This is a genomic window from Methylobacterium sp. UNCCL125, from assembly GCF_900116795.1.
Classification (GTDB): domain Bacteria; phylum Pseudomonadota; class Alphaproteobacteria; order Rhizobiales; family Beijerinckiaceae; genus Methylobacterium; species Methylobacterium fujisawaense.
This window is the reverse complement of the sequence record NZ_FPBW01000005.1, coordinates 1-113,395: the sequence shown is the minus strand read 5'-3', so window position 1 is coordinate 113,395 and position 113,395 is coordinate 1. Positions and strand designations below refer to the sequence as shown.

At 68.8% G+C, this 113,395-nt stretch carries 102 protein-coding genes, 4 tRNA genes and 1 pseudogene (1 of these 107 cut by a window edge); 46 read left to right on the top strand and 61 right to left on the bottom strand.

From position 1 onward, the window contains the following. Window positions 1-3,548: the 3' portion of an NAD-glutamate dehydrogenase gene (locus BM396_RS05890; RefSeq protein WP_043380376.1), read on the top strand. Its footprint begins 1,297 nt before the window's first position; the window shows 3,548 of its 4,845 coding nt (coding positions 1,298-4,845); the start codon falls outside the window, past its left edge; the stop codon is at window positions 3,546-3,548. A 4-nt stretch (window positions 3,549-3,552) separates the two neighbouring features. On the opposite strand, the gene BM396_RS05885 is transcribed toward BM396_RS05890, so the two are convergent. Together BM396_RS05885 and BM396_RS05880 are read right to left on the bottom strand one after the other, a co-directional pair. Continuing rightward, complete coding sequence (locus tag BM396_RS05885) at window positions 3,553-4,728, bottom strand: MFS transporter (protein ID WP_043355005.1); 1,176 nt, start codon at window positions 4,726-4,728, stop codon at window positions 3,553-3,555. 829 nt (window positions 4,729-5,557) lie between these two features. Continuing rightward, on the bottom strand, window positions 5,558-6,076 hold the full coding sequence (locus BM396_RS05880) for a Ros/MucR family transcriptional regulator (protein WP_043380378.1): 519 nt from the start codon (window positions 6,074-6,076) through the stop codon (window positions 5,558-5,560). Window positions 6,077-6,369: 293 nt separating this feature from the next. Between BM396_RS05880 and BM396_RS05875 the strand changes: the two genes are divergently transcribed. Then, window positions 6,370-8,184, top strand: coding sequence for an outer membrane beta-barrel protein (locus BM396_RS05875; RefSeq protein ID WP_051975968.1), 1,815 nt, complete (start codon window positions 6,370-6,372; stop codon window positions 8,182-8,184). 95 nt (window positions 8,185-8,279) lie between these two features. On the opposite strand, the gene BM396_RS05870 is transcribed toward BM396_RS05875, so the two are convergent. Further along, window positions 8,280-8,771, bottom strand: coding sequence for a nucleoside deaminase (locus BM396_RS05870; RefSeq protein ID WP_051975963.1), 492 nt, complete (start codon window positions 8,769-8,771; stop codon window positions 8,280-8,282). A gap of 143 nt (window positions 8,772-8,914) precedes the next feature. On the opposite strand from BM396_RS05870, the gene BM396_RS05865 reads away from it, so the two are divergent. The 4 genes from BM396_RS05865 (at window position 8,915) to rsmD (ending at window position 11,824) form a co-directional block, all read left to right on the top strand. Next, on the top strand, window positions 8,915-9,106 hold the full coding sequence (locus BM396_RS05865) for a CsbD family protein (protein WP_043348685.1): 192 nt from the start codon (window positions 8,915-8,917) through the stop codon (window positions 9,104-9,106). 77 nt (window positions 9,107-9,183) lie between these two features. Continuing rightward, entirely contained in the window at window positions 9,184-9,360 is a 177-nt protein-coding gene (locus BM396_RS05860; RefSeq protein WP_043348682.1) for a DUF1328 domain-containing protein, read from the top strand. 119 nt (window positions 9,361-9,479) lie between these two features. Continuing rightward, entirely contained in the window at window positions 9,480-11,270 is a 1,791-nt protein-coding gene (locus BM396_RS05855; protein WP_091994720.1) for a pseudouridine synthase, read from the top strand. Beyond that, a complete protein-coding gene (gene rsmD / locus BM396_RS05850) occupies window positions 11,267-11,824 on the top strand; it encodes a 16S rRNA (guanine(966)-N(2))-methyltransferase RsmD (RefSeq protein WP_043348679.1) in 558 nt (185 codons plus the stop codon). The genes BM396_RS05855 and rsmD overlap by 4 nt, the downstream gene beginning before the upstream one ends. 6 nt (window positions 11,825-11,830) lie before the next feature. Here rsmD and BM396_RS05845 read toward each other — a convergent pair whose 3' ends face one another. The 4 genes from BM396_RS05845 to BM396_RS05830 form a co-directional block, all read right to left on the bottom strand. Continuing rightward, window positions 11,831-12,205 carry a cupin domain-containing protein gene (locus BM396_RS05845; RefSeq protein ID WP_043348677.1) on the bottom strand — a complete coding sequence of 125 codons (375 nt, stop codon included), beginning with the start codon at window positions 12,203-12,205 and terminating at the stop codon, window positions 11,831-11,833. A gap of 58 nt (window positions 12,206-12,263) precedes the next feature. Further along, window positions 12,264-12,704: a helix-turn-helix domain-containing protein gene (locus tag BM396_RS05840; RefSeq protein ID WP_043380383.1), complete on the bottom strand. Its 441-nt coding sequence runs from the start codon at window positions 12,702-12,704 to the stop codon at window positions 12,264-12,266. A 398-nt stretch (window positions 12,705-13,102) separates the two neighbouring features. Then, complete coding sequence (locus BM396_RS05835; protein WP_043380385.1) at window positions 13,103-14,041, bottom strand: alpha/beta fold hydrolase; 939 nt, start codon at window positions 14,039-14,041, stop codon at window positions 13,103-13,105. Next, on the bottom strand, window positions 14,038-14,577 hold the full coding sequence (locus tag BM396_RS05830; protein WP_043380536.1) for a phasin family protein: 540 nt from the start codon (window positions 14,575-14,577) through the stop codon (window positions 14,038-14,040). Before BM396_RS05830 ends, BM396_RS05835 begins: the two co-directional genes overlap by 4 nt. Window positions 14,578-14,802: 225 nt before the next feature. Here BM396_RS05830 and BM396_RS05825 point away from each other — a divergent pair, with 225 nt between their 5' ends. Then, window positions 14,803-16,455, top strand: coding sequence for an AMP-binding protein (locus BM396_RS05825; protein ID WP_043380539.1), 1,653 nt, complete (start codon window positions 14,803-14,805; stop codon window positions 16,453-16,455). 48 nt (window positions 16,456-16,503) lie between these two features. Here BM396_RS05825 and BM396_RS05820 read toward each other — a convergent pair whose 3' ends face one another. From BM396_RS05820 to BM396_RS05780, 9 genes are all read right to left on the bottom strand, one after another. Beyond that, window positions 16,504-17,271 (bottom strand): SDR family NAD(P)-dependent oxidoreductase, encoded by a 768-nt coding sequence (locus BM396_RS05820; RefSeq protein WP_043380387.1) that lies wholly within the window; start codon window positions 17,269-17,271, stop codon window positions 16,504-16,506. A gap of 1 nt (window position 17,272) precedes the next feature. Next, on the bottom strand, window positions 17,273-17,500 hold the full coding sequence (locus BM396_RS05815; protein ID WP_043380390.1) for a hypothetical protein: 228 nt from the start codon (window positions 17,498-17,500) through the stop codon (window positions 17,273-17,275). Then, window positions 17,487-19,433, bottom strand: a complete 1,947-nt coding sequence (gene mutL / locus BM396_RS05810) for a DNA mismatch repair endonuclease MutL (RefSeq protein ID WP_043348657.1) — start codon at window positions 19,431-19,433, stop codon at window positions 17,487-17,489. Before mutL ends, BM396_RS05815 begins: the two co-directional genes overlap by 14 nt. Window positions 19,434-19,496: 63 nt before the next feature. Continuing rightward, the gene (locus BM396_RS05805) at window positions 19,497-19,799 is read right to left on the bottom strand and encodes a hypothetical protein (protein ID WP_244538817.1); all 303 of its coding nucleotides are present in this window, start codon (window positions 19,797-19,799) and stop codon (window positions 19,497-19,499) included. A 237-nt stretch (window positions 19,800-20,036) separates the two neighbouring features. Beyond that, window positions 20,037-21,023: a branched-chain amino acid ABC transporter permease gene (locus BM396_RS05800; protein ID WP_043380392.1), complete on the bottom strand. Its 987-nt coding sequence runs from the start codon at window positions 21,021-21,023 to the stop codon at window positions 20,037-20,039. Window positions 21,024-21,046: 23 nt separating this feature from the next. After that, the gene (locus BM396_RS05795) at window positions 21,047-21,934 is read right to left on the bottom strand and encodes a branched-chain amino acid ABC transporter permease (RefSeq protein ID WP_043380394.1); all 888 of its coding nucleotides are present in this window, start codon (window positions 21,932-21,934) and stop codon (window positions 21,047-21,049) included. Window positions 21,935-21,962: 28 nt separating this feature from the next. After that, the gene (locus tag BM396_RS05790) at window positions 21,963-23,180 is read right to left on the bottom strand and encodes an ABC transporter substrate-binding protein (RefSeq protein ID WP_043380397.1); all 1,218 of its coding nucleotides are present in this window, start codon (window positions 23,178-23,180) and stop codon (window positions 21,963-21,965) included. A 95-nt stretch (window positions 23,181-23,275) separates the two neighbouring features. Beyond that, window positions 23,276-24,016 carry an ABC transporter ATP-binding protein gene (locus BM396_RS05785; RefSeq protein ID WP_043380399.1) on the bottom strand — a complete coding sequence of 247 codons (741 nt, stop codon included), beginning with the start codon at window positions 24,014-24,016 and terminating at the stop codon, window positions 23,276-23,278. After that, complete coding sequence (locus BM396_RS05780) at window positions 24,009-24,767, bottom strand: ABC transporter ATP-binding protein (RefSeq protein ID WP_043348639.1); 759 nt, start codon at window positions 24,765-24,767, stop codon at window positions 24,009-24,011. The genes BM396_RS05785 and BM396_RS05780 overlap by 8 nt, the downstream gene beginning before the upstream one ends. A gap of 211 nt (window positions 24,768-24,978) precedes the next feature. Between BM396_RS05780 and BM396_RS05775 the strand changes: the two genes are divergently transcribed. From BM396_RS05775 to BM396_RS05765, 3 genes are all read left to right on the top strand, one after another. After that, the gene (locus BM396_RS05775; RefSeq protein WP_043380401.1) at window positions 24,979-25,857 is read left to right on the top strand and encodes a 2-dehydro-3-deoxygalactonokinase; all 879 of its coding nucleotides are present in this window, start codon (window positions 24,979-24,981) and stop codon (window positions 25,855-25,857) included. Further along, window positions 25,854-26,264 carry a beta/alpha barrel domain-containing protein gene (locus BM396_RS05770; protein WP_043380403.1) on the top strand — a complete coding sequence of 137 codons (411 nt, stop codon included), beginning with the start codon at window positions 25,854-25,856 and terminating at the stop codon, window positions 26,262-26,264. The genes BM396_RS05775 and BM396_RS05770 overlap by 4 nt, the downstream gene beginning before the upstream one ends. Window positions 26,265-26,348: 84 nt before the next feature. Then, window positions 26,349-27,515 carry an alanine racemase gene (locus tag BM396_RS05765; RefSeq protein ID WP_043380406.1) on the top strand — a complete coding sequence of 389 codons (1,167 nt, stop codon included), beginning with the start codon at window positions 26,349-26,351 and terminating at the stop codon, window positions 27,513-27,515. Between the two features lie 15 nt (window positions 27,516-27,530). Here the strand turns inward: BM396_RS05765 and BM396_RS05760 are convergent, their stop codons facing one another. From BM396_RS05760 to BM396_RS05745, 5 genes are all read right to left on the bottom strand, one after another. Then, the gene (locus BM396_RS05760; protein WP_043380408.1) at window positions 27,531-27,773 is read right to left on the bottom strand and encodes a hypothetical protein; all 243 of its coding nucleotides are present in this window, start codon (window positions 27,771-27,773) and stop codon (window positions 27,531-27,533) included. A 145-nt stretch (window positions 27,774-27,918) separates the two neighbouring features. Further along, a complete protein-coding gene (locus BM396_RS32665; RefSeq protein ID WP_164706330.1) occupies window positions 27,919-28,092 on the bottom strand; it encodes a hypothetical protein in 174 nt (57 codons plus the stop codon). A 147-nt stretch (window positions 28,093-28,239) separates the two neighbouring features. After that, entirely contained in the window at window positions 28,240-29,160 is a 921-nt protein-coding gene (locus BM396_RS05755) for a histone deacetylase family protein (protein ID WP_043380410.1), read from the bottom strand. Continuing rightward, on the bottom strand, window positions 29,157-30,098 hold the full coding sequence (locus tag BM396_RS05750; RefSeq protein ID WP_244538816.1) for an NAD(P)/FAD-dependent oxidoreductase: 942 nt from the start codon (window positions 30,096-30,098) through the stop codon (window positions 29,157-29,159). The genes BM396_RS05755 and BM396_RS05750 overlap by 4 nt, the downstream gene beginning before the upstream one ends. Window positions 30,099-30,273: 175 nt before the next feature. After that, a tRNA-Leu gene (locus BM396_RS05745) sits at window positions 30,274-30,358 on the bottom strand. A 126-nt stretch (window positions 30,359-30,484) separates the two neighbouring features. On the opposite strand from BM396_RS05745, the gene BM396_RS05740 reads away from it, so the two are divergent. Together BM396_RS05740 and BM396_RS05735 are read left to right on the top strand one after the other, a co-directional pair. Then, window positions 30,485-31,066 carry a YqaA family protein gene (locus BM396_RS05740; protein ID WP_043353820.1) on the top strand — a complete coding sequence of 194 codons (582 nt, stop codon included), beginning with the start codon at window positions 30,485-30,487 and terminating at the stop codon, window positions 31,064-31,066. A gap of 2 nt (window positions 31,067-31,068) precedes the next feature. Beyond that, window positions 31,069-31,557, top strand: coding sequence for a disulfide bond formation protein B (locus BM396_RS05735; protein WP_043380413.1), 489 nt, complete (start codon window positions 31,069-31,071; stop codon window positions 31,555-31,557). 25 nt (window positions 31,558-31,582) lie between these two features. Here the strand turns inward: BM396_RS05735 and BM396_RS05730 are convergent, their stop codons facing one another. The 4 genes from BM396_RS05730 to BM396_RS05715 all read right to left on the bottom strand — a co-directional run bounded on the left by BM396_RS05730 (window position 31,583) and on the right by BM396_RS05715 (window position 33,656). Then, window positions 31,583-32,041, bottom strand: a complete 459-nt coding sequence (locus tag BM396_RS05730; protein ID WP_043353816.1) for a DUF1178 family protein — start codon at window positions 32,039-32,041, stop codon at window positions 31,583-31,585. Then, entirely contained in the window at window positions 32,038-32,919 is an 882-nt protein-coding gene (locus tag BM396_RS05725; protein WP_043380415.1) for a carbon-nitrogen hydrolase family protein, read from the bottom strand. Before BM396_RS05725 ends, BM396_RS05730 begins: the two co-directional genes overlap by 4 nt. Then, the gene (gene grxC, locus BM396_RS05720) at window positions 32,912-33,181 is read right to left on the bottom strand and encodes a glutaredoxin 3 (protein ID WP_043353813.1); all 270 of its coding nucleotides are present in this window, start codon (window positions 33,179-33,181) and stop codon (window positions 32,912-32,914) included. Before grxC ends, BM396_RS05725 begins: the two co-directional genes overlap by 8 nt. Window positions 33,182-33,299: 118 nt before the next feature. Further along, on the bottom strand, window positions 33,300-33,656 hold the full coding sequence (locus BM396_RS05715; protein ID WP_003603128.1) for a cell cycle two-component system response regulator CpdR: 357 nt from the start codon (window positions 33,654-33,656) through the stop codon (window positions 33,300-33,302). A 206-nt stretch (window positions 33,657-33,862) separates the two neighbouring features. Between BM396_RS05715 and BM396_RS05710 the strand changes: the two genes are divergently transcribed. After that, window positions 33,863-34,765 (top strand): N-formylglutamate amidohydrolase, encoded by a 903-nt coding sequence (locus tag BM396_RS05710; protein WP_043380418.1) that lies wholly within the window; start codon window positions 33,863-33,865, stop codon window positions 34,763-34,765. Between the two features lie 336 nt (window positions 34,766-35,101). Here BM396_RS05710 and galU read toward each other — a convergent pair whose 3' ends face one another. Next, window positions 35,102-35,971 (bottom strand): UTP--glucose-1-phosphate uridylyltransferase GalU, encoded by an 870-nt coding sequence (galU, locus tag BM396_RS05705; RefSeq protein ID WP_043380421.1) that lies wholly within the window; start codon window positions 35,969-35,971, stop codon window positions 35,102-35,104. A 175-nt stretch (window positions 35,972-36,146) separates the two neighbouring features. Between galU and galE the strand changes: the two genes are divergently transcribed. The 3 genes from galE (at window position 36,147) to BM396_RS05690 (ending at window position 39,858) form a co-directional block, all read left to right on the top strand. Further along, the gene (galE, locus tag BM396_RS05700; protein ID WP_043353807.1) at window positions 36,147-37,139 is read left to right on the top strand and encodes a UDP-glucose 4-epimerase GalE; all 993 of its coding nucleotides are present in this window, start codon (window positions 36,147-36,149) and stop codon (window positions 37,137-37,139) included. Between the two features lie 4 nt (window positions 37,140-37,143). Beyond that, a complete protein-coding gene (locus BM396_RS05695; protein WP_043380423.1) occupies window positions 37,144-38,337 on the top strand; it encodes a lytic murein transglycosylase in 1,194 nt (397 codons plus the stop codon). A gap of 93 nt (window positions 38,338-38,430) precedes the next feature. Further along, the gene (locus BM396_RS05690; protein ID WP_051044907.1) at window positions 38,431-39,858 is read left to right on the top strand and encodes an SGNH/GDSL hydrolase family protein; all 1,428 of its coding nucleotides are present in this window, start codon (window positions 38,431-38,433) and stop codon (window positions 39,856-39,858) included. A 28-nt stretch (window positions 39,859-39,886) separates the two neighbouring features. Here BM396_RS05690 and BM396_RS05685 read toward each other — a convergent pair whose 3' ends face one another. Both BM396_RS05685 and gltB read right to left on the bottom strand, forming a co-directional pair. Then, window positions 39,887-41,320, bottom strand: a complete 1,434-nt coding sequence (locus BM396_RS05685; protein ID WP_043353802.1) for a glutamate synthase subunit beta — start codon at window positions 41,318-41,320, stop codon at window positions 39,887-39,889. A gap of 101 nt (window positions 41,321-41,421) precedes the next feature. Continuing rightward, on the bottom strand, window positions 41,422-46,137 hold the full coding sequence (gene gltB / locus BM396_RS05680) for a glutamate synthase large subunit (RefSeq protein WP_043380425.1): 4,716 nt from the start codon (window positions 46,135-46,137) through the stop codon (window positions 41,422-41,424). A 538-nt stretch (window positions 46,138-46,675) separates the two neighbouring features. Here gltB and BM396_RS05675 point away from each other — a divergent pair. Next, the gene (locus BM396_RS05675; protein WP_043380427.1) at window positions 46,676-47,521 is read left to right on the top strand and encodes a hypothetical protein; all 846 of its coding nucleotides are present in this window, start codon (window positions 46,676-46,678) and stop codon (window positions 47,519-47,521) included. A 37-nt stretch (window positions 47,522-47,558) separates the two neighbouring features. Here the strand turns inward: BM396_RS05675 and fdhD are convergent, their stop codons facing one another. Then, a complete protein-coding gene (gene fdhD / locus BM396_RS05670; protein ID WP_167380439.1) occupies window positions 47,559-48,341 on the bottom strand; it encodes a formate dehydrogenase accessory sulfurtransferase FdhD in 783 nt (260 codons plus the stop codon). Between the two features lie 360 nt (window positions 48,342-48,701). Here fdhD and coxB point away from each other — a divergent pair, with 360 nt between their 5' ends. From coxB to BM396_RS05625, 10 genes are all read left to right on the top strand, one after another. Beyond that, on the top strand, window positions 48,702-49,541 hold the full coding sequence (coxB, locus tag BM396_RS05665; RefSeq protein ID WP_043348479.1) for a cytochrome c oxidase subunit II: 840 nt from the start codon (window positions 48,702-48,704) through the stop codon (window positions 49,539-49,541). A 50-nt stretch (window positions 49,542-49,591) separates the two neighbouring features. Then, window positions 49,592-51,220, top strand: coding sequence for a cytochrome c oxidase subunit I (gene ctaD / locus BM396_RS05660; RefSeq protein WP_043348481.1), 1,629 nt, complete (start codon window positions 49,592-49,594; stop codon window positions 51,218-51,220). Between the two features lie 215 nt (window positions 51,221-51,435). Then, on the top strand, window positions 51,436-52,386 hold the full coding sequence (locus tag BM396_RS05655) for a heme o synthase (protein ID WP_043380432.1): 951 nt from the start codon (window positions 51,436-51,438) through the stop codon (window positions 52,384-52,386). A 5-nt stretch (window positions 52,387-52,391) separates the two neighbouring features. Next, the gene (locus BM396_RS32660) at window positions 52,392-52,556 is read left to right on the top strand and encodes a hypothetical protein (protein ID WP_043348492.1); all 165 of its coding nucleotides are present in this window, start codon (window positions 52,392-52,394) and stop codon (window positions 52,554-52,556) included. 10 nt (window positions 52,557-52,566) lie between these two features. Continuing rightward, complete coding sequence (locus BM396_RS05650) at window positions 52,567-53,178, top strand: cytochrome c oxidase assembly protein (RefSeq protein WP_043380434.1); 612 nt, start codon at window positions 52,567-52,569, stop codon at window positions 53,176-53,178. Between the two features lie 154 nt (window positions 53,179-53,332). Then, window positions 53,333-54,196 (top strand): cytochrome c oxidase subunit 3, encoded by an 864-nt coding sequence (locus BM396_RS05645; protein ID WP_043348496.1) that lies wholly within the window; start codon window positions 53,333-53,335, stop codon window positions 54,194-54,196. 146 nt (window positions 54,197-54,342) lie between these two features. Continuing rightward, window positions 54,343-54,723 carry a DUF983 domain-containing protein gene (locus tag BM396_RS05640; protein WP_051044717.1) on the top strand — a complete coding sequence of 127 codons (381 nt, stop codon included), beginning with the start codon at window positions 54,343-54,345 and terminating at the stop codon, window positions 54,721-54,723. Further along, window positions 54,720-55,484, top strand: coding sequence for an SURF1 family protein (locus tag BM396_RS05635; RefSeq protein WP_043380438.1), 765 nt, complete (start codon window positions 54,720-54,722; stop codon window positions 55,482-55,484). The genes BM396_RS05640 and BM396_RS05635 overlap by 4 nt, the downstream gene beginning before the upstream one ends. A gap of 212 nt (window positions 55,485-55,696) precedes the next feature. Then, a complete protein-coding gene (sfnG, locus tag BM396_RS05630) occupies window positions 55,697-56,812 on the top strand; it encodes a dimethylsulfone monooxygenase SfnG (RefSeq protein WP_043380440.1) in 1,116 nt (371 codons plus the stop codon). A 42-nt stretch (window positions 56,813-56,854) separates the two neighbouring features. Then, window positions 56,855-58,111, top strand: coding sequence for an SfnB family sulfur acquisition oxidoreductase (locus BM396_RS05625; RefSeq protein WP_043348503.1), 1,257 nt, complete (start codon window positions 56,855-56,857; stop codon window positions 58,109-58,111). A gap of 7 nt (window positions 58,112-58,118) precedes the next feature. Here BM396_RS05625 and BM396_RS05620 read toward each other — a convergent pair whose 3' ends face one another. From BM396_RS05620 to BM396_RS05610, 3 genes are all read right to left on the bottom strand, one after another. Beyond that, on the bottom strand, window positions 58,119-59,006 hold the full coding sequence (locus tag BM396_RS05620) for a cation diffusion facilitator family transporter (protein WP_043380442.1): 888 nt from the start codon (window positions 59,004-59,006) through the stop codon (window positions 58,119-58,121). Between the two features lie 97 nt (window positions 59,007-59,103). Continuing rightward, window positions 59,104-59,334, bottom strand: coding sequence for a hypothetical protein (locus BM396_RS05615; protein WP_244538815.1), 231 nt, complete (start codon window positions 59,332-59,334; stop codon window positions 59,104-59,106). Continuing rightward, window positions 59,331-59,588 (bottom strand): hypothetical protein, encoded by a 258-nt coding sequence (locus BM396_RS05610; RefSeq protein WP_043380445.1) that lies wholly within the window; start codon window positions 59,586-59,588, stop codon window positions 59,331-59,333. The genes BM396_RS05615 and BM396_RS05610 overlap by 4 nt, the downstream gene beginning before the upstream one ends. A gap of 97 nt (window positions 59,589-59,685) precedes the next feature. Between BM396_RS05610 and queA the strand changes: the two genes are divergently transcribed. Further along, entirely contained in the window at window positions 59,686-60,750 is a 1,065-nt protein-coding gene (gene queA, locus BM396_RS05605; RefSeq protein WP_043380447.1) for a tRNA preQ1(34) S-adenosylmethionine ribosyltransferase-isomerase QueA, read from the top strand. Continuing rightward, complete coding sequence (gene tgt, locus BM396_RS05600; protein WP_043380449.1) at window positions 60,747-61,883, top strand: tRNA guanosine(34) transglycosylase Tgt; 1,137 nt, start codon at window positions 60,747-60,749, stop codon at window positions 61,881-61,883. The genes queA and tgt overlap by 4 nt, the downstream gene beginning before the upstream one ends. A 9-nt stretch (window positions 61,884-61,892) precedes the next feature. Here tgt and BM396_RS05595 read toward each other — a convergent pair whose 3' ends face one another. The 4 genes from BM396_RS05595 to BM396_RS05575 form a co-directional block, all read right to left on the bottom strand. Further along, window positions 61,893-62,849, bottom strand: coding sequence for a hypothetical protein (locus BM396_RS05595; protein ID WP_244538833.1), 957 nt, complete (start codon window positions 62,847-62,849; stop codon window positions 61,893-61,895). 714 nt (window positions 62,850-63,563) lie between these two features. After that, a complete protein-coding gene (locus tag BM396_RS32100) occupies window positions 63,564-63,836 on the bottom strand; it encodes a hypothetical protein (protein WP_124262915.1) in 273 nt (90 codons plus the stop codon). Between the two features lie 371 nt (window positions 63,837-64,207). Further along, window positions 64,208-64,284, bottom strand: a tRNA-Pro gene (locus BM396_RS05580). An 85-nt stretch (window positions 64,285-64,369) separates the two neighbouring features. Continuing rightward, complete coding sequence (locus BM396_RS05575; protein WP_043380454.1) at window positions 64,370-65,086, bottom strand: 4'-phosphopantetheinyl transferase family protein; 717 nt, start codon at window positions 65,084-65,086, stop codon at window positions 64,370-64,372. Between the two features lie 130 nt (window positions 65,087-65,216). On the opposite strand from BM396_RS05575, the gene BM396_RS05570 reads away from it, so the two are divergent. The 3 genes from BM396_RS05570 (at window position 65,217) to BM396_RS05560 (ending at window position 69,993) form a co-directional block, all read left to right on the top strand. Next, on the top strand, window positions 65,217-66,509 hold the full coding sequence (locus BM396_RS05570) for an MFS transporter (RefSeq protein WP_043380456.1): 1,293 nt from the start codon (window positions 65,217-65,219) through the stop codon (window positions 66,507-66,509). A gap of 64 nt (window positions 66,510-66,573) precedes the next feature. After that, on the top strand, window positions 66,574-69,051 hold the full coding sequence (gene ligA, locus BM396_RS05565; protein WP_043380458.1) for an NAD-dependent DNA ligase LigA: 2,478 nt from the start codon (window positions 66,574-66,576) through the stop codon (window positions 69,049-69,051). A 72-nt stretch (window positions 69,052-69,123) separates the two neighbouring features. Beyond that, window positions 69,124-69,993 (top strand): 3'-5' exonuclease, encoded by an 870-nt coding sequence (locus BM396_RS05560; protein ID WP_043380462.1) that lies wholly within the window; start codon window positions 69,124-69,126, stop codon window positions 69,991-69,993. A gap of 6 nt (window positions 69,994-69,999) precedes the next feature. On the opposite strand, the gene BM396_RS05555 is transcribed toward BM396_RS05560, so the two are convergent. Both BM396_RS05555 and BM396_RS05550 read right to left on the bottom strand, forming a co-directional pair. Continuing rightward, entirely contained in the window at window positions 70,000-71,061 is a 1,062-nt protein-coding gene (locus BM396_RS05555) for a threonine aldolase family protein (RefSeq protein WP_043380543.1), read from the bottom strand. A 19-nt stretch (window positions 71,062-71,080) separates the two neighbouring features. Further along, window positions 71,081-71,989 (bottom strand): amino acid ABC transporter substrate-binding protein, encoded by a 909-nt coding sequence (locus BM396_RS05550; RefSeq protein WP_085987610.1) that lies wholly within the window; start codon window positions 71,987-71,989, stop codon window positions 71,081-71,083. Window positions 71,990-72,149: 160 nt separating this feature from the next. On the opposite strand from BM396_RS05550, the gene BM396_RS05545 reads away from it, so the two are divergent. Then, window positions 72,150-73,112 (top strand): LysR substrate-binding domain-containing protein, encoded by a 963-nt coding sequence (locus BM396_RS05545; protein ID WP_236952807.1) that lies wholly within the window; start codon window positions 72,150-72,152, stop codon window positions 73,110-73,112. Here the strand turns inward: BM396_RS05545 and BM396_RS05540 are convergent. Continuing rightward, complete coding sequence (locus BM396_RS05540; protein WP_043380466.1) at window positions 73,082-75,283, bottom strand: 3-hydroxyacyl-CoA dehydrogenase NAD-binding domain-containing protein; 2,202 nt, start codon at window positions 75,281-75,283, stop codon at window positions 73,082-73,084. The two genes, BM396_RS05545 and BM396_RS05540, sit on opposite strands and share 31 nt — an antisense overlap. A 113-nt stretch (window positions 75,284-75,396) precedes the next feature. Between BM396_RS05540 and BM396_RS05535 the strand changes: the two genes are divergently transcribed. Continuing rightward, window positions 75,397-76,176 carry an EAL domain-containing protein gene (locus BM396_RS05535; RefSeq protein WP_043346107.1) on the top strand — a complete coding sequence of 260 codons (780 nt, stop codon included), beginning with the start codon at window positions 75,397-75,399 and terminating at the stop codon, window positions 76,174-76,176. A gap of 31 nt (window positions 76,177-76,207) precedes the next feature. Here the strand turns inward: BM396_RS05535 and BM396_RS05530 are convergent, their stop codons facing one another. The 6 genes from BM396_RS05530 to ccmA form a co-directional block, all read right to left on the bottom strand. After that, window positions 76,208-76,723, bottom strand: a complete 516-nt coding sequence (locus tag BM396_RS05530) for a hypothetical protein (RefSeq protein WP_043346096.1) — start codon at window positions 76,721-76,723, stop codon at window positions 76,208-76,210. Between the two features lie 120 nt (window positions 76,724-76,843). Beyond that, on the bottom strand, window positions 76,844-78,052 hold the full coding sequence (locus BM396_RS05525; protein ID WP_043346109.1) for an acetyl-CoA C-acetyltransferase: 1,209 nt from the start codon (window positions 78,050-78,052) through the stop codon (window positions 76,844-76,846). Window positions 78,053-78,318: 266 nt separating this feature from the next. Continuing rightward, window positions 78,319-79,815 carry a chromosomal replication initiator protein DnaA gene (gene dnaA, locus BM396_RS05520; RefSeq protein ID WP_043346098.1) on the bottom strand — a complete coding sequence of 499 codons (1,497 nt, stop codon included), beginning with the start codon at window positions 79,813-79,815 and terminating at the stop codon, window positions 78,319-78,321. Window positions 79,816-80,304: 489 nt separating this feature from the next. Beyond that, window positions 80,305-80,571, bottom strand: coding sequence for a 30S ribosomal protein S20 (rpsT, locus tag BM396_RS05515; protein ID WP_007561677.1), 267 nt, complete (start codon window positions 80,569-80,571; stop codon window positions 80,305-80,307). Window positions 80,572-80,881: 310 nt separating this feature from the next. Then, the gene (gene ccmB / locus BM396_RS05510; protein WP_043380469.1) at window positions 80,882-81,550 is read right to left on the bottom strand and encodes a heme exporter protein CcmB; all 669 of its coding nucleotides are present in this window, start codon (window positions 81,548-81,550) and stop codon (window positions 80,882-80,884) included. After that, window positions 81,547-82,185, bottom strand: a complete 639-nt coding sequence (ccmA, locus tag BM396_RS05505) for a heme ABC exporter ATP-binding protein CcmA (RefSeq protein WP_043380471.1) — start codon at window positions 82,183-82,185, stop codon at window positions 81,547-81,549. The genes ccmB and ccmA overlap by 4 nt, the downstream gene beginning before the upstream one ends. Window positions 82,186-82,312: 127 nt before the next feature. On the opposite strand from ccmA, the gene BM396_RS05500 reads away from it, so the two are divergent. Beyond that, the gene (locus BM396_RS05500; protein WP_043346103.1) at window positions 82,313-82,498 is read left to right on the top strand and encodes a hypothetical protein; all 186 of its coding nucleotides are present in this window, start codon (window positions 82,313-82,315) and stop codon (window positions 82,496-82,498) included. Here BM396_RS05500 and BM396_RS05495 read toward each other — a convergent pair whose 3' ends face one another. Beyond that, window positions 82,499-83,272, bottom strand: coding sequence for an RNA methyltransferase (locus BM396_RS05495; RefSeq protein ID WP_051975964.1), 774 nt, complete (start codon window positions 83,270-83,272; stop codon window positions 82,499-82,501). Between the two features lie 206 nt (window positions 83,273-83,478). Between BM396_RS05495 and BM396_RS05490 the strand changes: the two genes are divergently transcribed. Further along, on the top strand, window positions 83,479-84,693 hold the full coding sequence (locus tag BM396_RS05490) for an NADP-dependent isocitrate dehydrogenase (protein ID WP_043380473.1): 1,215 nt from the start codon (window positions 83,479-83,481) through the stop codon (window positions 84,691-84,693). A 73-nt stretch (window positions 84,694-84,766) separates the two neighbouring features. Here the strand turns inward: BM396_RS05490 and BM396_RS05485 are convergent, their stop codons facing one another. The 3 genes from BM396_RS05485 to BM396_RS05475 form a co-directional block, all read right to left on the bottom strand. Next, a complete protein-coding gene (locus BM396_RS05485) occupies window positions 84,767-84,946 on the bottom strand; it encodes a hypothetical protein (RefSeq protein WP_043380476.1) in 180 nt (59 codons plus the stop codon). Window positions 84,947-84,948: 2 nt separating this feature from the next. Beyond that, window positions 84,949-85,572 (bottom strand): acyl-homoserine-lactone synthase, encoded by a 624-nt coding sequence (locus BM396_RS05480; RefSeq protein ID WP_043346116.1) that lies wholly within the window; start codon window positions 85,570-85,572, stop codon window positions 84,949-84,951. A 164-nt stretch (window positions 85,573-85,736) separates the two neighbouring features. Next, the gene (locus BM396_RS05475; protein ID WP_043380478.1) at window positions 85,737-86,465 is read right to left on the bottom strand and encodes an autoinducer binding domain-containing protein; all 729 of its coding nucleotides are present in this window, start codon (window positions 86,463-86,465) and stop codon (window positions 85,737-85,739) included. 150 nt (window positions 86,466-86,615) lie between these two features. Here BM396_RS05475 and BM396_RS05470 point away from each other — a divergent pair, with 150 nt between their 5' ends. Continuing rightward, the gene (locus tag BM396_RS05470) at window positions 86,616-86,846 is read left to right on the top strand and encodes a hypothetical protein (RefSeq protein ID WP_043346122.1); all 231 of its coding nucleotides are present in this window, start codon (window positions 86,616-86,618) and stop codon (window positions 86,844-86,846) included. 38 nt (window positions 86,847-86,884) lie between these two features. On the opposite strand, the gene BM396_RS05465 is transcribed toward BM396_RS05470, so the two are convergent. After that, complete coding sequence (locus tag BM396_RS05465; RefSeq protein ID WP_043346119.1) at window positions 86,885-87,322, bottom strand: DUF3429 domain-containing protein; 438 nt, start codon at window positions 87,320-87,322, stop codon at window positions 86,885-86,887. A gap of 136 nt (window positions 87,323-87,458) precedes the next feature. Beyond that, window positions 87,459-90,680 (bottom strand): SEL1-like repeat protein, encoded by a 3,222-nt coding sequence (locus BM396_RS05460; RefSeq protein ID WP_043380481.1) that lies wholly within the window; start codon window positions 90,678-90,680, stop codon window positions 87,459-87,461. A gap of 299 nt (window positions 90,681-90,979) precedes the next feature. Here BM396_RS05460 and BM396_RS05455 point away from each other — a divergent pair, with 299 nt between their 5' ends. After that, the gene (locus tag BM396_RS05455) at window positions 90,980-92,767 is read left to right on the top strand and encodes an acyl-CoA dehydrogenase C-terminal domain-containing protein (RefSeq protein ID WP_043380483.1); all 1,788 of its coding nucleotides are present in this window, start codon (window positions 90,980-90,982) and stop codon (window positions 92,765-92,767) included. A 171-nt stretch (window positions 92,768-92,938) separates the two neighbouring features. Here the strand turns inward: BM396_RS05455 and BM396_RS05450 are convergent, their stop codons facing one another. From BM396_RS05450 to BM396_RS05440, 3 genes are all read right to left on the bottom strand, one after another. Further along, on the bottom strand, window positions 92,939-94,219 hold the full coding sequence (locus BM396_RS05450) for an O-acetylhomoserine aminocarboxypropyltransferase (RefSeq protein ID WP_043380486.1): 1,281 nt from the start codon (window positions 94,217-94,219) through the stop codon (window positions 92,939-92,941). An 87-nt stretch (window positions 94,220-94,306) separates the two neighbouring features. After that, on the bottom strand, window positions 94,307-94,522 hold the full coding sequence (locus BM396_RS05445) for a hypothetical protein (RefSeq protein WP_043380487.1): 216 nt from the start codon (window positions 94,520-94,522) through the stop codon (window positions 94,307-94,309). 35 nt (window positions 94,523-94,557) lie between these two features. Further along, window positions 94,558-94,800, bottom strand: coding sequence for a hypothetical protein (locus tag BM396_RS05440; RefSeq protein ID WP_043346132.1), 243 nt, complete (start codon window positions 94,798-94,800; stop codon window positions 94,558-94,560). Window positions 94,801-94,942: 142 nt separating this feature from the next. Between BM396_RS05440 and BM396_RS05435 the strand changes: the two genes are divergently transcribed. The 4 genes from BM396_RS05435 to BM396_RS05420 all read left to right on the top strand — a co-directional run bounded on the left by BM396_RS05435 (window position 94,943) and on the right by BM396_RS05420 (window position 100,149). Continuing rightward, window positions 94,943-95,179 (top strand): hypothetical protein, encoded by a 237-nt coding sequence (locus BM396_RS05435; RefSeq protein ID WP_244538814.1) that lies wholly within the window; start codon window positions 94,943-94,945, stop codon window positions 95,177-95,179. A gap of 410 nt (window positions 95,180-95,589) precedes the next feature. Continuing rightward, the gene (locus BM396_RS05430; RefSeq protein ID WP_244538813.1) at window positions 95,590-97,299 is read left to right on the top strand and encodes an ATP-binding protein; all 1,710 of its coding nucleotides are present in this window, start codon (window positions 95,590-95,592) and stop codon (window positions 97,297-97,299) included. Further along, window positions 97,296-98,966 carry an EAL domain-containing protein gene (locus tag BM396_RS05425; protein WP_043380489.1) on the top strand — a complete coding sequence of 557 codons (1,671 nt, stop codon included), beginning with the start codon at window positions 97,296-97,298 and terminating at the stop codon, window positions 98,964-98,966. Before BM396_RS05430 ends, BM396_RS05425 begins: the two co-directional genes overlap by 4 nt. Window positions 98,967-99,495: 529 nt before the next feature. Beyond that, window positions 99,496-100,149, top strand: a complete 654-nt coding sequence (locus tag BM396_RS05420) for an ABC transporter ATP-binding protein (RefSeq protein WP_043346135.1) — start codon at window positions 99,496-99,498, stop codon at window positions 100,147-100,149. A 414-nt stretch (window positions 100,150-100,563) separates the two neighbouring features. On the opposite strand, the gene BM396_RS05415 is transcribed toward BM396_RS05420, so the two are convergent. After that, window positions 100,564-100,653: transfer RNA gene (locus tag BM396_RS05415), tRNA-Ser, on the bottom strand. Window positions 100,654-100,827: 174 nt separating this feature from the next. Here BM396_RS05415 and BM396_RS05410 point away from each other — a divergent pair. After that, a tRNA-Gln gene (locus BM396_RS05410) sits at window positions 100,828-100,901 on the top strand. A 610-nt stretch (window positions 100,902-101,511) separates the two neighbouring features. On the opposite strand, the gene BM396_RS05405 is transcribed toward BM396_RS05410, so the two are convergent. From BM396_RS05405 to BM396_RS05380, 6 genes are all read right to left on the bottom strand, one after another. After that, window positions 101,512-104,538 (bottom strand): PAS domain-containing protein, encoded by a 3,027-nt coding sequence (locus BM396_RS05405; RefSeq protein ID WP_043380554.1) that lies wholly within the window; start codon window positions 104,536-104,538, stop codon window positions 101,512-101,514. 615 nt (window positions 104,539-105,153) lie between these two features. After that, window positions 105,154-105,417, bottom strand: coding sequence for a hypothetical protein (locus tag BM396_RS33240; protein ID WP_091994717.1), 264 nt, complete (start codon window positions 105,415-105,417; stop codon window positions 105,154-105,156). Between the two features lie 444 nt (window positions 105,418-105,861). Beyond that, window positions 105,862-106,584, bottom strand: a complete 723-nt coding sequence (locus tag BM396_RS05395) for an ABC transporter ATP-binding protein (protein ID WP_043380492.1) — start codon at window positions 106,582-106,584, stop codon at window positions 105,862-105,864. Further along, window positions 106,577-108,625 (bottom strand): branched-chain amino acid ABC transporter ATP-binding protein/permease, encoded by a 2,049-nt coding sequence (locus tag BM396_RS05390; protein ID WP_051975965.1) that lies wholly within the window; start codon window positions 108,623-108,625, stop codon window positions 106,577-106,579. The genes BM396_RS05395 and BM396_RS05390 overlap by 8 nt, the downstream gene beginning before the upstream one ends. Before the next feature lie 38 nt (window positions 108,626-108,663). Then, window positions 108,664-109,536, bottom strand: a complete 873-nt coding sequence (locus BM396_RS05385; RefSeq protein WP_043345455.1) for a branched-chain amino acid ABC transporter permease — start codon at window positions 109,534-109,536, stop codon at window positions 108,664-108,666. A 132-nt stretch (window positions 109,537-109,668) separates the two neighbouring features. Further along, complete coding sequence (locus BM396_RS05380) at window positions 109,669-110,880, bottom strand: ABC transporter substrate-binding protein (RefSeq protein ID WP_043345452.1); 1,212 nt, start codon at window positions 110,878-110,880, stop codon at window positions 109,669-109,671. A 453-nt stretch (window positions 110,881-111,333) separates the two neighbouring features. On the opposite strand from BM396_RS05380, the gene BM396_RS05375 reads away from it, so the two are divergent. The 3 genes and pseudogenes from BM396_RS05375 to BM396_RS05365 form a co-directional block, all read left to right on the top strand. Further along, the gene (locus tag BM396_RS05375) at window positions 111,334-111,645 is read left to right on the top strand and encodes a hypothetical protein (RefSeq protein WP_244538812.1); all 312 of its coding nucleotides are present in this window, start codon (window positions 111,334-111,336) and stop codon (window positions 111,643-111,645) included. Window positions 111,646-111,684: 39 nt separating this feature from the next. Continuing rightward, window positions 111,685-112,986, top strand: a complete 1,302-nt coding sequence (locus BM396_RS05370) for a PepSY-associated TM helix domain-containing protein (protein ID WP_043380558.1) — start codon at window positions 111,685-111,687, stop codon at window positions 112,984-112,986. A gap of 45 nt (window positions 112,987-113,031) precedes the next feature. Next, window positions 113,032-113,395, top strand: a pseudogene (locus tag BM396_RS05365) (transposase); the annotation flags it as partial.

Below are 113,395 nucleotides of genomic sequence, written 5' to 3'. Positions count from 1 at the left end.
ACCGCTACGATTCTGCGGTACGAGGCCGGATCGGCACCTACCTCGCCGAGGCCTATGGCGGCCGGCTGAGTGCCGCCCACCCGGACTATCCGGAGGGCTCCCTCGCCCGGATCCACTACATCATCGGCCTGTCCGACACGGGCAGCCCGGAGCAGGACCCAGCGGCCCTCGAAGCCGGCATCACCGCCCTGGTCCGGACCTGGGGCGACGCATTGCGCGAGGCGCTCGCGGAGGCTCACGGCGGCGACCAGGCGCGCATGCTGGCCGCCCGCTACGGCAACGCGTTCTCGGCCGCCTACCGGGACAATTTCCAGCCGGAGGTCGCAGTCGCCGACGTGGCGATCCTCGAGCGCCTCGGCGACAGCCAGCCGCGGGCCGTGCAGCTCGGCCGCCGACAGAGCGACTCGGCCGCGCAGGTCCGGCTGAAGGTCTTCTCGCGGGGCGCCGCCATCGCCTTGTCCGACCGGGTGCCCGGCCTGGAGAATCTCGGCTTCCGCGTCATCAACGAGCGCACCTATCGGGTCGTGCCGACAGGGGTCGAAGACGGCGCCCGAATCTGGCTGCACGACATGCTGATCGAGCGCGCCACCGGTGTCGCGATCGATCTCGACGCCCTGGAACGGCCTCTCGAGGCTGCGATGCTCGCCATCGCCGACGGAGCCGCGGAATCCGATGGCTACAACCGCCTCGTCCTCGAAGCCGCCCTCCTCTGGCGGGAGGCCGCCCTCCTCCGGGCGCTCGGTCGCTACCTGCGTCAGCTGCGCATCCGGTACGGACAGGACTATCTCGCCGGTACGCTGAGCCGGCATGCCGGGATCACGCGGGACATCGTCGCCCTGTTCCGCGCCCGGTTCGATCCGGCACTCGTCGGAGACAGGGCCGCCCGAGAGGCCGGGATACGCGCCTGCATCGAGACCGCGCTCGCCGAGGTCACCAGCCTCGACGACGACCGGATCCTGCGCCGGTTTGTGAACCTCGTCGAGGCCGCGGTACGGACCAACTTCTTCCAGAGCGGTGCCGACGGCCATCCCCGCGAGACGATCAGCTTCAAGTTCGCCTGCGCCCGGGTGACGGCGATGCCGCTGCCGAGGCCCCTCTTCGAGATTTTCGTCTACGCGCCCCGCGTCGAGGGCGTGCACCTGCGCTTCGGCTATGTCGCCCGCGGCGGCCTGCGCTGGTCCGACCGGCCGGAGGATTTCCGCACCGAAATCCTCGGGCTGGTGAAGGCTCAGCAGGTGAAGAACGCCGTGATCGTGCCCGTGGGCGCCAAGGGCGGCTTCTTCCCGAAGCGTCTGCCCCCGGCGTCAGACCGGGCCGCCTGGATGCAGGAGGGCACCGAGAGCTACCGGATCTTCATCCGGACCCTTCTGGAACTCACCGACAACATCGTCGACAACGCCATCGTGCCGCCGCCGGACACGGTGCGGCACGATCCCGATGACGCCTATCTCGTGGTCGCCGCCGACAAGGGCACCGCCACGTTTTCGGACATCGCCAACGCGCTTTCCCTCGAGAAGGGTCACTGGCTGGGTGACGCCTTCGCGTCCGGCGGCAGCCAGGGCTACGACCACAAGGGCATGGGCATCACCGCCCGCGGCGCCTGGGAGGCCGTGCGCCGGCATTTCCGCGAGATCGACGTGGACGTGCAGACCGATCCGATCGCCACGGTCGGCGTCGGCGACATGTCGGGGGACGTGTTCGGCAACGGCATGCTGCTCTCGAAAAGCATCCGCCTCATCGCCGCCTTCGACCACCGCGACATCTTTCTCGATCCGGACCCGGATGCGGCCACGAGCTTCGTCGAGCGGCGGCGGCTGTTCGATCTGGGGCGGTCCTCCTGGGCGGATTACGACAAGAGCCTGATCTCGGAGGGAGGCGGCGTGTTCTCGCGCAGCCTGAAGACGGTCCCGCTCTCCGCGGCGGTCCGGGCCGCCCTCGGTTTCGACCGCGCCGAGGCGACGCCGACCGAACTGATGCAGGCGATCCTGAAGGCGCCGGCCGACCTCCTGTGGTTCGGCGGTATCGGAACCTATGTTCGCGCGACCACCGAGACCGACGAGGATGCCGGCGATCGCGCCAACGACGCCGTCCGGATCACCGGGGCGGAGCTGCGCGCGAAGGTCGTCGGCGAAGGTGCCAATCTCGGCCTGACGCAGCGCGGACGAATCGAGGCGGCACGCGCGGGCGTCCGGCTGAACACCGACGCCATCGACAACTCCGCCGGCGTGAACACCTCGGATGTCGAGGTGAACATCAAGATCGCCCTCATGACGCCGGAGCGGGACGGCCGGCTGAGCTACGAGGCGCGCAACGCCCTGCTCGCCGACATGACCGACGAGGTCGGACGTCTGGTCCTCCGCAACAACGAGTTGCAGACGCTCGCCCTGTCGCTCGCCCAGCGCGGCGGACTCGGCGAGACCGGCTTCGCCGTGCGGACCATGCAGGCGCTGGAGGCGGAAGGCCGCCTCGACCGGACGGTGGAGTTTCTTCCCGACGACGCGACGCTCGCCGAACGCATGCGCCGGAACGAGGGCCTGACCCGGCCGGAATACGCGGTGCTGCTCGCCTACGCGAAGCTGTCTCTGCACGACGCCATCCTCGACAGCACCGTGCCGAACGATCCCTATTTCGACCGGGAGCTGCAGCGCTACTTCCCGAAGGCCCTGCGCGAGCGCTTCCCGGACGCCGTGAAGGCACACCGCTTGCGCCGCGAGATCATCGCCACGGCGCTCGCCAACATCATCGTCAACCGCGGCGGGCCCTCGCTGGTGACACGGCTCGTGGACGGCACCGGCGCCGACGCCGCGATCATCGCCAAGGCCTACGCGATGACCCGGGACGCCTTCGGGCTGATGGAGCTGAACCTTGCCATCGACGGTCTGGCGGGCCGCGTTTCGGGGCGGGAGCAGCTCGATCTCTATGCGGAGGTGCAGGATCTGCTGCTGAACCGGATCGTCTGGTTCATCCGCAACCTCGATCTGAGCGGAGGGCTCGCCCCCATGGTCGCCCGCTACCGGGACGGCATTGCCGCCGTCGAGGCGGCGCTGCCCGAGGTGCTCGGGGATGAGGCCCGCGCAGCCATCGACGCCCGCGAGGCGGAACTGACGGGGCACGGCATGGCCCCGGCCCAGGCCCGGCGGCTGGCCTCGCTCACCGCGCTCGGATCCGCACCCGATGTCGTCCGCGTCGCAGAGGCGAGTGGCCGACCGGTCGCTGAGGTGGCCGCGACCCATTTCGCCCTGGAGCATGCCTTCCGGCTCGACGATCTGGCGGCCGCGGCGCGGACTGTGCCGGTGGCCGACACGTTCGACCGCGTCGCGCTGGAGCGCGCGGTCGCCGGCATCGCCGCCGCCCATCGCAAACTCACCGCCGAGGTGGTGGCGGATCTGGGCGCGGGCCCCGACGCGGTGGAGGCTTGGGTGAAGGCACGCGGCGCTCCGCTGGCCCGGATCCGCGACGCGGTGGACGCGATCGGTGCGTCCGGCCTCACCGTCTCCAAGGCGACCGTGGCCGCCAGCCTGCTGGGCGACCTCGTTCGGGCCGACTGATTGTTCAGGCGCCGGGCACGGAAGCCGACGCAACTTCGTGGCGACGGCGGCTGACCGCGGTGAGGACCAGGCCGAGCCCGGCGAGGGACATCGCCGCGGCGATCAACGGAAGCTCGCGGTAGCTCGCGCCGAGAGTCAGAGCGGTACCACCGATCCAGGCGCCGACGGCATTGCCGAGGTTGAATGCGCCCTGGTTGAGCGTGGAGGCGAGGTTCGGCGCATCGGTCGCGGCTTCGACAACCCAGATCTGCAGCGGCGAAACCAGCGCGAAGACGAGTCCTGACCAGAGGACCATCACGGGAACGGTCAGAACGGGATCGTGCGCGACGGCCGCCAGGACCAGCAAGGCGGCCACGATGCCGAGGAAGCTGCCGATGATCGTCGCCATCGGACTCCGATCGGCAAGATGACCGCCGGCGAGGTTGCCGATGGTCAGGCCCAGTCCGGCCGAAAACAGCACACCCGTCACGCCACGCGGAGAGAAGCCGGACACCCCGGTCAGGAACGGTGTGATGTAGGTGAATACGGTGAAGAAGCTCACCGACGACAGGGTCGAGATCAGCATCGGCCGCAAGACCGGCCAGCGGCCGAGCGCCCTGAACTCGCTGGCGAGACGGCCACGCGTTCCAGGAAGGCCGGTGGGCACACAGAGCTGGATCGCGAGGCCCGCCGCGAGGCCGATCGCCACCACCGCCCAGAAGGTCGACCGCCATCCCGCGACCTGGCCGAGGGCGGTCCCCAGGGGCACACCCAGAACGTTGGCAAGCGTCAGGCCGGCGAACATTAGCGAGACCGCCTGCGTGCGCCTCTCTCGCGGCACGAGGTCCCGCGCCACCACCGCGCCGATTCCGAAGAACGCGCCGTGGGCGAAGGCGGTCAGGACGCGCGCCGTCATCAGCAAGGCGTAGCTCGGTGCCAACGCGCAGCCGAGATTTCCTGCCAGGAACACAGCCATCAGCGCGAGAAGCGCGGTCTTGCGCGGCAGGCCCGCGGTGGCGATCGCCACGATCGGCGCCCCCACGACCACGCCCATGGCATAGCCCGACACCAGATAGCCGGCCTGCGGGATGGTGACACCGAAGCTCTGCGCCACCTCCGGGAGCAGGCCCATGATGACGAACTCGGTGGTGCCGATCCCAAACGAGGCGACGGCAAGGGCGAGGATCGGCAGAGGCAGCACGGCAAAGTCCTTCGGCACGGGCGGGATCCGATGGTGCGGAGCAGCATCGCAGCGCGACGGCGATTGGATAGCGCCGTTGACGCGGCGCACACTTGCGCGACGCGCAGAGTGTCCGCCGGTGCGGATCGGCCTGGCCGGAGCGGAGGAGCAGGGAGTTCCCGGTGGACGGGGGCGCGCGAACACGGGTCGCTGCGGCTGGGATGCCGCACCTGCGGCTCACCCCCGCCGCGGGCTTCCGGATGGGCGGAGCCGCCTTCGATCAGGTCGAGACAGCGCCAGCCCAACGCCGCGCTTGGCCTAGGCATCCGTCGGAACGTGAAGTGGAGATCGCCTCGTCCGGCGCCCCGGCGGCTGTCTTGCGAGGCCAGAAGTCGCGGCGTGACCGGCGACCACCCCCGAGTGCGGCCGCTGCAATCGATTGGTGGAATCGGCTTAAAGACGATGGAGGCCAAGTAGGCCTGAACCGAGGCAGTGTCGAAGCAACGACACCGCCTCGTTGAGCCGAGGTCATCACAACACTGTCTTCGCAGACGTCAGCATCGCAAGTCAGGTAGGTAGACGGGTCGTGGCCGCGGGGGCCGCCCGAGCTGCGGGACGCGTCCGACGTGACTGAGCGATCCGGGCCACGAGGTCCATCGTGCCTGAGCCTAAGTGGCACCGGCGGACATCGAGAGTCGAAGTCGCCGGCCCAGCGGAGCCACGCCAGCGCAGAAGGCAAGACTCCACCCAGCCAATCGAGCGAGGTAATCTGTGCGGCAAGCCGCTCAGTAGTCTTGAGTCATCGCCCGACACATTGATCGCAATGGATCGTTTCCGTCGATTCGGCCGACTACTCCGCCACGCCCTTTTTCCGCCCGCGCGGCTTGGAAGCAGGCGCGACCACGGCTTCCGGTGTCGGCGCCGGCGCTGGCGCCCCGACGTTCTTGCGGCGCTGCTGCCCGAGGCCCAGAGCCCGAGCCAGCTCGGAGCGTTGGGCGGAGTAGCTTGCAGCGGTCATGGGATAGTCCCGCGGCAAGCCCCACTTCTCACGGTAGGCCTCGGGCGTCAGACCTCGCAACGTAAGGTGACGGCGAAGCGTCTTGTACGGCTTCCCGTCCTCGAAGCTGATGATATGATCCGCCGTGACCGACTTGCGGATCTGGGACGGGCTCATCTTTTCAACGGGCGAATTCGCGGCACGACTTTGAGTTGTCAAACCACTCAACGCCGCATGGATGCCGCCAATCAACCCGGGAAGCTCCGAAGCCGGCACGGAATTGTTCGACACATAAGCCGCCACGATATCTACCGTGAGATCGACCGACGGGCTGTGCTCGTTAGCTGCGCTGTCACTCACGATAAACTCCATGAGTACAAATCACCAAGTCGATCAATCCAGGTCGGATGCGATCGAATTCATCATAACGATAGCAGAGTATACAAAAAATCTCAATCATAATTGCGGAGGCGCGGAGAGATCGAAACCGCGCGGCGTCGATGCCAGGGGGATGCCAGGGGATGTCAGGGCGATGCCGTCGTTGACCGGGCATTAACCATGCCGTCGCTAGGGTTCGTTAACCATGCCGGCGACCCGTTTCTGGGCGGCATGATCGATGACCTTCGGACTTCGGTGCCGGAGATGTGGGCGGAGACCGGGATCAGGTGCGGACGGCGGCTGACCGGCGGAAACGGCAGAACTCGCGGCTGGCCGTCGCGGCGCTGAGCTTAACGCTCGCGACGCCGGCGCTGGCTCAACGCTTCGACGCGACGAGTCCCGTCACGGGTCAGCCCGACAATCCCGGCATCGGGCAGGAGGCGGCGCCGAACGGCCTGCCAGCCCTCAAGCGGAGCATCCCTGACGGCCTGACCCGCGATTCAGGACGCAGCTCGCTCGGCGGGGACACGACGGGCGGCGAGCAAACCGGAGGCGACAGCCTTCGGTCCCCGCTGTCGCCTCCGATACCGCGACAGACGCTGGGCCAGCCCGGCCAGTCTCAGCTCGACACTCGGATCACGACGGGCGGCCGGCGGACCGGCGGAAGCTCGACGGCTCCGGCCAACCTCGCCCCTTCGACACTCCTGCGCACCCGAGCCGCTCCCCCCCGGCGGATCGGTTCCGCGACCCGGCGCGTCACCCAGAGCGTGACGCAGGTTCCGCCCCCGGCGCTGCGGTTGTCGCCGGTGGTTCAGCAACCGGTGGTCGGCGTACCGAATCCGTCGACGGTGACGCCGATCCGGCCCCTGTTCCCTCTGCAGGCCATCGGACCGACACTCGGCCTCCTGACGCCGGGCTTCATCCTCGGCACCGACTTGGCGCGCGCGATCCCCACCGATCCAGCCTTCGCGCCCATCGGCTATCAGGTCGGCACCTTCACGGTGCTCCCGACCTTCGCACAGAGCATCGGCTACGACTCGAATCCGGACCAGACCAGCCGGCAGATCGCAAAGGGCTCGGTCGCCCTGCGCACAGACGCCACGGTCGACTTCCGCAGCAACTGGTCCTCGAGTTCCCTACAGGGTTCGCTCAGGGGTTCTTACCTCGAAACGCCGCAGAACGAGGCCGCGAGCCGCCCCGCAGCGGACGGCACCGTGCGCCTGCGGATCGACGCCAACCGGGATCTGCGCATCGACGCGGAGGGGCGCTTCCTGGTCGACACGCAACGCACGTCGAGCGCCAACCTGCAGGCCCCCGCGGCGACGAGCCGGCCGCTTCTGGCTGTTTACGGCGGGTCGCTGGGCGCCACGGAGACATTCAACCGTCTGTCGGTGACTCTGCGCGGGTCGATCGACCGGTCGGAGTTCGACAATGCCCGCCTGGCCAATGGGACGACCATCAATCAGTCCGACCGGAACTTGAATCAGTACAGTCTCCAATTGCGCACGGCCTACGAGGTCAACCCCGATTTCAGCCCATTCATCGACCTCCTCGGCGACACCCGCGTCTACGATCAGCGGTTCGACCTGACGGGTGCGCGCCGGGACTCGGACGGCATCGCGCTCGCCTTCGGCACGAGCATCGGGCTCGCGCGCTCCGTGACGGGTGAGATCTCGGCCGGCATTCAACATCGGACCTACGTCGACCCGACCCTCCGGGACATCAATGCGCCGTTGCTCAACGCGGCCCTGGTCTGGGCCGCAAGCCCGCTCACCACCGTCCGGCTCACCGCCGCGACGGGCGTCACCGAGACGACGATCCCGGGCTCCAGCGGCGTGCTGACCGAGGTCGCAACACTGGAAGTGCAGCACGATCTCCTGCGCAACCTGTCGATCGTCCTGGGCGGATCCTACCTCCGCAACGATTATCAGAACAGCACCATCCGCGAGAACGGCTTCTCGGCAACCGCGCGCGTCGACTACCACTTCACGCGCTGGCTGACGCTGCGAGGCACTTATCTCTACCAGAAATTCGACAGCACCGTCGCCGGATCGAGCTTTCGGGAGAACACGTTCCTGCTCGGATTGCGTGTGAACCCATGAGGCGCCGCTCGCATCGCGATCGTTAGGGCCGGCGTCATCGTCTCGTCTCGCCGCGCCGTCCGACGCCATCGCGACCAGCGCCGCTGATCCGCCGTTCAACTGCGGCGTTGGGCGAAAAAATCCCGGAGCAGGGCCGCGGCTTCACGCTCGCGGAAGCCGCCATAGACCTCCGGCACGTGATGGCAGGTGGGCTGATCGAAGACGCGCGGGCCGTGCTCGACCCCCCCGCCCTTCGGGTCCGACGCGCCGTAATAGAGCCGCCGTATCCGCGCGATGGATATGGCCCCCGCACACATCGGGCACGGTTCCAGCGTGACATAGAGATCGCAGCCGGTGAGGCGTTCCTCACCGAGGACCGCACAGGCTGCCCGGATCGCCAGGATTTCCGCGTGCGCGGTCGGGTCGTTGAGCCGCCGCGGTTGATTATGCGCGACCGCGAGGACGATCCCGTCCCGGACCACCGCGGCGCCGACGGGGACTTCCCCGGCCACGGCAGCGGCGCGGGCGGCTGCGAAAGCGTGGTCCAGTGCGGTCAGCGCTCCGGACGATGGGCGGTCCGGACGGTGGATCGGATCGGAAGCCACCATGCCCTCAAGCCCGTGCCTGCACAGAGGCGCGGCGGCGTCCCGGCCTGATCCTCGTCAATGTTAAGGGCTGGAACATTCGACCGACCGTGACCGTTTCTTGAACCAGTGCGGCATCGCCGCAGGTCGAACAAGAGGACAACGCCATGAGCAGCACCACCGACAAGATCAAGGGCGTCGCCAACGAGGCTCTTGGGAAGGCCAAGCAGGGCATCGGCGATGTGACCAACAACGACAAGCTCAAGGCTGAGGGCGCGGCTCAGGAACTCAAGGGCAAGGCGCAGGCTACGGTCGGCGACGCGAAGAGCGCGGTGAAGTCGGCCACCGACAAGCTCTGAACGTCAAGCACAACCGGAACGGAACCCGCCTCGCGCGGGTTCCAGTCTTGAACTGAACCGGACTAAGCGAGGATGCCATGATCGGCTGGGCTGTCACATTTCTCGTCGTCGCTCTCGTGGCGGCGCTCCTCGGCTTCGGCGGCATCGCCGGAACGGCCATGGAAGCTGCCAAGATCGTCTTCTTCGTGGCGATCGCCCTGTTCCTGATCTCCGCCGTGTTCGGCGTGATGCGCGGTCGCTCACCCCGGATCTGACGGCACACACGCGCATCGATCTTCGAGGCGGTCCCGATGGGCCGCCTTCGTCGTTTCAGCCTCGGCTCGACCGCACGTGCCGTCTCGCCTGTAGAGTGTGGCTCTGATAAGCGGCAGGCATGACCGATCTGCCGAACGACGATAAGCCCGAGGCGGGCGCTGCCCGCCCGGCCCCCGAGTCAAACCAGGGCCAGGGCTGGACCCCGCCGACCGATGCGGGCAGTGCCGCGGACGCCCCTGACGCTCCGAGGAAGCCGACAGCCAAGGCGAAGGCGGGTGCCAAGACTGCGCAGCCGCTGCCGGCAACCCCGACCGAGGACGAGGGCGCTATCGAGACGCCGCCCGGCGAGCGTATCGCCAAGGCTATGGCACGGGCCGGCATTGCCTCTCGGCGGGATGCTGAAGCGATGATTCTGGCCGGTCGCGTCAGCGTCAACGGCGAGACGCTGACCTCCCCCGCCCGCAACGTCACCGAGAACGACCGCATCCTGATCGACGGCGAACCGATGCCGTCGCGCGAGCGGAGCCGACTGTGGATCTTCCACAAGCCTCGGGGGGTGGTGACCACGGCCCGCGATCCCGAGGGTCGCCAGACCGTCTTCGAGGCGCTGCCCGAAGAACTGCCGCGGGTCGTCGCGGTGGGACGCCTCGACATCAACACCGAGGGTCTCCTGCTCCTGACCAACGACGGCGGCTTGGCCAAGGTGATCGCGCATCCCGACACGGGCTGGCTGCGCCGGTACCGGGTCCGTGCGCACGGCGACACCGATCAGGCGCAGCTCGACAGGCTGGCCAAGGGCGTGACCATCGATGGCATGGAATACGGCCCGGTGGAGGCCACCCTCGACCGCGTCCAGGGCGACAACGTCTGGCTGACGCTCGGCCTTCGCGAAGGCAAGAACCGCGAGGTCAAGCGTATCCTTGAGCATCTCGGCCTCTCGGTGAACCGGCTGATCCGGCTGTCCTTCGGCCCGTTCCAGCTGGGCGATCTGGAGGTCGGGCTGGTGGAAGAGGTGCGCACGCGCGTGCTGAAGGACCAGCTCGGCAAGAGCCTCGCCGAACAGGCGGGCGTGGATTTCGACAGCCCGGTCCGGGAACCGATCGCTCCCTTCGGCGAATCGCGACCGTCCGACCGGGAAGCTCGGGCTGCACAACAAGCTCCATCCCGGCGCAATGCTGCGCGTCCGGCACCGACGCCTCGGGTCTCGACAGGCGGTACCGGACCCGGACCCCGCAACTCCGCGTGGCGCGACGAGGACGCGACGAAGCCGCGGGGGACGCGCATCCCCCGCCGCGGTGCGGACCCTCGTGCGGCGCAGGCCGCCGCGGCCGAACGGGGTCGCGAACGTGTCGGCTCGATCCGCACCGGCGAGCGCCGCGTCGTCGTCGAGCGCCTGACGGCGACGCCTGCGGAGCCAGCGCCCGTCGAGAAGCCGCGGCGCCGCTTTGCCGACAAGGCCGGACAGGAACGGCCGGAGCGCAATGCCGGCCCACGCGGCGAACGCGGCACCGGCGAGTGGAAGCGCCGGGAGACAGGGCGAGACGACCGGCCGCGCGGGGATACGCGCTTCGAGGATCGCCGCGACGGCAAGGCTGGCGATCGGCGCGAACGCGCATTCGACGCCAAGCCGGCCGACGGAGCGGCCCGAAAGGCCGGTTCGTTCCCGCCCCGGAAACCCGCCGCCGGTGGCGGCAAGCCGGCCTTCGGAGGCCCGAAGCCGGGAGGCGCACGTCCCGGTGGATCCCGTCCCGGTGGATCCCGTCCCGGTGGATCCCGTCCCGGCGGCAAGCCGGGCGGCTTCTCTGGCGGCGCGCCCGGCAAGGGCGGCGGGCGACCGGGTGGTCGTCCCGGTGCCCCGCGCGGCGGAGCCAAGCCCGGCGGTGGCCGACCGCCACGCGGGACGCGATGAGGATCGTCGGTGGCGCTTGGCGGGGCCGCAGGCTCGCCACGCCGCGCACCGAAGCGATCCGGCCGACTTCGGATCGACTCCGGGAATCGCTGTTCAACGTGCTGACCCATGCCTACGAGCAGGCTGTCGAGGGTGCTCAGGTTCTCGACCTGTTTGCCGGGACGGGCGCTCTCGGATTCGAGGCCCTGTCGCGGGGTGCCGCCTACGCGTTGCTCGTCGATGAGGGCGCCGAAGCCCGCGCGGTGATCCGCACCAATATCGAGGCGCTCGGGGCCGAAGGCGTGACGCGCCTGTTCCGTCGGGATGCGACCCGGCTTGGGCCTGCCGCCTCGGCGGGCCCTTTCTCGCTCGTCTTCTGCGATCCCCCCTACGGCAAAGATCTGGCGCCGCGCGCCCTCGAGAGCGCTGCCGCGGGCGGATGGCTCGCCCCTGGGGCTCTTGTCGTGGTCGAGGAGGCCGCAGCCGTCCAACTGGTCTGGCCCGCGGGCTTCGAATCGGTGGAACGACGCGTCTACGGCGACACGGCGGTGGCGATCGCACGATTTAACGCCTGAGCCCCTCTAGGGAGCTTCGACCATTTCCTCTTCGGAAACCGTCAGCTCAGGGCCGAAATGGATAGCCAGCCAGACGGTGGGAGACTCGGTCCAGTGGACCCGGTGCCGACGGTGCGGAGCGATCATCAGGGCATCGCCAGCGACGAGGCGACGCGGGGCCGACTCGTCGGCGAACAGGAGGTCGGCCGCGCCCGTCAGGACGGCGACCCACTCGGCGTGCGGCTGATCGTAGTAGAAGCCCGGCGGACTCGCTTGCCCGGTCGAGACGATGCGCTCCACCCGGAGACCCGGGCTGGCCACCAAGACCGACACGACCTCATCGGCTGCGCCGAGCGGCAGATCGGCCAGCAGATTGGTCACGGTCGTCGGTCGTTCGGCCATGATCCATCCCCGGCAGATCTCACGCGGCGCTAGGCTGGAGCGCCGCGCCAGCCCGATCTCACGCGTTCCGCGGTGCGGTGGGAGACTGAGGCGCCGCTTCGTCCGCCGATCGCAGCTGGCCGATCCGCGCGGCGGATTTCACCAGCGAGAGCACGTCGCGGCGCATCTGATCGTCGGCGATCTGATTGTAGGCCCGCAGGATCTCGACGGCGCCGGCCACACGAAGCAGCGCCGGGCCATTCTCCGTCGAAGCCTCGGGCTCGGGCTCGAAGAAGCTTGAGACCGGAACGCCGAGTCGCTCGGCGATTGCCTGCAGACGGCCGGCTCCGACCCGGTTCTTGCCGGTCTCGTACTTCTGGACCTGCTGGAAGCTGACACCCAATGCACTGGCCAGGGCCGACTGGCTCAATCCGTTAGCGGCCCGAAGGAACGCGATGCGGCTGCCGACCCCGTGATCAATGGCTGTCGTCTGCTTCGGCTTGGGGGTTGGGTTCGCCATCGTTGGTAGTCCGGATGTTCTTAAATGTTGGCAGGCTTGCTCGCCCGGATCCGGGGCGCCAATCACAACTGACAGGTGCAACATTGCGCCGCGAAGATCCAGACGTGACATCTGTTAGTGCCACAGGTCAGCCGCGCGTGCAACGAATGGTTACGCTTTCAAAATCTTGAGCCCGGAAGACTCCCGGGCGGGCCTCTCAGTGACCACGACATGAACAACTAAACGATCATCCGCGATCATACAAAAGTGATCGAAATCGACTAGAGCCCCGCATTCGAAAACTGCAGCGCGCTATTGGGTTGCCTGCTCCACGTTGGCCCGGGAATGCCGATCCACGGGACACGGCGTGACACACAGAGGTTCGACCCGGAAATCGCAGCCGTTCGGTCGCGATGTGTTCACGCCGCAGGACCGAGCCAGTCGGTGACGATTCGCAACTGCTCGTCGTCCAGCAGTGCAGGCGCGTGGCCGCACTGGGGGATCTCGACGCGCCGTGTCGGAGGTCCCCTGCGGGTCATCTCATCGGCGGTCGAAGCGAGGAGCAAGTCCGAATGCTCTCCGCGCAGGAGCAGGACGGGACAGGTTATGACGTCCCAGTCGCGCCACATGCTGACACTGTAAACTCGGCCGGGCCGGAACGCGTCGCCGATCCCGGGATCGTAATGGGGCCGCCAGCCGCCGTTCGGCACTTGGTGAAAGCTGTACTTGGCGATGTGGCGCCATTGCTCGTCGGTGAGCGGTCCGAATGCGCCCAGCACCGTGCGCAGGCGCGACTCGCCCGAGGCCAGGTTATGGTGAAGCCGGGGCGCGTCGCGCAGGCGCGAGCCGATCTCGCGGATGGGCGCCCAGGGTAGAAACGGGCCGATATCGTTGATCACCATCCGGCGGATCGGAGAGCGTGCGGCGGCGGCCAGGACCATTCCGGTGAGGCCGCCGAGGGAGGTGCCGACCCAGTCGATCTTCCCTGGAACCCGGAGATGCGCGATGAGCGCCGCCATGTCGGCGGCGTATTGCGGCAGGCCGTAGAGTTCCGGATCCTTCAACCAGCCGCTGAGACCGCGCCCGGGCAGGTCGGGACAGACGACCCGGTAGCCCAGCTTCGCCAGCCGATAGCCGAGCGCGTCGAAGTCGCGACCCTGGCGGCTCAGGCCGTGCACGCAGATCACCACGTGCGGGCTGTCCGCTTCGCCCCATTCCACGTAAGCGATGCGATGGAAGTCGTGCGGCGCATAGGCTTGGAAATGGCCTGTCCGGAACGGCACATCGGCGCGACTCAGATCGTCGAGCCGCAGCTTCGTCTCGGGTCCGGAAACTGGCGCCGCGCCGGCGGCGGTCACGGAGTCTCCGTGCGCGCGGCGGCCTCGCGGGCGAGGCGGCTGGCCGTCTGATGGAGGTCGACCATCTGGTCGGTGAGCCGACGCGCCTGCTCCTGCAGGAACGCGATGTTCAGCGCCACGACCTCGCGGGCATCGGCTGCCGCGGCAAGGCGGTCCGCGAAATCGAGGCCCGCACGGACATTCGTGTCCGAAGCCACGAGCATCCGGTGGCTGATCTCCCGCATCGCCGCCATGGTATGGACGGCGTTGTCCTCAACGGCATTGTAGAGCCGCGCGCCGGCATCGTCCCATTGCTCGCGCAACGTGCGGGCACCGGCCGCATGACGATCGGCGAGATTGTGCGCGGTCTCGCGGCTCGAGCCCATGACCGCGCGCCAGCCCTCGAAACTCTGTGCCGCCGACGCCTCGAAGGCGTTCAGCGCCATCTCGCCGGCCTCGGCGAAGCGCTCATACGCCTCGCGCGCCCGGGCGACACTGCTCTCGGCCATGGCGCGGCCGGTCTCTTTGGAGACCACCGGCAGGTTGTCGTTCCCCACTGTCGTCTCCCGCAGATCGGACGATCGCATCCGGCCTCGGCCGCGCACGGCCAAGGATAGGGCATCCGACAGGGTTGTCTTCCCGTCAATCGCGCCCGGTAACAGAATCCGCGCGCGGCCCACGCTGTCACGGCAATCGCAATTGACAGGTGTGACGGCCGGGAAATCATCGTCGCACGGAGCGCACGCCACGCTCACCGCCCGATCAGAAGGCAGCAAGTGTCGATGATGGAGACCGGACCGATCCCCGCCGAGGCTCGCGAGGCCGGCCTCCACCCGTTCGAGGTCGGGCTCGGCCGCCGGCCAGCCAACTACGTCGCGCTGACCCCGGTGAGCCTGCTGGCGCGCGCCGCCGCCGCATGCGGGGCACGGATTGCGGTCATCGACGGAAGCCGCCGCTTCACCTATGCGGACCTGTACGGGCGCTGCCGCCGCCTCGCCGCGGGCCTCGCCGGTCGGGGCATCGGATCGCTCGACACCGTCGCGATCCTGGCACCGAACGTGTCCGAGATGATCGAGGCGCATTTCGCCGTCCCGATGCTCGGCGCGGTCCTCAATCCGCTGAACACCCGTCTGGACCCGGCGACGATCGCGTTCTCGCTCCGGCACGGCGGAGCCCGGGCGCTCATCGTCGAGGCCGAGTACGCCGCGCTGGCCGCGCGGGCGCTCGCCGATTTCGCCGAGCCCGTCCTGGTGGTGGCGATCGGCGAGACCGGTATCGACGGGGCTGTGCCCTACGATTCCCTGCTCGCCGAAGGCGATCCGGACTATGCCTGGGTCGGTCCAGAGGACGAATGGCAGTCGCTCTGCCTGCTCTACACGTCGGGAACGACCGGAGATCCAAAAGGCGCCGTCTACAGCCATCGCGGCGGCTATCTCCAGGCTCTCGGCAACGCCGTGACTTTCGGGCTCACCGACGCGAGCGTGTATCTCTGGACGCTGCCGATGTTCCATTGCAGCGGCTGGTCGTATCCCTGGGCCAGCGTTGCCGCCTGCGCCACGCAGGTCTGCCTCCGGAAGGTCGAGCCGGCGGCCATCTTCCGGCTGATTGCCGAGCACCGGGTGACGCATCTGTGCGGTGCACCGATCGTCCTGTCCATGATCGCCCACGCGCCGGCCCACGACCGCGTGCCGTTCCCGCAAACGGTGCGCTGCGCGGTCGGCGGCGCGGCGCCCTCCTCGACGATCATCCGCACCATGGAGGATCTGGGCTTCCAGGTGACGCATCTCTACGGGGCCACCGAGAGCTACGGGCCCGCGACGGTCTGCCTGGCACAGCCGGATTGGGCCGACCTTCCCGAAACCGAACGATACGCCCGCATGGCCCGTCAAGGCGTGCCGCTGGCGACCCTGGAGGCCGTAAGCGTCGCCGACCCGGCAACCGACGCGCCGGTGCCGCGCGACGGCGTATCGGTCGGCGAGATCCGGCTGCGTGGCAACACGGTGATGAAAGGCTATCTCGGCAACCCGGACGCGACGGAGCAAACGCTCGCGGGCGGCTGGTACCGGACCGGCGACCTCGCGGTCTGGCACCCGGACGGGTCGGTGGAGATCAAGGACCGGGCGAAGGACATCATCATTTCGGGCGGCGAGAACATCTCCAGTTTGGAAGTGGAGGAGGTGCTGATGCGCCACCCCGCGGTGATGCTCGCGGCCGTCGTGGCCAAGCCGGACCCGACCTGGGGCGAGAGCCCCTGCGCCTTCCTGGAGCTGAAGCCCGGCGCGACGGAACCCGCCGACCAGGAGTTGATCGCCTTCTGTCGCGAGCGGATGGCGCGCTTCAAGGTGCCGAAAACCGTCGTGTTCGGGCCGTTGCCGAAGACGTCGACGGGCAAGATCCAGAAGTTCGTCCTGCGCGAGCAGGCGCGGGCTCTCTGAGCCACGCCCGTCCGGCGCGTCGGAACGGGTCACGTCACCATGCAGCCCCTAGAGGCCGGAGACGAGGTGGCCTCCGTCGACCGCCACGACGCTGCCGGTCATGTAGGCGCCGGCATCCGAGGCGAGCAGCAGCAGCGGCCCATCGAGTTCCGCCGCCTCGCCCAACCGACGCTGCGGAACGCGCTTGATCAGCGCCTTGCCGGCGTCGGATTCGAAGAAGGCGTCATTCAGCTCGGTCTTGATGTAGCCCGGAGCGAGCGCGTTCACCCGAATTCCGTGGCGCGCCCATTCGAGTGCCAGACTCTTGGTGAGCTGCACCACGGCCGCCTTGGAGGCGGCGTAGGGCGCCAGTCCACCGGTCACCCGCAGCCCGAGGATCGAGGCGATGTTGACGATGCTGCCGCCAGCGCCGTGTCGGACCATGCGCCGCCCGGTTGCCTGAGCCACGAGCCAAACCCCCTTGAGGTTCGTGTCGAGCACGGCGTCCCAGTCGGCCTCGTCGAGATCGAGGGCCGGTTTCGTCGCCGTCACACCGGCATTGTTCACCAGGACCGCCACGGGTCCGAACCGCGATTCAGCGGCATCGAGCGCCCGCTCGACGCTTGCGGCGTCGGTGACGTCCATGACGACGGCATGGGCCTCTCCGCCTTCGGACGCGACGCGGGTGACGGTTTCGGCGAGGGCATCGGCCCGGCGGGCCCCCAGCGACAGGCGGGCTCCGGCGCGGGCGAGAGTTCCGGCGAAGTGACGGCCGAGGCCGCTTGAGGCACCGGTGATGAGGACGTGACGGCCGGCGAGATCGAATGGGCCCGTCATCTCAGCGCACCGACGCGACGGCCGGAGCCGCGCTCCGCTTGCGTTCGGCGTCGCGGCACGGGCCGGTGATGAGGATATCGGTCATGGCTCTGCGCTTCCCCTGCATGCACCGGCGATCCGCGGCCGCCGGCTCCCCGGTCTTCGCGCCGAGGCATCGACCGTTCTTTTGGACCGCCCCTGCCCGGTAGGCCAGCCAGACCGGCGAAGCCGTCACCTCATCGGCGGCCAAACAGCCGCTCGATATCGGCGAGCTTCAGCTCGATCGAGGTGGGACGTCCATGGTTGCACTGCCCGGAATTGGGCGTGGCTTCCATCTCGCGCAGGAGGGCGTTCATCTCCTCCGGTCGCAGCCGCCGCCCGGCGCGGATCGAGCCGTGACAGCTCATGCGCGACAGGACCGCGTCGAGGCGCCGGCCGAGCGGGCCGCCCTCCGCAGCCGGGACGCCGCCCTCCTCGTCGCCACTGGCCTCCAGGGCGTCGAGGATGTCGGTGACGAGGTCGCGAGTCGAAGCGCCGAGCAGCGCGGCCGGCACCTCGCGCACGAGCACCGCCCCCGGCCCGAAGGCCTCGATGGCGAGACCCAGCCGCTCGAGGTCCGGCGCCGCGGCGACCAGCCGGTCCGCCTCCTCGGGGCTCATCTCGACCACGTCGGGGATCAGCAAGCCCTGGCGGGCGATGCCGCCCGTTTCCCGCTCGGCCTTCATCCGCTCGTAGACGAGCCGCTCGTGCGCGGCGTGCTGATCGACGATGACGAGGCCGTCGCGGGTCTGGGCGAGGATGTAGGTTTCGTGGATCTGTGCCCGGGCCGCGCCGAGGGGATGATCCAGCGTCTCCGTCGCATCGTCGGCCACGCGGATATCGGCCTGGGGCGGCGCCGACACCGGGGCCGGATCCGGGCCCGCGAACACGGCCTGCGCAGCCTCGCCGAATCCCGCCGGCGCGGCCGGCACAGGCTGCGGCGCCCGCCACGCGGTCTGCGGACGGTAGCCTGACGGTGCCGCGACCGACGGCGTGCCCACCGGAAACAGGCCCGGTCGCGTCGGTCGGAACAGGCTCGGGGCGGCAGCGCCGCTATGGGTCGCGAGCGGCGGACCGGCGGGGCGCAGGGCGTCGAGAGTCCGCGCGGCGCCGGTGGTGGCCGAACGGGCGCCGCCGCGGCGCAGGGCGTCGTGGATCGCGCTCACGATCAGCGCCCGCACGAGGCCCGGCTCGCGGAAGCGCACCTCGGTCTTGGCCGGGTGGACGTTGACGTCGACGCGGTCCGGGTCGCACGCGATGGAAAGGCCGAGCACCGGATGGCGGTCAGAGGCCAGGGTGTCGGCGTAGGCGCCGCGGATCGCGCCCAGCAGGAGCCGGTCGCGCACGGGGCGCCCGTTGACGGCAAGGTGGATATGGGTCGCCGCGCCGCGATGATAGGTCGGCAGGCCGACATGGCCGGTCACGGCAAAACCTTCCCGGGCCAGGGAGACCGGCAGCGCATTGGCGAAAAAGTCCGGCCCCAGAACAGCGGCGAGCCGGCGCAGCTCTGCCTCGGGTCCGGTCTCCGCGGGCAGGACCAGCGGCTGCCCGGCATCGGCGCGAAGGGTGAAGCGGATCCCGGGCTGCGTCGCGGCAAGCCGGCGCAGCGTTTCGGCGACGGCGGTGTTCTCCGCCCGGTCCGATTTCAGGAACTTGAGCCGTGCCGGTGTCGCGGCGAACAACTCGGTCACTTCGATCCGGGTCCCACGCTGCGCCGGTGCCGGACGGACCTGACCCTTCAGCCCCGCCTCGACCGTCAGGCTGGCCCCGGCCTCGGCATCCGGGGTCCGGGTGACGATGGCGAGCCGCGACACCGCGCCGATCGACGGCAGCGCTTCGCCGCGGAACCCGAGGGTGGCGATCGCCGTGAGGTCGCCGCCCGGAAGCTTTGAGGTGGCGTGCCGCTCCACCGCGAGGTCAAGGTCGTCCGGCGTCATGCCACGGCCGTCATCGACGACCCGGATCAGCCGCCGTCCCCCGGCCTCGATGGTAACCTCGATGGCACGGGCCCCGGCATCGATGGCATTCTCGACCAGCTCCTTCACGGCAGAGGCCGGACGCTCAACGACTTCGCCGGCCGCGATGCGATCGACGAGCACGGGGTCGAGGCGACGGACGGACGGCGCGTTCAGGGCGGTGGACATCGCCACGGAGAATAGTCCCTGCGCCGCGGTGATCCAATCACGCTGCGCAGTGCGGACTGGGAATCAGGCGCGGCGCAGCGATCCGCCCAGAGAAATCCGGCCGCCGCCGCTGCGCGTCCCCTGGCTTGTCGCCACCTGGGGCCGGCGCGACAGGTCGAACAATGCGTTGCCGACGACGCCTGCCGTCCGCCGCAGGGTGGCACCGTCGCAGGTCGACGCAACGCGAACGCCGATCGCATGGGTGTGACTGCGGCCGTAGAGCCAGACCGCGAGCCGCGCCCGGGTCGCCTCCGGGATGCCCTCAAGTAGAAAGACCGCGCCCTCAGGATCGGCCTTGATCAGACGACCGACGACGTCCGGTGCCACCGGGCACTCGAGGGCGGGATCGTCGATGCTGAGCGTCCGGTCCTGAGTCATAGCGCCCCCTGGCAGCGTCAAGCCGTCAGCGTGGGCGGTCTTGGTTAACGAATGCTCACCGCGCGACGTCGGAAACGCAGACCGCCTGCGAAGCCGCTCATCTTCGGCTCGCCGTGATGCAGCCCGACGCCATGCGCCCGCATCTTCGGAACCCTAGTCAGTCCGTCTCCGGTGACGGTGCGGGCGCTACAACGGCCGGCGGACAACCCGGGCGATCAGACCGATGATGCCCTCCCGGAACAGCAGCACGCAGAGCACGAACACACAGCCCTGAATGATCGTCACCCAGGCCCCGAACTGCGCGAGGTAGGTCTCCATGGTGACGATCACCAAGGCCCCCACGATCGGTCCGAAGACCGTGCCCATGCCGCCCACGAGCGTCATCAGCACGACCTCGCCGGACATCGACCAGTGCACATCGGTGAGCGAGGCGAGCTGGAAGACGATCGCCTTGGTGGAGCCCGCGAGTCCGGCAAGGGTCGCGGAGAGGACGAAGACCGCGAGCTTGTACTGGCTCGCCCTGTAGCCGAGGGAGATCGCCCGGGGTTCGTTGTCGCGGATCGCCTTCAGCACCTGCCCGAAGGGCGAGTGGATGATCCGGTAGATCAGCAGCATCCCCGCCATGAAGATTACGGCGACGACGGCGTACATCGCCCGGTCGTCCGCGAGGCTGATCGCGCCGAACAGGTTGCCGCGGGGCACCGCCTGGATGCCGTCCTCGCCGCCGGTGAACTTCGCCTGCAGGGAGAAGAAGAACACCATCTGGGCGAGCGCCAGGGTGATCATCGAGAAGTAGATGCCCTGCCGGCGGATCGCCAGGGCGCCGAAGATCAGACCCAGCAGGGCCGCCGTCACCGTGCCGCTGAGGATCGCCAGTTCCGGCGTGAAGCCGAGCTGCTTGGCCGTGTAGGCGCAGAGGTAGCTCGCCATGCCGAAATAGGCGGCATGGCCGAAGGACAGCAAGCCGCCGTAGCCGAGCAGCAGGTTGAAGGCGAGCGCGAACAGCGCGAAGCACAGCACCTTCATCAGATAGACGGGGTACAGGACGAGCGGCGCTACGATCAGCAGCAGCGCGATGCCGATGAAGATCAGGCGATGGAGCGCCTTGTCGTCCCGGCTCGTCGGGAGCGCGGCGGCGATCGGGGCGGCCTCGAGGGCGGCGGTGTCGGCCATGGGTGTCGAGCCTCAGTTCGCGGTCAGGCCGTGCGCCCGAACAGGCCGGCGGGTTTGACGAGCAGCACCAGCACCATGATCACGAAGATCACGGTGGCCGACGCCTCCGGATAGAACACCTTGGTCAGCCCCTCGACGAGGCCCAGGGCGAAGCCCGTGATCACCGACCCGATGATCGAGCCCATGCCGCCGATCACCACCACGGCGAAGACCACGATGATGATGTCGGCGCCCATGTTGGGGTTCACCGAGTAGATCGGCGCGGCGAGCACCCCGGCGAAGCCTGCGAGCGCGACGCCGAACCCGTAGGTCAGCGTCAGGAACAGCGGCACGTTCACCCCGAAGGCCTGGACGAGCGTCGGGTTCTCGGTGGCGGCCCGGAGATACGCGCCGAGCTTGGTCTTCTCGATGACGAGCCAGGTGGCGATGCAGACGGTCAGCGACGCGACCACCACCCAGGCCCGGTAGTTCGGCAGGAACATGAAGGGCAGGCGCTGGCCGCCGGAGAGCTCCGCCGGAATCGCGTAGGGCAGCCCCGAGACGCCGTACTGGTTGCGGAACAGGCCCTGGATGATCAGCGCCAGCCCGAAGGTCAGCAGAAGTCCGTAGAGGTGGTCGAGCTTGTAGAGCCGGGCGATGAGCACCCGCTCCAGCACGATGCCGAAGGCGCCCACCACGAGGGGCGCGAGACCCAACGCCCACCAGTAGCCCAGGCCCACATAGGTGAGCAGCATCCAGGCCACGAACGCGCCCATCATGTAGAGCGCGCCGTGGGCGAAGTTGATGATGTTCAGGAGCCCGAAGATGATGGCGAGCCCCAGCGACAGGATCGCGTAGAACGAGCCGTTGATCAGGCCGAGCAGCAATTGCCCGAACAGGGCCTGCGTCGGCACTCCGAAGATCGTGGTCATGGCCGTTCTCCGCGCCCCGATCCCACCGTCAACCCTTCACGAGGGGGCAATTGCCCTCGTTGAGCGGCCGGAAGACCTGATCGCCCGGGATCGTCTCGAGCTTCTTGTAAAGATCCCACTCGCCCTTCGACTCGGCGGGCTTCTTGACCTCGAACAGGTACATGTCGTGGATCTTGCGGCCGTCCGCGCGGATCACGCCCTTGCCGAACAGCGGATCGTCGGTCGGCATCGCCTTCATCTTGGCGACCGTGGCGGCGCCGTCGGCGGTGGATTTCAGCTCGGCCACCGCCTTCAGGTAATGGAGCACGTCCGAGTAGACGCCGGCATGGTTGGCGGTGGGCTTCGAGCCGTTCTTCATCTGCTTGGCGAAGCGGTCCGAGAAGGCGCGGGTCTGGTCGTTCAGGTCCCAGTAGAACGGCTCGGTGAGCACGAGACCCTGGGCGACCTTGGTGCCCAAGGAATGCACGTCCGAGGAGAAGACGAGGAGACCGGCGAGCGCCTGCCCGCCCTCGGTGATGCCGAACTCGCCGGCCTGCTTGATCGCGTTGATCGTGTCGGTGCCGGCATTGGCGAGCCCGATCACCTTGGCGCCCGAGCCTTGAGCCTGGAGCAGGAAGGACGAGAAGTCCGAGGTCGGGAACGGCGTCTTCACCGAGCCGACGACCTTGCCGCCGTTCTTGGTGATCACGGCGCTGGTGTCGCGCTGAAGCGTCTGGCCGAAAACGTAATCGGCCGTGAGGAAGAACCACGTATTGCCGCCGCGCTTCACCATGGCGCCGCCGGTGCCGTTGGCCAGCGCCACCGTGTCGTAGACCCAATGGATGGTGTTCGGCGTGCATTGCGGGCCGGTGAGGTCGGCGGTGCCGGCGCCGGTGTCGATGAAGACCTTGTTCTTCTCCTTGGTGACCTGGCTGATGGCCAGCGCCACCGAGGAGGTCACCCCGTCGGTGATCATGTCGACGTTGTCGCGGTCATACCATTGCCGGGCGATGGCCGCCCCGACATCCGGCTTGTTCTGGTGATCGGCCGAGACGATCTCGACCTTCAGGCCGTGAGCGTCCGGCTTGAAGTCTTCGACGGCGAGCTTCGCGGCCACGACCGAGCCCTCGCCGCTGATGTCGGAATAGGCGCCCGATCGATCGCCCAGGATGCCGATCTTCACGTTCGTCTGCGCAGCAGCGGTGCCCATCATCAGGGCGCCGGCGAGGGCAGCGAGGGTCGCGGGCCGGGCGATACGTCCGAACATTTTCGTTTCCATCCTTGTAACGGCGCAGCGGATCTCCGCCAGCCGAGTATCGGGGCGCCGATTGTTGGCGCTTCTACGGTTTTTGCGAACGGGCTTCAGACGCCGAGATAGGCGTGGAGCTTGTCGATATTGGCGTCAAGCTCGGCATTGGGGATCATATCGACCACCCGCCCCTGCTCGATCACGAAATGCCGGTCCGCCAGTGTCTGGGCGAAGCGGAAGTTCTGCTCCACCAGAACGATGGTGTAGCCTTTCGCCTTCAATTGCTGGATGGTCCGGCCGATCTGCTGGACGATGACCGGCGCCAGTCCCTCCGTCGGTTCGTCGAGGAGGATCAGCTTGGCACCGGTGCGCAGGATGCGTCCGATCGCCAGCATCTGCTGCTCGCCGCCGGAGAGCTTGGTGCCCTGGCTGCCGGCGCGCTCCTTCAGGTTCGGGAAGAGCTGATGGATCTCGTCCACCGACATGCCCCCCGGCTTCACCCGCGGCGGCAGCATCAGGTTCTCGTGGACCGTGAGGCTCGCGAAGATGCCCCGCTCCTCCGGGACGTAGCCGATTCCGAGGCGGGCGATGTTCCGGGACGCCATGCGGATGGTCTCGACACCGTCGTAGACGATCGAGCCGGCGCGCTTGCCGAGGATGCCGATGATGGCCCTCAGCGTCGTGGTCTTTCCGGCGCCGTTACGCCCGAGCAGCGTGATGACTTCACCGGTCCGGACATCGATGTCGATCCCGTGGAGCACGTGGCTCTCGCCGTACCAGCCTTCCAATCCGCGGACAGTGAGGAGCGCGCCGGTCGCGGCCGCCGGAGGTGTCTTGAGAGCCGCCTCACGCATGTCCCGCCCCGATATACGCTTCGACCACACGCGGATCCTTCGAGACCGTGGCGTAGTCCCCCTCGGCCAGCACCTGGCCGCGGGCCAGCACGGTGATCCGGTCCGAGAGGGAAGCGACCACCGACAGGTTGTGCTCGACCATCAGGATCGTCCGGTCCTTCGAGACGCGCCGAATGAGCGCGGCGGTCCGGTCCACGTCCTCGTGGCCCATGCCGGCCATCGGCTCGTCGAGGAGCAGCATCTCGGGATCGAGAGCGAGCGTGGTTGCGATCTCCAGCGCGCGCTTGCGGCCATAGGACAGCTCGACCGCCAGCACGTCGGCGAACTCCGACAGTCCGACCGCGTCGACCAGTTCGAGCGCCTCGCCGTTCAGCGCACGCAGGACCCGCTCGGGCCGCCAGAAATCGAAGGAATCGCCGCGCCGCCGCCGCTGCAGGGCGATGCGGACATTCTCCATCACGGTGAGATGCGGAAAGACCGCCGAAATCTGGAACGAGCGGACGAGCCCCAGCCGGGCGACATCCGCCGCCTTGAGGCCGGTGATGTCGCGATCCTTGTAGCGGATCGTCCCCGAAGTCGGGATCAGGAACTTGGTGAGCAGATTGAAGCAGGTGGTCTTGCCGGCGCCGTTCGGCCCGATGAGCGCGTGAATCGTGCCGCGCTCCACCTGCAACGCCACGCCGTTGACGGCCCGGAATCCACGGAATTCCATCGTCAGGCCATCGGTCGCCAGGATTACATCCCGTGCCAAGCGTGTCCCTCCCGGGTTTGATTTCTTGCCGCCATATCGCCGATCCGTGACGGTACAGTCCATCGCAATCGCCGGGGACCACGCGACAATCCCCCGTCAGTGATATCTGTCGCAGACCATGTCACGGCGGTCGCTCGACCGAACTTGACCACGCGCCGCCCTCCGATTAACTCAGACAAATTCCGAGAGCGCTATTCTGGGGAGACACGGCATGGACGGTCGCGCGGCCTACATCGCCGTCGACTGGGGCACCACGAACCGACGGGCCTTCGCCGTGTCAGGCTCGGGAGCGGTGCTCGACAGCCTGCAGGACGGACGCGGGATCCTCTCCCTGGCGCCCGGCGACTACCCCGCGGAGATCGCGGATCTGCGCGCGCGGCTGGGGCCTCACCCGGTCATCGCGGTCGGCATGGTCGGATCCAACCGGGGCTGGCTGTCGGCGCCCTACATCGCCGCGCCGGCAACCCTCGCGGCCCTGGCGAAAGCCTGCGTGGAACCCGCGCCCGACGTGCGGATCGTCCCCGGCGTCGCCCTGCGGGACGGACAGCGTCCCGATGTGATGCGGGGGGAAGAGGTCCAGGTCTTCGGTGCGATCGAAGCGGGTTCAGCGCCACCGACGGCCTTGTTCTGTCAGCCGGGCACACACAACAAGTGGATCGAGACCGTCGATGGTGCGATCACGGATTTCACCACCGTGATGACCGGAGAGATCTTCGCCCTGCTTCGCGCACAGGGCATCCTGGCGGGGATGCTCGACGGTGAGGTCGGGAACGGAGCCGCTTTCCGCGCGGGCGTCGGGCGGGGCCTCGCCTCCCGAAACCTCGCCGCGACCCTGTTCGAGGTCCGCTCGGGACTGCTGCTCGACCGCCTCGCCCCCGATGACGCGGCCTCCTACGCCAGCGGCATCCTGATCGGCGCCGATGTCGGCACCCGGGACGACCTCCAGGGCCGTCCGGTCCATCTACTCGGCGGCGGCCCCCTGGCCGCGCTCTACGCCGCCGCCATCGCGCAAGCGGGCGGGACTGGGGTGATCGTGCCGGACGGTTCCACCACGTCCGGTATCCACGCCATCTGGAGTCTGCGGACATGACCATCCACGACCGGTTCGAGGCGGCCTTCGCGGGCTGCCCGCTCGTGGCGATCTTGCGGGGACTCACGCCGGACGAGGCGCCGGCGATCGGGGAGGCCCTGGTCGGGGCCGGGTTCACCCTCATCGAGGTGCCGCTCAACTCGCCGGACCCGCTGCGGAGCATCGCGGTGCTCGCTGAGCGCCTCGCCGGACGGGCGCTCGTCGGCGCCGGCACCGTTCTCAGCCGATCGCAGGTCGCCGACGTCGCGGCCGCCGGCGGAATCCTGCCCGAGACGATCGCGGGCTGGCGACAGGCGGGAGCCGATGGTTTCGGCCTCGGCTCCAATCTCTACCGCCCCGGCAAGGGGGCGGACGACGTGGCGCGCGATGCTGCGGCCTACGTGGCGGCATTGCAGCGATCTGCCTGAAGACATGTACGGGGTCCCGACGGCTTGGACCGGCGCCGAGGCTCGCCTATCAGCCTCTCGCGTCGGATAGGTCGGGAGCGGTAGATGATCGGTGACACTGCGGTATCGCCCGGTGGCGGCGGTTTTGACAGGCTGGAGACACCGTGCCTCCTCTTGGACGCCGACATCCTGCAGGCGAATGTCGACAGGATGCGCAGGCATCTCGACGGGTTGGGCGTCACCCTGCGCCCGCATCTCAAGACGACCAAATCCCTCGAGGTCGCGCGCCGGGCGATGGCCGGTCCCGCTGGGCCCGCGACGGTCTCGACGCTCCGGGAGGCCGAGTATTTCGCCGAAGGCGGCGTGCGCGACATGATCTACGCCGTCGGCATCGCACCGCAGAAGCTCGATCGGGTCGGAGCCATCCGACAGCGCTGGGGGGCGGATCTGGCGATCGTCCTGGATTCAGCAGCCCAGGCCGAGGCTGTGGCGGCCTGGAGCCGGCGCAGTGGCGATGCCCTGCCGGTGCTGATCGAGGTGGATGCCGATGGACATCGCTCCGGGGTCGGGCCGCGGGATGCCGAAGCGCTCGTCGCCATCGGCCGCGCGGTCGCGGACGGCGCTAGCCTGCGCGGCGTGCTGCTCCATGCCGGCGACAGCTATGGGCTGAGCGATCCCGCCGCCCTTCGTCGGGCGGCCGAGGCCGAGCGCGTGGCCGCCATCGCGGCGGCCGAGATCCTGCGCGGCGCCGGCCTCCCCTGCCCTGTCGTGAGCGTCGGATCGACGCCCACCGCCCGGTATGCGGAGACCCTCGCGGGCGTCACGGAGGTGCGCGCCGGCGTGTTCATGATCGGCGACTTGTTCCAGGCGGGCGTCGGCTCCTGCACGATCGACGACATCGCCCTCACCGTTCTCGCGACGGTGATCGGGCATCAGCGGGACAAGGGCTGGATCATCACCGACGCGGGATGGATGGCACTCTCGCGTGATCGTGGCACCGCGCCGCAGGCGGTCGATCAGGGTTACGGCTTGGCCTGCGACATCGCCGGGCGCCCCTATCCGGACCTGATCGTGCGGGACGCCAACCAGGAGCACGGGATCGTCGCGGTGCGGAAAGGCGCTGCTGCCGGGCTTCCCGACCTTCCGGTCGGCGCGCGCCTGCGGATCCTCCCGAACCATGCCTGCGCCACGGGTGCACAGCACGACCGCTATCACGTCGTGGCCGATGGCCGCCTCTCCGGAGAGGTCTGGCCGCGCATCAACGGCTGGTGAGGCGCGGCGCCGCGCCTAGCGACGATTTGCGATGTTCCCTTTCGACCGGTCGGAACGGTCGACGACCGTCCGGCAGGCGGAACTCAACGCCACCCGATTCTCCCGCAGGCAGAGGGTGATAGCGCCCGCATTGGGAATCTGAGAGGCGCAGAGGCGCATCACGTCCGGCGTGCAGGCGGCCCGCTCGGCCCCCGTTTCCGCGAACGCCGAAGCCGTGCCGAGGAGGACGACGAACAGTGCGAGGGGGGCGGACTTCATCGCGGTGGGTTCTCCTGAACGGGTCGGGTCGGCGTGCGGCCAAGCCTCGGCATCGGGCGAGAACGTCGACGCCGACCGAGATATCCCGTCACGCTTGTTTCAATCTGACGCAGGGGCGCCGCTCAAGACTACGCAGAGCGCAGGCTCAAGGACGCTCCTGCCGCGTAATCGTTCCGGTGGTGGCCGGCTCGATCAGTGCGGCGCCGACGACCGGTTGCGTTTTCCGCCGGTCGACCTTGTCCGCCGAGACGAGGGCGGCGGCGATCAGGGCCGACACCGCCAGCGTCGCCTTCACCACGTCCCAGACCCGCGCGAGCATGGTCGAACCCTTCCGATGTCACCGAATGCAAGCGGCGGATCCGCGTCGATCATCCGCGCACTCCGGATCCTCGACGGTGGCCGTTCCCAAAACCTTTCCTGCTCGACCGAGACCTGCAGATCGACGGTACCGTGATGCAATCAGGTCTCACTTCGACGTCGGCCGAGCGGCCGCCTCGGCGGCCAGGGCTTCGAAGACCAGCGCGTGGCGCCGCGCGAGGGCCTCGACATCGTGGGTGTATCCGCCGCCGATCACCGCAGCGAGCGCGATCCCGCGCGCGCGAGCCTCGGCCACGACGAAGCGGTCGCGGGCGAGAAGGCCATCATCGGTGAGGCAGAGTCGGCCGAGGCGGTCGTCGCGATGCGGATCGACGCCGGCATTATAGAAGACGAGGTCCGGCGCGAACGTGTCGAGCAGCGGCGGCAGACGGGCACGCAGAACAGCGAGGTAGCCGGCGTCGTCGAGCCTGTCCGGCAGGCCGATATCTAGGTCGCCGGCGATCTTCTGGGCTGGATAATTGTTTTCGCAATGAATCGAGAAGGTGAAGAGCTCCGGGCTTCGGGCGAGACAATCGGCGGTGCCGTCGCCCTGATGCACGTCGAGATCGACCACGAGGACGCGCCGGACCAGCCCCTCGGCCTGGAGCGTCCGCGCCGCGACTGCGACGTCGTTCAGCACGCAGAAGCCAGCACCCTGCTGGCGCCGCGCGTGATGGCTGCCGCCAGCGGCGCTGCCCGCCAGACCTTCCGCCAGGGCGAGGCGCGCGGCCAGAAGGGTGCCGCCCACCGATGCGCGCGAGCGCCGGACGAGGGCCGCATCGACCGGTAGCCCGATGGCCCGCTCGATTTCAGGACCGACATCGCAGGCCAGCACCGCATCCACATAGGCGGCATCGTGAGCGCGGATCAGGATGTCCGCCCCGGCCGGCTCCGGCGTGACGAAACCGAGCGGAGCCAGCCCCTTCGCGATCAGCGTCTCCGCGAGCAGGCCGTACTTGCGCATCGGAAACCGATGGCCGACCGGGAGGGACGCCTCATAGGCCGGGTGGAAGGCGATCGGGGGAGTCACGCAGGGTGCCCGAGATCGTTCAGGATAGCGTCGGCGAGCGCCAGCCCGCTGTCGTAGGCCGCCTCGATCCGGGCCCCCAGGCACCAATCCCCGGCCGCCCCGAGTCGGCATGCCGGATCGTACAGGCAGGGCACCTGCAGGGCGTTCTCGACCTGCGCGTAGCGCCAGCGATGGGCTTCCATGTGGGACGGTCGAAGTTCGGTGCCGAGGCAGTCCCGGGTGGCGCGGACAAGTTCGGCGACGATCGTCTCACGCGGCGCTTCGAGATGCCGGCGCGACCAATCCGGGGTCGCGTGGACCGTGAGCCGGATCCCGGGGGGCCGCCCGGGCTTCGACGAATCGCACGCGATCAGGCCGATCGGACCGGCCCCCGGCTCGGTCAGGTCCTCCGGCGGGGACGTGTGCGCCGCGATCATGAAGGACCAGCAGGGTGCGTATGAAGCGCGGGCGATGTCCGGGAGGGTGACGCCGGATGCCGCGAGCAGCGTCATGACCTGCGGCGCCGGGACGGTGATCGCCACCGCGTCGAACGGCCCGTGAACGGCGCCGGACGCGTCCTCCAGCCGCCAGTGTGCCCCATCTCGGTGAAGACGCAGGATGGTCGTGGCGCTCTGAACCGGAAGACTCGACAGCAGGTCGCGCACGGGCTCGACCATGCTCGGCACGCCGACAGACCGTTCGGAACCAGCCCAGGGCGCAACGATGCCGCTTCGCGCCCATCGATCGATCTGACCCGCGAAGGCGGTACCGCGCGCGCGCATGAACTGAGCGCCATGGTCGAACTGGAGATCACCGACGCGCCGGGTTGCCATCCGACCGCCGACGCCGCGTCCCTTGTCGAACACCCGCACCCGCAGGCCCGCCTCGGCAAGGTGGCGTGCCGCAGCTGCGCCGGCCATGCCCGCGCCGAGAACCGCGACGATCCCACGCTCGTTCAAGTCCCTACTCCGCTCCGCAGGACGGCCAAGCCGGCCGTGTTGCAGCACAGATAGGGGGGAGCGATCAGGAGATCAGGGCGACCGAACTTCGCGCGTCGACAGGATCCGCGCGGACAACGGGTGGCCTCTCATGGAGCCGCCGGACGGGACAGGCCGCACGATCGCCGGATGGCCATGGTGCGGGTAGAGGGAATCGAACCCCCACGCCTTGCGGCTGGCGATTTTGAGTCGCCCGCGTCTACCAGTTCCGCCATACCCGCGTACGGAGGGCTCTTCGCATAGGTCGGCGGGTCCGGCCAAGTGTTGTTTTTGCGGTGGGCGCCGATCTGGCCAAGGCGGGACGCCTATGCTCAAAGGGCGACCGATCGCTCACTTCGGGACCTTGCATGCTCCGCCGGCTGTACGCGTGGATCCTGGCCCTCAGCGACAGGCCGTCCGCGCCCTATGCGCTCGGCGCTGTGGCCTTCGCCGAAAGCTCCTTCTTCCCGGTTCCGCCGGACGCGATGCTGGTGCCCATGGCGGTCGCCCGACCGGACCGGGTCTGGCTCTACGCCACGATCACCACCGTCGCCTCGGTCATCGGCGGACTCGTGGGCTACGCGATCGGGGCCCTCCTGTTCGATTCCCTTGGGGAATGGCTCATCCGTCTCTACGGATTGCAGAACTCGGCCGCGACCTTCCAGGATTCCTACGCGCGCTACGGCCACTGGGTGATCCTGCTGAAGGGACTCACGCCGATCCCCTACAAGCTCGTCACGATCACCTCGGGCTTCGCCCATTACAGCCTGTTCTGGTTCACGGTTCTTTCGATCGTGACCCGCGGCGCCCGCTTCTTCATCCTGGCCGGATTGCTTGGACGCTACGGCGTCCAGATTCGGGCCGTGCTCGACCGGCACCTCAACGCGGTTGCGGCGATCTCCGTCGCCGTCATCGTCCTCGGCTTCCTGCTCTTCAAGGTGATCCTGTAGCGATGAATACGGCGGCCGCCCTGCGCCTCAAGACTGCTGGCCTCTGGCTGGCAATCGCTTCCGCCCTCACCGTCGGAGCTGCGCTCGTTCTGCAGTACGGATACGGCTACGCGCCGTGCAAGCTCTGCCTGACAGAGCGGCTGCCCTATTACGCCGCGATCCCCCTGGGCCTTCTGGCCCTGTTCCTGCCGGAGCGCCTGGCACGGATCGCCCTCGGGCTCGCCGCCCTCGGCCTCCTCTACGGCGCCGGCATCGGGGTCTACCACGCCGGCGCGGAATGGGGCTTCTGGCCGGGGCCGGCCGATTGCGGGGGCGGCACCGGGACGAATCCGGGCCAGGTCGGCGACTTCCTCAACGCGCTCCAGACTACGAAGGTCGTCGATTGCTCGGTGGCGGCGCTGCGGGTGGCCGGGATCTCGCTCGCCGGCTGGAGTGCCCTGGTCTCGGCCGTGCTGGCGTCGTTCGCAGGGACCGCCGCCCTGCGGCCCTGAGGCTCGGGGCGGGTCTGGTATCCGCTCAGTTCCGGTCGTCCGGCAGGACCGGGATCGCCGCCACCTCGATGCCCTCGTCGATCAGCGCGCGCGCCTCCGCAGGGGTCGCCTCGCCATAGATCGAACGGCCCTCGGTCTCCCCGTAATGGATCCTGCGCGCCTCTTCGGGAAAGCGCGCGCCGACGTGCTCGGCATTGGCCACCACGTGCTCCCGAAGCGCGCGCAGCATCGCCCGCAACTGACGCTCCGGCTCGGCGACCATGGTCACCGGCGCTTCCGCCTCCGCCTTCGCGGGCGGCGCGGGTGCACGCGCCCGATCCGTGCGGGCAACGCTCGGCACCATCAGGGCCTTGCTGACCTTGGCGCTGTCGCAGACCGGGCACGTCACGAGCCCGCGTTCGACCTGCGTGTCGTAGGAGTCGGAGGACGGGAACCAGCTCTCGAAGCCGTGTCCGGCCTCGCAGACGAGACTGTAGCGGATCATTCTGTCGCTTGCTGTGCTGCCTGATGCGCCGCTTGAGCCTGGGAAGATACGCGCTCTATGGTGAAGGGCCGACCGTGCTGCAGCGAGGGGATGCGGGCCCGGGCCTCGGCGACCTGCGCGAGGTCGATCTCCGCCAGAATGATCCCGGGCTCGGCCCCGCCGGCATCGGCCAGCACCCGGCCCCAGGGATCGACGATCAGCGAATGGCCGTAGGTTTCGCGCCCGTCCTCGTGCAGGCCGCCCTGCGCCGCCGAGATCACGAAGGCGCCGGTCTCGATGGCGCGGGCCCGCTGCAGGACGTGCCAATGGGCCTCCCCGGTCTGACGGGTGAAGCAGGCGGGTGCCGTCAGCACGTCCGCGCCCGCTTCGGCGAGGGCGCGGTACAGGGCGGGAAATCGGATGTCGTAGCAGATCGTCAGGCCGAGGGTGGCCCACGGCGTCTCGGCGAGGACTGCGCAGGCACCTCCGGAATACGTGGCGGATTCCCGCCACCGCTCGCCGCTCGGCAGGTCGACATCGAAGAGATGCAGCTTGTCGTAGGACGCCAGGATCGCGCCATCGGCGCCGATCAGGTAGGCCCGGTTGGCGATCTTGTCGCCGGACCGGACTGCGATCGAGCCGATCTGAACGACCGTGCCGGTCTGGCGCGCGGTCTCGCGGAGGGCCGCCAGGGTCTGGTCCTGCTCCTCGGCGGTGACGTGGGCGAACAGGCGCTCGCGGCTCCGCTCCACCAGGGATGTCATCTCGGGAGTCTGCACGTAGGCCGCGCCCCGGGACGCCGCTTCGCGCACACCCGCCACGGCCGCGTCGCGGTTCGCCGCGGGATCGCGCCCCGACCGCATCTGCACGCAGGCGGCCGTGAAGCGGGCCTCAGGCATCGGCCGTGTCCTTGAGCAGCGGGTCGAGCTTGCCCGCCCGATCGAGGGCGTACAGGTCGTCGCAGCCGCCGACATGCGTGGCACCGATGAAGATCTGAGGCACGCTCGTACGGCCGCCCGCGCGCTCGACCATCGCGGTTCGAGCCCCCTGCGCGCGTTCGACGTCGATCTCCTGGAAGGCCACGCCCTTCTCCTTCAGCAGGCTTTTGGCCGCTGAGCAGTAGGGACACCAGCCCGTGGTGTAGATTGTGACCGGCTGCATCGCGAACGTCGTCCCGACCGTGAACTCCCGCCATATAGGAGTGCGGGACGCGACTTGCCTATGCCCGTGTCGCCACAGGCAAACTCGGTCGCGCCATGCCGGTGGCTCCGCGGCCGGCTCAGGCAGCCAGCAGTTTTTCGACCTCGTTCACGAGATCGCGCAAGTGGAAGGGCTTCGACAGGACCTTCGCGTCCTTCGGAGCCTTGGAATCCGGGTTGAGGGCCACGGCTGCGAAGCCGGTGATGAACATCACCTTGATATCGGGATCGAGCTCGGTGGCCCGGCGAGCCAGTTCGATACCGTCCATCTCGGGCATCACGATATCGGTCAGCAGCAGCTCGAACGGCTCCTCGCGCAGCCGGTTGTAGGCCGAGAGGCCGTTGTCGAAGGACAGGACATCATAGCCCGCATTCTGCAGCGCCTTGGCCAGAAACCGGCGCATGTCGTTGTCGTCTTCCGCCAGCAGGATTTTCATCGGCCGGATCCGAGCCTTCGAGTCGAGAAGTTGATCCCATAAAGGGAGGCGATGGTAAACAAGGTGTTAGGATGGAGCGCGCAGCGGGAGCCGCGTGTCTCACGGGCGACTGCCCCAGTCGCCGGCACGGAGTGGACAGGCGGTCGATCGCGCACCACAGTGAGCACCTGCCGTCCTCGTTCAACCGCCGGGGTGTCCACCAACCGATGACTGCATCCGAACCGGTACAGCCAGACGCCTTCGGATTTGCCCCGGCCTTTGCGGTCGACGAGCCCGCGGCGCACACCCTGCCCTTCGTCTTCAATACCGGTCATTCTGGAGCCGTCTACCCCCCAGACTTCATCGCAGCCTCGCGGCTCGACGCCCTGGCGCTGCGTCGCTCCGAGGACGCCTATGTCGAGCGCCTGTTCGCGCCCGTCGTCGAACTGGGCGCGCCGCTGCTGCGGGCCAACTTCCCCCGCGCCTTCCTCGACGTGAACCGCGAGCCGTACGAGCTCGACCCCCGCATGTTCGACGGGCGCCTGCCGCCCTTCGCCAACACCCGGTCGATGCGCGTGGCCGGCGGCCTCGGGACGGTCCCGCGCGTCGTCGCAGACGGTCAGGAAATCTACGCCCGGCGACTGCCCGTGGCCGAGGCGACCGCCCGGATCGAGGGCCTGTACAAGCCCTATCACCGCGCGTTGCGCAGCCTCATCCAGCGCACGGCGCGCGCGCATGGTTGCTGCATGCTCATCGACTGCCACTCGATGCCCTCATCGAGCCTGGGCCGCGACCCGGAGATGAAGGCCGACGTGGTGCTGGGTGACCGGTATGGCACGGCTTGCGCGCCCGCGCTGATCGACGGGTTCGAGGCCGCGTTCCGGGCTCGGGGTTTTCGCGTGGTGCGCAACAAGCCCTACGCGGGCGGGTTCATCACGGAGCATTATGGCGAGCCGAACCTGGATCGCCACGCGCTCCAGATTGAGGTCAACCGCGGCCTCTACATGAACGAGGTCAGCCTCGCGACGACGCCGGGCTTTCCGGCCCTGGTCGGAGCCTTGCGCGCCGTGATCGTCGAGGTCTCGCGAGATCTCGCGGAGGTCGTTCCGCGCCAAATCGCCGCGGAATAGCGATCGCGCCGGGACGTTCGGCGGAGACGGATGCGGGAGGACCAGACAGAAAAAAGGCCACTCCCGAAGGAGCGGCCCGAAGTCTAGGGAGGAAACGCCCAAGAAGGGCAGCAGGACCGCGACGCCATCGCGATCCCGCAACGCACAAATTAAAGTGCGCCGCACAAGAAGCAAGGGCAAATCGTCGGATCCCGCTGCTCTGCGCGCATACCTGAACCGCGTGCGACGGACGCAAGACGCCCACGCTGCCTCCGGGTGAGCGATCGGCCCCGATCACCGCGTTCGCCGGTCGGGGCCTGGATCTGTGCGGTTCGGCAGCCGCGGAAATAGCGCGCCTTAGCCCTGACGCTTCAGGAGCTTCTCGATTTCAGCCTTCAGCGGCCCCGCGAGGTCGTCCCGATCGAGGGCGTAGGCGAGATTGGCCGTGAGGAAGCCGAGCTTCGAGCCGGTGTCGTAGGTCCGGCCCTCGTAGCGCATGCCGTAGAACGCCTGCGTCTCCATCAGATCGATCATGGCATCGGTAAGCTGGATCTCGCCGCCAGCGCCCTTCTTGCCATGCTCGAGAATACCGAAGATCTCGGGCTGTAGGATGTATCGGCCGGAAATGATGAAGTTCGAGGGCGCCGTGCCCTGCTTGGGCTTCTCGACCATGCCGGTGATCTGGAACGACTGACCGTAGGTCTCGCCGACGCTCACGATCCCGTACTGATGCGTTTCCTCCGGCTTCACCTCCTCGACGGCGATGATGTTGCCACCGTGGCGCTCATAGGCGGACAGCATCTGCTTCATGCAGCCGCGGCTGAGCATGTCGGGGAGCAGGACCGCGAAGGGCTCGTCGCCGACGATCTCCCGGGCGCACCACACCGCGTGGCCCAGGCCCAGCGGGGCCTGCTGCCGGGTGAAACTCGTCTGGCCCGCCTTCGGCAGGTCCTTCTTCAGTTCCTCATAGGCGGCCGTCTTCCCCCGCTCCTGGAGCGTGTGGTCGAGTTCGAACGCCATGTCGAAATGATCCTCGATCACGGCCTTGCCGCGACCGGTCACGAAGATGAAGTGTTCGATCCCCGCCTCACGGGCCTCGTCGACGACATGCTGCACGACCGGCCGGTCCACGACCGTGAGCATTTCCTTCGGGACCGCCTTCGTGGCTGGCAGGAAGCGCGTGCCAAGGCCCGCGACGGGCAGGACGGCCTTGCGGATCGGTTTCATCAAACGGTAACCCCGGAACAGGATGGAGCGACGTGGTCGGCGGTGCCGTCAGTGAGATAGCTTAACGCGAGCCGTCGCAAGGGTTCTACGTCGATAGTATGAAGCAGCGGAGCGTAAATTTCCCGTCTGCAATCGCGTAATCAGGCTCGGCGGGACGGCGTCAGGGTGGGGGGTCATGGCGGTTCTGGTTACGGGCGGTGCCGGCTACATCGGCAGCCACATGGTGCTGGCGCTGCTCGATGCGGGCCATGAGGAGGTGATCGTCCTGGACGATCTGTCCACCGGCTTCGACTGGGCGGTTCCGGAGGGCGTCAAGCTCGTGGTCGGAGACGTGGCCGACCAAGCCCTTGTCACGCAGACGATCCTTCAGCATCGGATCGATGCCCTCGCCCACTTCGCCGCCAAGATCGTCGTGCCCGACTCGGTGGCCGATCCGTTAGGTTACTACCTGTCCAACACGGTCAAGACCCGATCGCTGGTCGAGGCCTCCGTGCGGGCCGGCGTCCGGCACGTCATCTTCTCCTCGACCGCAGCCGTCTACGGGGAGCCCGAGGTCGTGCCGGTTCCCGAGGACCTGCCACTGAAGCCGATCAATCCCTACGGCCGCTCGAAGCTGATGAGCGAATGGATGATCGCCGATGCCGCGGCCGCGCACGGCTTCTCGTACGTCATTCTGCGCTATTTCAACGTGGCCGGCGCGGATCCTGAGGGTCGGTCCGGCCAGTCGACGCCGAATGCCACCCATCTCATCAAGGTCGCCACGCAGGCGGCGCGGGGGCAGCGCGCGCGGCTCGACGTCTTCGGGACCGATTACCCGACCCCCGACGGGTCCTGCCTGCGCGACTACATCCAAGTCTCGGACCTCGCCGAAGCGCATCGTCTGGCCCTCGACCACCTCCGGTCGGGCGGCGACAGCCTGACGCTGAATTGCGGCTATGGCCGCGGTTACTCCGTGCTCGAGGTCATCGAGGTCGTGAAGCGTCTATCGGGCCGCGACTTTGAAGTCAGGCTCTGCCCGCGTCGTGCGGGAGATCCGGCCCGGATCGTGGCCGAGGGCGCGTTGATCCGCGAGCGTTTGGGCTGGCAGCCCCGGCATGACGATCTGGACGCCATCGTCGCTCAGGCCCTGGCCTGGGAGGAGCGCCTGGAAACGCGCAACCGGATCTGACCGAATGATGTCCCGCAGAGGGCTGCTCGCCGCGGCGGCCTGTCTCGCCGCGGGAGAGGTCCGCGCCGAAGATACCTTCCAGGCCTTCGTGGCAGCGCTCCGACCGGACGCGGCGGCGCGGGGCGTCTCCGCGCAGACCTTCGAAGCGGCATTCCGCGGAATCACCGGCCCGGACCCCGGCATCCTGGCGCATACGCGCCGCCAGAGCGAATTCGTCCGGCCCGTCTGGGACTACCTCGTCGGCGCCGTCTCCCCCGGACGCATCGCGCGCGGACGCGCCCGTGCCGCGGCCGTCGCAACGACCCTCCAGGCCATCGAAACCCGCTTCGGCGTGCCGGGGCCGATGGTCACGGCGTTCTGGGGCGTGGAATCGGATTTCGGGGCCAGCGCGGGCAGCGTTCCCACCATCCGGGCGCTGGCGACTCTGGCCGAGGCGCGCCACCGCGGCACGCTGTTTCGCGACGAACTCCTCGCCGCTCTCACGATCCTGCAGCGCGGCGACATCACGCCCGACCGGATGAGCGGCAGCTGGGCCGGGGCCATGGGCCAGGTCCAGTTCCTGCCCTCCACCTATCTGGCACATGCGGTCGATTTCGACGGGGACGGGCGGCGCGACATCTGGGCCAGCGCGGCGGATTCGCTCGCCTCGATCGCGGCCTACCTCAAGGATCTCGGCTGGGATCCGGCCCTGTCCTGGGGCTACGAGGTGCGCCTGCCGAAAGATTTCGACCTGAGCCGATACAGCGACGAGCTCGGCTCGTTCGCCGAGCGCGGCGTTGCCCGCACGGACGGGAAACCTCTGCCCGGCCGCGGCCGGGCCAGCCTGTTCCTGCCCGGGGGCCTCGGCGCCCCGGTCTTCCTGATCACCGACAATTTCGAGGTGATCCGAGGCTATAACACCTCGGATTCCTACGCTCTGGCCGTGGGCCACCTCGCGGACCGTCTCGGCGGCGGACCACCGCTGGCGGCTCCCTGGCCGGCCGCAGGGGCGCGCCTCGACGGGCCGGGCCTTCGGGCCCTGCAGACCGGTCTGGCGGCCGCCGGCTTCTACGACGGTCCGACGGATGGCCGCGCCGGCCCGAAGCTGCGTGAGGCGGTGCGCCGCTATCAGATCAGCGTCGGATTGCCGGCTGACGGCTATGCCACGCCGGCCCTGCTCAGCCGGGTCACGGGACAGCCGGCGTCGCCGCGACGCTGATCCCCGCGAGAGGTTTAGACCCGCCGTCAGCTTCCACCTATACTGTGCGCGTTCCGAACGGGTTGGGTTCGGCGTACAGCGTACGGGATGCGCATGGTAGTCGCTCGTCGGCGTCACTCGGAACGCCCGTTGCTCCTCGGCCTCGCGGCCCTGCTGGGGCTCGCCGGTCTGTCCGTCCTCGGCGGGGGACCGGCCCGCGCGCAATGGGGCGACAGCTATCAGCAGCCCGGCGGCGGCACCTATTACGAGGCTCCGCCGCGGCGTCGGCCACGGGATGCGTATTACCGTGACGACGGCACATACGGGCGCCAACCGCGATATGCGCCGCAGCAGGAGGCGCCGCGCCAGTTCTACTGGCCCTGGGAGGACAGGCCGCAGCCGGTGGCGCCACAGCCGGAGCGCACCTACCGGGCGCCACGCTCACGTCCCCCCTACGCGACCGGGGAGGCACAACGACCGGCTCCCGCGGTGAAACGGCGGGTCCGCCCGGCGCGGGCGCCGACGCCGCCGAAGCCGGCCGTCGCCAAGACCGAGCCGAACGTCCAGATCGCCGTGTTCGGCGATTCCCTGGCCGACCATCTCGCGAAGGGCCTCGACGACGTCTTCGAGGACAATGCCGACGTCGCCGTGATCGACCGTGCCAAAGGCGACAGCGGCCTCGTACGCAAGGACGTGGTCGACTGGCCAAAGGTTGCCCAGGACTATCTCCAGAGCAACGCGAAAGTGCGCTACGCCTTCGTGATGATGGGCGCCAACGATCGGCAGCCGATCCGCGACGGGGACGAGACGGTCGATCCGCTGACGGATCGCTGGCGTGCCCTCTATCGCGCACGGGTCGAAGCGCTGGTGAAGGTGTTCGTCGATCGCAGGATCCCGCTGATCTGGGTCGGATTGCCGCCGATGCAGAGCGAATCGCTGAGCCGCGATCTCGCATCGCTGAACGAGATCGTGCGCGACAGCGTGACCAAGGCCGGCGGCACCTATGTCGATATCTGGCCGGGCTTCGTCGACGATCGGGACCGGTACGCGGCGTCGGGACCGGATCCGGAAGGACAGATCGCCAAGCTGCGCACCGCGGACGGTGTCCACTTCACCAAAGCGGGTGACCGCAAGCTCGCGCATTTCGCCGATGTCGAGCTGAAGCGCCTCATGGGCACCGTGCCGGGATCGGCCGAGCCTTCGCCCACCGCAACCGTTGCGCCGACGGCGCCGTCCTCGACCTCGGGGCCCAGCCTCGACGGGCCCGCGCCGGCAACCGACACCGCGGCGATCGATCGCCAGATCACCGCCATGCTGCCGAGCCTGCCGGAACCCCCCGGCGTGCCGGCGCTTCCGGTCAAGCCCGCGGCCGGACCTGTGGTCCCGCTGAGCCGCATGGAGGTCTCGCCCGGCGGCGCCCTCCTGAACGGGCGGCCGCGCGAGCCGGACAACCTCGGCACCGTGGAGCGGACGCTGCTGCGCGGAAACGCCCCCATGCCGCAGCCCGGCCGCGCCGACGATTTCCGCTGGCCGCCCGGCTGAGCCGGGCGCGCCTCTCTCTCGGTCGGCCTCAGCGCGGCAGGACGCTCGCGCCCATCAGGGTCTCGTCGATGGCGCGCGCCGCCTGACGTCCCTCGCGAATAGCCCAGACCACCAGGGACTGGCCGCGGCGCATGTCGCCCGCCGCCCAGATCTTCGGATCCGAGGTCTGGTAGTCGTCCTCGTTGGCCTCGACGTTGCCACGCTTGCTCACGCCGATTCCGGATTGCTCCAGGAGACCCTTCTGGACCGAGCCGGCGAAGCCGATCGCCATGAAGACGAGGTCGGCGGGCAGGACGAACTCGGTGCCGGGAATCGGCTGACGCTTGGCGTCGACCCGGGCGCAGACCACACCGGTGAGCTGGCCCTTCTTGTTGCCCTGAAGCCGGAGCGTCGCGGCCTGGAACTCGCGCTCCGCCCCCTCGGCCTGGCTGGACGAGGTCCGCATCTTCGTCGGCCAGTACGGCCACACGGTCAGCTTGTCCTCCCGCTCGGGGGGACGGGGGCGGATGTCGAGCTGCGTCACCGACAGGGCACCCTGGCGGAACGCGGTACCGACGCAGTCGGAGGCGGTGTCGCCGCCGCCGATGACGACCACGTTCTTGCCGCCCGCCAGGATCGGCAGCTCGCCGTTGCCGCGCATCGGCTCGCTGCTGACCCGGCGGTTCGACTGGACGAGGTAGGGCATCGCGTAGTGAACGCCCTCCAGCTCCTGTCCCGGGAGCTGCGGGTTGCGGGGATCCTCGGCGCCGCCGCAGAACATCACGGCGTCGAACTCGGCCTTGAGCTCGTCCACCGACTTCGTCACGCCGATGTTCTGGTTGTAGTGGAAGACGACGCCCTCGGCCTCCATCTGGCGCACGCGCCGGTCGATGTGCCGCTTCTCCATCTTGAAGTCGGGGATGCCGTAGCGCAGCAGGCCGCCGGCCTTCGGCTCGCGCTCGAAGACATGGACGTCGTGACCGACCCGGGCGAGCTGCTGCGCCGCCGCCATGCCCGCGGGACCGGAGCCGACGATGGCGACGCGCTTGCCGGTGCGGGTCTCCGCGGGCTCGGGCTTGACCCAGCCCATGTTCCAGGCCCGGTCGGCGATCGCCTGCTCGATCGTCTTGATGGCGACGGGCTGGTTCTCGAGATTCAGCGTGCAGGCTTCCTCGCACGGCGCGGGGCAGATGCGGCCGGTGAACTCGGGGAAGTTGTTGGTGGAATGGAGGTTGCGCGCAGCCTCCTCCCAATCCGACTGGAAGACGAGGTCGTTCCAGTCCGGGATCTGGTTGTGGACCGGGCAGCCCGTCGGGCCGTGGCAGAACGGGATGCCGCAATCCATGCAGCGGGCCGCCTGTTTGGTCAGGTCGTGCTCGTCGAGCGGCAGCGTGAACTCGCGGAAATGCCGGACCCGGTCGGCGGCGAGCTGGTACTTCTGCTCCTGCCGGTCGAACTCGAGGAAACCTGTGATCTTGCCCATTGGTCCGCCCCTGGGCCGGCCAGTCCGTGACTGCGCTGCCCGCGTCGTCTCACATCATGCGTGCGTGACCGGGCGGCGAACCGCCCGGTTCGGGTGTCCGCCTATTCCGCGGCCACCGGCATCCGCGCCATCTCCATCTCGCGCAGCGCCCGGCGGTACTCCACCGGCATGACCTTCACGAACTTGGTGCGGTAGCCGCTCCAATCGTCGAGGATCGCCTTGGCGCGGGGGCTGCCCGTGTACTTGAGATGGTTGGTGATGAGCTGCGTCAGCCGCTCCTCGTCGTGCCCGGACATGTCGGCCAGGATGTCGACCCGCCCCTTGGTCTCCAGATCGCCGTCCTGGTGGAAGCGACGCATCAGGTCGTCCTCCTCCTCGACCGGCTCCAGATCGACCATCGACAGGTTGCAGCGCGCCGAGAACGAGCCGTCCTCGTCGAGCACGTAGGCGATACCGCCCGACATGCCGGCCGCGAAGTTGCGCCCGGTCTCGCCGATCGACACGACCACGCCGCCGGTCATGTACTCGCAGCCATGGTCGCCCATGCCCTCGACCACCGTGATGGCGCCCGAGTTCCGCACGGCGAAGCGCTCGCCGGCAGAGCCGCGAATGTAGCACTCGCCCGCGATCGCCCCGTACAGCACGGTATTGCCGACCATGATGGTCCGGTCCTGCGGCGACTTCAGCGCGTCGCTCGGCCGGATGATCAGCTTGCCGCCCGACAGGCCCTTGCCGACATAGTCGTTGCCGTGGCCCGTCAGCTCGAGGGTCACGCCGGCCGCCACCCAGGCGCCGAAGCTCTGGCCGGCGGTGCCGGCGAGCTTCACCACGATGGTGTCGTCGGGCAGGCCCTCGTGCCCATGCGCCTTGGCGACCATGCCGGACAGCATCGCTCCGGTCGCCCGATCCGAATTCCGGATCGTGTCGGTCAGGACCACGGGCTCGCCGGTCTCGATGGCGCGCTGGGCACCCGCGATCAGGCGACGGTCGAGGACCGTGTCGATCGGGTGATGCTGCACCTCCACGTGGCGGATCGCCGTGCCCTCGGCCACCTTCGGCCGATGGAACAGCTTGGTGAAGTCGAGCCCGCGCGCCTTCCAGTGGGCGATGGCGTCGACCTTGTCGAGCAGGTCCGAGCGTCCGACCGCTTCCTCCAGCTTGGTGAAGCCCAGCGACGCCAGGATCTCGCGCACCTCCTCGGCCACGAAGAAGAAGTAGTTCACCACGTGCTCGGGCGTGCCCTTGAAGCGCTTGCGCAGCACCGGATCCTGCGTGGCAACGCCCACCGGACAGGTGTTCAGATGGCACTTGCGCATCATGATGCAGCCGGCGGCGATCAGCGGCGCCGTCGAGAAGCCCATCTGGTCGGCGCCGAGCAGGGCCGCGATGATCACGTCGCGCCCGGTGCGGATACCGCCGTCGGCCTGGAGGGCGACGCGCCCGCGCAGGCCGTTGAGCACCAACGTCTGCTGGGTCTCGGCCAGCCCGGTCTCCCACGGCCCGCCCGCATGCTTGAGCGAGGTCAGCGGCGCGGCACCGGTGCCGCCGTCGAAGCCCGAGATCGTGATGTGGTCGGCCCGCGCCTTGGCGACGCCGGCCGCGACCGTGCCGACACCGACCTCGGAAACGAGCTTCACCGACACGTCCGCCGACGGATTCACGTTCTTCAGGTCGAAGATCAGCTGGGCCAGATCCTCGATCGAGTAGATGTCGTGGTGGGGTGGCGGCGAGATCAGGCCGACGCCCGGCGTGGCGTAGCGGACCTTGGCGATCTTGGCGTCGACCTTGTGGCCGGGCAGCTGGCCGCCCTCGCCGGGCTTGGCACCCTGCGCGACCTTGATCTGCATCATGTCGGAATTGACGAGGTATTCCGTCGTGACGCCGAAACGGCCGGACGCAACCTGCTTGATCGAGGACCGGCGCGAGCGCCCGTCCGGCAGCGGCTTGAACCGCTCGACCTCCTCGCCGCCCTCGCCGGAGTTCGAGCGGCCGCCGAAGGAGTTCAGCGCGATGGCGAGCGTCTCGTGCGCCTCCTTGGAGATGGAGCCGTACGACATAGCGCCGGTGGCGAAGCGCTTGACGATCTCGGAGGCCGGCTCGACCGACTCCAGAGGGACCGGCTGACGGCCGATCTCCGGGGCCGACTTGATCCGGAACAGGCCGCGCAGCGTCTTGAGCTGGTGCTCCTGGCGGTTCACAAGATCGGCATATTCCCGGTAGCGCTCGGGCACGTTGAGGCGCACCGCGTGCTGCAGCGTGGCCACCGTGTCCGGCGTCCAGGTGTGGGTCTCGCCGCGCAGGCGGTAGGCGTACTCGCCGCCGACATCGAGGGCGTTCCGGTAGACCGGCGCGTCCCCGAAGGCGTCGCGGTGACGGCGCACCGTCTCCTCGGCGATCTCGGCCATGCCGACGCCCTCGATGGTCGTCGCCGTGCCGAAGAAGTCGCGGCCCACGAAGGTCGAGTTCAGGCCGACCGCGTCGAAGATCTGGGCGCCGCAATAGGACTGGTAGGTCGAGATGCCCATCTTGGACATCACCTTCAGCAGGCCCTTATCGATCGCCTTGATGTAGCGGTAGATGATCTCGTCGTCGGTGAGATCCGGGGGGAACTCATCCTTCATCTCGAGCAGCGTCTCGAAGGCGAGATACGGGTTGATCGCCTCGGCGCCGTAGCCCGCCAGGCAGGCGAAGTGATGCACTTCGCGCGGCTCGCCCGATTCGACCACGAGGCCGACCGAGGTCCGCAGCCCCTTGCGGATCAGGTAATTGTGGACGGAGGCCGTGGCGAGAAGCGCCGGAATCGGGATCCGGTCCGGCCCGACCGCCCGGTCGGTGAGAACGATGATGTTGTAGCCGCCGCGCACCGCAGCCTCGGCCCGGTCGCAGAGGCGGTCCAGCGCCCCGTCCATGGCCTGCGCGCCCGACTCGGCCGGGTAGGTCATGTCGAGCGTCTTGGTGTCGAACCGGTCCTCGAAATGGCCGATCGAGCGGATCTTCTCCAGGTCACCGTTCGTCAGGATCGGCTGGCGGACCTCCAGGCGCTTGCGCCGGGAGGCGCCTTCCATGTCGAGCAGGTTCGGCCGCGGCCCGATGAACGACACGAGGCTCATCACGGCCTCCTCGCGGATCGGGTCGATCGGCGGGTTCGTGACCTGCGCGAAGTTCTGCTTGAAGTAGGTATAGAGCAGCTTCGACTTCTCGGAGAGCGCCGAGAGCGGCGTATCCGTGCCCATCGAGCCGACCGCCTCCTGGCCGGTGACGGCCATGGGCTGCATCAGCAGCTTGAGGTCTTCCTGGGTGTAGCCGAAGGCCTGCTGGCGATCGAGCAGGCTGACGTCGCCGCGCGACTCGCGCGGCTGCACCGGGCGCAGATCCTCCAGGACGATCTGGGTGTTCTTGACCCAATCGGCATAGGGGTGCGCGGCGGCGAGCTCGCCCTTGATCTCCTCGTCCGAGACGATGCGCCCCTTCTGCAGGTCGATCAGCAGCATGCGGCCCGGCTGGAGGCGCCAGGATTGCACGATCTTCTCGTCCGGGATCGGCAGGGTGCCCATCTCGGAGGCGAGCACCACGAGGCCGTCATCGGTGACGATGTAGCGGGCCGGGCGCAGACCGTTCCGGTCGAGGGTCGCGCCGATCTGGCGGCCGTCCGTGAAGGCCACGGCGGCGGGGCCGTCCCACGGCTCCATCAGCGCGGCATGATACTCGTAGAAAGCGCGCCGCTCCTCGGTCATCAGCGGATTGCCGGCCCAGGCCTCCGGGATGAGCATCATCATCGCGTGGGCGAGCGGGTATCCGCCCTGCACGAGGAACTCGAGGGCGTTGTCGAAGCAGGCGGTATCCGACTGCCCTTCGTACGAGATCGGCCACAGCTTCGAGATGTCGTTGCCGAACAGGTCGGAATCGACGCTCGCCTGACGGGCGGCCATCCAGTTGACGTTGCCCCGCAGCGTGTTGATCTCGCCGTTATGGGCGACCATCCGGTACGGGTGCGACAGCCGCCAGGTCGGGAACGTATTGGTGGCGAAACGCTGGTGGACGAGGGCGATCGCCGAGACGAAGCGCTTGTCCTTCAGGTCGAGGAAGTAGCCGCCGAGCTGCGTGACCAGCACCATGCCCTTGTAGACGATGGTCCGGGACGACACGGAGACCGGGTAGAACTCCTTCACCCGCGGGTCTTCGAGGGCGTAGACCTTGTTGGAGATCACCTTGCGGGCGACATAGACCCGGCGCTCGAACGCGTCCTGGTCGGAGACCGAGGCCGGCCGGCCGATGAAGACCTGACGGTGATGCGGCTCGGTCGCCTTCACGGCCTCTCCGAGATCCTCCGGATCGACCGGCACGTCGCGCCAGCCGAGCAGCGGCAGGCCCTCGGCGGCGAGCGCCGATTCGACGATCTCCTGAATGATCGCCCGCGGCTCGTCCGCCTTCGGCATGAAGAACTGGCCGATCGCGTACGAACCCGCCGGCGGCAGCTCGAATCCGAGCCGCGAGCATTCATCGGCGAAGAAGCCGTGCGGAATCTGCGTGAGGATGCCGCAGCCGTCGCCCATCTTGGGATCGGCGCCCACCGCACCGCGATGGTCGAGGTTCTCCAGGATCTTCAGACCCTGCGCGACGATCGCGTGGGTCCGGCGGTCGTGCATGTCGGCGATGAAGCCGACGCCGCAGGCATCGCGCTCGTTCGCGGGATCGTAGGAACCCTCGGCTTTCGGAAGGGCGGGATCGCGCACGATGAGCGGCGTCGCGCCGCCGCGCGGGGCGGCAGCCTGGGCCGTGGACGCAGCAAACTCTTCGGCAGCCCTGCGTTGTGACATGCTTCGTCTCGTCCTTCCCTCGAACCCGTCCGCAGCCAAGAACCCGCGAGCATGTTTCATGCCCGCAAGCCGTCGGCGCCCGGCGCTTCGGCCTCTTGCCGCAGGCCATCCGGCCGGTCCGGGTGGACACGTCCGTCGGCTTGCGTTCATCGAGGACCCAGACCGCTCAGGGAGCGGTGCGCTGGCGCGCCCGTATCCGTCAGCCGAAGAACTCGCCCGCGCGCGAGACGGCGACGGCCGGGGTGCACGGCCGATGGGACAGTTGTGCTGTCCTAAGTCGCAAAACTGCCAGATTGAAATGTTTTCAGCAAGAGACTGCTGGCGGCTGCGGCGTCGCCGCTCTGGATGAGGGGGCGGACCCGGCTCCCGGCCTCCGCAATCTCGCCCGAATCGCGGGTTCTACCGGGCAGGCCGAGCACAAGCGGCATGCGGGGCAACGACCTCGCCGGCATGGTCGAGGTCCGGGTCCACCGGCCCGGACCATGCCGGAACCGGACACTCTGCCGGGTCTCCAAACCGAGAACGCACAAGAGTGACGATGAAGAGCAGAGTTGCACGCCTCCGACGACCGACGATCCTGACGCTGGGCGCGGTCGTCCTATCGGCCGCGACCTGCCTGGGTGCATCCAGCGGCGCCCACGCGCAATTCGCTTTCGAGGATGAGGTCCTCCCCCCGCGCGTCGTGGCTTGGCGCCTCGCAGACCGCGGCTTCAGCGGCCTGAGCCGCCCGCGCTTCGACGGGCGGGTCTACGTCGTCGAGGCCGTCGGCCCCGCCGGCGTGCCGGTGCTGCTCTTCGTCGATCCGATGACAGGGGCGATCGTGGGCCGCCAGCGGACGGGCGCGCCGGAAACCTACGCGCGGCTTGAGCGGCCCACACCCGGATTCGGCTGGACCGAGGACGAGGCCCTCCCCCGTCGCGCGATCCGCCCGGCCCCGCCCGCCGAGGACCCGATGGCGCGACCGCAGCGCCGACCGGGTGGCGAAGCCTTCCGACCGGACGTCAATCCCGACGGGCTCAACCCCGACGGCGTCGTCCGCAGCGCTCCGTCCAGAAAGGTCGCACGGGCGACGCCCGCGCGCACGCCGGAGCTGAAGACGCCCCACCGCACCTCACCCGAGGCGCCGGCCCCCAAGATCGCTCCCGCCGACACGGCCAAGAGCGATCCGAATCCGCCCTCGGCGCCCGAGACCAAGGCGGCATCGATCGAGAAATCCCCCTCGCCGGCCCCGACGACGCCTGCTGCAGCACCCTCGAAGCCGGCCGGAGGCCCCGTCGCGGACGCGGCCAAGCCGGCCGTGAAGGACTGGAAGGACCCGCCGTCGGACAAGAAGCCGGTGCGGGTGATCGGCGGCGCCACCATCGTCCCGGGCCCGTCCGAATAGGCGCGCAGGCTCCGGCCTCGGCGTCACCCGCCGGTGCTCAGCCGCCGGCGGTCAGCCTCTCTGCGCCCGTGAAGACCGTGACGGTATCGGCTCGCGCGATGGCGCAGAGCGTCAGGCCATAGGATCGGGCACGTTCGAGGGCCAGCGACGTGGGTGCCGAGATGGCGACGATCACAGCCGCGCCGAGCCGTGCGGCCTTTTCAACCATCTCGAACGAGCAGCGGCTGGTGATGACGAGAAAGCCCTCGTCCGCGGGCGTGCCCGCCCGCATCAGGGCGCCGATCAGCTTGTCGAGGGCGTTGTGGCGGCCGACATCCTCACGGACCGCCGCGAGGCTGCCGTCGCGGCGAGCCCAGGCCGCCGCGTGAACGGCGCGCGTCTCCGCGCCGAGCACCTGCGCCCGATCCAGCTCGGAGAGCGCTCGGGCAATGGCCGGTAGAGCGATCCGGACTTCGGACGCGGCCCGCCCCCCGGCCCGCGGCAGTTGCGCTAGATCCTCGATGCCACAGACGCCGCAACCGGTCCGGCCGCTGATGGCGCGCTTGCGCGCCAAGTGCTCGCGAAGCCGACCGGGCGCCAGATCGACGTGAAGGCGCAGGCCGTCCTCGGCCATCTCGACCCGGGTCGCGCGGATCTCGTCCACGCTGTCCACGATCCCTTCCGTGAGGCTGAACCCGTAGGCGAAATCCTCCAGATCGGCGGGCGTCGCCATCATCACCGCGTGCGGCACGCTGCCGTAGACGAGGTTGACCGGCGCCTCCGCTGCGAGCGCCCGCATGTCCGGCTTCGGCGCCGAGCCGTCATAGGCCATCACCTGCATGGACACCGGCACCGCGCAGGGCGGCAGACCGGACGTTCGACTTCCGGTTTCCGTCGACATCTCGAACTCCGATGGGGTGATACGAACGGCCGGCGATGGCTCATCCCCCGCGCCATGCGACCGTGAATGATTTCGCCGTTCCCTAGTGCGCCGACGCCACGAGACACCGCCAACTGGCTGGAAAGCGCGCGATGCGACGCTTGTGCGGTTGCACCTCGCCGGCCCTTGTGGTCTGAAGCCCCGGTCGGATAATGCCGGGTGACACAACCGGTACTCCGTCACGTCGGTACAATCCCGCACGCAGTCAAGACGGGACGGTTCGGCGGCAGCCAGATAGTTCAAGGGAGCCACGAGAGGCAGATGCGGACGGTGCGGACGATCAACCGGTCACTCTGGAGCCTCGCCGCTCTCGGCGCCCTGCTCTTCCCGATATCAGGCGCGCAGGCTGCGGGCTTCGGTCAGCCCGTGCCGTGGGAGATGGACCGGCAGATTCCGGTCACCGACAACGCGCGCGACATCCTGAACTTCGAAATCGGCCTGCACTGGCTGTCCCTCGGGATTTCCGTCTTCGTCCTGGGGCTGATCCTCTGGTGCATCTACCGCTTCAGCGAGAAGCGGAACCCGACGCCGTCGCGCACCACGCACAACACCGCCATCGAGATCGCCTGGACGATCGTGCCGGTGCTGATCCTGGTCGCCGTCGCAATCCCGTCCTTCCGCCTGCTGCGCACGCAGCTCTCGGATCCGAAGGCCGACATGATCGTCAAGGTCATCGGCCACGCGTGGTACTGGTCCTACGAGTACCCGCAGACCGAGGCCGGCGGCGGCTTCACCTTCGACGCCAACATCGACGAGGACAAGCAGCCGCGCCTGCTCCAGACCGACAACGAGATGGTCGTTCCGGTCAACAAGATCGTGAAGATCCAGGTCACCGCTGCCGACGTGCTGCATTCCTGGGCCATGCCGGCCTTCGGCTTCAAGATCGACGCCGTTCCCGGCCGCCTGAATCAGATGTGGTTCAAGGCCGACAAGGAAGGCACCTTCCACGGTCAGTGCTCGGAGCTGTGCGGCCAGCGCCATGCCTACATGCCGATCGTGGTCCGCGTGGTCAGCGAGCAGGCCTATGCCGAATGGCTGAAGGAGGCGAAGACCAAGTACGCCCGCATCGACAACGGCACGAGCTTCGCCGAGGCCCGCTGAGCCCCGGCTGACCGAACCGAACCCATCAGATTCACAAGGCATTCGAATCCATGGCTACAGCCGCAGCCCATGCCGGGGCCCACGAGGTCCACGACCACAAGCCATCGTTCTTCGCCCGCTGGTTCCTGTCGACGAACCACAAGGACATCGGCACCCTCTACCTGCTGTTCGCCTTCTGCGCCGGCATGATCGGCGCGTTCCTCTCCTTCGGCATCCGGATGGAGATGGAGGCGCCCGGCCTGCAGTATTTCTCGAATCCCGCGACCTACAACGTGTTCGTCACGGGACACGGCCTCATCATGGTGTTCTTCATGGTGATGCCGGCGCTGATCGGTGGCTTCGGCAACTGGTTCGTGCCCCTCATGATCGGCGCGCCCGACATGGCGTTCCCGCGCATGAACAACATCTCGTTCTGGCTCACGGTGGCGGGCTTCTGCTCCCTGCTGTGCTCGCTGTTCGTCGAGGGCGCGCCCGGCGCGTCCGGCGCCGGCACCGGATGGACCGTCTACCCGCCACTCTCGACCGCCGGCCATCCCGGCCCGGCCGTGGACTTCGCGATCTTCGCCCTGCACCTCTCCGGCGCCGGCTCGATCCTCGGGGCGATCAACTTCATCACCACGATCCTGAACATGCGTGCCCCGGGCATGACGCTGCACAAGATGCCGCTCTTCGCCTGGGCCGAGCTGGTGACCGCCTTCCTGCTGCTGCTCTCGCTGCCGGTTCTGGCGGGCGCCATCACGATGCTGCTCACTGACCGCAACTTCGGCACGACCTTCTTCGACCCGGCCGGCGGCGGTGACCCGATCCTGTACCAGCACCTGTTCTGGTTCTTCGGTCACCCCGAAGTGTACATCATGATCCTGCCGGCCTTCGGCATCGTCTCGCACATCATCGCCACGTTCTCGCGCAAGCCCGTCTTCGGCTACCTCGCGATGGCCTACGCCATGGTGGCGATCGGCGTGGTCGGCTTCGTCGTGTGGGCGCACCACATGTACACGGTCGGCCTGTCGCTCCAGACGCAGTCCTACTTCGTGTTCGCCACGATGGTGATCGCGGTCCCCACGGGCGTGAAGATCTTCTCGTGGATCGCCACGATGTGGGGCGGCTCGATCCGCTTCACCGCGGCGATGCACTGGGCGGTCGGCTTCATCTTCCTGTTCACCGTCGGCGGCGTCACCGGCGTCGTGCTCGCCAACTCGGCGGTCGATAAGTACCTGCACGACACCTACTACGTGGTCGCGCACTTCCACTACGTGCTGTCCCTGGGTGCCGTGTTCATCATCTTCGCCGGTGTCTACTACTGGTTCCCGAAGATGACCGGCCACATCATCCCCGAGTGGGCCGGCAAGCTGCACTTCTGGCTGGCCTTCATCGGCGCGAACGTCCTGTTCTTCCCGATGCACTTCCTCGGCCTCGCCGGCATGCCGCGTCGCTACGCCGACTATCCGGATGCCTTCGCCCAGTGGCACAAGGTGTCGACCTACGGCGGCCACATCTTCGGCCTCGGCATGTTCGTGTTCGTGATCGGCGTGGTCCTGGCCTTCCGCTCCAAGGAGCGGGCCGCGGACAACCCGTGGGGCGAAGGCGCCACCACCCTCGAGTGGACGCTCTCCTCCCCGCCGCCCTTCCACCAGTTCGAGACGCTGCCCCGCATCGTCGACGAGCCGGGCGCGCACTGATAGAGACCTCGCGAGGGCCGCATCCGCGGCCCTCGCCCTTCCCCGGAGGCCGGTCGGCCGACCTGCCGGCAAGGGCGAGCGTTGAGGGCGATCCGCACGGGCCGAGGACGACGTCCTGGGCCCCGCTCACGCCGACTCTTGGAACACGTCGAATTCGAGAACCGACTCGGCCGTGACGCGCGCGGCCGGGCGCCGACACAGCAGCGGCAGACGCGATGACGAGCCTGACGAACACGATCGGACCGGAGGTCCCCGCCCCGGCCCTCACGAGCGCCGGCGGCGACGTTCCGGACTATTTCGCCCTGCTGAAGCCGCGGGTGATGGTCCTCGTCATCTTCACCGCCCTGGTCGGCATGGTGGTCTCCCACGGGCACGTGCAGCCGGCGATCGGCGCGATCTCGCTGCTCGCCATCGCGGTCGGCGCCGGTGCCTCCGGCTGCCTCAACATGTGGTGGGACGCGGATATCGACGCCGTGATGAGCCGCACGGCGACGCGGCCGATCCCTGCGGGCAAGATCACGTCGGAGGAAGCCCTCGGCTTCGGCCTGTTCCTGTCGGTCGCGTCCGTCCTGGTGCTGGGCCTCACCGCCAATTGGCTGGCCGCGGCGCTCCTGGCCTTCACCATCGTGTTCTACGCGGTGGTCTATTCCATGTGGCTGAAGCGGGCGACGGCGCAGAACATCGTCATCGGCGGCGCCGCGGGCGCCCTGCCGCCGGTCATCGGTCAAGCGGTGGTGACCGGCTCGGTGGGCATCGAGTCCCTGATCCTGTTCGCCATCATCTTCATCTGGACCCCGCCCCACTTCTGGGCGCTCGCCCTGATCAAGGCCGACGAGTACGCCCGCGCCGGCATCCCGATGATGCCGAACGTCGCCGGCCCGGCCTCCACCCGCCGCCAGATCGTGTGGTACTCGCTGCTCCTCGCGCCCCTCGGCCTCGTGCCGGTCGCGCTCGGCTTCGGCGGCCTCGTCTACGCGGTGGTCGGCCTTGTGGGCGGCCTCGGTATGGTGGCCTTCAGCATCCGGGTTCTCCGGAACCGCGAGGGCGATGCCGAAAAGCGTGCCGCCATGGGCATGTTCGGCTTCTCGATCCTCTACCTGTTCGCGCTGTTCTCGGCGCTCCTGGCCGAGCAGAGCTTCGGTCTGTTCCGCCCGGTCCTGGGCTGAGCGCCATGGCGGATCCCGAGATCCAGTACCGGCCACTCACCCCCGAGGAGGAGGCGCGCCGCCGGAAGCGCTCCGTGGCCATCGCGCTGGCCCTCGGCGCCTGGGTTTTGCTGTTCTTCGTGCTGACGATCGTCAAGCTCGGACCGCAGATCCTGAGCCGGCCGCTCTGAGGAGTTCGCGATGACAGCTGCCCCTTCCGGTCCGGGTCGCGGCGCCAAGCGTACCGCCATCGCCTGCGCCGGTCTCGCCGTTGGCATGGTCGGCCTCGCCTTCGCGTCGGTCCCTCTCTACAACGCGTTCTGCAAGGCGACTGGCTACGACGGAACGCCCCGCCAGGGGCCGGCGCTCACCGCCTCCGCGGCACGCACCGACGACAGCATGGTCGTGCATTTCGACACGAACGTCGCACCGGGGCTGTCCTGGAAGTTCGTCCCGGAAGTGAGCCGCGTCGAAGCGAAGCTCGGCGAGACGAAGACTGTCTTCTTCCGGGTGCAGAACGTCGGCAGCGCACCGTCGGCGGGTGTGGCCACCTTCAACGTCCAGCCCGGCCTGATGGGCGGCTATTTCGTCAAGATCGCCTGTTTCTGCTTCAACGAGCAGACGCTTCAGCCCGGCGAGACACTGGACGTGCCCGTGGTGTTCTATGTCGATCCGGCCGTCCGGGACGATTCGAACACCGCGCATCTCTCGGAGATGACGCTATCCTACACGTACTTTGCCTCCAAGAACGGCCAGCCGGTCAAGGCGACGGTGGCGAAGTCCGGTTCTTCGGAGACGAAGGGCGATTTCTGATCGCGGACCCGTGACAAGACGGGGCTGCACCGACTAAACGTTCGGGCAAGCTTGGGTGTGGTGTCGGCCGCGCCCGGCCAAGAGCAAGCAACGAACAGCGTAAGGCCGGATGCCGGGAACGGCGCGGGGCACGAGGGTGAGGAGCGACGGGACGATGGCCGAGGCGCACGCCAAGAATCACGACTATCACATCCTGAGTCCGAGCCCGTGGCCGTTGATCGGGGCCTTTTCAGGCTTCCTGATGGCGTTCGGCGCCGTGTTCTGGATGAAGAGCCTCCAGATCGGGACCTTGAGCCCAGGCCCCTACATCTTCGGGGCCGGCACGATCGGCGTCCTCTACACGATGTTCTCGTGGTGGCGGGACGTCGCCCACGAGGCCAATTCCGGCGATCACACCCGCGTCGTCCAGCTGCACCACCGCTACGGCATGATGATGTTCATCGCCTCCGAGGTGATGTTCTTCGTCGCGTGGTTCTGGGCCTACTTCGAGGCCGCGCTCTACACCGCCGATCCCATCCAGGTCTCGCGTGTGGAGTTTACCGGCGGCGTGTGGCCGCCGAAGGGTATCGAGGCCTTCGATCCCTGGCATCTGCCGCTCCTCAACACGCTGATCCTGCTGACCTCCGGCACCACGGTGACCTGGGCCCACCACGCGCTGATTGAGGGCGACCGCAAGGGCCTGAAATACGGCCTGTGGCTGACGATCATCCTCGGCGTTCTGTTCACAGCCTGCCAGGCCTACGAGTACAGCCACGCCGAATTCGGCTTCTCGGGAAGCATCTACGCGTCGACATTCTTCATGGCGACGGGCTTCCATGGCGCCCACGTCATCATCGGCACGATCTTCCTCGCGGTCTGCCTGTTCCGCGTCTATGCGGGCCAGTTCACCCCGCGCCAGCATCTCGGCTTCGAGTTCGCCGCCTGGTACTGGCACTTCGTCGACGTCGTGTGGCTGTTCCTGTTCGCCGCCATCTACGTGTGGGGCTCGGGCGTCTTCCACGGCGGCGGCGCTCACTGAGACCGAAGCATCCCGCCGATGCATGGCGGACCTGCGAAGGGCGGCTCAGGCCGCCCTTTTGCATTTCCGACGCTTCGTGATCCCCATATCGGATAGGACGGCCCGGGCGCGGGACGACCGGGGTCCGCGCGGAGCTGTTCTGGAGTATGCCCGTGGACAACCGAACCTATTCGCCGCCGCCCCCGATCCCCACCGGCCTGCGCGGCCGGTGCCCGCGTTGCGGCGAGGGCCATCTGTTCAAGGGGTTTCTCACCCTGCGCCCCTCCTGCGAGGCCTGCGGCCTCGACTACGCGCATTTCGACTCCGCGGATGGGCCGGCCTTCTTCGTGATGTCGATCGTCGGCCTCATCGTCGTGGGCCTCGCCCTGTGGCTGGAGATCACCTACGAGCCGCCGATCTGGGTTCACGCCACGGTGGCACTGACACTCTCCGTCGGGCTCAGCCTGATCTTGGTTCGACCGCTCAAGGGCCTTCTGGTCGCCCTTCAGTTCAGCAATCGGGCCGAGGAAGGGCGCTTCGAGCCGTGACCGCTGCCGAAACGAAACGGGCTGCCTGGCGCGATCTCGTCGCGCCGGGAATCGCGTCCTTGATCGCTCTGGCCATCCTGCTCGGCCTCGGGACATGGCAGCTCGAACGCAAGAGCTGGAAGGAAGACCTGATCGCGCGGATCGTTCGGCAAAGCCGGGCCGAGCCCGTGGCGCCCCCAACGCCGGAGGCCTGGAATCCGGAGCGTGACGAGTTTCGGCATGTCCGGGTCTCCGGGCGCTTCCTCAACGACCGGGAGACCCTCGTCCACGGCCTGGCAGCCGGCGAGACGCCGGGACGCGCCCTGCAAGGCTTCTATGTTCTCACGCCCCTGCGCCGCGACGACGACAGCATCGTGTTGATCAACCGGGGCTTCGTGCCCACGGAACTGAAGGCGCAGGGTGATCGTCGGGATGGCCTGATCGAGGGGCCGACGACGGTCACTGGAATCCTCCGGTCCAGCGAGGCCCGGGGGATGTTCGTGCCGGAGCCCGACCCGGCCCGTGGCGAGTGGTTCAATCGGGATATCGCCGGCATCGCCGCGGCCCGCGGCCTCGGCGCAGTGGCGCCCTACCTGATCGAGGCCGATGCCGTCCCGGGACAGACGACCTGGCCACGGGGCGGTCAGCTGCGCGTCGACCTCCCCAACAACCATCTGCAATACGCGTTCACGTGGTTCGGCCTCGCCGCCTGTCTGATCGGCGTCTTCTCGGTCTTCGCGTGGCGCCGCCTGCACGATTCGGCCGAGCCCCGGGCGGCCTAGGACAAAATCGAACTCTTTGGCTCCCGGCGAGGAAAAGTCTCGCGGGGTCCGGCTGAAAAACAGCAACCCGTTCCTTTGACCGCGCGCCGTCGCTCCAGAATACTTTCTGTGTTCTGGATCGATCGGCCGCGCAGTGCATAGTGTATTCAGTTCGCGGCGATCTTCCAAAGACGACACGGCGCATGGCCGCCGTGCAACTGAGGTAGCGCCGGATGACAAGCCATTTCGCCGATGACCCGCGGCGCGAGCCGATCCGCTTCGCCTACTGGGTGCCCAACGTTTCCGGTGGGCTCGTGATCAGCAAGATCCCGCAGCGGACGAGCTGGGATGCGGAGTACAATCGAAAGCTGGCCCAGATCGCCGAGGCGGCGGGGTTCGAGTACGGGCTGACGCAGATCCGGTTCACCGCCGGCTACGGGGCTGAGTACCAGCACGAATCGGTGGCCTTCAGCCACGCCCTGCTTGCCGCGACGACCAAGCTCAAGGTCATCGCCGCCCTTCTGCCCGGACCGTGGCATCCGACCCTCGCCGCCAAGCAGATCGCCACGATCTCGCAGCTCACCGAGGGGCGCATCGCGGTGAACATCGTGTCCGGCTGGTTCTCGGGAGAGTTCCGGGCCATCGGCGAGCCCTGGCTCGATCATGACGAGCGTTACCGCCGGTCCGAGGAATTTATCCGGAGCCTGCGCGGGATCTGGACGCAGGACAACTTCACCTTCCGCGGCGATTTCTATCGCTACAGCGACTACACGTTGAAGCCGAAGCCCGCCCAGCCGCTGCCTGAGATCTTCCAGGGCGGTTCGTCGCGGGCGGCGCGCGACATGGCGGCCCGCGTCTCCGACTGGTACTTCACCAATGGCGGCACGCCGGAGACGATCCGGGCCCAGGTGGACGACATCCGCGCCAAGTCGGCCGAGACCGGCAATTATCCCCGGATCGGCGTGAACGCCTTCGTGATCGCCCGCGACACGGAGGAGGAAGCCCGCGCCGTCCTTCAGGAGATCATCGACAATGCCGATCCCGAGGCCGTGAAGGCTTTCGGCCACGAGGTGAAGAATGCCGGCAAGGCCTCGCCCGAAGGCGAAGGCAACTGGGCGAAGTCGAGCTTCGAGGATCTCGTTCAGTACAACGACGGCTTCAAGACCAACCTGATCGGCACGCCCGACCAGATCGCCGAGCGGATCCTGGCGCTGAAGGATGCCGGTGCGGACCTCGCGCTGCTGGCCTTCCTGCACTTCCAGGAAGACGTCGCGTATTTCGGCGCGCACGTGATCCCCCGGGTCCGCGCCCTCGAGGCCGCCCGGAACCGGCATGCCGAGGCAGCCTGAGCGTCGCACGCCGATCCGTATCCTGCCTGACTGGAGTGAGCCATGAACATCGCCGTCGATGCGCGCACGCTCGCGCCGGAGCGCCGTCAGGGCGCTCCCGGCCCCGCGCGACCGCCCTCCCCCGCCCATGTGATCCGTGACGATGCCGAGGCGCTGGCCGTCGCCCAGCGGCTGGCTGCCGCGTTCCGGGGCGGCGCCTCGGAGCGGGACCGCCACGCCGCACGACCGCTGGCGGAACTCGACGCCTTCTCTCAGAGCGGCCTCTGGTCGATCAACGTGCCGCGGGCGTATGGCGGCCCGGAGGTCTCCTACCGGACCCTGGCCCAGGTGATCGCCATCCTTGCGGCTGCCGATCCATCGATCGCGCAGATCGCCCAGAACCATCTCGGCATCCTGGCGGCCATCCGGACCGTGTCGGACGAGGCGCAGAAGCACCTGCTCTTCTCGGAGGTGTTGCGCGGAACGCGGTTCGGCAACGCCTTCTCGGAGCGCGGCACCAAGCGGGCGGCCGATTTCGACACACGCTTCACCGATGACGGCGACCACGTCGTCGTGCGGGGCCAGAAATTCTACGCCACGGGCGCCCTTCTCGCGCATCTCGTGCCGATCGTGGCGCTCGATGGAGACGGGCGTGCTTGGTACGCCATCGCCGAGCGGGACGCGCCCGGCCTGACGGTAATCGACGACTGGTCGAGCTTCGGCCAGCGCGGTACGGCCAGCGGGACCGTGCTGATCGAGGACGTGCGGGTTCCCAAGAGCCATCTCGTCCCCGCCTGGAAGGGCTACGAGGCGCCCACCGCCGACGGCGCGGTGTTCCAGATTATCCAGGCGGCCGTCGATGCCGGGATCGGCCGCGAGGCCCTGGACGACACGATTCGCTTCGTTCGCGACAAGGCCCGCCCCTGGATCGATAGCGGGCTGGAACGGGCCTCGGACGATCCCTACACGATCCACGCGATCGGCGATCTGACCATCCGGCAGCACGCCGCCGAAGCGCTGCTCGACCGGGCCGGGCTCGTCCTCGACGCGGCCGTAGCGCGACCCGATGCCGAGGCGGTCGCCGCGGCACAGATCGCCGTGGCCGAGGCAAAGGTGCTCACCACCGAGGTGGCCTTGGCGGCGTCAAACAAGCTCTTCGAGCTGTCGGGCACCCGCTCGACCCTGGCGGCGGAGAACCTCGACCGGCACTGGCGGAACGCCCGCACGCACACGCTGCACGATCCGGTCCGCTGGAAATACGCGATCGTGGGCAACCACGCCCTGAACGGCGTGAACCCGCCGCTCCACGCCTGGAGCTGACCGGGCCCTACAGCACGGGCAATCCCCGGGCCTTCGCCTCCTCGCCGGGCTCGACATGGATGGTCACCACGGCGCCGGGGATCGTCGTCTCCAAGGCGGTCTCCAGCCGGTCGCAGATCGCGTGGGAATCCTCGACGGTCATGGCCCCGGGGACGACGAGGTGGAAATCGATGAAGGTGGCCTGACCGGCGGAGCGGGTGCGCACGTCGTGCGCCTCCAGCGCGCCCTCACCGTGCTGCGAGATGAGCGACCGGATCTGGCTCACCATCTCGGCCGGGGCGGCCCGATCCATCAGGCCGTCCACCGATTCCCGGACCATGCGGAAGCCCGACCAGAGGATGTTGAGCGCCACCAGCCCGGCCACGACGGGGTCGAGGACCGGGTATCCGGTCAGGATGACGGCGCCGACGCCGGCAAGGACGCCGCAGGACGTGACAACGTCGGCGAAGACGTGACGCGCATCGGCGATCAGAGCCGGCGAACGCCAGCGCTTGCCCCACCGCATGAGTGCCACCGCCCAGGCGGCGTTGATGATTCCGGCCCCGAAGTTGATCGCGAGGCCGATCAGGGGCGCGTCGAGGGGCTCCGGAGCGAGCAGCCCGGAATAGGATTCGCGCAGGATCAGCAGCGCAGCCACCACGATCAGCGCGCCCTCGATCACCGCGGAAAAGAACTCGGCCTTGTGATGTCCGTAGGGATGGTCCTCGTCGGCCGGACGCGCGGCGACCCGCAGGGCCACGAAGGCGCCCACGGCCGCGACCACGTTGATGATGCTCTCCAGAGCGTCGGAGTACAGGGCGAGGCTGCCCGTGAGCCACGCGGCGTAGAATTTCAGCGCCGTGACGGCGAGGCCGATGCCCGCGCTGAAGAGGGCGGCTTTCTGGGTGCGGTCCATGGATTGCGCCGTTGGGGTGACGCCGCGCCCATACGGCACCCGCCGCGGCCAAGGCCACGGCAAAGGTTCGAGACCGTCGAAAACGTGTTAGCCGCGGCTATGTCTCCGACGGGGTCTCGCGGCCCCGGGCAACCTCGCGCCGTCGGCTCAGCTCCGCCTTGGCGTGGGCGACCTCGGCCTTGCGGAGATAGCGCCGACGCTGCCAAGCGAAGCGCGTCGCGGCGGCCAGGGTCTCCAACCGAGCGGCCTCACGCTCCCAATAACCGAGGAGCTGGCCGTCCAGGGTGATGGACCGGCGTGGCGCGCGGGGGGGCACGCGGGTCGTCACGCGGGGCGATCCCGCGACGCCGGCGGCTCGCCCGTCTCGGCGACGACCAGCGCGTCCGGATCACCGCGGAAGCTGCCGGCACCGGTATCCGGAACGGGGACGCCGGGGCTGCCGAAGGGCTGGCTCGGATAGGCCGATTCGAACTTCGCGCGGGCGGCTTCGGGATCCTCGGCCTTCAGCACGATCTCGGCTGTGCCGGGCAGCGGCCAGCGGGGGTCGGCGTCATCACGGGGGCGAACGGCGTACCAGGGCATGGATCGAAGACCTCGCGTCTCGGTGACGCGGAAACGGGCGCACTCCCCGGCGGTTCCGCGGTTGAAACCGCGTGCCGTTCGGTGCAGGCAGCCGGCGATGCGCGTGGACCTCTTCGATTTCGACCTGCCGGAAACCAGCATCGCCCTGCGCCCGGCCGAGCCGCGCGATGCCGGGCGGCTGCTCGTGGTGCAACCCGGCCTGCCGCCGGCCGACCAGACCGTGCGCGACCTTCCCGGCGCCCTCAGGGCGGGCGATGCCCTGGTCTTCAACGACACGAAGGTGATCCCCGCGCGGCTGAACGGTGTCCGCACGCGTCCCGGCGCCCCGGGCCAGCGCACGGAGGTGTTGCTTCACCTGCGCGAAGCCCCGGATCGCTGGCGCGCCTTCGCCCGGCCGGCGAAACGACTCGCTCCGGGCGATGCACTGCGCTTCGGCGCACTGGGCGCCACCGTCATCGAGAAGGCCGAGGCCGGCGAGATCGTCTTGGCCTTCGACCGGTCCGGGCCCGAGCTCGACGCCGCCATCGCCGCCGAGGGCGCCCTGCCGCTGCCGCCCTACATCGCGGGCAAGCGCGCCACGGATACCCGGGACACCACCGACTACCAGACGGTCTACGCCCGGCATCCGGGAGCGGTCGCGGCGCCGACGGCGGGCCTGCACTTCTCCGAGGCGCTGCTGTCCGATCTCGATGCCGCCGGTCTACGGCGCCACCACGTCACGCTGCATGTCGGCGCCGGGACCTTCCTGCCGGTCAAGGCCGAGGATACCGACGCACACCGCATGCATGCGGAGATCGGCATCCTTGACGCCGCCACGGCCGACGCCCTGAACGCGGCGCGGGCCGCGGGGGGCCGGATCGTCGCGGTGGGCACCACGGCGCTGCGCCTTCTGGAGAGCGCCGCCGGCCCGGACGGGACGCTCGCGCCCTTCTCGGGGCCGACCGAGATCTTCATCACGCCGGGCTATCGGTTCCGCGCGGTCGACGCGCTCGTGACCAACTTCCACTTGCCGCGCTCGACGCTGTTCATGCTGGTCTCGGCCTTCTCCGGACTGGAGACGATGCGCGCGGCCTACGCGCACGCGATCGAGGCGGGATACCGGTTCTACTCCTACGGCGACGCCAGCCTGCTCTTCCCGGGCCCGCGCGCGGACATCCCATGACCGACAGCGTTCCCTTCGGATTCAACCTGCTGGCGCAGGACGACACCGCCCGAACCGGCGTCATCACGACGCCGCGCGGCACCATCCGCACACCGGCCTTCATGCCGGTGGGCACCGCCGCGACCGTCAAGGCGATGTATCCCGATCAGGTCCGCGACCTCGGCGCCGACGTGGTGCTGGGCAACACCTATCACCTGATGCTGCGGCCCGGCCCGGAGCGCATGGCCCGGCTCGGCGGCCTGCACCGCTTCATGAACTGGGATCGGCCGATCCTGACGGATTCCGGCGGCTTCCAGGTGATGTCCCTCTCCGCCCTGCGGAAGATCGACGAGCAGGGCGTGACCTTCCGCTCGCATATCGACGGCACCGCCCACCACATGAGCCCGGAGCGCTCCATCGAGATCCAGGGTCTGCTCGGCTCGGACATCCAGATGCAGCTCGACGAATGCGTGCGCCTGCCGGCCGACCATGCGGCCATCGAGAAGGCCATGCATCTGTCCCTGCGCTGGGCCGAGCGCTGCCGCGTCGCGTTCGGCGAGCAGCCCGGGCGGGCCATGTTCGGCATCGTCCAGGGCGGCGACGTGCCGGCCCTGCGCGTCGAGAGCGCGCGCGCGCTGACGGATCTCGATCTCAAGGGCTACGCGGTAGGCGGCCTCGCCGTGGGCGAGCCCCAGGAGGTCATGTTCGCCATGATCGAGACGGTGGAGCCGCATCTGCCGGCGGCGAAGCCCCGGTACCTGATGGGCGTCGGTACGCCGGACGACATCCTCGGCGCGGTCGCCCGCGGCATCGACATGTTCGACTGCGTGATGCCGACTCGCGCCGGCCGGCACGGCCTCGCCTATACGCGCCACGGACGGGTCAACCTGCGCAATGCCCGCCACGCCGAGGACACCGCGCCGCTCGACGAGGCCTCGACCTGTCCGGCGGCCCGGGATTACTCCCGCGCCTATCTGCACCACCTCGTTCGGTCGAACGAGATCCTCGGGATGATGCTCCTGACCTGGAACAACCTCGCCTATTATCAGGACCTGATGGCCGGCGCCCGCGTGGCGATCCGGGACGGCCGCTACGCGGATTACTGCACCAGCACCCGCGCGGGTTGGGCCCGGTCCGAGCGCGCCGCCGCCTGACCGCCCAATTCAGGGATGTGCCAGCACGCGGTAGACTCCGTCCGGATCGTCATGGCCCGTCGCGACGGCAGCCTTCAGATCCGAGACGAGCCGCGCCGCCACGGGTAAACGGTAATGGAGCGCGTCCCAGTAATTCGCGTCCTCGGTCGTGAGCGGCGAGATCCGGCGGAAATCCACCACGACGGCGCCGCGGCGTTTCCCGATCATCGCGGTGCGCGCCTTGCAAGCCGCCTCGCGCCGGCCCGCTGCAGAGTCCGGTGCTCCCTGCGCCGCCGCATGGACCGGCATGAACGCCACGATCTTCAGCGCCTCCCCCGGCACGCGGCCGAGCAGATCGTCGAGATGGGCGAGGGCCGGCATCGGGGCGCCCGGTGCGTCCGCGGCGGATGACTCGACGGCCCCCGCTCGGATATGCGCCCGCGCGCGGTCGAGGTCGTAGCGCGCCTCCGATGGCGTGAACACCGCATAGCCGTCGCCGCGGATCCTCGCCCGTGCCAGCCCGAGATCTGCGAACCCGGCTCCGACGGCCGTCGTGACTGAGCGCAAGCTCATCTGCCGCAACACGTCCCCCGGCGCTCCGTCCGCGTAGAGCCAGTCCGGAAAGGCGTTCGCGGTTCGGGCCGGCGGATCGGCGGCGCACCACGTGGCGTCGAGGCCGAACAGGACCGCGCGGATCGGCCTGCGTGCCAGGAACAATCCGGCGAGGCGGGTCTGCTCATCGGGGGTGGCGGCATTCATAGCCAGATTGGCGAACCGCACGCCGAAGGCCGCGTCCAGCGCGACCGGGTCGAGCAGACGTGCGGTCGAGGTCCCGAAGACCGCCGCGTCGAACGGACCGCCGCGGGCGATCTGCGGGTAGGAGAGCCGTTGATTGGTGTCCATGATCGGTCCCGGCGGACGACCGGGCGCGGCCCGCAATCCGTAGGGGTCGATTGCGGCCACGAGGCCGATCGCCGCCAGGCCCATGATTGCGGCGGCCACGACGAAGGTGCGGGCGAAACCGCTCCATGCTGACGGGTGGTCGATCGGGCGGTGAGACGGCGCGTCCATCGGCGGGCTCCATACGCCATTCCGCCGCCCGCGTCGCAGCCTGCGACACCGGGCGACGGCGCACCCCCGTGGGTTTGCTCGACCAGGGACACGGGCATGCGCGGAGCCATCACGCCGCCTCCACCGCGACTGACCGCTTCGTCGCGGCACCCAGACCCATTTCAGATCGAAAAACCTTCGATTCACCATCCTGGACGGAGGCGAAGGCCAAATCCTGATCGAGGCCGTTGGAGGCGCATGGTCTCCTCCGCGCCGCCTGAGAAAGACCCCCTCGCGACGGCGGCGGAAGCGGTCGCCGATCTTCCGACGAATGTCTTCGTTACGCGGTGGCAGCAAATCACGGGTGAGCCGCCCGCGATTCTCTTGAACTCGTATTCCGAGATGATCGCGCTATTGGTGGCGAGCGTGCCCATGGCGCCGTTTCCACGTCACGGGCCTGAGCCCGACGAGGCGGGTCTCGACCCCGGTGCGGGCCGAGATCGAAACGAGCCATGACGATCAAGCCGTCGGCGGCCTGTAACTGGGTCCAGCGCCACATCTGGCGGCAGCACGCGCGCGACGCCCTAACGCCGTTTGAGGTCCCGTGCGATAGGCAGGAGTGATACGCGCTCCGTCCGGGTTCCTCTGCTGCTACCCGCCCGGCGTGCTTTGGATCGGCCATCGAATCCGCGCACCCAGGACATCAATCTGATCGCGGCACAGGAACTTGTACTCTGGGGCGCCCTGCGGCCAAACGCTGGGATCGCTGGCTATGCCGAGGCCATTGACGATGAACGAATGCAGCGAGCGGCCGGACAGATTGTCATCGAACTCTATATAGAATTTGTCGCTAAGCCCATTTATCTTTAACAGCTCTTTTAGAGCCGCGACCGCGCTGATTATTGCTTCTGCGCCGTTTGTCATGGCTTCCTCCGAAAACGGAGGTACCACAACCTACGGTAAGCGTCTGTGGCAGTATCGCTACAACCTACGGCGCCCTGTCAGCGCGCCATCGATCTCCGCGGGGTGCGCACGCCCAGCCTCAGTGATGAACCATGCTGAGATTTCACGGCCCTGGCCCTGGGCGGATTGTGACACCACCAGCCCCAGCTTGAGCAGGACCGGCATCGCCGACGGGTAAGCCTCGTGCCGCAGCCCTTGCGGGTAGAGCAGGCAAGCACGGACCGCGGCGAGCTGTCGGACGCGGAGAGGTGCGGAGGGTTCTAAGGGCATCCGCAGAGAGGGTTTCTGTCGGGATAGCTGTCGGGGCAGCCATTCCGGTCTCTGCTAAGTTTTGGTCGGAGTGGCAGGATTTGAACCTGCGACCCCCACGTCCCGAACGTGGTGCGCTACCAGACTGCGCTACACTCCGAAGGCCGTCCCGCGTCTCCGCCAAGGCCGGCGAGCGGGTGTATAGCCGCGCCTTTCCCCCACCGCAAGCGCGGTGTTGCGCCTTTTCAGCCGAGATGTTCGGGCCAATCGTCGGAGAGCCGGTGGCTCGTGATCGCCACCGCGGCCGAGCGCACCGCAACCGTGGCGAGATGGTCCGCGCCGCAATCGAGATCCGCGAGACTCCACGGGCCGTCCAGTGTCCAGGATCCGTCGCCGACCGCCCGGAGGAGACGCGGGGCTTCAGGCGGAACGGTGACGCTGAACCGGTCGAGGGGCAGCGACAGGCCGCTGCCGAGCGCCTTCACCACGGCTTCCTTGCGGGTCCACAGACCGAAGAAGGCACGCTCGACCGTGCTCCGGGATGCTCGGGACAGGGCTGACACCTCGTCGGCGGCGAAATGCGCCCGCGCGATCCGCAGCGCGTCCACGATCGGCCGGACGGCCTCGACATCGACACCGATGGGCATGTCGCGCGCGATGCCGATCACCGCCCGCGCTCCGGAATGCGACAGGTTGAACTGCCAGGCGCCTCGCGTCGCACCCGCGAGCTCCGGCTTGCCGCCGGGGCCGGCCGTGATCTCCACTTCGGCCGGCGGGAGACCGAGCACGTCGGCGAGCACCGTTCGGAGCGCCGCGTGGCTAGCGACGAAGCGCGCCCGATCCGCCGGCCGCAGGAACCGGTCCGCGCGCAGGCGCTCCGCGCCGTCGAGTACGGCGTCGCAGCGATGGAGCCGGTCCGGAGAAAGCCCGAGATCGACGATCCAGACGCGAGCCGCGCTCACGCGAGGCCTCGCGGGGGCGGAGAGCTGGCGCTAGCGTCGGCAGGGCGAAACGGCACGGGCGGGCATCCGGTGAGGGCGGTATGAGCAGCATCGGAAACAAGCCCGCCTCCCGCAAGGAGCGGCGTGCGCGATGACCCCGATTGCCGCGGGTTTCGGCAGCGCCCCCTCGGACAGGCCGAGCCTGCACCGGCGAAGGGTCCGCTACGGGGTGTTCTTCGCCACCTATCTCTACCAGGGCCTCATCGCGGGCTTCTCGCTCACCGCCCTCGCCAACCATCTGGCGGCGCAGGGCGTTTCGTCGGCCGAGGTCGGCGTTCACTTCGCCCTGGCGGGACTGCCCTGGACGTTGCAGCCCCTGCTCTGGGGACCCTGGGTGGACCGGGCCGGCGACACGCGAATGGGCCGGCGTCGGCCCTTCGCGGTCGCAGCGCTCGTCGGATGCCTCGCGAGTCTCGCGCTCCTCCTCGTCGTCGAACGCAACGCCATCGGTGCCTTGGGACTGGTCTTCCTCGTTCACAGCGTGTTCGCGTCGCTGCTCGACACCGCCTGCGACCGGATGATCATGGACCATGTCCCGGCGCACGAGCTCGGCCGGGTCAGCGCCTGCACGCGCGCGGGCTTCGTGGCGGGAACCAGCCTCAGCGCCGGGCTCTTCGGCTGGATGCTGGCGACCTGGGGATTCGCCGCGAGCAGCCGCTGGCTGCTCGTCGCCGCGATCCTCGCGAGCCTGCCGATGCTGCTGATCCGCGAGGCGCCGACTGACGCGTTCCTGTCCCGCGAGCGCCGCGGAGCGGCACCGCGCCGCGTCCCGGTCCGGCGCTTCCTGCGCCGGACCGTCGTCGCGCTCCAGCGGCCGCGTGCCCTGCGTCTGCTCGCCTTGTGCTTCGGCCTGGACGCCGCCCTGGGACTGTTCGAGCTGCCCTTCTCGATCGATCTGCTCCAGCGTCAGGGCTGGGATGCCGCCGGTCTGTCGCGCCTTCAGGCGATCCTGACCCTGGCGAGCGGCACGGCCGGCGCCATCGCGGTGGGTCTCTGGTCGGATCGGGCGGGGGCAGCAGCGCCGTTGCGCGCGCTGCTCCTGGGAAGCGCCGTCACCTTCGCGCTCGCCGGCAGCCTGATCGGCGCCGGCCTCATCGGGGCGGCGGGACCGGTGATCCTGGCGCTCACCAGCGTGCTGCCCGGCCTGCTGATCGTCGCCCTGATGCCGGCCCTGCTCGAGTCGAGCCGGGGCCGACCGGGCGCGGCCACGCAGTTCGAAGTCTACATGGCCGCCATGAATCTGGGCTCGGTCGCCGGCACCGCCGTCGCGGGCTGGCTGGCGCCCCTGCTGCCGCTGCACGGGGTCGCCGTCCTCGTCGCCGCAACATTCCTGGCGGCGTTCCGGATGGCGGGAGACGGCGGCCTGCTCAACTCCCATGCTTGAGGGAACAGGGGACTGCGCGCCACGGCCGACTCCCCGTTGGCCGCCGATGCGTTAGAACCCCGCCATGGCCGTTACGAAATCCGATCCGCTCGATCTCGACCTCACCGCCGAGGATGCGCGCGCCGAGTACGCGCGGCTGTCGGACGCGCTCCTGGAGGCCGACCGGCTGTACTACCAGGAGGACGCGCCCGAGATCTCGGACGCCGAGTACGACCGGCTGCGCCGCCGCCTCGAGGAGCTCGAGGCGCGCTTTCCGGATCTCGCCGGCACCGGCGCGGCCAGCACGTCGGTCGGCGCAAAGCCCTCGGAAAAGTTCGCCAAGGTGCGGCACGCCGTACCCATGCTCTCGCTGGGAAATGCCTTCGACGATGGGGAGGTGGCCGAGTTCGTCGCGCGCGTGCGTCGCTTCCTGGGCTGGCCCGACGAGACACCCCTCGCCTTCACGGCCGAGCCCAAGATCGACGGCCTGTCCCTGTCGCTGCGCTACGTGAACGGGCGGCTCGACACCGCGGCCACCCGCGGCGACGGCGAGGTCGGGGAGAACGTCACGGCCAACGCCCGCACGGTGCAGGACATCCCGGCGGCGCTCGCGGGGTCCGGCTGGCCGGAGATCTGCGAGGTGCGCGGGGAGGTCTACCTGTCCCACGCCGATTTCGCCGCCATCAACGCCCGGCAGGAAGCGGCCGGCAAGCCACTCTTCGCCAACCCGCGCAACGCCGCGGCCGGGAGCCTGCGCCAGCTCGATCCCGCGATCACCGCGTCCCGTCCGCTCCGGTTCTTCGCCTATGCCTGGGGCGAGCTGTCGGCGCCCATCGCGGAGACGCAATCCGGCAGCCTCCAGCGCTTCGCGGACTGGGGCCTGCCGGTGAATCCCCGCACCGAGACCTTCACGGACACGGAGGCGATGCTCGGCCATTACCGCCGCATCGAGGCGGACCGGGCCGGGCTCGGCTACGACATCGACGGCGTCGTCTACAAGGTCGACGACCTCGGCTTGCAGAAGCGTCTCGGCTTCGTCTCGCGCTCGCCGCGCTGGGCCCTCGCCCACAAATTCGCCGCGCAGGAAGCCACGACGGTGATGGAGGACATCGTCATCAATGTCGGCCGCACCGGCTCCCTGAACCCGCTGGCGAAGCTGCGCCCCGTGACGGTCGGCGGCGTCGTCGTCTCCAACGCCACCCTCCACAACGAGGGCTACGTGAGGGGCGTCGGGGCGGACGGCGAGTTTATCCGTGAGCCTATCGCGGAGGGGATCGGCGCCGACGGTCAGCCGATCCTCGTGCCCCGCGACATCCGCGTCGGCGACACCGTGACGGTGGTGCGGGCCGGGGACGTGATCCCCAAGGTCATGGATGTCGACCTCACCAAGCGTCCGGCCGGGTCGCAGCCCTATGCGTTTCCCGAGACCTGTCCGGCCTGCGGCAGCCGCGCCGTCCGCGCCATCAATCCGCGCACCGGCCGCCCCGACGCGGTGCGCCGCTGCACCGGCGGCCTGATCTGCCCGGCGCAGGGCGTCGAGCGCATGAAGCACTTCGTGTCGCGCAACGGCTTCGACATCGAGGGGTTCGGCGAGACCTATATCGAGGTCCTGTTCGAGGCCGGGCTCGTGCGCCAGCCCGCCGACCTGTTCCGCCTCGATTTCGAGGAACTCAAGGCCGCCATCGTGGCGCGACGCGAGGCGCTCTCGGCCGAGCGGCGCGCGGACTCGGCAACGGCCGAGCCACCCAAGAAAGCCGCCAAGAAGAAGGGCGAGGACGACGACAAGGCGATCAAGAACCTGCTCGCCGCCGTCGAGGCACGCCGGGCCGTGCCGATGAATCGCCTGCTCTTCGCCCTCGGCATTCCGCAGATCGGCGAGGCGACCGCCAAGGCGCTGGCCAAGCGTTTCACCGACATGCCGACGCTCATCGCGGCGATCCAGGAGGCCTCGGCGGCGCAGCCCGGACCGGATTGGGTCGAACTCACCGCCGTCCCGCGCGTCGGAGGCACCACCCGCGACCGGCTGCTCGATCTCGGCTTCCCGGAGGACGACGCCGCGCCGGCCAAGGAGCGGACGCGCCTGAGCGCCGTCCAGCGCGAGAACCTCCTTGCCCATTACGGCGACGTCGACGCGGTGCGTGCGGCGATCGCGCGCGCGGCGGCGCAGCGTCCCGGGGATGCCTACCGGGTCTTCGCCGATGACGGGGAGATCGGCCCGGTAGCGACCGATGCCCTGCTCCTGTTCTTCTCCGAGCCGCACAACGCCGATGCCGTCGCGGCTCTGCTCGACGCGGTCGCGGTCGAGCCGATGGAGCGGCCCGCCTCGGCCTCCGCCTTCGCGGGGAAGACCGTGGTCTTCACCGGCAGCCTGGAGAAGATGACCCGCAACGAGGCCAAGGCGGTGGCCGAGCGCCTCGGCGCCAAGGTGTCCGGCTCGGTCTCGGCCAAGACCGACCTCGTCGTGGCCGGCCCGGGGGCCGGCTCGAAGCTGAAGGACGCCCAGAAGCACGGCGTCCAGGTCGTGTCGGAGGACGATTGGCTGGCGATGGTGGCGCAGGGTTGAAGCCCGGATCCGAGCGGCCTAGACGTCGCGGGGAACACCCCGAGAACTCCCACCCGGCATGGTTGACCCTGGATGACGGTCCTGGCCCTCGACTTCGAGACGGCCAACGAGCGGCGTGACAGCGCCTGCGCGGTGGGCCTCGCCTGGATCGCGCAGGGTCGGGTCGTCCGCCGGGAGAGCCATCTGATCCGGCCCCCCGAGATGCGCTTCGCGCCGGGCAACATCCGGGTTCACGGGATCCTGCCGGCCGACGTCGCCGACAAGCCGGATTTCGCCACCGTGATGGCGCCCTATCTCGGCGATCTCGGGCGCGGGCTGATCCTGGCGCACAATGCGAGCTTCGATATTGGCGTCCTGCGGGCCGGCCTGACGCGGGCGGGCCTGGCGGTTCCCGATCTCGCGTATCTCTGCACGGTCCAGGTGGCGCGCCGGGTCTTCCCGGCGCCGGAGGGATGCGGGCTCGGCAAAGTGGCGCGGCGCCTCGGCATCCGCTTCGAGCATCACGATGCCGGCGAGGACGCCTATGCCTGCGCGGAGATCGCCCTGGCTGCGATGCGCGAGCGGGCGGTCGCGGACGTGCATGCCCTCGCGGCCGCGCTCGGCCTGCCGGTCACGCGGGCGGTCGGCGGCCCGGCAGGACCGCGTCGCGGCCCGGGGACGATCAGCGGCCGGGCCCTGGCGGCCTTCCCCGACGAGCCGGCAGCTTTGCGATTCGCCATGCGGGGCTCGACCGGCAACCGCTACCATGTCAGCCTGGAGGAGCGGCCGGGCGGCCCGGAGCTGCGCTGCACCTGCACCGCCGGCCGCTACGGCATGCGCTGCCGCCACGTGAAGGCGCTGGAGGTCGGCGACGTCACCGACCTGCTCTCTGACAATGCCGCCGACGTCGTCCTCCTCGCCCGGATGCTCGGCGCGAAGACGCGGGTCGCGGGCGCGGCCTGATTCCGCTCAGGCCGCGTCGAGGCAGGTGCGGAAGGCCGCCACGGCGCGGTCGATATCGGCCGCCGCGATGTGGCGGTGCGTGACGAGCCGAAGCCGCTGCCCGCCGAGGGGGCGCGTGCGAATCCCGAGCGCGTCGAGATCCGTGATCCAGCGCGCGCTATCCCGCCCGGTCCGGCCGAGGTCGACCTGCACGATGTTGGTCTGCGGCATGGTCGCCGAGAGGCGCGGCCGCAGGGCGTTCAGCCCCTCGCTCAGCTGCCGGGCTCGGTCGTGATCCTCGGCGAGGCGCGCACCCATGACGGTGATCGCCTCGAGGCCGGCCGCGGCCATGATCCCCACCTGCCGCTGCGTCCCGCCGATCATCTTCCGCAGGCGCCGCGCCGCCGCGATGACCGGCCCGTCGCCGGCCAGCACGGCGCCGACCGGGGCGCTCAGGCCCTTGGACAGGCACAGCGACACCGTGTCGACATGCGCGGCGAGATCCGCCGGCGCGACGCCGAGATGCGTCGCCGCATTGAACAGGCGCGCCCCATCGAGATGGACCGGGATGCCGCGCGCCCGGGCGAGATTTGCGACCGCCGCCATATGGGCCGGCGGCAGCACGGTGCCCCCGGCGGCGTTGTGGGAGGTCTCCAGCGCGATCATGGCCGTCCGGAGCGGGCTGGCATTCGGGCTGAGGGCGTCCTCCAGCCGGTCGAGGTCCATGGCGCCGTCCGTGCCGGCGACCCCGTACAGGAAGGCACCGGTCAGGGTCGCGGCGCCGCGCTCGGTGTTGAGCATGTGGGCCTGGGCTTCGAGCAGGATCTGCTCGCTGCGCTGGACCTGGGCAAGGATCGCCAGCAGATTGCCCATCGTGCAGCTCGGCACGAACAGGCCGGCCGCCTTGCCGAGCATGGCGGCGGCGGTCTCCTCCAGCGCGCGGGCGGTCGGGTCGGCATCGAGCCCGTCATCGCCCAGCGGTGCCGTCCGCATCCGCGCGTACATCGCCTCGGTCGGCCGCGTGACGGTGTCGCTTCGCAGGTCGACGACGGACGGCGCGTCCGCCGTATGGGTCAGATCGTCTCGCATCTTGGACTCGCCGGCCACCCTATCGGTACGCGGCCTCGTCGCCGGAATCGGTCGGGTGAGCCAGGGCCCGCTTGAGCACGTCGCTCATCGGCAACTCCAGGTTTATACCCTTCGGCGGGATCGGCTGCTCGAAATACCTGCCGTAGAGGCGGGCAACGGTGCCGTCCTGAATCAGCTCGATCACCGCCTTGTCGACGGCCGCCTTGAAGGCCGGGTCGTCCTTCGGCTCCAGGATCCCGTAGGGCGCGAATTCCAGGCCCTTGGTGCCGATCTTGTAATCTGCGGGCCGCTTGGCGCCGGCCACCGTGGCGTGGGCCAGGGCGTCGTCGTTGATGGCGCCCGCCGCGCGGCCGGTCTCGAGGAGCAGGAACACCTCCGCGGTGTCCTTGGCCGGCATCACCTGGATGTCGAGCTTGTCGCGGACGTTGATCCGGGTGGCGACGCGCTGGGTCTCGCCGCCGGCCTGCGCCGAGATGGCCTTGCCGCGGAACGAGGCGATGTCGTCCACATCCACCGGCGTATCCTTCTTGGCCACCAGCACCACCTGCGCCACGAAGGTGGTCGGCGCGAAGGAGACCAGCTTGTGCCGCTCGGGCAGGTTGCTGGCGGTGCCGCATTCCAGGTCGATCGTGCCGTTGTTGATCAGCGGGATCCGGGTCGCCGACATCACCGGCACGTGGCGCACCTCGAGCTTCGGCAGGCCGAGGGCGGCCTTGAGCTTCTGCGCGACGTGCTCGCATATCTCCAGCGAATAGCCCACCGGCTTGGCGTTCTGGTCGAGGAAGCCGAAGGGCGGCGACGCGTCCGGGAAGCCGAGGCTGATCTGTCCGGTCGTGCGGATCTTGTCGAGGCGCCCCTCCGCGGCCGACGGCGCGGCGAGCCCGGCCCAGCACAGAGTGGCCAATAGAAGCGGCAGCGTCCTCGACACGATCCGAACCCCGTCGCTATGTCTGAACCGGTTCAGCGCCGGGCCGTCCGCCAGGGAGTCGGCCCGAAGCTTTGCCGTGCGATCCTAGGAGCGGCCGCGCGCGGGCGTCCAATGCCGATTCACCTGCCGAGCATACGGATCTGATATGGCCGAGCGGCGCATGACCTTCCGGCACATCGAGGCCTTCCGGGCCGTTGTGGCCACCGGGTCCATGACCGAGGCGAGCCGCCGGCTCCACACCTCGCAGCCGCAGGTGAGCCGGCTGATCGCCCAGCTGGAGGCGATCACGGGCCTGCCCCTGTTCGATCGGAGCGGGAGTCGGGTCGTACCGTCCCTCGACGGCACGCGGTTTCACGCTGAGGTCGAGCGCGCCTTCGTGGGGCTGACCAGCCTCGAATCCGCGGCCGCACGGATCCGCGCCTTCGGGGCGGAGCGGCTGCGGGTGGCCGCGATGCCGCGGCTGGCGGGCGGGCTCCTGGCGCGGGCGGTCGTGCGCTTCCGCGCCGCGCATCCGGACGTGATCGTGGCGATCCATTCCGGCGACGACGAGACCGTGAATCACTGGCTCGCCACCGGCTTCTGCGACGCCGCGCTGACGATGCTGTACGGCGACGCCCCGGACGCGCATCGCGAACATGTCGAGACGCGTGCCTGCGTCGCCGTCCTGCCGCAGGACCATCCCCTTGCCGCGCAGGCTCTTCTAACCCCTGCGGATTTTTTCGGCGTACCCTTCGTCGCCTCCTCGCTCGGGAGCGCCCTGCGCAACCGGACCGAGGCGATCTTCGCGGCAGCCGGGATCACCCTGACCATCACCGCCGAGGCCGGCCTCGGTGCATCGATCTGCACCCTCGTCTCGGCCGGGCTCGGGGTCAGCGTGATGAACCCGCTGGCCGCCTACGAGGAGGCGAAGATCTCGCCGATCGCGATCCGTCCCTTCGCCCCCGCCCTCCCGGTGCATTTCGCCCTGCTGTTCCCGCCCGACCATGCCCGTGGACGGCTGATGCGGGCTTTCGGCGCCTGCGCGCGGGCGGTGCTGCTGGAAGAACTCGCTCAGCTGCCGGACGCCGCGATCGGGCGTCCGGCACCTCCGTCTCAGGCGGCGCGCTTCTCGGCGCCCGCATAGAAGGTGCCGCCGCGCGCGGCCATCGCTGTCAGGTTATCGGGTGCCCGGAACCGGGGGCCGTGCTTGGCCTCGAGCGTCCGCGCGAGGTCGACGAAGGCCGCCGCACCCATGAAGTCGATGTACGACAAGGCCCCTCCGGTGAACGGCGCGAAGCCGAACCCGAGGATCGAGCCGACATCGGCCTCGCGCGGGTCGGTGACCACGCCCTCGCCGACGGTGCGGGCGGCCTCCAGCGCCTGCACCACCAGAAGCCGCTGCTTCAGCTCGGTGAAGTCGACGGCGTCCGGGTCGAGGCGGTTCGGCTGCAGGTCCTTCAGGCCGGGCCAGAGACGCTTGGGCGCGCCTTCGGGGTAGTCGTAGAAGCCCTTGCGGTTCTTGCGACCGAGCCGGCCCTGCTTCTCGACCATCTCCGACAGGATCGCCTTCTGCGCCGGGTCCACGGCGCCCTGCCCCACCTGCGCCTCGGTGGCCTTGGCGATCTTGAGCACGAGGTCGAGGGCGACCTCGTCGTTGAGCGACAGCGGCCCGACCGGCATGCCCGCCTGGCGGCCGGCGCTCTCGATCATGGCCGGCGGAACGCCCTCGGCGAGCATTTTGTGCCCTTCGAGGATGTAGGCGCCGACGCAGCGGTTGGCGAAGAAGCCGCGGGCATCGTTCACGACGATCGGGGTCTTCTTGATCAGGCGCACGTAATCGAGGGCCGCGGCGAGCGCCGCATCCCCGGTCGCCTCGCCCTTGATGATCTCGACGAGCATCATCTTCTCCACGGGGGAGAAGAAGTGGATGCCGACGAATTGCGCCGGCCGCTGCGAGGTCCTGGCCAGCCCGGTGATCGGCAGGGTCGAGGTGTTGGAGGCGAAGATCGCGTCGGGGCGGATCACCGCCTCGACCTTCTGGATCACCTCGGCCTTCACCTGAGGATCCTCGAACACCGCCTCGATCACGAGGTCGCAATCGGCGAGCGCGCCGTAATCGGCCGTGGCCTGGATGCGGCCGAGAAGCGCGTCGCGATCGGCGGTCTTGGCGCGGCCCTTGTTGATCTGGCCGGTGATGAGGGTGTGGGCGTAAGCCTTGCCCTTCTCGGCGGCCTCGACCGACTGGTCGACGAGCACCACCTCGAGGCCCGCCTGCGCGGTGACGTAGGCCACGCCCGCGCCCATGAAGCCGGCCCCGATCACGCCGACCCGGCGCAGGTTGGCGGCCGGCACGTCCTTCGGTCGCCGCGCGCCCTTGTTCAGCTCGCCCATGGAGATGAACAGCGTGCGGATCATCGCCGCCGCCTCGGTGGAGCGCAGGATGTGGGCGAAGTATCGGCTCTCGACCCGCAGGGCGAGGTCCATCGGCAGCTGCAGGCCCTCGTAGACGGAGGCCAGGATCGCCTTGGCGGCCGGGTAATTGTCGTGGGTCTCGCGGCGGTAGATGGCGTTGGCCGGCGGCCAGATCATCATGCCGGCGGGGGAGTAGACCTTTCCGGACGGGGCCTTGAACTTCGCCACATCCCAGGGCGCCACCGCCGAGCCGCCCTCACGGATCCAGGCCTTGGCGCGCTCGACGATCTCGGCCTGGGGCGCCACCGCGTGGATCAGCCCCATGCCCTTGGCCATGGGCGCGCGGATCTGCTCGCCCTTGAACAGCATCTGGAGGGCGTCGCCGGTCTGCATCAGGCGGGCGACGCGCTGCGTGCCGCCGCCGCCCGGGAACAGGCCGACCTTGATCTCCGGCAGGCCGACCCGGGTCTTCCCGTCGTCGGAGGCGATCCGGTGGTGGCAGGACAAAGCCAGCTCGAAGGCGCCGCCGAGGCACAGGCCCTGGATCGCCGCCGCGAAGGGCTTCCCGCAGGTCTCCAGCCGCCGGAACAGCAGCGACAGGCGCCGGGACGCTTCGAAGAAGTGGCGCATCGCCACCTCTTCGCCCTGCTCGGCCTTGAGCTGCTCGTAGGCCCGACCGAGTCCCTGGAGCATGGTGAGGTCGGCACCGCCGGAAAAATTGTCCTTGCCGGTGGCGATGACGCAGCCCTTCAGGGCCGGATCGGAGGCAACCCGCTCGATGATCTGCTCGAGCTGGTCCATTACCCCCTCGGTGATCACGTTCATCGAGCGGCCGGGCATATCCCAGGTCGCCAGGGCGATGCCGTCGGCATCGGTCTCGAAGCGGAAATCGGTCAGCGTCACGGTGCCGTCCTCCCTGGGTTGCGCCAATGATCCACCGGCGAGCTTGCATTAAGGTTGTGTTGAGCGCCGACGCTCATGGTGGCGGCGTCGGCGAGAAGAACCGAAAGCTGCACATGACGAAGGACTCCGGCTGCCGCGCCTGTCGCGCCGGCACCACGCTCGACTTCGATTTCACGATGGCGTTCCAGCCGATCCTCGATCTCGCAGACGACTCCGTCTGGGCCTACGAGGCGCTGGTGCGCGGCCCGAACGGGGAATCCGCCTATACGATCCTCGACCAGGTGACCGACGAAACGCGATACCAGTTCGATCAGGCCGCCCGCGTCAAGGCGATCGAGCTCGCCGGGGCGCTGTTTCCCCGCGACAGCACCACGCGTCTCTCGATCAACTTCATGCCGAACGCGGTCTATGAGCCGAATGCCTGCATCCGCGCCTCGCTGGAGGCCGCGCGACGCATCGATTTCGCCCATCAACGCATCATGTTCGAGTTCACCGAGCAGGAACGCTTCCGGGACATCGGGCACGTGAAGGACATCGTCGCCGCCTATCGGAAGCAGGGATTTCTGACGGCCCTCGACGATTTCGGCGCCGGCTTCGCGGGGCTGAGCCTGCTCGCCAACTTCCGTCCCGATCTGATCAAGATCGACATGGACGTTCTGCGCGGCCTCGACGGCGACGCCGGACGGTACGCCATCGTGTCGGGTGTGGTCGGCATCGCCCGCGCCCTCGGCGTGACGGTGCTCGCCGAGGGCGTCGAGACCGCTGCCGAACTCTCCGCCCTGCGCAGTATCGGGATCACGCTCGTGCAAGGCTACCACTTCGCCAAGCCCCTTCTGAAAGCGCTCCCCCCGGTCGCGGGCTTCGCGCCCGTGACAGCCGCGCGCGCCGCCTGAGATCGGCCTCACGCGCGCGGCCTCCCATCGGCTATTTCGGAGCCGGAGCGGGCGCCGCGGCCGGCGGCACGGGCGGCATCGGCGCCGCGCCGGGCTTGGGTGTGTTGTCGGTCGCCGCGGCCACCGCCAGCATATTCAGCAGCTTGGTGACGGAGTTCTGCGAGATCGCGGTCACCGAGGAGTTCGGATCGGCGTTCATTGTCTGGAACTTGAGGTATGTCGGGTCCGAGTAGATCTCATCGAGATGCTTCAGTTCGGTGAGGCTGAATTTCTCGGCGTAGTCCTTCGACAGCCCCTCGACCATGAGGGCGCGCTGCTTGTCGAACTCGGTCAGGAGTTCCTTGCGCACGGCCTCGGCGCGCGCCTCCGGCATTGCCGCCACGGTCTTCTCGAGGGCGACGTTGAACCCGGTCTGAAGGTTCTTGATCAGGGTCTTGTTGACGAGGGTGGTGGCCGCGGCCACGCGGTCCGCCGCATCATCGGCGCGCGCAGCGACCGGCAGGCTCAGGGTGACGCCCAGACAGAGCGTCGCAAACAGGCGGTTCAAGGGCTTGTCTCCCGTTGTTTTATCGTCCGGCCCAGAGACGGGCCGAGCGTCGACCGCGCCTCTAGCAGCGTTACCGGACTTTGGGGAGCGGCGGCACGCCGCTCCCGTGCACGCGATGGCTCACACCCGCTCGATGATGGTGGCGGTTCCCATGCCGGCGCCGATGCACAGGGTGATCAGCGCCCGCTCCTTGCCGGTCCGCTCCAGCTCGTCGAGGGCCGTGCCGAGGATCATCGCTCCGGTGGCGCCCAGAGGGTGGCCGAGGGCGATGGCGCCGCCGTTCACGTTGACGGCCTCCGGATCGAGGTCGAAGGCTTGGCAGAAGCGCAGGACCACCGCCGCGAAAGCCTCGTTGACCTCGAACAGGTCGATATCCGACAGGCTCAGGCCAGTCTTCGCCAGGATCTTGCGGGTGACGTCCACCGGCCCGGTGAGCATCAGGGCCGGGTCCGAGCCGATATTGGCGAAGGCCCGGATCCGGCCGCGCGGGCGCAGGCCCGCGGCCTCGCCGGCCGCCCGGGAGCCGATCAGCACGGCGGCCGCACCGTCGACGATGCCGGAGGAATTGCCGGCATGATGGACGTGATCCACGCTCTCCACGTCCGGATGCGCGTCCGTCGCCACGGCGTCGAAGCCGCCCATCTGGCCCATCTGCACGAACGACGCCTTCAGGGCGGCCAGCGACTGCATGTCGGTGCCCGGGCGCATATGTTCGTCGCGGTCGAGCAGGGTGATGCCGTTCACATCGCGGACCGGAACGACGGACCGGTCGAACAGGCCGTCTTCCCAGGACTTCGCCGCGCGCGCCTGCGAGCGGACCGCGTAGGCGTCGCACGCGTCGCGGGTGAAGCCGTACTTGGTGGCGATCAGGTCGGCCGAGATTCCCTGCGGCATGAAATAGGACTTGATGGCGATCGCCGGATCCACCGGCCAGGCGCCGCCCGAGGCGCCGATGCCGATGCGGCTCATCGATTCCACGCCGCCGCCCACCGCCATCTCGTGCTGACCGCTCATGACCTGTGCGGCGGCGAAGTTCACCGCGTCGAGGCCCGAGGCGCAGAAACGGTTGATCTGCACACCCGGAACATGCGCGCCGTAATCGGCCACCAGCGCCGCGGCCCGGGCGATGTCGCCGCCCGCCTCCCCGACCGGATCGACGCAGCCCAGGATCACGTCGTCGACGAGGGCCGTGTCGAGCCCGTTGCGGACCTTGAGGGCGCGCAGCGCCGTCTCGGCCAGCCGGAGCGCGGTCACTTCGTGGAGGGCGCCGTCCGCCTTGCCGCGACCGCGCGGCGTGCGAACGTGGTCGTAGATGAAGGCGTCCGTCATCAGCACTCCCCGGGGCGTTGATTGTCGCCGGTCGACGACGCGGCCTTACAGGGCCGTCTCCATTCGCGCCAGTCTGCCACGGGGCGCGCGCCCCCGGCCAGTCCTGGAGGGAGGGACCGGCAGAGGGCGCGTGGCATCGGGGTCTGATGGGGCGCTGCTGGTCCGGACGCCTTCCCGATCAGGCCACGGGGGACGGTCCCGCGGCCGATCCGGAGCGAATCTGCTCGGTCGAGAGCAGGTTCGTCCGGGACGTCATGCAGGTTCGACTAGTCCTGAAGCATCCGCTTCAGGAGCTCGACTTCATCGCCGAGCACCGCGTCTTCGCCGATCTGCTTCTCGATCTTGCGCACGGCGTGCAGCACCGTGGTGTGGTCGCGGCCACCGAAGCGGCGGCCGATCTCCGGCAGGGAGCGCAGAGTCAGGACCTTCGACAGATACATGGCGATCTGACGCGGCTTCACCACCGCGGCGGTGCGCCGTTCCGACAGGATGTCGGACCGTGAGACGTTGTAGCGCGAGGCGACCAGCTTCTGGATGTCCTCGATCTTGATGCGCTTCGGCTCGCGATTCTTCACGAGGTCGCGGATCGCGCTCTCGGCGGTCTCCATCGTCACGGCGGTGCCGGTGAGCGTCGCGTGGGCCAGCAGGCGGTTCACCGCACCTTCGAGGTCGCGGCCGTTGGCGGTGATCGCCCGGGCTACGTAGGTTGCCACCTGGGGCGAGACGTCGAAGCCCGGATGTGCGGCCCGGACCGCGGAAAGCCGCGCCGACAGGATCGAGACCCGCAGGGCTTCGTCGAGGGCGGTGATCTCGACGACGAGGCCGCCGCCCAGGCGCGAGCGCACGCGCTCGTCCAGAGCCTCAAGCTCGGTCGGCGGCCGGTCGGACGCGACCACGACCTGGCGGCCGGCATCGATGAGCGCGTTGATCGTGTGGCCGAACTCGGCCTGGATCGACTTGCCCTGGATGAACTGGACATCGTCGAGGATCAGCAGGTCGATGCCCCGCAGGCGCTCCTTGTAGGCGAGCGCCGACTGGGTCTTCAGGGCATTGACGAAGCCGTACATGAACCGGTCGGCGGTCAGGTAGATCACCCGGCGGCCGGCCTCGCGGGCGGCGTGGCCGATGCCGTGCAGCAGGTGCGTCTTGCCCAGCCCGACGCCGGCATGGAGATAGAGCGGATTGTAGAGGGCGCCCTCCCCCTGGTGGTTGGCGACCCGCTCGGCGGCGGCATGCGCCAGGGCATTGGAGCGCCCGATGACGAAGCTCGCGAAGGTCAGCCGCGCGTCGAGGGGCGTGCCGCTGAGGTCGCCTCCGGCGTCGGCATTGCGCGCCTCGGCTGCGGGCGCAACGGCGGCGATCGGGATCGGCGCGCTCGTGGCGTGAAGGCGGGCGAGCGGACCGCTGGCCGGGCCCGGCTTGGCGACGCCGGCGGCGACAGGACGGGCCGGGGCCCCGGTGCCGCGGACGCCGACCTCGATCCGCGCGATCTCCTCGACCTCGGCCTTGAACGTGTTCAGGACGCGGTCGAGGTAGTGCGACTCGATCCAGCTCTTGAGGAAGCGGGTCGGGACGGTCAGCCGGGCCGTTCCGCCGGCGACGGCCTCCAGCTCAAGGCGGGCGAACCAGCTCGCGAACACATCCTCGCCGAGTTCGGCCCGCAGCCGACGCTTCACCCGGGCCCAGGCAGACCCGTAATCCACAGTGCCGCCGCCGCTGCGGCCCCCGTCGTCGTCACTCGCCACCGTTCCGTCGACACGCATCACTGGCTCTCCCGACGCGGCCCGCGGAAGTCCGCAGTCCGCGCGTACGCACGATTTACGCCCTCAGCGTCCCGCAAGAACCGGCGGGACAGAGTCCCCTGGACGGAGTCAACCCCACCGCGAGGAACTTTTGCCGATTGGGAGAGCCTATCAACAATTACCTACGGTTCCTTTAACAGTGGGACTTGTGGGGACGGCGCGGATTCCCATTCGGAAGTGTTCCCGGCACGGCTGAACACGGGCGCTAGAGTCTTGGCGAATCAGATTGATTCGCTTGAGTCCCGAAATCGTCGTGTTTTGCTTGCCCGGTGTCAGTTTCTGTTAAGCTACACGCCGTTTCCGGACTCTGCAATCGCGTTGATTCTTGGATAGGGTTAACGGTTTCGGTGGCCGCACAGAGCCGGCATAGAGCGATTGCGCCCGGACAGCGCGCACGAAAAAGCCCGGCGCGAAGGCCGGGCTTGAAAACGTCTCGGTGGTGCGTGGGCGTTAGGCGGCCAGCGCCTTCACGCGGGCGGCGAGGCGCGAGACCTTCCGCGAGGCGTTGTTCTTGTGAACGATGCCGTGCTGGGCGGCGCGCATCATCTCGGGCTCGGCAGCGCGGAGGGCGGCGAGCGCGTCCTGCTGGTTGCCGGTGGCGATGGCCTCCTCGACCTTGCGGACGAAGGTCCGCATGCGCGAGCGGCGCGAGCGGTTGATCGCCGTGCGCTTGGCGATCTTGCGGGTCATCTTCTTGGCCGAAGCGGTGTTGGCCATGTAAGTCCTCGTGTTTCTCGTCGGGCGATGCCGACGGGCCGGCTTGGCCGGAAATCGGTCGTCGCGTCAGGTTGTCTGGCGATGGCCGAGACGCAGCGCGCGCGAAAGCGCGGCCTCTCGGCGAAGCGGCTTCTATAGTGAGGGGGGCGCCGCGCGTCAACGCGCCCGGAGCCAAATCCGGTCGCCGGCTTCGGCCACAGCCGAGGATCCGGACAGCATTCGACCGGCCCGACCGAAGACATCGGAACGAAGAAGCCGGCACTGCTGGCGCAACGATGAGTGCTGGCCGCGTTGCGCAAGAGAGCTTCGGCTATTCCGGCCAACGCAGCGCCGCCGCCGCCGCCAGCGTTCCGACCACGGCAGCGATCAACGTCAGTGCTCCGAGCACGGCCAGCGGGACGAGGAACGGCACCGTCCCCCCGCTCGCCGCCTGGGCGGCCGAGACGCCGAAGATCAGCGTCGGGATCATCAGCGGCAGAACCAGCACGGCGAGGATCAGTCCGCCCCGCCGGATCGAGGCCGTGAGCGCGGCGCCCACCGCACCGATGAAGCTCAGAGCCGGCGTGCCGGCGAGCAGCGTCAGCGCGGAAGCGCCCATGGCGGTACCGTCGAGGGCCACCAGCAGACCGAACAGCGGCGCGGCGAGCGCGAGCGGCAGGCCGGTGGTCAGCCAATGGGCCGTCACCTTGGCGAGCACCACCAGTTCGAGGGGCACCGGCGCGGCGGTCATCAGGTCGAGGGAACCGTCCTCCTCGTCGGCCTGGAACAGGCGGTCGAGGCCGATCAGGGTCGACAGCACCGCGGCCAGCCACAGGATCGCGGGACCGATCCGCGACAGCAGGTTCAGGTCCGGCCCGAGCGCGAAGGGCACCAGGGCGACGATCATCAGGAAGAAGACCAGCGACAGGGCACCGGAGCCGCCGACCCGGCCGGCGAGGCGCAGGTCGCGGGCGATGAGGGCGAGGACCGCGCGGATCATGCCCAATCCTCGGGGACGTCGGCCACGGGCGCCGCGGCGGAAGCCTCGATGCGCAGTTCCGCCGCGCCGGCGAGGCCGAGGGATTGGTGGGTGGCGGCGATCACGAGGCCACCCCCGGCCCGATGTCCTTCCATCAGTTCGGCGAGCACCGCCTGCGAGGCCGTATCAAGGGCTGCGGTGGGCTCGTCCAGGAGCCAGAGCGGCCGGGCGCAGACGAGGAGCCGCGCCAGGGCCACACGCCGCCGCTGTCCCGCGGAGAGATAGGCCACCGGCAGATCGTGGGCGTGACCGAGGCCGAGCCGCTCCAGCGCGTCGCGCGGATCCAGGCGCGGCGCACCCAGGAGCCGTTGCGCGAACAGGAGGTTCTCGCCCGCCGTGAGGGCACTCTTCAATCCGTCGCGATGGCCGACGGCATGCAGGCATTCGGGCAGGTTCGCTTCCCCGACCTCGGCGACGGCGATCCGCCCGGCATCGGCCCGCAACCGGCCCGACAGGATGGCGAGCAGGCTCGATTTGCCCGCACCGTTCCGCCCGGTGATCGCCAGGGCATCGCCGGGTCCGAGGGCGAAGGACAGGTTGGAGAAGATGCGGCGGCCGGAGCGGCGGCAGGCCAGATTGTCCACGCTGAGCCGCACCCGATACCCCGCCCTCGTCCCGCTGCCGCGCAGCCGCTCCGCGAACCGCCGACTCCATGCCCGATTGCGCCGCGGAACGGAACCGCACGGCCCAGCTGAGCTTTCGTTCTGCAACGGAGGATTGCCCATGGCCGAGGCGAGAAACCCGAGCGAGTCCGAGGTGGCCGCGACGCCCGATGCGGTGGCCGGCCGCGCCAAGGTCGAGGCGCGCATGGCGCAATGCACCCCCGAGGAGCAGGCGGCGTTCTGGGAGGCAGTCGGCCGATGCTTCGGCGGCGGCAAGCCCCCGGAGATGAAGTCGGCCTCCGGCTGATCAGGCCCCCTTGCGGGTCAGGGCCCGCAGGGCACCGCGAAACGTCCGCACATCCTGCTCGGTCAGGCTCATGCGATGGAGCATGTCGCGCATGTTGCGGGCGATGATCTCCTTCTTTTCCGGCGGATAGAAACCCGCCGCGTCGAGCGCGGCCTCGAGGCTTCCGAACAGAGCGACCAGCGCCTCGCGGGTCGCCGGCGGCGAGAGGAGCTCGCCCGAGAAGGGCAGTTGGGCCCGGCCGCTCGCCTGCCGCCACGCGTAGCCGACAAGCAGCACCGCCTGCGCGAGGTTGAGCGACGGAAAATCCGGAGAGACCGGGAAGGTGATGATCGCGTCGGCGAGCGACACCTCGTCGTTGGTGAGCCCGACCCGCTCGCGGCCGAACATCACCGCGGTGCGCTGCCCTTCCCGCGCCACGAGTTCGCCCATGGCCTCCTCGGGGGCGAAGACCCGCTTCATCTGCCCGCGCTCCCGCGCCGTGGTCGCCAGCACGTACCGGCAATCGGCGATGGCTTCGGCGACGCTGCCGAAGATCGTCGCCCGATCCAGGACATGCGTCGCACCGGAGGCCGCCTCGCGCACCCCCTTCTTGGGCCAGCCGTTCTTCGGATTGACGAGCCGCAGCTCCGACAAGCCGAAATTCGCCATGGCGCGCGCCGTCATGCCGATATTCTCGGCGAGCTGCGGCTCCACCAGGATCACGGCCGGGGCGATCCCCGGCGGGAGTTCGGTGACCTTCCTCGGGGCGTCGCCCGGCACGTCTCGGCTCGTCATGCGGGCCGTCTGACACGGGCAGCCCCGCGCCGTCGAGGGTCGGGTGACGAAGCCGGCCGGATGACAGTGCGCGCCTTCCGTCGCCGGGTGGCCCGCGCTATGTCGCGGGGCGATTCCGGCCCGGGGCGCCCCACAGGGCACTCGGGTCGACGACCGCACGGCCCTTGCATGCCGTGCGCGGGGACAACGCGGGAAGGCATCGGTCCATGGCGAAGATCAAGGTAGCGAACCCCGTCGTCGAGCTCGACGGCGACGAGATGACCCGGATCATCTGGGCCGAGATCAAGAACAAGCTGATCCACCCCTATCTCGATGTCGATCTCGAATACTACGACCTCGGCGTCGAGCACCGCGACGCCACCAACGACAAGGTCACGGTCGACGCCGCCGAGGCGATCAAGCGCCACGGCGTCGGCGTGAAATGCGCCACCATCACGCCGGACGAGGCCCGCGTGAAGGAGTTCAACCTCAAGGAGATGTGGCGGTCGCCCAACGGCACGATCCGCAACATCCTGGGCGGCGTGATCTTCCGCGAGCCGATCATCTGCAAGAACGTGCCGCGCCTCGTCCCCGGCTGGACCCAGCCCTTCGTGATCGGCCGCCACGCCTACGGCGACCAGTACCGTGCCACCGACTTCAAGGTGCCCGGCAAGGGCCGCCTGACCATCAAGTTCGAGGGCGATGACGGCACGGTCATCGAGAAGGAGGTGTTCAAGTTCCCCGACGCCGGCGTCGCCATGTCGATGTACAACCTCGACCAGTCGATCATCGACTTCGCCCGCGCTTCGATGAACTACGGCCTGGCGCGCAAGTACCCGGTCTACCTCTCGACCAAAAACACCATTCTCAAGGTCTATGACGGCCGGTTCAAGGACCTGTTCCAGAAGGTCTACGAGGAGGAGTTCGAGGCGAAGTTCAAGGCGCTCGGCCTCACCTACGAGCACCGCCTGATCGACGACATGGTCGCCTCGTGCCTCAAGTGGTCGGGCGGCTACGTCTGGGCCTGCAAGAACTACGACGGCGACGTGCAGTCCGATACGGCCGCGCAGGGCTTCGGCTCCCTCGGCCTGATGACCTCGGTGCTGATGACGCCGGACGGCCAGACCGTGGAGGCCGAGGCTGCCCACGGCACCGTCACCCGCCACTATCGCGAGCACCAGAAGGGCCGCGAGACCTCGACCAACTCGATCGCGTCGATCTTCGCCTGGACCCGCGGCCTGTCGCACCGGGCCAAGCTCGACGGCAACGACGATCTCGCCAAGTTCTCCGCGACCCTGGAGAAGGTCTGCGTCGACACGGTCGAGGCGGGTCACATGACCAAGGACCTCGCGCTCCTCGTCGGCCCCGATCAGAAGTGGCTCTCGACCACCGGGTTCCTCGACAAGGTCGACCAGAACCTGAAGACGGCGATGGGCGCCTGAACTCCGGACGAAGAGCGGCGGGCGTCCTCCGGGACGCCCGCCGTTTCGTATCAGCGCTCCGCCGGCGACCGCTTCACGCCCCGCCTGCGCGCTCCTGCGGGCTGGTCTCGGCCAGGGCCCGGGCGACCTCGAGAAGCAGGAGGTCGATGACGGCCCGCATCAGCGGGTCTCCGACCGTGTCGACGAGTTCGCGCACCCGCAGGCACTGTGCGGCGAGCGCGTCCAGGGCCACATCCTTGCTGTCGAACATCATCCTCAAGCCACCAGGTAAGCGGGTTCGGAGACCAGGACCGAATTGCTGTCGCCGCGGACCGCGCGCAGCTTGGCGAGGGTTCGGGCATCGAACCGGGCTGTGGCCGCCATGATCTCCTCGCCGGCGATCTGAACCGGCAGGCCAAGGGGCTGCGGGCGGAAATGCAGCTGGATCACGTGGATCATGTAGAGGGTCGGCATCTGCAGCAGCAGGCTGTTGACCCCGTGGGCGAGCCCCCATTCGACGATGCCGGTGAGCAGCGCGATCGAGACCGGGTTGACCACACGGCCCTTCGCGCGGTGCGAGCGCGCCACGCCCTGGCGGGTCCATTCCCAGATCTGCGGGCCGACCGGCCGCTCGACCTCGCAGAGCTGAGGCAGGACATCGGACAGAAGATGCGGGCGCGTTGTCGGCAGCAGCCGGCTGTAGCCAATGACGGCGTCGCCCTCCATGGCGAGGAAGTGGACCGCATGCGGCGTGTCGAACTGGTCGATCTCCCGGCCATCCGGGCGGGCGAGTTCGGTCCAGCCTTTCTCTGCCACGAAGATGTCGTGGCGCAGGCGCCAGGCCTGCTCCATCGCATCGGCGTAGCGATGCGCGTTGGCGGGGGTGACGATATGGATCACGAAGTAACCTCACGTTGGATTGACGTGGGTTTTCTTCGTTTCGCGAAGACCTGGGTACTACGAGAAACCGTAGGGTTTGCGTGCGTGAGCGCCCACCGGTCCAAGACCTTGCCGGGCCCGAGCGGGTCGCGCTCGCGCGCGCTCCGGAGCCGGCCGTGTCGGCCCTACGTGATCAGGCCGGCACGCAGCGCCTGCGCCACGGTGTGGGCGCGGTTGACGGTATCGAGCTTCGCCCGCGCCGAGCGCAGATGGTAGTCAACCCCGGCTGCCGTGATGCCCATGACCATACCGATCTCGACATCGGTCTTGCCCTCGGCCGCCCATTGGAGGGTCTCGCGCTCCCGCGGCGAGAGACGCGCCGGCGCCTGCGCGGAGGGGCGGCTGTTCATCAGCAGGAGCTGGCCGACCGCGTAGGTCGCCACCAGATTGACCGCGACGCGCTCGGCCGGATCGATCTCGATCCGATCCCCGGACACGCTGATCCCGCCCGGCTCGCCATCGAGGGTCACGAACGGGATCGTGATGCCGGCGCGGATACCGAACTCGCCGGCCTCGTTCATGATGCGGCTCGCCATCGGCGTGTCCGGCGGCACGGTGCTCCATTCGAAGGGCGTCGCGCTGGTGCAGAGCCGCCGGACCGTGGGATCATGGAGCGCGTAGCCCCGCGTCACGTACCGGCGTGCCCACCCCTCCGGCATGGTGCTCGTGAGGACGAATCCGGCATGCCGCCGCGCCGGCAGGCCAGGCGTCGGAACGATCCCGGCCATCACGTACGACACCCCGTAGCGGGTGAAGGCGTCGACCAGCAATCGCGCGATCTCGTCGGGCGCCGCAGCCCGCTCCAGATCGCGCAACACGCTGAAGGTCCTGTCCAGGTGCTTCGAATGCGGCATGCCCGATCTCAACGTTGGTGCACGCATTGCGACAAATGATACATCGAGCGCAACCTGAGGATGGCATCGCCGACGCTGAAAGGCTAGGGTGGCGGTGAGAAGCTCTGCCGTTTGAATCGGTCCAGCGGGCAGAACGCGAGTTTCAACGGGATGACAGACGACGTGACCCCGCCGACGACGCGCTGGCTTCTGGAACGGATCGCAGTCACGCTGAACGTCTGCCCGACCTATTTCCTGCAGAACGACCGGCTCGCAGCGACAGAGCAGGATCAGATTGACGAGCAATCCGCCGAGGCCGCCGCCTTGTTCCGGGCGATCAAGTCACCGGCACGCCGCGACGCGGTCCTGAAGCTCCTGCGCGAGATGACACGCGAGACCTGACGGCGCGCGCCGCCCGTCTCGCGGTGTCCCCGCCGGCCTCATGCCGCCACGAGGAGCGCGGCCCCGGCAACCCCCGAGAGGACGAGGCGCATCCGGCCGAGCCAGAGCGGAACGAGGCCGCGGCGGGGCAGATCCTGATCGATCAGCCCCCAGGCGAGCACCAGGGCGCCGAGGATCCGCAGATCCCAGGGTGCGGGCGCCGCCATTGCCGCCCAGGCCACCAGGGACGGCACGATGGCCACGAGATAGTCGCCGTTGCCGGCATTGCGCGCCGCGGCCGCGCCCCAGCGGATCCCGCCCAGGAACGAGGCGATCACCGCACCGTAGGCCGACAGAATGGTGCGCGGCGACAGGCCGATGCTGCTCAGGCCGCCATCGGTGCCGGAGACCGCGAGGGCCGCAAATCCCAGGAAGGGAATGAGGCCGGCAATGCCGAGGACGATGGCGCTCAGCGGGACAGAGTTCCGGTGCGCCATCCATCCTCCGGGCATCGGCAAGGGTTGGCGACCCGCGCGATCCGACCGCGGTCGATGCCGCCCCGCCGGAGCGTTCCCGCATCGCGGCACGGCGGTCAAGGTCGGCGCGGCTGCGGCGCCGGCTTCAGGAAAGCCGTCAGCCCCGGCGGGCCGAGGCCGTGGACGGCACCGCGCTGGGCAAAGGCGCCCCGAGCAGCGACATCGGCGGGCTGGCGGGGGCCTTCGACGCCGGCGGCTCGTTCACCGCCGCGTCAATCTTTCGCGGCTTGAAGTTGGCCGCGAGGCTCTTCGCGCTGGCGAGATCGGCGGGGCTCAGCTTGTTGGCCACGTCGTCGCGCTTCTTGCCGGCATCGTCGTCGCCCTGGCTCGCCGCGGCCGAGAACCACGCGTAGGATTGGATCAGGTCCTGCGTCAGGCCGAGGCCGCGGGCATAGAGCACGCCGAGATTGTACTGGCTGTCGCGGACACCGAATTCGGCTCCCTGGCGGAACCACGAGGCCGCGGACGCGAAGTCCGGCTTCCCGTTGGCGACCGGGTTCTCCGCATAGAGCACCGCCAGATTGTGCATGGAGCGGGCATGACCCTGCTCGGCGGCACGGCCGTACCAGAGCTTCGCCTTGTCGAGATCGCGGACGACGCCGGACCCCTTCTCGTAATGGCCGGCGAGCTTGTACTGGGCGGGGGCGTAGCCAGCCGAGGCCAACTTCTCGTAGAGCTTTGCCGCGACCGACAGATCGCGCGGCATGCCGCGGCCGTCGGCCTCCCGGGTGGCGAGGTCCCAGATGGCCGTGCCGTCGCCTTCGAGGGCGGCGAGCTTCACCTTGGCCAGCGCCGGCGGCAGGTTCCCGAGATCGGCCTGCAGGGTGTTCATGCCGGAGACCTGCGGCACCGCCGGCTTGGCGGTGGAGTGCGTCTCCGCGGGAGCGGGATTCGGCAGCGACTGGGTCGTGGTCGGATCGGCCACGGCCGGCTTCGCGTCCAGCGTCTCCTTGGCGGCGTCCGGAGCCTTCTTCTGGATGTCGGCGGCATCCCCGCGTGACGGCGCGATCTGGCTCGCCGGGGCGGGCGTTTGCGGCTCATCCGCGCTGCGCATGGTGATCGCCTGGAGCGCGCCCAGCGCCAGCACGATGGCGGCGAGCCCGAGCAGGAGCGGGCGGCGGCGGCGATCGATCTCGGCGCGCAGCCGCGCGAGCCGCCCCGTCGTCGCGCTGGGCAGCAGCGCGGCCCGCTCGCCCCGGGTCTCCCGGCGCTCCACGGGCGCTTCCGCGACCAGCTCCGCTTGCGCGGCCTGGGCGGCCCGTCGCGCCGCGGCGATGAAGCTGGTCTTGATGTCGGTCTCGGAGGTTGCGTCGGCCGCGATCCGCGCGGCGGCCGCGTCGCCGATCCGCTCCTGCATCGGCCGGCGGGCCGACGGCTCTCTGGGCGAGCGCGGCTCGCGCGGCGGACGGCCGCTGCCGGGCTCGAGCAGGTCGTCGGCGAGGCGGGAAGCCTCGATGCCGTCCCGCCGGGGCTTCGCGCGCGCCTCGACGGGCGCGAGGGTCGCCTCCGCGCTCGTCGACGACATCAGGCGCTCGTCGAGGGACGGGACCCGCGGCGGGACGGACTCGGCCGGGCCGAGCCGGACGAGAAGGCGCTCAAGGGCCGATTGGACGCCATCGAGGGTGGCGCCGAGCCGCTGATCGGACGCGACCTGCCGGGCCTGCATATCGGCCAAGCTGGCGCGGAGGAGGCCAATCTCCCCGGACTCGGCCGTGCCGAGACCGGAACCCTGGAGGGTCTGGGCCACGGCATTGCGCGCGGCGCGCTCCACCACGGCCTCGGTCGGGGCGGAGTCCCGGAGAGCCGTCACCTGCCGGAGCAGGTCGCCCATGGTGCGCTCGAGGCCGGCCAGCGCCGGATCGACGCTCAGCGGCGCGTCGAGGCGCCCCGCCAGAGAGACGACCTGCCGCTCCAGGGCGTCGAGCCCTTCGTGCTCAGCCCGGGCGCCGACCTGATCGACCTTGTCGGCGAGGCTGCGCAGCATGGCGTGGATCGACGCCATCCCGTCCGGACTGGCGGCGGCTTCACCGGTCCGCTCGGACCAATCGTCCCGGGCGCAGAGGAGGTCGACCTTCTCCGCAAGCGCCTGGATCTGCTCCGCCAGCGCCGCCGGCGCGGCGATCTTCACGTCGCTGCGGATCTCCTCCAGGATCGGGCGCAGGTCCGGACCGGCGCTCAGACTCTGCAACTGCGCAATCTGCGCGCTCAGCGCCTGAAGGCTCTGCGCGAGACCCTGTATCCGCTCCGGACCCGCCAGGGCACCGATCTGCCGGCGAATCTCCTCAAGCTCGGCAAACAGGCCGGCGAGGGTGCGACCATCCGGATCGGCCGCGCCGGTCGCCGCCGCGGAATCGAGGCGCTCGGCCAGGCGGCGGACATCCTCCGCGACGCGGCTGTGGACGTTCTCGGCCACCTCTTCGGCGAGGCGCTCGACCTGCGCCCGGACCTGCTCGATCGGCACCGCGATGGCGGTGAGATCGGTTCCGGCCTGGGCCCGCTCGATGCCGCTGGCCAGGGTGATGACAGCCTGCTCCAGGGCGCCGATATCCCGGCTCGTCGCCAGCTGGTTGATCGCCTCGCGCAGGCGTGTGGTCTCCTCCTGAAGCTCGATCAGGGCGGTCGACGGGGCGACACCTTCCTCGATCCGGGCTTCCAGCCGGCGCGCGAGGTCCATGCGCATGCTGGCGACGACGCCGCCATCGGTCGCGGACATCGCGGCCCCCGGCCCGGCGGTCTCGGCGAGCTCGCGCTGCCGTTGCCGGATGTCCTGGACCGCATTGCGGATGTCCGCGGCGGCGGGGCGCGCGCGACGGCCGGGCTGGCGCGTGGTGGCAACCTGCTCGCCGAGCTGGGACATGCGCCGCTCGATATCGCCGAGCCGTTCGGTCACCTGCTGGACGGGGGCCGCCTTAAGGGCCCGCTCGATGCGGGCTTCGATCTCCGCGAGGCGCCGCGCCTCCGCTTCCTGGGCGGCACGCCGCTCATGGTCGAGGGCCCGGTCGAGCCCGTCCAGGCGATCCATCAAGGCGGCGATGCCCTGGCCGTAGGCGTCGGCGCGGGGCTCCGGGTTCTCGCCGTCCGGAGCGGCCGGGGCGGATCGATCCGGCGCCGCATCGGGCCGGACGGCACCGGAACCGACCTGCTCGGCGCGGTGGCGGCGCCGGTGCCGCCGGTTTCCCGGCGCGGCCGATTGCTGCTGCGGCACCACCGAGGCGATCCAGGTCTCGAGCGGCACGCCCGCCCGCGCCGCCACGTCGCGCGCCGCGTCGAGCACCTCGGGATCGAAACTGTCGAGCTGCGGCATCGCGTTGCGGGTCATCGGTGGCCTGTCGTCGGCAGCGGTCGGCGTCCGTTTCCTCTGCGCAGGGCGGACCGGAATTCGGTATCCACGAACACACGCGTCGGATCGTTCGAGGCGACCATTAACTTTCTTGGTAAACACGAGGTTAAGGTTCACCGGGCCCCGGTAATCGTCGCGAGCGACCGGCGGCGTGGGACGGGTGCGCTGGTCCGGCGGCGACGGGGTCGAGCCGTTGCTCCGGAGGCGGCGGGGCGGTTACATGCGGCCAAGGCAGCGGGCCGTGTCGAGGGGCCTGCACCAGACGGGGGAAGCCAGAGATGCCGCAGTATCGCGCTCCGGTTGAGGACACGCTGTTCCTGCTCACCGATGTGCTCGGCTTTCATGCCCGGGACAACCTAGCTGGCTTCGCCGATGCCTCACCCGATGTGATCGAGGCCGTCCTGCGCGAGGGCGCGAAGCTCGCCGAGGAGGTCCTGGCCCCGATCAACCGGACAGGCGATCTGGAGGGCTGTCGCCGGGACGCCGACGGCACGGTACGCACGCCGACGGGCTTCAAGGCCGCTTACGACACCTACGCGAGCGGCGGCTGGATGGGACTTTCGGTGCCCGAAGCCTATGGCGGCCAGGGCCTGCCGCACACGCTGAACACCGCGATCCAGGAATTCGCCTCGGGCGCGAACCTCGCCTTCGGCATGTATCCCGGTCTGACGCAGGGCGCGATGGCGGCGCTGCTGGTCCACGGCACGGAGGAGCAGAAGGCGCTGTACCTGCCGAGGATGGTCGAAGGGGCCTGGACCGGCACCATGAACCTGACCGAGCCGCATTGCGGCACGGATCTCGGGCTGCTCAAGACCAAGGCTGTGCCGAACGGCGACGGCGCCTACAGCATCACCGGGACCAAGATCTTCATCTCGGCCGGCGAGCACGACCTCGCCGAGAACATCGTCCATCTCGTCCTCGCCCGGATCGAGGGGGCCCCCGCCGGCACCAAGGGCATCTCGCTCTTCGTGGTGCCGAAGGTTCTGGTGAACGCCGACGGCTCCCTCGGCGCGCGCAACGGCGTGTCCTGCGGCTCCCTCGAGCACAAGATGGGCATTCACGGCAACGCCACCTGCGTGATGAACTACGACGGCGCGACCGGCTGGCTCGTGGGCCAGGAGAACCGCGGCCTCAACGCCATGTTCGTGATGATGAACGAGGCGCGGCTCGCCGTGGGCGTCCAGGGGCTCGGGCAGTCCGAGGTCGCCTACCAGAACGCCGCCGCCTACGCGAAGGATCGCCTCCAGGGCCGGGCGCTGACCGGCGCGAAGGCGCCCGACAAAGCCGCCGACCCGATCATCGTCCATCCGGACGTGCGCCGCACGCTGATGCAGATCCGCGCGTTCAATGAAGCGGCCCGCGCCCTCATGCTCTGGACGGCGCTCCAGGCCGACATCCTGCACCGTTCCGAGGATGCCCGGGAGCGGCAGGCGGCCGACGATTATCTCGGCCTCATGACGCCGGTGGTGAAGGGCGTGTTCACCGATCGCGGCTTCGCCAATGCGGTCGAGGCGCAGCAGCTGCTCGGCGGCCACGGCTACATCGAGGAATGGGGCATGTCGCAGTTCGTGCGCGATGCCCGCATCGCCATGATCTACGAGGGCGCCAACGGCATCCAGGCGATGGACCTGATCGGCCGCAAGCTGCCGAAGGATGGCGGCCGGGCGATGATGACCTTCCTGGGCGAGGTCCAGACCTTCCTGAAGGACCACGGCGAGGATCCCGCGATGGCGCCGTTCACCCAGCCGCTCCAGGCCGGGCTGAACGATCTCCAGGGCGCGGTGATGTGGCTGATGCAGAACGCCTTCGCCAAGCCCGACAATGCCGGGGCCGGCGCAACCGACTTCATGCACCTCTTCGGCCTCGTGGCCCTGGGCTACATGTGGGCGCGGATCGCCAAGGCCGCCCAGGCCAAGCATGCCGAGGCGCCCTCCCCGCGCTGGGAGTCGAAGCTGACGAGCGGCCGGTTCTACATGGAGCGGATGCTGCCGGAGACTGCCCTGCGCCTGGCCCGCATCAAGGCCGGTGCGGACAGCACGATGGCGCTGGCGGCGGACGCGTTCTGAGCGTCCCACGGGCCGTCGCGCCAGAGCGCGGCGGCCGGCAACGTGGCGTCCCCGCCTTTGCGAGCGTCGCGAAGCAAACCAGCCGTGCGACGCTGACCCAGTGCCCGCTGCCCTCGGTCGCCGCGCCGCGCGCGCGACGACGGCGGAGCCGGCTCGTGGCGCGGGACCGTGTCAGCCCTCGAGCGCGGCGTCGAGATCGTCGATCAGGTCCGCCGGATCTTCCAAGCCGATCGACAGGCGCACCACTTCCGGCCCCGCCCCGGCGGCGGTCTTCTGCGCGTCGGTGAGCTGGCGGTGCGTGGTCGAGGCCGGATGGATGATCAGCGACCGGGTGTCGCCGATATTGGCGAGGTGCGAGAACAGCTGGAGGTTCGAGACCAGCTTCACGCCCGCCTCGTAGCCGCCCTTCAGACCGAAGGTGAACACGGCACCGGCGCCCTTCGGCGTGTAGCGCTTGGCCAGCGCATGGTAACGATCGGTCTCCAGCCCCGGGTAGCTCACCCAGGACACGGCCTCGTGCTTGGACAAATGGGTGGCCACCGTCAGCGCGTTGTCGGAATGGCGCTGCATGCGCAGCGGCAGGGTCTCGATGCCGTTGAGGATCAGGAAGGCGTTGAACGGCGAGAGCGCCGGACCGAGGTCGCGCAGGCCCAGCACCCGGCAGGCGATGGCGAAGCCGAAATTGCCGAAGGTCTCGGCCAGCACCATGCCGGAATATTCCGGCCGCGGCTGGCTCATCATCGGGTAGCGCGCGTCGCCCGCCCATTGGAACGAGCCGCCGTCGACGATCAGGCCGCCGATCGAATTGCCGTGGCCGCCGAGGAACTTCGTCGCCGAATGGACGACGATGTCGGCGCCGTGCTCGAAGGACCGGATCAGGTACGGCGTCGCCATGGTGTTGTCGACGACGAGCGGGATGTTGTGCTTCTTGGCGATCTGCGACAGCGCCGCGATGTCGGTGATGACGCCGCCGGGATTGGCGATGGATTCGCAGAAGATCGCCTTGGTGCGCGGCGTGATCGCCGCCTCGAAGGAGGCGGGATCGTCGTTGTCGGCCCAGGCCACCGACCAACCGAAGTTCTTGTACGAGTGATTGAACTGGTTGATCGACCCGCCGTAGAGCTTGTTCGAGGCCACGAACTCGTCGCCCGGCTGCATCAGGGCGTGCATGGTCAGGAACTCGGCCGCGTGGCCGGAGGCGACCGCCAGGGCGGCGGTCCCGCCTTCGAGGGCCGCGATGCGCTCCTCCAGCACGGCGTTCGTCGGGTTGGTGATCCGCGTGTAGATGTTGCCGAAGGCCTGGAGCCCGAACAGCGACGCGGCGTGATCGACATCGTCGAACACGAAGCTGGTGGTCTGGTAGATCGGCGTGGCGCGCGCGCCCGTGGCGGCGTCGGGGGCGGCGCCCGCATGGATCGCCAGCGTGTTGAAGCCGGGCAGGCGGTCGGACATCGTCGGGTCTCCTCAGAGCACCCGAGCCTGTACGCCCGCCCGGGAGTTCGGCGCAAGGCTCCGCGAGGGCTGACGCGCCGGAGTCGGTTAGGCCTCCGGCCTGGGGCCGATGTCCATATGGGGCTGGCCCGCATCGACCAGGGCCCGATCCACGGCTTCGATGGCGAGCAGCGTCCGGGTCAGATCCTCCGCCATGGAGATCGGCGCCACGTCGAGACCGCCCAGGCGCCGGGCGATGGCATTCCGCTGGCGCGCCAGCGCGGCGCGGGCCCGGTTCAGCTCCTCGATCTCTTCGATGGTCATCCGCGCGTCCTCTCCTCGACTCAGCGACACCGTCATCAACTCCCCGGCGTCCAGTCGATATTCGGTCGCTGGGCCAGCATGCGCTCGAAGTAGTTGGCGACGGCCTGCGCCCCGTCGGTGTGCATCATTGCCACGGGATGCGCGAGATAGGCGCGGGCGAGATCGAGGGGAATGCGTCCGCCCTGGAGCGCGTTCAGCACCTCGTCGATGAAGGCGTCATTGGCCTCGTTGAAATCGCTGGACAGCTTCTTGCGGTCATTGATGGCCTTGATCGGCATGCAGACTTCCTGTTGCTCGGTGCCGGTGTAGCATCCGGTCGACGGGTTCGGCCCGGATCGCGGCGCGATATGGTCTGACGCGGCAAGACGGCGCAAATCGCGTGCGGGCCCGCGCGGTTCGGTAACCGTCCGCGATCGTCGCATGGAGCGGATTGCTGCGCTGCGGCGTTACTGCTCTATGTCGATCGAAACAACGCACTCCCATACGGTCGAAATCGTCCCGTGCAGGGACGATCCCCGGTGCTTCCGCTGGATCATCCGCAGCCACGGCGGCACGGTCGTCGAAAAGTCGCCCTACGCCTTCGTAACGCGGAACGGAGCCCGCATTTCCGGCGAGTGCTGGATGCGTGAGCATTTCGGCGACGGGCAGGCCGCCTAGCTGGGCGCCCGACATCCGAGATCGACCGCACCGTCCGATTCTGTACTCTCGGTGAGGTGGCCGGCTTTCAGGCTGCGTCCGATACCCGGAATCCCTGAGACACCGAGATCGCGAAGGGTGGCGGCCGCCCGTACCCCGAGCCGATGCACAGGACGCACGCAACCTGGGCGATAATACTGAGACGAAAAGCATCGGTTAAGCATTACGCTTTTGCGCGAATTCCTTTGTCAGAACTTTAATGACCACCCTGCAGTATCGTGTCGATTCTGTTTCAGAGCAGGGCGCGGATGATGCTGAGCGGCGACGGGACGTTCCGGGACGACGAGTCCGCGTCGCAGATGGGGTCTGTGACTTCCATCGAAGGGTCGAAAGTTCATCTTGAACTCGGGCTCCGGAACGGGCGACCGAGCGTGAGGGTCACGGTTGGCAATCTGGTCCGGATCCGTGCGGGTGGGGCCATCCTCGTGGGCATCGTCACGACGTTGGCCTCGGCCCACGAGCGCGGGCGAGAACCCGGGGCCTTTGCGAGCCTCGACCTGCTCGGCCAGATCATCGAGACGAACGGCGTGCCTGGATTCTGCCGGGGCGTGACCTGCTACCCGGCGATCGGCGACACGGTCGAGCTGCTGTCCCCCTCCGAACTGCGAATCGTCCACCAAGTGTCTGTGGCCAACACGGCGGCCGTCGGGGCGCTCTACCAAGACCCCGAAACCCCCGCCTGCATCAAACTCGACGACCTTCTCTCCAAGCACTTCGCCGTTCTCGGCGCCACGGGGGTCGGCAAGTCGAGCGGCGTGACCATCATCTTGGACGAGGTGATGCGCGCCAAGCCGGCAGTGCGCATCTTCCTGCTGGACGTACACAATGAATACGCCGCCAGCTTCGGCGACCGCGCGAGCGTGATCAATCCACGGACGCTCAAGCTGCCGTTCTGGCTGTTCAACCTCGAAGAGATCGCCGACGTGATCTACGGCGGGCGTCCAGCCGTGGACGAGGAGATCGAGATCCTCGCCGAAGTCATCCCGCTCGCGAAGAGCAAGTACGCCCAGTACAAGGAGGCGAGCGACCGGCAGATCGTGAAGCGGACACTGGGCAAGGCCGGCGGCTACACGATCGACACGCCCGTGCCCTACGTGCTCCAGGACCTGATTGCCCTCATTGACGAGCGGATGGGCCGGCTGGAGAATCGCGTCTCCCGGATGCACTATCACCGTCTGATCACGCGGATCGAGGCGATCCGGAACGATCCGCGGCACGGCTTCATGTTCGACAACGCCAATGTCGGCGGCGACATGATGGGCGAGATCCTGGCGCACCTGTTCCGCCTCGATCCGGATGGGCGGCCGATGACGATCATGCAGCTCGCCGGCCTGCCGAGCGAGGTGGTGGACGCCGTCGTCTGCGTCCTGTCCCGGCTGGCGTTCGAGTTCGGCATCTGGAGCGAGGGCGCGATCCCGCTGCTGTTCGTGTGCGAGGAGGCGCATCGCTTCGCCTCGGCCGATCGCTCCGTCGGCTTCACGCCGACCCGCCGCGCCCTGTCGCGCATCGCCCGCGAGGGCCGGAAACATGGCGTCCATCTGGGCTTGGTCACGCAGCGTCCGGCCGAACTCGACGCGACCATCATGTCGCAATGCAGCACCCTGTTCGCCATGCGGATGACGAACGCGCGCGATCAGGCCTTCCTGGCCGCAGCGGTATCGGACGCCAGCAACCTGCTCACCTTCATCCCGTCGCTCGGGACGGGCGAGGTCATTGCCTTCGGTGAAGGCGTTCCGATCCCGGTCCGGATGACGTTCCGGCGCCTCCCGTCGATCCGCCAGCCGCGCAACGACACGAGCGGCGCCGCGGCGGGGGACGGCGCGGCGGTCGCCGGCGCCGGCTTCATCGGTGCCGTCGTGGAGCGGTGGCGGGGCGCGACCATGAACAAGGTCGGCGGCCAAGACCACGATCCGATCGGCGCCGTGCGTCTCGGACGCGAGACGGGTCCGGAGGGGGCTCAGGGCGCAGCGCTCGATCACGTGCATCGTCGGCTGCTCCGCCGTCCCCTCGACGCCGGCGACACCGTCTCGCAGGCCGGACCACACGCTGCCACGCCGCTCTGGCAGCAGGGCGGAGTATGAGCGCCCCGACTTCCCCGACGCCTCAGACCCTGCTCGAAGCCGTGATCCAGACGCTCCCCGTGGGCGTCGTGGTCTTCGACGAGCAGGGAGGGTGCACCCTGGCCAATGCCGCCGCGCGCGCTCTCGGCGACAGCGCCGTCCACGCGCTCGCCGCCGCGGCGGGCTCGTCTCGGGAGGCCGCGCATGTCGAGGCCATCGGCGATCGTGTCGTCGAGGTGCGCACCCACCCGGTCACGGAGGATCACGGCAGCTTCACGCTCACCACGGTCACCGATGTCACGCGTCATCACAGGATTCAGCGGGAGCTGATCACCAAGGCCTTCATCGACGCCCTGACCGGGCTTCCCAACCGGACGATGTTCGAGCAAAGCATCGGCGAGGTCCTGGCCGGTTCACGACCCGGGGACCGTTTTGCCCTGGCCTTTATCGATCTCGATAACTTCAAGCACATCAACGACTATTACAGTCACGCCGCGGGCGACGCCCTGCTGCGCAAGATGTCCGACCGGATCCGCGCGACGTTGCGCCCGAGCGACCTGCTGGCCCGCATCGGCGGCGACGAGTTCGTGCTCTTGCTCGATCCCGTCCTCGATCGGGACGACGCGCTGGCAGCCGTGCGCGCCATCTCGGAGCGGCTCAAGCAGCCGTTCTTCATCGACGGGCACGAGATCTTCGCCTCCGCCTCCATCGGCGTGAGCCTGTTCCCGGACCACGGCGACACCTATGAGGTCCTCGCCCGGCAGGCCGACAACGCCATGTACCGGGTGAAGGGCGAGTTGAAGGGCGGCGTCAGCCTGTTCGACGACGCGATGAGCCAGGCGGCGACGGCCCGGATGGCTGTGGAGCAGCGGCTCCGGCTGGCGATTCGCGACCGCTGCTTCTGCTGCGCGTTTCAGCCGAAAGTCGACATGCGCACCCATGCCGTCACCGGCGTCGAGGTGCTTCTGCGCTGGCGGGACGAACTCGGCATGATCCAGGCGCCGGGCGATTTCATCGCCCTCGCCATCGAGCTCGGCCTGATCAACGAGATCACGCTCCAGGTCCTGGCCGAGACCGTTCGGTCGATGCCCGATATCGATGAGGTGTTTGGCCCGGACGTCACCGTGAGCCTCAACATCGCCGCGAAGCAGGCCTGCGATGTGCCCTTCATGACCGCCTTCTGTGCCTCCCTCGGCGAGACCGGGCTCGCGGAGCGTTTCGTCCTGGAGCTGACCGAGGAGGCCTTCTTCACGGCGGGCCGCTTCCAGCGCGACGTGCTCCCGCGGATCCGGGCGATCGGAGCGCGGGTCTCGATCGACGATTTCGGCGTCGGCTACTCGTCGCTGTCGGCCTTGGCGGACATCACCGCTGACGAGTTGAAAATCGATCGCTCCTTCATCACCGACATCGACAAGCGACCGCGCAGCCAGATCGTCCTGAAGGCGATCGAGTCGCTCGGTGCGGCGCTCGGCATGTCGGTGGTGGCCGAAGGCGTCGAGACCTACGAGGAGGTCGCCTACCTTCTCGGGGCGACGCAGATCCGCTGCGCGCAGGGCTATTACTTCGCTCGCCCGCTCCTGCTCGATCAGATCGGTCAGGTGGAGCCGCGCCTGTCCGGATCACGCCATCCTTCGCCGCGCAGCCGCGCCTCGGAGTTGCGTATGCCCAGTCTGCTGCGGCGGGCGTAAAAGGCCACAGGCCGCGAAAGCCATCCTCTCCCCGTGGTTGAACGCTGCCGGGACAGACTGGGAGGACGCGACTCCGCCGCGAGACGGATTCCGGCGCGGCTTGAGGGGCATGATCGCCCCGCGTTCACGCCGACGGCCGAAAACTTCATCCGGCGGATCACCACTTGGCCCAGCGGCGACTCCGATCGCCTCAACCCGGCTACTCCCACGGGCCGCTTAGGCAGGGCCGTCGCTCAAACAGGCTGAGGCGGCCTCCGCGCCAGGTTCCAGCGCGCAGGCCTCGGCGCCGGCCGAGCCAGGGCCTTTTGTCCTCTGGAGGCATCCGAACGGCCCACGCTGCCGCACGCGGTCCCCAAGCGGGCGGCCCAGACACCGGGCGCAGATCCGAATGACCGGTGTCGATCGGGGCGGCCCCAGGGGGAACGCCAACGGCTTGACCCGACCGCTGTCATTCCCAGTTTTGGCCACCTTCAGGTGCTCTACCTCCGACCCAAAGACCATCAGGCCGCTGTGCCGTACGAGCAGTCCCGTGATCCGATTCGAGAACGTCACGAAAATCTACCGCGCCAACGGCGCGCCGCGAATCGTCCTGGACCGGGCATCCTTCACCCTGAAGCAAGGTATCTGTTACGGCATCCTCGGCATCAACGGTGCCGGCAAGTCGACGACGATGCGGATCCTGGCGGGCACCGAGGAACCGACCAAGGGCAAGGTCTATAGAGGCCGGCGTGTATCGTGGCCGCTGGGCTTCGCGGGCGGATTCCATCCCAAGATGACCGGCCGCGACAACGTCATGTTCGTAGCCCGGATCTATGGTGAGGATCCGCGGAAAGTGCTTGATTTCGTGGAGGATTTCTCGGAACTCGGGAGCTATCTAGAGCAGCCGATCTACACCTACTCATCGGGCATGGGCGCACGGCTCGCCTTCGGCATGAGTATGGCAATTCCGTTCGAGACCTACCTGATCGACGAGCTCACCTCGGTCGGCGACGCGCGCTTCTCCAAGCGGTGTGACGAAGTCTTCTCCGCCCGTCGCAAGAATGCCGACATCATCATGATTTCCCACTCGATGGAGCAGCTCCGCGAGTGGTGCACTCAAGGCATCGTGCTGCTGAACGGGCGGGCAATCGTCTACGAAGACATCAACGACGCGATTGAGGTCTACAGACGTCTCAATGCCTGAGTTTCAGCGCAGACTATGATCGGCCGACGCATAGGTTTTTGAAATCAACGGGCTCGGAGCTCGAAATCCGTTTCCCGAGATCATTTTGCTGGTGACACAAAATAGCGGCGCCAAGCCATTCGATCTGGGCAAGCACACAGGGGCCAGAAGGCCGGTCCGCGCCCCCCTTCAGCGGCTTGCCGGCGCGACTCGTCTCGACGTGGTCGAAATCTCGACCCAGCGCGGACGCATTCCCTCTGTCGCCAGATCGACGCGCGCGGTGCCGCCCCCCGGAACCAGCGCCTCGATCGGAGACGACCGCATTCCAACCGGAAGCGGCCTTTTCGTACGCCCTCGATCCCGGTCTGCGCCTCGATCCGATGACGGTACCGCCCCTCCCCGGGGAATGCGTTGGCCGCCACAACCGAAACCCGCTGGCGGAAGGGGTGGGATTCGAACCCACGGTGGAGTTGCCCCCACGGCGGTTTTCAAGACCGCTGCCTTAAACCACTCGGCCACCCTTCCGGACGGGTCTGCGGCGTTACGGTTACGGCCGCGGCGGAGGCTGCGTCAACAGGAGAACAACCGGTTGACCTTCCGAAGCATTCCGCCTATCTCACCGCCCACGCCCGGCGCCGCTCGATACGGAACGGGTTTCGCCCAGCCCCATCCGGTAGGGATGCGCTCGGCTGCAGGCTTTGGGGGATAGTTTAACGGTAGAACGGTGGACTCTGACTCCTCTAGTCCTGGTTCGAATCCAGGTCCCCCAGCCACCTGTCACCGCTCCGTAGTTTCCGCTTTTGACTGAGATTGGACTGGCCCGTTGGCCGGACCGACCGGACGCGTGGAGTCGTGTTTGCGCGTCCCGGTGATGGTCTCAAGCTGAGCTGTTTCTCGCCTCGGGAACACGCATCGCCAATCGAGCGTGGCCAATCGCAGGCGCAGTCGGGTCTCCCCGGCAAACGCCCCTTCTGAGCAGCCAATAGACACCGTATCCGTGACGGCGCTCTCAGGCACACTCATCAAAAGGTCAGATCGCCGGTCCCGGCCGCGCAAAAGCCTTGCGCTCTGAGGCGCGGAGACCCGTTAGAACGAGTAGTTCCGACCAAGTTTCGGCGTGACACCGCGATGCCCCTCGGCCGCAGCCCGCACGGCCGCGAGACCTACGCCGACCTGAAGCGATGCCCTGCATCTACCCCGCACCTCTCCTGTCGGCGCAGGGCGACCCCGTTGCGTTGAGCGGCGGCCCCGGCCGGGAAGATGATCGTCGGCGCTTGGCCTCCGCGTCACGGATTCGGTAGGGCCCACCTGCGAGCGACCAACCCGCGTCGGATCGAAGGTCCGCCGCAATACCGCGCGCGCACTCCCTGAACGCGTCTGCCGTCAGGCCGCCGGGGCCGTGAGCTTGGACCGCACGCCGAGGACTTGGTGCAGGATGCGCCCGAGTTGCTCGGCCGAATAAGGCTTGTGCAGCAACGTGAATCCGTGGTCGCTTTCCTGGGCGAGCACGTGGCTGTACCCCGACGTGAGGACCACCGGCAGATCCGGCCACCGCTGCTGCAGCTCACGCGCCAGCGCGACGCCGCCCATGCCCGGCATGACCACGTCGGAGAAGATCAGATCGAACCCATCACCGTCGCGACCCAGCCGGTCCAGCGCTTCCTCGGCGTTGCCGGCCCATGCCGTCCGGTAGCCCAGATCCTCCAAGATCTGGGTCGCGAACTGGCCGACCCCGATATTGTCCTCGACGACCAGGATGCGTTGACCCGAACCCAGCGGGGCCAGCCCCATTTCCTGGATTCGCTCACTGGACGACAGATCGCACGCAGCCACCTCGGGTAGATAGAGCGTGAATGTGGTGCCCCGGCCGACGACGCTCCGGACATCCACGTCGCCGCCCGACTGCTTGGCGAAACCGAAGACTTGGCTCAACCCGAGACCCGTGCCTCGACCAACCTCCTTCGTGGTGAAGAAGGGCTCGAAGATCCGCTCGATCCGGTCCGGCAAAATGCCGGTCCCCGTGTCGGTCAGGGAGACCGCCACGAACGGCTTCTCGCACCCTGCATGGCCGCGAACAGCCGGCAGCGCCGCCCCCCCGGTGACCCGGAGGATGAGCGTGCCTTCACCGTCCATGGCATCGCGGGCGTTGACGGCCATGTTGACCAGGGCCGTTTCGAACTGGCTCACATCCGCCCGTACATGACAGGCGGTGTCCGGCACCTCGATCAGCACCTGCACGCGTGCGCCGGTCAGCGTGTCGAGCATGTCGGCGATCGCACTCACCCGCTGCCCGGCGCTGAACACCTCCGGCTTCAGCGCTTGACGGCGCGCGAAGGCGAGGAGTTGGCCGGTCAGCTTGGCGGCCCGGTCGACCGTCTCGGAGACCGCGTCGAGGTAGCGGCGCTTGCGGACCTCCGGCAGATCGGGCCGACGCAAAAAATCGACGGATGAGCGGATGATGGTCAGAAGGTTGTTGAAGTCGTGCGCCACTCCGCCCGTAAGCTGGCCGACCGCCTCCAGCTTCTGGGATTGGCGCAGGGCTTCCTGGGCCAGGACCAGCTCGGCCTGATCGCGCAACCGCTTTGTCACGTCCATGACGAACTGATAGCAGCCCGTGCGCTCGCCATCCGCACCGCGCAGGGTGCGGAAACTGATCTCATAGGCGGGGCGGACGCGTCCGGGATCGCCGAACTCCTGGACGAGGGTGATCTCCTCGCCGGCCAGCCCGCGTCCCCAACCCGCTTTGACCTGCGCTTGGTGTTCAGGCTGATCGGCCAGAAGGTCGAGCATGTTGTCGCCGACCTTCGGCCGTACGCCATAGATGCGCTCGAACTCGTCCGCGTTCGCCTTGTTGATGGCCAGGATGTTGTAGTTGAGATCCGACGCCATCACCATGATGTCGGTTCTTTCGACGATCGTGGCCAATAGATTGCGCTCGGCCGTGCGCTCCGAGACCTGAAGTTCGAGCGTCTCGTTGAGAAGCTGTAGGCGGCGCTCGCTTTCGGCCAGCCGTTGCTCCGCCTCCCGGCGATGGCTGAGATCCGCCGTGACGACCAGCAGGTTCTTGAACCTGCCCTGCCCATCGTCGAGACGTCTGACGCTGCTGCTCGCCCAGATGGACGTGCCGTCGGGACGACGATAGAGCTTGTCGAGGGCGGAACTGTGCCCGGTCTCGAACGCCTGCGCGATCGTCGCCAAACTCTGCGGGATATAGGCTGGATCGGTCACATCCGCGACGCCGACCGAGAGAACCTCGTCTGCGGACCGTCCGAGAATGCGGCACATCTCCGTGTTGACCCGAAGATAGCGGCCGCTCGCATCCACTTCGGACAGGCCGACGGACGCAGCCGAGAAGATCGCCGCCAGACGCTCCTCGCTCTCGCGCAGCGCCACTTCGGCACGGGCCCGCTCGGTGGCAGCCTTGACGCGCTCGCCGACCTCCCGGATCAGGTTGCCTTCCGCTGGCGTCCAGGCGCGCGGGGTCGCGCTCTGCACCGCGAGCAGGCCGACCCATTCGTCACCCCGAAACAGAACGACATCGACGAAGGCGCCGACCTGGCGTGACCGTAAGCCCGCCCGGGCTTCGACAGTGAACCGGGGATCCGAGGGCACGTCGTCGACCGCGACGACCACGCCGTCGCGGTAGGCTGCCAGCAGGTCCGGGCCAAACGCCGCCAGCGAGTGCTCGCCGATGATCGAGCCGACGCCGTGGACGTACTCGCGTTCGACCGTCATCAGGCTGCCGGCGATCTCGGCGTAGAATACGCGGCTCGCACCGACCCGCTCGCCCAGACGCCGGGCGGCCACTTCGACGATGTCGGTGGGCGTGTTCAGCGGCCGAAGCGCGTCGCTCAGATCCAGCAGGAACGATTGTCGCTCCTCGCTCTCGCGGAGCGTCGCATCCGCCTCCTGCCGCTCCCCCTCGACGAACCGTTGGTCCGCGATCTCAGTGCAGGTGCCGTACAGGCCATCCACGCGCCCGGCCGGATCGCGGATGGGCACGTAGGACAACGAGAACCGGCCCCCGTCGGGCGACCTCACGACGTGTTCGAACGCGGCCGTGTCAACGGAGCGACCGGAGCAGGCCTCGTCCACGAAGGATCCAAGCTCGGCGCCGAGGTCGTGCCAGACCTGGAGATAGTCGCGACCGAGCGCAGACGGATGCGCGGCGCCGAGAAGCCCGACAAAGGAATCGTTGTAGAGGAGCCTGCGCTCGGGCCCCCAGATGACGAAGGTCGGCTGCCTCGAACCGAGCATGACGCCTGTCAGCGTCGTCAAGGATGGCGGCCAGGTCGCGGGATGGCCGAGCGGTGAGGCGTCCCAGTCGTGCGCGCGCATGAGCGCGCCCATCGCGCCACCGCCCATCAGGCAGGCTGGGATGCACATCGTCACGTTCGAACTTCTGTGCATCACGGCGTGGCGCTGCTTCACGGGGCCTCAGGGATTGACCGAGCGGACTGCTTCCGCGGTTGAGCCCGAACGATCGCGCGTATGCGCCGCCATGACGGCGCGCCGAACGACCCTTCAGTTGCCGCCCTGAGAGAAGGCAGGCCCGTTCACCGTGTTGGCCGTGACACGCGACAGGCTCGTGCATCCAACACCCTAGAGCGGTCTCATGGCGAGCCGAGGTTGTCAAAGCCATGGACGGCTGACCGGCGGCGCAATCGCCAACCTTTGAGAGTCGTCGCGCACCGGAGATCTGGCGATGCCGTTCGGCGTGGTGCGCCCGCTCCATCTCCCGATCCTGCCGCCCCCGCCAGGTCGCGGGCGCCAGCGAAGATCGTCCTTCCCGATGCGCCAGGGGAACGCCGCCATGCGTGACCAAGCCGCTCCGACCGGCGCTTCCACAATCCTGGGGATCAGCCGAGCTTCAGACCTCTGCGCGAGGACGCGGATGCCGGTTCGGCACGCGGTTCCCGGCGGCATCGGGATGACCCTTCTCATCCCTGCAGGCCACGCCCGCCTGGTCACCGGCGGCCTCGGAGGCCTCATCGGCTGAGTCGAACCAGGCCGCGCCGTCTCGCATCAGCGCGCCCGGCGCCGCGGCTTGGGGTCGTGACAATGCATCTTCGGCGGTGCCGTCGCACAATCGATGGAACAGGTCTGATCGCGCCGGCAAATCCATTGCAAGGCCCCCGTCTTCATACAGGAGCCGGAGCAATGACGGTGCGGCCCATCCATCGGTTCGACAAAGGTGGCCGGCGCGTCCGGCGACCCCGCACTTGGCTGCACGGAGCCGGCAAAGGCGAATGCCGGAAGGATCAGGAGGGCCGACACGCGACGTCTCATAAGACCGCCCTCCCCGATCGGCAGCCACCCTCGGCTGCCGGAGCCCCACGACAGGGCGACACAGGAGGTTACCGGCGTTCGGAGATCGCGAATGCAGGGATGATCAATGACAAGTCATTTCATCCGGCTCCGCGCAGGGGCAGCCACGATGCATCTCCTGGCCGGCAATGCTTGATTCGTGCTCGCGTCGGCCGGCGAGAGCCGGAACGGCGGGACCCTCCGGCGGTACATGCGTCCGATTCAACACAGCGAGGCGTGGCCGGGCTGCTGGAGCACGGATGTCGTCGTTGGGCAGGCTCCGCATAGCCCTGTGCAGGACACGCCGGCCTTCACGAGGGCGACGCTCGCAGGACGCGACGGTCCAGATTGACGGCATCGCGCCCCGCCCGAAGCGTCAGCCCCCGGAGCGGATCGGTCTCCGCGACCGGGGGTCTCTCGGCGGCCTCAGTGGCTGCCGCCGAGATAGGCCGCCCGGACGGCCGGATCGTTGCGCATTTGCTGCGCCGGGCCCTGGAAGCGGATCCGACCGTTCTCGAGCACATAGGCGTGGTCGGCGACGCCGAGCGCCGCCATGGCGAACTGCTCGACGAGCAACATGGTGACCTGCTCGGCCTTGAGCAGGCGGATGATCCGGAACACCTCCTCCACGAGCTTCGGGGCGAGGCCCATCGAGGGCTCGTCCAGCAGGAGGATCTCCGGCCGCAGCATCAGGGCCCGGCCCATCGCGAGCATCTGCTGCTCGCCGCCCGAGAGGGTGCCGGCAAGCTGTGTACGCCGCTCCTTCAGACGGGGGAACATCTCGAAGGCGCGCTCGCGGTCGGCCGCGACGTCGCCCTTCGGCCGCGCGCCCGTCAACCGGGGGAAGGCGCCCAGGGTCAGGTTGTCCTCCACCGAGAGCGTCGGGAAGACGCGGCGGCCCTCCGGCGAGTGCGCGAGGCCGAACCGGGCGACGTCGTGGCTTTCGAGGCCGCCGATCTCGCGCCCGTTGAGGCGGATCGAACCCGCCCGCGGGCGGATCATGCCCGACAGGGCGCGCATCGTGGTGGTCTTGCCGGCGCCGTTCGAGCCGATCAGCGCCACGACCTGCCCCTTCGGGACCGCGAAATCGAGGCCGTGCAGCACCTCGACCTGACCGTAGCCGGCCGACAGACCCGTGACCTCAAGCATGGGTCAACTCCTCGTCGGCGACCGGGCTGCCGAGATAGGCCTCGATCACCTTCGGGTCCGCCTGGACCTCGCGGGCGCTGCCCTCGGCAATCTTGTGGCCGAAATCGAGGACGCTGACGCGGTCGCACAGGCCCATGACCACGTCCATGTGGTGTTCGATGAGGATCACCGTGATGCCGGCGTCTCGGATCTTGCGGATGATCGCCGTCAGCTCGGCGATGTCGGGGGCGGTGAGGCCGGCGGCGGGCTCGTCGAGGAGGAGCAGGACAGGATCGAGGGCGAGCGCGCGACCGATCTCGAGGAGGCGCTGCTTGCCGTAGGGCAGGTTGCGGGCCTCCACCTGCGCCAGGGCGTCCAGGCCGACGAAGTCGAGGATCGCCATGGCGCGGGCGCGCTGCTCGCGCTCTTCCCGACGGCGGCGCGGCGTGCCGAGGATCGCGTCAAACAGGGTGCCGCGGAACCTGTGGTGGAGCCCGACCAGCACGTTCTCCAGCGCCGTCATCTCCCGGAAGAGCTGCACGTTCTGGAAGGTGCGCGCCACGCCGGCCGCCGCGATCTCGGAGGGCGTGCGCCCGTCGAGGCGCTTCGAGCCTTGGCCGCGGGCCAGGGTCACGCTGCCGCCGGTCGGCCGGTAGATACCGGTCAGCACGTTCATCATCGTGCTCTTGCCGGAACCGTTCGGTCCGATCAGGCCGTGGATCGTGCCGGGCCGGACCGTGAGGTCGACGCCGGCGAGGGCCTTGAGGCCGCCGAACTGCATCAGGGCCTGCTCGACGGTGAGCAGCGGGTCGGCACCCCGGCCGCCGCTCTGGACGCTGAGCGCCGCCCCCTCGGCGTGGAGGCTCTTGCCCTCGGCGGTGTGGGCCGGCCGGAGCGCCGGGATCTTCTCTCGGACGAAGCCGACGATCCCGTCCGGCAGGTAGTACACCACGAACAGGATCATCAGACCGAAGACCGTCAGGCGGAAATCGGTCACGGATTCGAGCGCCAGGGTCGCCGGGAAGAAGGCGAGGCAGAGCCCGACCGGCACCAGCAGGGCGAAGCGGTCCTCCCGGCGCCGGAGGAAAGCGAGGACGCCCACGATCAAGGCGGCAAGGGCGATGAGCCCCGCCATGATCCGCACCAGCTCGATATCGGCCAGCACGTTGGGCATCATCACGACGATCGCGGCCCCGATGATCGGCCCCGCCCGGGATTTGCGCCCGCCCATCGTGACGGCAAGCAGGAACAGCACGGTCAGCTCGAAGCCGTAGGAGTTCGGAGCCACGTAGCGCTCCGACCACGCGAACAGCGCACCGGCGAGACCGGCAAGGGCTGCCGAGATCACGAAGGCATAGACCTTGTAGCGGTAGACGCTGACGCCCATGCAGTCGCAGGCGATCGGCGAGTCCCGCAGCGCCTCGAAGGCGCGGCCGTAGGGAGAGCGCACCACCCGGTTGACGACCAGGATTGTGGCCAGCAGCGCGACGCAGACGAGGTAGTAGAATTCGAGCTTGCGCCCGGCTGCACCCCACGGGGCCTGGAGGCCGAGGAGCGAGAAGTCGAGGACGCGGGCCGGCGGCAGGGTGATGCCGAGGGGGCCGTTGGTCAGGGGCGTCAGCTCGTTGATGAAGATCTGAATGATGGTGCCGAAGGCCAGCGTCACCATGGCGAGGTAGGGACCGGTGACCCGCAGCGCCGGGACGGCGAGCAGCACGCCGAAGGCCGAGGTCACGCCGATCCCGGCCAGGATGCCCCACCACACGCCGAGCTTGAAGTGCAGGAACAGCACCGCGGCCGCGTAGGCGCCGACCCCGAACAGGCCGGCATGCCCGAGACTGACTTGTCCGGTATAGCCGACCACGATGTCGAGCCCGAGAATCAGGATCGCGTAGATGGCGATCACCACCACGAGGTGGATGTAATACGAACTCGTCACCACGTGCGGGAAGGCGGCGAGACAGACCACCAGCAGCACGGCGCCGAGGGCGCCCACGTGGCGGGACAGGCTCGGCGCGGCGGTCGGGACGGGCGCGTCGGCGGGGGCGAGGGTCTGCGCCATGGCTCAGGCTGCCGGGAGAGATGCGCGGGCGGTCACGGTCAGACCTTCTTGATGACCGCCTTGCCGAACAGGCCGACGGGGCGAATGGAGAGGACGACGAGGAGCAGGATCAGGCCCGGCACATCCTTGTAGCCGGTCGAGATGTAGAAGCCGGTCAGCGTCTCCGCGACGCCGAGGATCAGGCCGCCGACGATGACGCCGAGGCCGGATTCGAGGCCGCCGATGATCGCCACCGCGAAGGCCTTCAGCGCCAGCACGGAGCCCATCGTGGCCCCGGTCAGCGTCACGGGCGCCACGAGCACGCCCGCGAAGGCCGCCGTCATGGCGCTGATCGAATAGGACAGGGTGATCACCTTCTGGGTGTTGATGCCCATCAGACCGGCGGCGTCGATGTCGTTGGAGGTGGCGACGACCGCCTTCCCCCAGATCGACTTGCGATTGAAGATCTCGACCGCGAGCATCATCAGCAGCGCCCCCGCGACGATCAGCAGTTCCATCGGCAGGATGCGGACGCCGCCCACTTCGAGGGCAGTCTCGGGGAGTGGCGAGGGAAATTTCAGGTCGTCGCGGCCCCAGACATTCTCGGCGACGTTCTTGAAGATGATGCCGAGGGCGATGGTCGCCATGATCCATCCGTATTCGGACTTGATCTTCACGGCCGGGCGCACGCCCAGGCGCTCGACCACGGCCCCGAGGGCGAAGCCGAAGACGAGGACCAGGGGGATCATCAGCCAGTAGCCGACGAAGGGCACCAGGGTCAGGCCGAACAGGGCCCCGAGCGCCAGCGCCTCGCCCTGGCCGAAATTGAGCGTCTTCGAGGTCGCGAAGGTGAGCTGATAGCCGAACGCGATGGCGGCGTAGATCATGCCGACCGCGACGCCTGAGGCGATGAGCTGAAGCAGGATGGCCATGGATGCGTTGTCACCGGAGGGTCGTCCGGCCGCGCGGCGCGCGCCGCGGGACCGATATGCGACGTGCCGGCAGGCTGGAGTGCCGCCGGACTCTGGGGCACCCGCGCCCGGGTGGGCGCGGGCGTCGGGACCTCAGTTCGAGGACTTCTCCTTGACGCGGACGACACCGGCGTTCTTGGCGTCCTCATCCTTGGCGTAGACGATCTTGCCGTCCTGCACCTTCCCGAACACGACCATGTTGCGCGAGATGGCGTTGTGGTCCTTGGCGGTGAAGGGCTTGTCGTAAGTGGTGACGACGCCCTCGACCTTCTCGTTCAGGTTCTCAAGGGCGGTGCGGATCTTCGCGCCGTCGGTGCTGCCCGCCTGCTTGATCGCCGCGGCGAGGAGGTAGATCGAATCGTAGCCCTGGGCGCCGGCCACGGGGGTCGGGATCTTCGTGACGCCGTAGGTCTTGTAGTAGTTCTCAAGGAAAGCCTTGCGCTTCGGCAGCGTCTGGTCCTCGATGAACGTCTGGGGCATGACCACGCCGTTGCCGTTCGCGCCGGCGATGTCGATGAAGCTCTGCATCGAGGACGGCCAGCTGGTGATCATCGGCACCTTCCAGCCGAGCTTGGCCATGCCGTTGGCGATCTGGGCCAGCTCCGGCCCGATCCCGTAGGCGAGGATCACCTCGGCGCCGGCCTGCTGCGCCTTGAGCAGCTGGGCCGTCATATCGACGTCCTTGATGTTGAACTTCTCGACCGCGACCGGCTTCACGCCCTTCGTGCCGAGATACTTCTCGATATCCTCACGGCCGAGCTGGCCGTAATTGGTCGAGTCTGCGAGGATCGCGATCTTCTTATGGCCCTGCGCGAGGGCCTCATCGACCATCAGGCCCGCCTGCAGCACGTCGTAGGCCGAGTTCCGGAAGACGTAGTTCGAGTCGTAATCCGGCTCTTTGAACTGATTGGTGATGATCGTCCCGGTGGCAACGTTGTTGAACACCGGGATTTCGGCTTCTTGGTAAAAGCGTTGGGCCGCGAGCGCGACGCCGGTGTTGATGAACCCGACCGTCGCGACCACCTTCTCCTTATTGATCAGCTCTTGCGCGACTTGCGCACCGACCTCGTTCTTGGCCTCGTCGTCGCGCTCGACGAGTTGGATCGGCCGACCGAGGACACCGCCGGCCTTGTTGATTTCGGCAGCGGCGAGCTTGGCGCCGTCGCGCATTGAGACGCCCATCGAAGACGATCCCCCGGTATAGGGACCGCTCAGCCCGATCTTGATCGGATCCGCAGCCCATGCGGGGGCCGACAACATCGATAAGAACAGCACCGCAGCTGCTGCGCGACCTGCGAAGACCATCGTTCCCTCTCCAAGCTCCCGCTCGCGCGGCATGCCCTTCACCGTGGCACTCTGCCGACGACGTCTCATTGAGTCAGGTCGGGCCGTCAAGCTGATGCTCTGATGAATCCAGAACGAATAATAAAGATTGTACCGATCTCTCCGCAGGATGAGCAACACAGGGGAAGAATCCAGCCCTGCCGACCGGGCGAGCGGATTAAAGGGCGACCGGACTCGTAGGACGCCGACATCCGGCACGGCGCGATCTCCAGCCTCCGCAGGGCCTCGAGCCCAACGGCGTCAGGGCGGATGCGGCGCGGTCTCATCAGGGCGCGCCCCTCCCGGTCGTCGCCGATGCACAGGGCGTCCAGCGCCGTATGGGAACCGCGCATTGACGCGCCGCAGTCCGGCCGCCTAGATCGCCCCATGCGCCGGCGGCAGCCTCGAACGGGTAGAGGGCGCGCGATCATTGGTTTGATCGCGCTCTACGCGCTGCTGCTTCAAGCCTTTCTGGGGCTCGCCACACCGAGCCGCGCCCTGGACGGTCCGGGCGAGGTGCTCTGCGCCGGGCATTCGTCGGGCGAGCCGGCGAGCAAGAGTGTGCATGTCCATGCGTGCTGCACGGTCGTGCAGGCCGGGACGCTGACGCTGCCCCCCATCGATCCGGAGGCGGCGGCCTGGCCCTCCGCGCCGACCTCGCTGTGTACGTGGCGCCCGGAAGCCGAGATCCCGACGACGGGACCTCCGGCCTATAACGGAACCGCGCGAGGTCCGCCCGCGGCCTGACGATCCCGATCCCGATCGCTCAGGCCCGGACCTCTCCTCATGTCGATTGTTCTGCACGGCAGCGCCCCCGCGTACGGGGCGGCTGCCACTGGACGACTGTCCAGCGACGCCATCTACCGGGCCGTCTGGCGCTGGCACTTCTACGCGGGCCTTCTGTGCCTGCCCTTCCTGATCAGCCTATCGGCGACCGGCGCGCTCTACCTGTTCAAGGATGAGATCAACGGCAGCCTGTTCGCGTACCGCACCAAGGTCGCCCCCCAGGCGATGGCGCCGCTCGGCCCGGATCGCCTGATCTTCAATGCGCTGCAGACGGTGCCGGACGGCGCGCCCGTCACCTACGTCGATCCCGCCGCCCCGGACGCCGCCGCGCGCGTCACGGTCGCGGTGGGCGATCGCCGCATCCACGTCTACCTGAACCCCTACACCGGCGACGTGCTCGACCGCGTCGGCTCCGATCGCGAGTTCATGGCGGTGGTTCGGGGGCTGCACAGCCTCGCCCTGCTCGGCCCGCTGGCGAATGCCGTGATCGAGATCGTCGCGGGCTTCGCGGTCATCCTGGTGGTGACGGGCACGTATCTCTGGTGGCCCCGCGGTCGGACCGGCGGCGTCGTCACCGTTCGCGCCACGCCCCGCCGGCGCGTGTGGTGGCGCGATCTCCACGCCGTCACCGGATTCGTGGCCGGCGGCGGTCTGCTCTTCCTCGCGCTCACCGGGTTGCCCTGGTCGATCTGGTGGGGGCAGCAGCTCCGCGCATGGTCGAATGCCGCCGGCCTCGGCCAACCGGCCGCGCTCTGGGCGAACCGGCCGGTCTCCACGATACCCCTGCGCGACAGGCTCGAGGATGCGGGCTGGACCCTGCAGGACGCGCCCATACCGCGCTCTGCACCGCCTGCCGCAGCGGGCGCGGGCATTGGAATCGACGAGGCCGTCGCGAGCCTCGGACGCATGGGGATGCCCCACGGCTTCGAGCTGGCGCTGCCCGTCGGCGCCGACGGGGTCTACGCCGCCGCCATCTACCCGCGCGACGTCACCCGGCAGCGGGTGATCACCCTCGACCAGTATTCCGGGCGGCCGCTGGTCGACGTCCGCTTCTTCGATCTCGGCCCGGTCGGCCGGGCGATCCAATACGGCATTGGGATCCACAAGGGTGAGCATTGGGGCCGCGCGAACCAGTTCGCGATGCTGGCCTTCTGCCTCGCCACCATCCTGCTCGCCGTGACGGCCGGAACGATGTGGTGGAAGCGGCGCCCGGCCGGCAGCCTCGGGGTGCCGCCGTGGCCGCGCAACCGGCGGGTGCGGGTCACCGTGACTCTGATGATCCTCGTGATCCGCCCCCAATGAAGTGGTCCGCCCTTTGGTATGGCTTTGAGCCTGGAGGACGGATCGATGTCGAGGAAGCGACCCAAGCCTGAGGAGATCGTCGCCAAGCTGCGGCAGGCGGACGTGCTGGTCGGGCAAGGCCAGAGCGTGGCGGAGGCGATCCGCGCGATCGGCGTGAGTGAGGTGACCTACTACCGCTGGCGGCGTGAGTACGGCGGCCTGAAGTCGGATCAGGTCCGGCGGATGAAGGATCTGGAGACGGAGAACCAGCGGCTCAGAAAAGCCATCGCCGATCTCACCCTGGACAAGCTGATCCTGCAGGAAGCCGCCCGGGGAAACTGACCAGCCCCGCGCGCCGACGCGCCTGCATCGAGCATGTCCGGACCGTGCTGAAGGTCTCCGAGCGTCGGGCCTGCAAGGCACTCGGGCA

Excerpts from the sequence above, each read along its gene's own strand:
- BM396_RS05880 (WP_043380378.1), bottom strand. The coding sequence starts at position 6,076 with ATGGAGTTTATCGTGAGTGACAGCGCAGCTAACGAGCACAGCCCGTCG.
- BM396_RS05870 (WP_051975963.1), bottom strand. The coding sequence starts at position 8,771 with ATGGTGGCTTCCGATCCGATCCACCGTCCGGACCGCCCATCGTCCGGA.
- BM396_RS05865 (WP_043348685.1), top strand. The coding sequence starts at position 8,915 with ATGAGCAGCACCACCGACAAGATCAAGGGCGTCGCCAACGAGGCTCTT.
- BM396_RS05860 (WP_043348682.1), top strand. The coding sequence starts at position 9,184 with ATGATCGGCTGGGCTGTCACATTTCTCGTCGTCGCTCTCGTGGCGGCG.
- BM396_RS05855 (WP_091994720.1), top strand. The coding sequence starts at position 9,480 with ATGACCGATCTGCCGAACGACGATAAGCCCGAGGCGGGCGCTGCCCGC.
- rsmD (WP_043348679.1), top strand. The coding sequence starts at position 11,267 with ATGAGGATCGTCGGTGGCGCTTGGCGGGGCCGCAGGCTCGCCACGCCG.
- BM396_RS05845 (WP_043348677.1), bottom strand. The coding sequence starts at position 12,205 with ATGGCCGAACGACCGACGACCGTGACCAATCTGCTGGCCGATCTGCCG.
- BM396_RS05840 (WP_043380383.1), bottom strand. The coding sequence starts at position 12,704 with ATGGCGAACCCAACCCCCAAGCCGAAGCAGACGACAGCCATTGATCAC.
- BM396_RS05825 (WP_043380539.1), top strand. The coding sequence starts at position 14,803 with ATGATGGAGACCGGACCGATCCCCGCCGAGGCTCGCGAGGCCGGCCTC.
- BM396_RS05820 (WP_043380387.1), bottom strand. The coding sequence starts at position 17,271 with ATGACGGGCCCATTCGATCTCGCCGGCCGTCACGTCCTCATCACCGGT.
- mutL (WP_043348657.1), bottom strand. The coding sequence starts at position 19,433 with ATGTCCACCGCCCTGAACGCGCCGTCCGTCCGTCGCCTCGACCCCGTG.
- BM396_RS05800 (WP_043380392.1), bottom strand. The coding sequence starts at position 21,023 with ATGGCCGACACCGCCGCCCTCGAGGCCGCCCCGATCGCCGCCGCGCTC.
- BM396_RS05795 (WP_043380394.1), bottom strand. The coding sequence starts at position 21,934 with ATGACCACGATCTTCGGAGTGCCGACGCAGGCCCTGTTCGGGCAATTG.
- BM396_RS05790 (WP_043380397.1), bottom strand. The coding sequence starts at position 23,180 with ATGTTCGGACGTATCGCCCGGCCCGCGACCCTCGCTGCCCTCGCCGGC.
- BM396_RS05785 (WP_043380399.1), bottom strand. The coding sequence starts at position 24,016 with ATGCGTGAGGCGGCTCTCAAGACACCTCCGGCGGCCGCGACCGGCGCG.
- BM396_RS05775 (WP_043380401.1), top strand. The coding sequence starts at position 24,979 with ATGGACGGTCGCGCGGCCTACATCGCCGTCGACTGGGGCACCACGAAC.
- BM396_RS05770 (WP_043380403.1), top strand. The coding sequence starts at position 25,854 with ATGACCATCCACGACCGGTTCGAGGCGGCCTTCGCGGGCTGCCCGCTC.
- BM396_RS05765 (WP_043380406.1), top strand. The coding sequence starts at position 26,349 with ATGATCGGTGACACTGCGGTATCGCCCGGTGGCGGCGGTTTTGACAGG.
- BM396_RS05760 (WP_043380408.1), bottom strand. The coding sequence starts at position 27,773 with ATGAAGTCCGCCCCCCTCGCACTGTTCGTCGTCCTCCTCGGCACGGCT.
- BM396_RS32665 (WP_164706330.1), bottom strand. The coding sequence starts at position 28,092 with ATGCTCGCGCGGGTCTGGGACGTGGTGAAGGCGACGCTGGCGGTGTCG.
- BM396_RS05740 (WP_043353820.1), top strand. The coding sequence starts at position 30,485 with ATGCTCCGCCGGCTGTACGCGTGGATCCTGGCCCTCAGCGACAGGCCG.
- BM396_RS05735 (WP_043380413.1), top strand. The coding sequence starts at position 31,069 with ATGAATACGGCGGCCGCCCTGCGCCTCAAGACTGCTGGCCTCTGGCTG.
- BM396_RS05730 (WP_043353816.1), bottom strand. The coding sequence starts at position 32,041 with ATGATCCGCTACAGTCTCGTCTGCGAGGCCGGACACGGCTTCGAGAGC.
- BM396_RS05725 (WP_043380415.1), bottom strand. The coding sequence starts at position 32,919 with ATGCCTGAGGCCCGCTTCACGGCCGCCTGCGTGCAGATGCGGTCGGGG.
- grxC (WP_043353813.1), bottom strand. The coding sequence starts at position 33,181 with ATGCAGCCGGTCACAATCTACACCACGGGCTGGTGTCCCTACTGCTCA.
- BM396_RS05715 (WP_003603128.1), bottom strand. The coding sequence starts at position 33,656 with ATGAAAATCCTGCTGGCGGAAGACGACAACGACATGCGCCGGTTTCTG.
- BM396_RS05710 (WP_043380418.1), top strand. The coding sequence starts at position 33,863 with ATGACTGCATCCGAACCGGTACAGCCAGACGCCTTCGGATTTGCCCCG.
- galU (WP_043380421.1), bottom strand. The coding sequence starts at position 35,971 with ATGAAACCGATCCGCAAGGCCGTCCTGCCCGTCGCGGGCCTTGGCACG.
- galE (WP_043353807.1), top strand. The coding sequence starts at position 36,147 with ATGGCGGTTCTGGTTACGGGCGGTGCCGGCTACATCGGCAGCCACATG.
- BM396_RS05695 (WP_043380423.1), top strand. The coding sequence starts at position 37,144 with ATGATGTCCCGCAGAGGGCTGCTCGCCGCGGCGGCCTGTCTCGCCGCG.
- BM396_RS05690 (WP_051044907.1), top strand. The coding sequence starts at position 38,431 with ATGGTAGTCGCTCGTCGGCGTCACTCGGAACGCCCGTTGCTCCTCGGC.
- BM396_RS05685 (WP_043353802.1), bottom strand. The coding sequence starts at position 41,320 with ATGGGCAAGATCACAGGTTTCCTCGAGTTCGACCGGCAGGAGCAGAAG.
- gltB (WP_043380425.1), bottom strand. The coding sequence starts at position 46,137 with ATGTCACAACGCAGGGCTGCCGAAGAGTTTGCTGCGTCCACGGCCCAG.
- BM396_RS05675 (WP_043380427.1), top strand. The coding sequence starts at position 46,676 with ATGAAGAGCAGAGTTGCACGCCTCCGACGACCGACGATCCTGACGCTG.
- fdhD (WP_167380439.1), bottom strand. The coding sequence starts at position 48,341 with ATGCAGGTGATGGCCTATGACGGCTCGGCGCCGAAGCCGGACATGCGG.
- coxB (WP_043348479.1), top strand. The coding sequence starts at position 48,702 with ATGCGGACGGTGCGGACGATCAACCGGTCACTCTGGAGCCTCGCCGCT.
- ctaD (WP_043348481.1), top strand. The coding sequence starts at position 49,592 with ATGGCTACAGCCGCAGCCCATGCCGGGGCCCACGAGGTCCACGACCAC.
- BM396_RS05655 (WP_043380432.1), top strand. The coding sequence starts at position 51,436 with ATGACGAGCCTGACGAACACGATCGGACCGGAGGTCCCCGCCCCGGCC.
- BM396_RS32660 (WP_043348492.1), top strand. The coding sequence starts at position 52,392 with ATGGCGGATCCCGAGATCCAGTACCGGCCACTCACCCCCGAGGAGGAG.
- BM396_RS05650 (WP_043380434.1), top strand. The coding sequence starts at position 52,567 with ATGACAGCTGCCCCTTCCGGTCCGGGTCGCGGCGCCAAGCGTACCGCC.
- BM396_RS05645 (WP_043348496.1), top strand. The coding sequence starts at position 53,333 with ATGGCCGAGGCGCACGCCAAGAATCACGACTATCACATCCTGAGTCCG.
- BM396_RS05640 (WP_051044717.1), top strand. The coding sequence starts at position 54,343 with ATGCCCGTGGACAACCGAACCTATTCGCCGCCGCCCCCGATCCCCACC.
- sfnG (WP_043380440.1), top strand. The coding sequence starts at position 55,697 with ATGACAAGCCATTTCGCCGATGACCCGCGGCGCGAGCCGATCCGCTTC.
- BM396_RS05625 (WP_043348503.1), top strand. The coding sequence starts at position 56,855 with ATGAACATCGCCGTCGATGCGCGCACGCTCGCGCCGGAGCGCCGTCAG.
- BM396_RS05620 (WP_043380442.1), bottom strand. The coding sequence starts at position 59,006 with ATGGACCGCACCCAGAAAGCCGCCCTCTTCAGCGCGGGCATCGGCCTC.
- BM396_RS05610 (WP_043380445.1), bottom strand. The coding sequence starts at position 59,588 with ATGCCCTGGTACGCCGTTCGCCCCCGTGATGACGCCGACCCCCGCTGG.
- queA (WP_043380447.1), top strand. The coding sequence starts at position 59,686 with ATGCGCGTGGACCTCTTCGATTTCGACCTGCCGGAAACCAGCATCGCC.
- tgt (WP_043380449.1), top strand. The coding sequence starts at position 60,747 with ATGACCGACAGCGTTCCCTTCGGATTCAACCTGCTGGCGCAGGACGAC.
- BM396_RS05595 (WP_244538833.1), bottom strand. The coding sequence starts at position 62,849 with ATGGGCCTGGCGGCGATCGGCCTCGTGGCCGCAATCGACCCCTACGGA.
- BM396_RS32100 (WP_124262915.1), bottom strand. The coding sequence starts at position 63,836 with ATGACAAACGGCGCAGAAGCAATAATCAGCGCGGTCGCGGCTCTAAAA.
- BM396_RS05570 (WP_043380456.1), top strand. The coding sequence starts at position 65,217 with ATGACCCCGATTGCCGCGGGTTTCGGCAGCGCCCCCTCGGACAGGCCG.
- ligA (WP_043380458.1), top strand. The coding sequence starts at position 66,574 with ATGGCCGTTACGAAATCCGATCCGCTCGATCTCGACCTCACCGCCGAG.
- BM396_RS05560 (WP_043380462.1), top strand. The coding sequence starts at position 69,124 with ATGACGGTCCTGGCCCTCGACTTCGAGACGGCCAACGAGCGGCGTGAC.
- BM396_RS05555 (WP_043380543.1), bottom strand. The coding sequence starts at position 71,061 with ATGCGAGACGATCTGACCCATACGGCGGACGCGCCGTCCGTCGTCGAC.
- BM396_RS05545 (WP_236952807.1), top strand. The coding sequence starts at position 72,150 with ATGACCTTCCGGCACATCGAGGCCTTCCGGGCCGTTGTGGCCACCGGG.
- BM396_RS05535 (WP_043346107.1), top strand. The coding sequence starts at position 75,397 with ATGACGAAGGACTCCGGCTGCCGCGCCTGTCGCGCCGGCACCACGCTC.
- BM396_RS05525 (WP_043346109.1), bottom strand. The coding sequence starts at position 78,052 with ATGACGGACGCCTTCATCTACGACCACGTTCGCACGCCGCGCGGTCGC.
- dnaA (WP_043346098.1), bottom strand. The coding sequence starts at position 79,815 with ATGCGTGTCGACGGAACGGTGGCGAGTGACGACGACGGGGGCCGCAGC.
- rpsT (WP_007561677.1), bottom strand. The coding sequence starts at position 80,571 with ATGGCCAACACCGCTTCGGCCAAGAAGATGACCCGCAAGATCGCCAAG.
- ccmB (WP_043380469.1), bottom strand. The coding sequence starts at position 81,550 with ATGATCCGCGCGGTCCTCGCCCTCATCGCCCGCGACCTGCGCCTCGCC.
- BM396_RS05500 (WP_043346103.1), top strand. The coding sequence starts at position 82,313 with ATGGCCGAGGCGAGAAACCCGAGCGAGTCCGAGGTGGCCGCGACGCCC.
- BM396_RS05495 (WP_051975964.1), bottom strand. The coding sequence starts at position 83,272 with ATGACGAGCCGAGACGTGCCGGGCGACGCCCCGAGGAAGGTCACCGAA.
- BM396_RS05490 (WP_043380473.1), top strand. The coding sequence starts at position 83,479 with ATGGCGAAGATCAAGGTAGCGAACCCCGTCGTCGAGCTCGACGGCGAC.
- BM396_RS05485 (WP_043380476.1), bottom strand. The coding sequence starts at position 84,946 with ATGATGTTCGACAGCAAGGATGTGGCCCTGGACGCGCTCGCCGCACAG.
- BM396_RS05475 (WP_043380478.1), bottom strand. The coding sequence starts at position 86,465 with ATGCCGCATTCGAAGCACCTGGACAGGACCTTCAGCGTGTTGCGCGAT.
- BM396_RS05470 (WP_043346122.1), top strand. The coding sequence starts at position 86,616 with ATGACAGACGACGTGACCCCGCCGACGACGCGCTGGCTTCTGGAACGG.
- BM396_RS05465 (WP_043346119.1), bottom strand. The coding sequence starts at position 87,322 with ATGGCGCACCGGAACTCTGTCCCGCTGAGCGCCATCGTCCTCGGCATT.
- BM396_RS05460 (WP_043380481.1), bottom strand. The coding sequence starts at position 90,680 with ATGACCCGCAACGCGATGCCGCAGCTCGACAGTTTCGATCCCGAGGTG.
- BM396_RS05455 (WP_043380483.1), top strand. The coding sequence starts at position 90,980 with ATGCCGCAGTATCGCGCTCCGGTTGAGGACACGCTGTTCCTGCTCACC.
- BM396_RS05450 (WP_043380486.1), bottom strand. The coding sequence starts at position 94,219 with ATGTCCGACCGCCTGCCCGGCTTCAACACGCTGGCGATCCATGCGGGC.
- BM396_RS05445 (WP_043380487.1), bottom strand. The coding sequence starts at position 94,522 with ATGACCATCGAAGAGATCGAGGAGCTGAACCGGGCCCGCGCCGCGCTG.
- BM396_RS05440 (WP_043346132.1), bottom strand. The coding sequence starts at position 94,800 with ATGCCGATCAAGGCCATCAATGACCGCAAGAAGCTGTCCAGCGATTTC.
- BM396_RS05435 (WP_244538814.1), top strand. The coding sequence starts at position 94,943 with ATGGAGCGGATTGCTGCGCTGCGGCGTTACTGCTCTATGTCGATCGAA.
- BM396_RS05425 (WP_043380489.1), top strand. The coding sequence starts at position 97,296 with ATGAGCGCCCCGACTTCCCCGACGCCTCAGACCCTGCTCGAAGCCGTG.
- BM396_RS05405 (WP_043380554.1), bottom strand. The coding sequence starts at position 104,538 with ATGCACAGAAGTTCGAACGTGACGATGTGCATCCCAGCCTGCCTGATG.
- BM396_RS33240 (WP_091994717.1), bottom strand. The coding sequence starts at position 105,417 with ATGAGACGTCGCGTGTCGGCCCTCCTGATCCTTCCGGCATTCGCCTTT.
- BM396_RS05395 (WP_043380492.1), bottom strand. The coding sequence starts at position 106,584 with ATGCTTGAGGTCACGGGTCTGTCGGCCGGCTACGGTCAGGTCGAGGTG.
- BM396_RS05390 (WP_051975965.1), bottom strand. The coding sequence starts at position 108,625 with ATGGCGCAGACCCTCGCCCCCGCCGACGCGCCCGTCCCGACCGCCGCG.
- BM396_RS05385 (WP_043345455.1), bottom strand. The coding sequence starts at position 109,536 with ATGGCCATCCTGCTTCAGCTCATCGCCTCAGGCGTCGCGGTCGGCATG.
- BM396_RS05380 (WP_043345452.1), bottom strand. The coding sequence starts at position 110,880 with ATGGTCTTCGCAGGTCGCGCAGCAGCTGCGGTGCTGTTCTTATCGATG.
- BM396_RS05370 (WP_043380558.1), top strand. The coding sequence starts at position 111,685 with ATGTCGATTGTTCTGCACGGCAGCGCCCCCGCGTACGGGGCGGCTGCC.